This window comes from Prauserella endophytica (assembly GCF_005146945.1).
In the GTDB taxonomy this organism is placed as follows: domain Bacteria; phylum Actinomycetota; class Actinomycetes; order Mycobacteriales; family Pseudonocardiaceae; genus Prauserella_A; species Prauserella_A endophytica.
In genome coordinates this window covers 222,489-320,027 of record NZ_SWMS01000006.1, presented here as the reverse complement: position 1 = coordinate 320,027, position 97,539 = coordinate 222,489, and the positions used below count along the sequence as shown (strand labels likewise).

98 protein-coding genes (1 of these 98 cut by a window edge) are annotated in these 97,539 nt (G+C 71.7%); 36 read left to right on the top strand and 62 right to left on the bottom strand.

Going from position 1 to position 97,539, the window contains the following annotated elements; translation table 11 throughout:
• Positions 1-156: 156 nt before the first annotated feature.
• Both FCN18_RS14405 and FCN18_RS14400 read right to left on the bottom strand, forming a co-directional pair.
• Positions 157-858 (bottom strand): DUF4333 domain-containing protein, encoded by a 702-nt coding sequence (locus tag FCN18_RS14405; RefSeq protein WP_112269129.1) that lies wholly within the window; start codon positions 856-858, stop codon positions 157-159.
• 115 nt (positions 859-973) lie between these two features.
• The gene (locus FCN18_RS14400) at positions 974-3,769 is read right to left on the bottom strand and encodes a DEAD/DEAH box helicase (RefSeq protein ID WP_369973556.1); all 2,796 of its coding nucleotides are present in this window, start codon (positions 3,767-3,769) and stop codon (positions 974-976) included.
• A gap of 35 nt (positions 3,770-3,804) precedes the next feature.
• Between FCN18_RS14400 and FCN18_RS14395 the strand changes: the two genes are divergently transcribed.
• On the top strand, positions 3,805-4,200 hold the full coding sequence (locus FCN18_RS14395; RefSeq protein WP_113641460.1) for an MmcQ/YjbR family DNA-binding protein: 396 nt from the start codon (positions 3,805-3,807) through the stop codon (positions 4,198-4,200).
• On the opposite strand, the gene FCN18_RS14390 is transcribed toward FCN18_RS14395, so the two are convergent.
• The 7 genes from FCN18_RS14390 to FCN18_RS14360 all read right to left on the bottom strand — a co-directional run bounded on the left by FCN18_RS14390 (position 4,163) and on the right by FCN18_RS14360 (position 9,432).
• Positions 4,163-5,044: a diacylglycerol/lipid kinase family protein gene (locus tag FCN18_RS14390; protein WP_137095324.1), complete on the bottom strand. Its 882-nt coding sequence runs from the start codon at positions 5,042-5,044 to the stop codon at positions 4,163-4,165. The genes FCN18_RS14395 and FCN18_RS14390 overlap by 38 nt on opposite strands.
• An 81-nt stretch (positions 5,045-5,125) precedes the next feature.
• Positions 5,126-6,082, bottom strand: a complete 957-nt coding sequence (tatC, locus tag FCN18_RS14385; RefSeq protein WP_137095323.1) for a twin-arginine translocase subunit TatC — start codon at positions 6,080-6,082, stop codon at positions 5,126-5,128.
• 30 nt (positions 6,083-6,112) lie between these two features.
• Complete coding sequence (tatA, locus tag FCN18_RS14380; RefSeq protein WP_113641458.1) at positions 6,113-6,445, bottom strand: Sec-independent protein translocase subunit TatA; 333 nt, start codon at positions 6,443-6,445, stop codon at positions 6,113-6,115.
• Positions 6,445-6,705, bottom strand: a complete 261-nt coding sequence (locus FCN18_RS14375; protein ID WP_112269116.1) for a bacteriophage holin — start codon at positions 6,703-6,705, stop codon at positions 6,445-6,447. Before FCN18_RS14375 ends, tatA begins: the two co-directional genes overlap by 1 nt.
• A 9-nt stretch (positions 6,706-6,714) precedes the next feature.
• Positions 6,715-7,695, bottom strand: a complete 981-nt coding sequence (locus FCN18_RS14370) for a helix-turn-helix transcriptional regulator (RefSeq protein ID WP_112269114.1) — start codon at positions 7,693-7,695, stop codon at positions 6,715-6,717.
• Positions 7,692-8,672 carry a helix-turn-helix transcriptional regulator gene (locus tag FCN18_RS14365; RefSeq protein WP_137095322.1) on the bottom strand — a complete coding sequence of 327 codons (981 nt, stop codon included), beginning with the start codon at positions 8,670-8,672 and terminating at the stop codon, positions 7,692-7,694. The genes FCN18_RS14370 and FCN18_RS14365 overlap by 4 nt, the downstream gene beginning before the upstream one ends.
• A 79-nt stretch (positions 8,673-8,751) precedes the next feature.
• Positions 8,752-9,432 (bottom strand): TetR-like C-terminal domain-containing protein, encoded by a 681-nt coding sequence (locus FCN18_RS14360; protein ID WP_112269110.1) that lies wholly within the window; start codon positions 9,430-9,432, stop codon positions 8,752-8,754.
• A gap of 95 nt (positions 9,433-9,527) precedes the next feature.
• On the opposite strand from FCN18_RS14360, the gene FCN18_RS14355 reads away from it, so the two are divergent.
• Positions 9,528-11,660 (top strand): MMPL family transporter, encoded by a 2,133-nt coding sequence (locus FCN18_RS14355; RefSeq protein WP_137095321.1) that lies wholly within the window; start codon positions 9,528-9,530, stop codon positions 11,658-11,660.
• A 47-nt stretch (positions 11,661-11,707) separates the two neighbouring features.
• Here the strand turns inward: FCN18_RS14355 and pafA are convergent, their stop codons facing one another.
• Positions 11,708-13,066, bottom strand: coding sequence for a Pup--protein ligase (gene pafA, locus FCN18_RS14350; RefSeq protein WP_112269108.1), 1,359 nt, complete (start codon positions 13,064-13,066; stop codon positions 11,708-11,710).
• Between the two features lie 135 nt (positions 13,067-13,201).
• On the opposite strand from pafA, the gene FCN18_RS14345 reads away from it, so the two are divergent.
• Entirely contained in the window at positions 13,202-14,629 is a 1,428-nt protein-coding gene (locus FCN18_RS14345) for a bifunctional phosphatase PAP2/diacylglycerol kinase family protein (protein ID WP_112269597.1), read from the top strand.
• 5 nt (positions 14,630-14,634) lie between these two features.
• Here FCN18_RS14345 and prcA read toward each other — a convergent pair whose 3' ends face one another.
• From prcA to dop, 4 genes are all read right to left on the bottom strand, one after another.
• Entirely contained in the window at positions 14,635-15,405 is a 771-nt protein-coding gene (gene prcA, locus FCN18_RS14340; protein WP_112269106.1) for a proteasome subunit alpha, read from the bottom strand.
• A 57-nt stretch (positions 15,406-15,462) separates the two neighbouring features.
• Positions 15,463-16,326 carry a proteasome subunit beta gene (gene prcB / locus FCN18_RS14335; RefSeq protein ID WP_112269104.1) on the bottom strand — a complete coding sequence of 288 codons (864 nt, stop codon included), beginning with the start codon at positions 16,324-16,326 and terminating at the stop codon, positions 15,463-15,465.
• Between the two features lie 89 nt (positions 16,327-16,415).
• On the bottom strand, positions 16,416-16,610 hold the full coding sequence (locus FCN18_RS14330; protein ID WP_110335685.1) for a ubiquitin-like protein Pup: 195 nt from the start codon (positions 16,608-16,610) through the stop codon (positions 16,416-16,418).
• Positions 16,611-16,711: 101 nt separating this feature from the next.
• A complete protein-coding gene (gene dop, locus FCN18_RS14325; RefSeq protein WP_112269102.1) occupies positions 16,712-18,214 on the bottom strand; it encodes a depupylase/deamidase Dop in 1,503 nt (500 codons plus the stop codon).
• 37 nt (positions 18,215-18,251) lie between these two features.
• Between dop and FCN18_RS14320 the strand changes: the two genes are divergently transcribed.
• Entirely contained in the window at positions 18,252-18,815 is a 564-nt protein-coding gene (locus FCN18_RS14320) for an NUDIX domain-containing protein (protein ID WP_228713943.1), read from the top strand.
• Here the strand turns inward: FCN18_RS14320 and FCN18_RS14315 are convergent.
• From FCN18_RS14315 to arc, 4 genes are all read right to left on the bottom strand, one after another.
• The gene (locus FCN18_RS14315) at positions 18,812-19,453 is read right to left on the bottom strand and encodes a hypothetical protein (protein ID WP_137095320.1); all 642 of its coding nucleotides are present in this window, start codon (positions 19,451-19,453) and stop codon (positions 18,812-18,814) included. The two genes, FCN18_RS14320 and FCN18_RS14315, sit on opposite strands and share 4 nt — an antisense overlap.
• A gap of 49 nt (positions 19,454-19,502) precedes the next feature.
• On the bottom strand, positions 19,503-20,441 hold the full coding sequence (locus tag FCN18_RS14310) for an aldo/keto reductase (RefSeq protein ID WP_113641453.1): 939 nt from the start codon (positions 20,439-20,441) through the stop codon (positions 19,503-19,505).
• A 73-nt stretch (positions 20,442-20,514) separates the two neighbouring features.
• Positions 20,515-20,859, bottom strand: a complete 345-nt coding sequence (locus FCN18_RS14305; RefSeq protein WP_113641452.1) for a hypothetical protein — start codon at positions 20,857-20,859, stop codon at positions 20,515-20,517.
• 112 nt (positions 20,860-20,971) lie between these two features.
• Positions 20,972-22,789 (bottom strand): proteasome ATPase, encoded by a 1,818-nt coding sequence (gene arc, locus FCN18_RS14300; RefSeq protein ID WP_112269092.1) that lies wholly within the window; start codon positions 22,787-22,789, stop codon positions 20,972-20,974.
• A gap of 437 nt (positions 22,790-23,226) precedes the next feature.
• Here arc and FCN18_RS14295 point away from each other — a divergent pair, with 437 nt between their 5' ends.
• Positions 23,227-23,859: a hypothetical protein gene (locus FCN18_RS14295; protein WP_112269090.1), complete on the top strand. Its 633-nt coding sequence runs from the start codon at positions 23,227-23,229 to the stop codon at positions 23,857-23,859.
• 75 nt (positions 23,860-23,934) lie between these two features.
• Here the strand turns inward: FCN18_RS14295 and FCN18_RS14290 are convergent, their stop codons facing one another.
• Together FCN18_RS14290 and FCN18_RS14285 are read right to left on the bottom strand one after the other, a co-directional pair.
• Positions 23,935-24,756 carry a tRNA (adenine-N1)-methyltransferase gene (locus FCN18_RS14290; RefSeq protein ID WP_113641450.1) on the bottom strand — a complete coding sequence of 274 codons (822 nt, stop codon included), beginning with the start codon at positions 24,754-24,756 and terminating at the stop codon, positions 23,935-23,937.
• 77 nt (positions 24,757-24,833) lie between these two features.
• The gene (locus tag FCN18_RS14285) at positions 24,834-25,931 is read right to left on the bottom strand and encodes a site-2 protease family protein (protein ID WP_170200557.1); all 1,098 of its coding nucleotides are present in this window, start codon (positions 25,929-25,931) and stop codon (positions 24,834-24,836) included.
• A 206-nt stretch (positions 25,932-26,137) separates the two neighbouring features.
• Between FCN18_RS14285 and FCN18_RS14280 the strand changes: the two genes are divergently transcribed.
• Genes FCN18_RS14280 through FCN18_RS14270 form a run of 3 tightly spaced genes read left to right on the top strand, consistent with a single transcriptional unit; the run spans position 26,138 to position 28,851 of the window.
• Entirely contained in the window at positions 26,138-27,052 is a 915-nt protein-coding gene (locus FCN18_RS14280) for a RecB family exonuclease (RefSeq protein WP_112269084.1), read from the top strand.
• 10 nt (positions 27,053-27,062) lie between these two features.
• Positions 27,063-27,875 carry a thioesterase family protein gene (locus FCN18_RS14275; protein WP_137095319.1) on the top strand — a complete coding sequence of 271 codons (813 nt, stop codon included), beginning with the start codon at positions 27,063-27,065 and terminating at the stop codon, positions 27,873-27,875.
• 46 nt (positions 27,876-27,921) lie between these two features.
• Positions 27,922-28,851 (top strand): ParA family protein, encoded by a 930-nt coding sequence (locus FCN18_RS14270; protein WP_112269080.1) that lies wholly within the window; start codon positions 27,922-27,924, stop codon positions 28,849-28,851.
• Between the two features lie 41 nt (positions 28,852-28,892).
• On the opposite strand, the gene hisG is transcribed toward FCN18_RS14270, so the two are convergent.
• On the bottom strand, positions 28,893-29,738 hold the full coding sequence (gene hisG, locus FCN18_RS14265; protein WP_112269078.1) for an ATP phosphoribosyltransferase: 846 nt from the start codon (positions 29,736-29,738) through the stop codon (positions 28,893-28,895).
• 17 nt (positions 29,739-29,755) lie between these two features.
• Positions 29,756-30,019 (bottom strand): phosphoribosyl-ATP diphosphatase, encoded by a 264-nt coding sequence (locus FCN18_RS14260; RefSeq protein ID WP_110335671.1) that lies wholly within the window; start codon positions 30,017-30,019, stop codon positions 29,756-29,758.
• A gap of 147 nt (positions 30,020-30,166) precedes the next feature.
• Between FCN18_RS14260 and FCN18_RS14255 the strand changes: the two genes are divergently transcribed.
• A complete protein-coding gene (locus FCN18_RS14255) occupies positions 30,167-30,970 on the top strand; it encodes a class I SAM-dependent DNA methyltransferase (protein WP_112269076.1) in 804 nt (267 codons plus the stop codon).
• Positions 30,971-30,982: 12 nt separating this feature from the next.
• On the opposite strand, the gene FCN18_RS14250 is transcribed toward FCN18_RS14255, so the two are convergent.
• Positions 30,983-31,657 (bottom strand): HAD family hydrolase, encoded by a 675-nt coding sequence (locus FCN18_RS14250; protein ID WP_112269074.1) that lies wholly within the window; start codon positions 31,655-31,657, stop codon positions 30,983-30,985.
• Between the two features lie 26 nt (positions 31,658-31,683).
• Positions 31,684-35,241, bottom strand: coding sequence for a methionine synthase (gene metH, locus FCN18_RS14245; RefSeq protein ID WP_137095318.1), 3,558 nt, complete (start codon positions 35,239-35,241; stop codon positions 31,684-31,686).
• 62 nt (positions 35,242-35,303) lie between these two features.
• Between metH and FCN18_RS14240 the strand changes: the two genes are divergently transcribed.
• Together FCN18_RS14240 and FCN18_RS14235 are read left to right on the top strand one after the other, a co-directional pair.
• Positions 35,304-36,185 (top strand): PAC2 family protein, encoded by an 882-nt coding sequence (locus FCN18_RS14240; RefSeq protein ID WP_112269070.1) that lies wholly within the window; start codon positions 35,304-35,306, stop codon positions 36,183-36,185.
• Between the two features lie 38 nt (positions 36,186-36,223).
• On the top strand, positions 36,224-37,327 hold the full coding sequence (locus FCN18_RS14235; RefSeq protein ID WP_228713941.1) for an MFS transporter: 1,104 nt from the start codon (positions 36,224-36,226) through the stop codon (positions 37,325-37,327).
• Here the strand turns inward: FCN18_RS14235 and FCN18_RS14230 are convergent.
• Positions 37,302-38,141 carry a metallophosphoesterase family protein gene (locus FCN18_RS14230; protein WP_112269068.1) on the bottom strand — a complete coding sequence of 280 codons (840 nt, stop codon included), beginning with the start codon at positions 38,139-38,141 and terminating at the stop codon, positions 37,302-37,304. The two genes, FCN18_RS14235 and FCN18_RS14230, sit on opposite strands and share 26 nt — an antisense overlap.
• Before the next feature lie 176 nt (positions 38,142-38,317).
• Between FCN18_RS14230 and FCN18_RS14225 the strand changes: the two genes are divergently transcribed.
• Positions 38,318-39,919, top strand: coding sequence for an ABC-F family ATP-binding cassette domain-containing protein (locus FCN18_RS14225; RefSeq protein WP_137095317.1), 1,602 nt, complete (start codon positions 38,318-38,320; stop codon positions 39,917-39,919).
• Positions 39,920-40,012: 93 nt separating this feature from the next.
• On the opposite strand, the gene mshC is transcribed toward FCN18_RS14225, so the two are convergent.
• Positions 40,013-41,251, bottom strand: a complete 1,239-nt coding sequence (gene mshC / locus FCN18_RS14220; RefSeq protein ID WP_112269064.1) for a cysteine--1-D-myo-inosityl 2-amino-2-deoxy-alpha-D-glucopyranoside ligase — start codon at positions 41,249-41,251, stop codon at positions 40,013-40,015.
• A 9-nt stretch (positions 41,252-41,260) separates the two neighbouring features.
• The gene (locus FCN18_RS14215) at positions 41,261-41,872 is read right to left on the bottom strand and encodes a TetR/AcrR family transcriptional regulator (RefSeq protein WP_112269062.1); all 612 of its coding nucleotides are present in this window, start codon (positions 41,870-41,872) and stop codon (positions 41,261-41,263) included.
• Positions 41,873-41,966: 94 nt separating this feature from the next.
• On the opposite strand from FCN18_RS14215, the gene FCN18_RS14210 reads away from it, so the two are divergent.
• Genes FCN18_RS14210 through FCN18_RS14200 form a run of 3 tightly spaced genes read left to right on the top strand, consistent with a single transcriptional unit; the run spans position 41,967 to position 44,793 of the window.
• The gene (locus tag FCN18_RS14210) at positions 41,967-43,322 is read left to right on the top strand and encodes a cytochrome P450 (protein ID WP_137095316.1); all 1,356 of its coding nucleotides are present in this window, start codon (positions 41,967-41,969) and stop codon (positions 43,320-43,322) included.
• A gap of 40 nt (positions 43,323-43,362) precedes the next feature.
• Positions 43,363-44,544, top strand: coding sequence for a S8 family serine peptidase (locus FCN18_RS14205; protein WP_137095315.1), 1,182 nt, complete (start codon positions 43,363-43,365; stop codon positions 44,542-44,544).
• A gap of 33 nt (positions 44,545-44,577) precedes the next feature.
• The gene (locus FCN18_RS14200; protein WP_112269056.1) at positions 44,578-44,793 is read left to right on the top strand and encodes a hypothetical protein; all 216 of its coding nucleotides are present in this window, start codon (positions 44,578-44,580) and stop codon (positions 44,791-44,793) included.
• Between the two features lie 5 nt (positions 44,794-44,798).
• On the opposite strand, the gene FCN18_RS14195 is transcribed toward FCN18_RS14200, so the two are convergent.
• Both FCN18_RS14195 and FCN18_RS14190 read right to left on the bottom strand, forming a co-directional pair.
• Positions 44,799-46,769: a vWA domain-containing protein gene (locus FCN18_RS14195; protein ID WP_137095314.1), complete on the bottom strand. Its 1,971-nt coding sequence runs from the start codon at positions 46,767-46,769 to the stop codon at positions 44,799-44,801.
• Positions 46,766-48,166, bottom strand: a complete 1,401-nt coding sequence (locus FCN18_RS14190) for an ATP-binding protein (protein ID WP_112269052.1) — start codon at positions 48,164-48,166, stop codon at positions 46,766-46,768. Before FCN18_RS14190 ends, FCN18_RS14195 begins: the two co-directional genes overlap by 4 nt.
• 73 nt (positions 48,167-48,239) lie before the next feature.
• Between FCN18_RS14190 and FCN18_RS14185 the strand changes: the two genes are divergently transcribed.
• Entirely contained in the window at positions 48,240-49,034 is a 795-nt protein-coding gene (locus tag FCN18_RS14185; RefSeq protein ID WP_112269594.1) for a hypothetical protein, read from the top strand.
• Here FCN18_RS14185 and FCN18_RS14180 read toward each other — a convergent pair.
• Entirely contained in the window at positions 49,031-50,080 is a 1,050-nt protein-coding gene (locus tag FCN18_RS14180; protein WP_112269050.1) for a ferrochelatase, read from the bottom strand. The two genes, FCN18_RS14185 and FCN18_RS14180, sit on opposite strands and share 4 nt — an antisense overlap.
• Before the next feature lie 86 nt (positions 50,081-50,166).
• Here FCN18_RS14180 and FCN18_RS14175 point away from each other — a divergent pair, with 86 nt between their 5' ends.
• On the top strand, positions 50,167-50,739 hold the full coding sequence (locus tag FCN18_RS14175) for a TetR/AcrR family transcriptional regulator (protein ID WP_112269048.1): 573 nt from the start codon (positions 50,167-50,169) through the stop codon (positions 50,737-50,739).
• A gap of 100 nt (positions 50,740-50,839) precedes the next feature.
• On the opposite strand, the gene fabI is transcribed toward FCN18_RS14175, so the two are convergent.
• Together fabI and fabG are read right to left on the bottom strand one after the other, a co-directional pair.
• Positions 50,840-51,607, bottom strand: coding sequence for an enoyl-ACP reductase FabI (gene fabI / locus FCN18_RS14170; protein WP_113641486.1), 768 nt, complete (start codon positions 51,605-51,607; stop codon positions 50,840-50,842).
• Between the two features lie 37 nt (positions 51,608-51,644).
• On the bottom strand, positions 51,645-52,349 hold the full coding sequence (gene fabG, locus FCN18_RS14165; protein ID WP_113641439.1) for a beta-ketoacyl-ACP reductase: 705 nt from the start codon (positions 52,347-52,349) through the stop codon (positions 51,645-51,647).
• A 136-nt stretch (positions 52,350-52,485) separates the two neighbouring features.
• On the opposite strand from fabG, the gene FCN18_RS14160 reads away from it, so the two are divergent.
• On the top strand, positions 52,486-52,908 hold the full coding sequence (locus tag FCN18_RS14160; protein WP_112269044.1) for an acyl-CoA thioesterase: 423 nt from the start codon (positions 52,486-52,488) through the stop codon (positions 52,906-52,908).
• On the opposite strand, the gene FCN18_RS14155 is transcribed toward FCN18_RS14160, so the two are convergent.
• The gene (locus FCN18_RS14155) at positions 52,905-54,488 is read right to left on the bottom strand and encodes an alkaline phosphatase D family protein (protein WP_137095313.1); all 1,584 of its coding nucleotides are present in this window, start codon (positions 54,486-54,488) and stop codon (positions 52,905-52,907) included. The two genes, FCN18_RS14160 and FCN18_RS14155, sit on opposite strands and share 4 nt — an antisense overlap.
• Positions 54,489-54,598: 110 nt before the next feature.
• Here FCN18_RS14155 and FCN18_RS14150 point away from each other — a divergent pair, with 110 nt between their 5' ends.
• Positions 54,599-55,060, top strand: a complete 462-nt coding sequence (locus FCN18_RS14150) for a tRNA (cytidine(34)-2'-O)-methyltransferase (protein ID WP_112269040.1) — start codon at positions 54,599-54,601, stop codon at positions 55,058-55,060.
• Between the two features lie 7 nt (positions 55,061-55,067).
• On the opposite strand, the gene FCN18_RS14145 is transcribed toward FCN18_RS14150, so the two are convergent.
• The 5 genes from FCN18_RS14145 to FCN18_RS14125 form a co-directional block, all read right to left on the bottom strand.
• A complete protein-coding gene (locus tag FCN18_RS14145) occupies positions 55,068-56,048 on the bottom strand; it encodes a VWA domain-containing protein (protein WP_112269038.1) in 981 nt (326 codons plus the stop codon).
• The gene (locus FCN18_RS14140; protein WP_112269036.1) at positions 56,045-56,995 is read right to left on the bottom strand and encodes a DUF58 domain-containing protein; all 951 of its coding nucleotides are present in this window, start codon (positions 56,993-56,995) and stop codon (positions 56,045-56,047) included. The genes FCN18_RS14145 and FCN18_RS14140 overlap by 4 nt, the downstream gene beginning before the upstream one ends.
• A gap of 9 nt (positions 56,996-57,004) precedes the next feature.
• Complete coding sequence (locus tag FCN18_RS14135; protein ID WP_112269034.1) at positions 57,005-58,072, bottom strand: AAA family ATPase; 1,068 nt, start codon at positions 58,070-58,072, stop codon at positions 57,005-57,007.
• A gap of 133 nt (positions 58,073-58,205) precedes the next feature.
• Positions 58,206-58,751, bottom strand: coding sequence for a molybdenum cofactor guanylyltransferase (gene mobA, locus FCN18_RS14130; RefSeq protein WP_113641436.1), 546 nt, complete (start codon positions 58,749-58,751; stop codon positions 58,206-58,208).
• The gene (locus FCN18_RS14125) at positions 58,748-60,115 is read right to left on the bottom strand and encodes an NlpC/P60 family protein (protein ID WP_170200555.1); all 1,368 of its coding nucleotides are present in this window, start codon (positions 60,113-60,115) and stop codon (positions 58,748-58,750) included. The genes mobA and FCN18_RS14125 overlap by 4 nt, the downstream gene beginning before the upstream one ends.
• Before the next feature lie 221 nt (positions 60,116-60,336).
• On the opposite strand from FCN18_RS14125, the gene FCN18_RS14120 reads away from it, so the two are divergent.
• The 4 genes from FCN18_RS14120 to FCN18_RS14105 all read left to right on the top strand — a co-directional run bounded on the left by FCN18_RS14120 (position 60,337) and on the right by FCN18_RS14105 (position 66,131).
• Positions 60,337-60,843: a hypothetical protein gene (locus FCN18_RS14120; protein WP_206077889.1), complete on the top strand. Its 507-nt coding sequence runs from the start codon at positions 60,337-60,339 to the stop codon at positions 60,841-60,843.
• The gene (locus FCN18_RS14115; protein ID WP_137095312.1) at positions 60,840-62,336 is read left to right on the top strand and encodes a flagellar basal body-associated FliL family protein; all 1,497 of its coding nucleotides are present in this window, start codon (positions 60,840-60,842) and stop codon (positions 62,334-62,336) included. The genes FCN18_RS14120 and FCN18_RS14115 overlap by 4 nt, the downstream gene beginning before the upstream one ends.
• A 194-nt stretch (positions 62,337-62,530) precedes the next feature.
• The gene (locus tag FCN18_RS14110; RefSeq protein WP_137095311.1) at positions 62,531-65,344 is read left to right on the top strand and encodes an aconitate hydratase; all 2,814 of its coding nucleotides are present in this window, start codon (positions 62,531-62,533) and stop codon (positions 65,342-65,344) included.
• A gap of 76 nt (positions 65,345-65,420) precedes the next feature.
• Positions 65,421-66,131: a sulfite exporter TauE/SafE family protein gene (locus FCN18_RS14105; protein WP_112269026.1), complete on the top strand. Its 711-nt coding sequence runs from the start codon at positions 65,421-65,423 to the stop codon at positions 66,129-66,131.
• Positions 66,132-66,140: 9 nt separating this feature from the next.
• On the opposite strand, the gene FCN18_RS14100 is transcribed toward FCN18_RS14105, so the two are convergent.
• On the bottom strand, positions 66,141-66,755 hold the full coding sequence (locus FCN18_RS14100) for a TetR/AcrR family transcriptional regulator (RefSeq protein ID WP_228713939.1): 615 nt from the start codon (positions 66,753-66,755) through the stop codon (positions 66,141-66,143).
• 112 nt (positions 66,756-66,867) lie between these two features.
• On the opposite strand from FCN18_RS14100, the gene FCN18_RS14095 reads away from it, so the two are divergent.
• The gene (locus FCN18_RS14095) at positions 66,868-69,096 is read left to right on the top strand and encodes an MMPL family transporter (RefSeq protein WP_137095310.1); all 2,229 of its coding nucleotides are present in this window, start codon (positions 66,868-66,870) and stop codon (positions 69,094-69,096) included.
• Between the two features lie 57 nt (positions 69,097-69,153).
• Here the strand turns inward: FCN18_RS14095 and FCN18_RS14090 are convergent, their stop codons facing one another.
• The 6 genes from FCN18_RS14090 to FCN18_RS14065 all read right to left on the bottom strand — a co-directional run bounded on the left by FCN18_RS14090 (position 69,154) and on the right by FCN18_RS14065 (position 75,708).
• Positions 69,154-70,731: an alpha/beta hydrolase gene (locus FCN18_RS14090; RefSeq protein ID WP_137095335.1), complete on the bottom strand. Its 1,578-nt coding sequence runs from the start codon at positions 70,729-70,731 to the stop codon at positions 69,154-69,156.
• An 84-nt stretch (positions 70,732-70,815) separates the two neighbouring features.
• Complete coding sequence (locus tag FCN18_RS14085; RefSeq protein ID WP_112269020.1) at positions 70,816-71,310, bottom strand: nitroreductase family deazaflavin-dependent oxidoreductase; 495 nt, start codon at positions 71,308-71,310, stop codon at positions 70,816-70,818.
• Between the two features lie 24 nt (positions 71,311-71,334).
• A complete protein-coding gene (gene egtD, locus FCN18_RS14080; RefSeq protein ID WP_112269018.1) occupies positions 71,335-72,309 on the bottom strand; it encodes an L-histidine N(alpha)-methyltransferase in 975 nt (324 codons plus the stop codon).
• Positions 72,306-73,073 carry an ergothioneine biosynthesis protein EgtC gene (gene egtC, locus FCN18_RS14075; RefSeq protein WP_112269016.1) on the bottom strand — a complete coding sequence of 256 codons (768 nt, stop codon included), beginning with the start codon at positions 73,071-73,073 and terminating at the stop codon, positions 72,306-72,308. The genes egtD and egtC overlap by 4 nt, the downstream gene beginning before the upstream one ends.
• Positions 73,074-73,075: 2 nt before the next feature.
• Entirely contained in the window at positions 73,076-74,425 is a 1,350-nt protein-coding gene (gene egtB, locus FCN18_RS14070) for an ergothioneine biosynthesis protein EgtB (RefSeq protein ID WP_137095309.1), read from the bottom strand.
• Positions 74,422-75,708: a glutamate-cysteine ligase family protein gene (locus FCN18_RS14065; RefSeq protein ID WP_112269012.1), complete on the bottom strand. Its 1,287-nt coding sequence runs from the start codon at positions 75,706-75,708 to the stop codon at positions 74,422-74,424. Before FCN18_RS14065 ends, egtB begins: the two co-directional genes overlap by 4 nt.
• Before the next feature lie 144 nt (positions 75,709-75,852).
• Here FCN18_RS14065 and FCN18_RS14060 point away from each other — a divergent pair, with 144 nt between their 5' ends.
• From FCN18_RS14060 to FCN18_RS14040, 5 genes are all read left to right on the top strand, one after another.
• Complete coding sequence (locus FCN18_RS14060) at positions 75,853-76,440, top strand: TetR/AcrR family transcriptional regulator (protein ID WP_112269010.1); 588 nt, start codon at positions 75,853-75,855, stop codon at positions 76,438-76,440.
• Between the two features lie 200 nt (positions 76,441-76,640).
• Entirely contained in the window at positions 76,641-77,957 is a 1,317-nt protein-coding gene (locus tag FCN18_RS14055; protein ID WP_137095308.1) for a hemolysin family protein, read from the top strand.
• Positions 77,954-79,003 carry a hemolysin family protein gene (locus tag FCN18_RS14050; protein WP_112269006.1) on the top strand — a complete coding sequence of 350 codons (1,050 nt, stop codon included), beginning with the start codon at positions 77,954-77,956 and terminating at the stop codon, positions 79,001-79,003. The genes FCN18_RS14055 and FCN18_RS14050 overlap by 4 nt, the downstream gene beginning before the upstream one ends.
• Before the next feature lie 3 nt (positions 79,004-79,006).
• Complete coding sequence (locus tag FCN18_RS14045) at positions 79,007-79,879, top strand: 3-methyladenine DNA glycosylase (RefSeq protein WP_137095307.1); 873 nt, start codon at positions 79,007-79,009, stop codon at positions 79,877-79,879.
• A gap of 121 nt (positions 79,880-80,000) precedes the next feature.
• The gene (locus FCN18_RS14040; protein WP_112269001.1) at positions 80,001-80,669 is read left to right on the top strand and encodes a substrate-binding domain-containing protein; all 669 of its coding nucleotides are present in this window, start codon (positions 80,001-80,003) and stop codon (positions 80,667-80,669) included.
• Here FCN18_RS14040 and FCN18_RS14035 read toward each other — a convergent pair.
• On the bottom strand, positions 80,656-81,462 hold the full coding sequence (locus FCN18_RS14035) for a helix-turn-helix domain-containing protein (RefSeq protein ID WP_369973555.1): 807 nt from the start codon (positions 81,460-81,462) through the stop codon (positions 80,656-80,658). The two genes, FCN18_RS14040 and FCN18_RS14035, sit on opposite strands and share 14 nt — an antisense overlap.
• Positions 81,463-81,586: 124 nt before the next feature.
• On the opposite strand from FCN18_RS14035, the gene FCN18_RS14030 reads away from it, so the two are divergent.
• Positions 81,587-81,949 (top strand): nuclear transport factor 2 family protein, encoded by a 363-nt coding sequence (locus FCN18_RS14030; RefSeq protein ID WP_137095306.1) that lies wholly within the window; start codon positions 81,587-81,589, stop codon positions 81,947-81,949.
• A 21-nt stretch (positions 81,950-81,970) separates the two neighbouring features.
• Here FCN18_RS14030 and FCN18_RS14025 read toward each other — a convergent pair whose 3' ends face one another.
• Positions 81,971-82,537 (bottom strand): MerR family transcriptional regulator, encoded by a 567-nt coding sequence (locus FCN18_RS14025; protein ID WP_112268995.1) that lies wholly within the window; start codon positions 82,535-82,537, stop codon positions 81,971-81,973.
• 253 nt (positions 82,538-82,790) lie between these two features.
• On the opposite strand from FCN18_RS14025, the gene FCN18_RS14020 reads away from it, so the two are divergent.
• Positions 82,791-83,423, top strand: a complete 633-nt coding sequence (locus FCN18_RS14020; protein ID WP_137095305.1) for a TetR/AcrR family transcriptional regulator — start codon at positions 82,791-82,793, stop codon at positions 83,421-83,423.
• Positions 83,424-83,436: 13 nt separating this feature from the next.
• Here the strand turns inward: FCN18_RS14020 and FCN18_RS14015 are convergent, their stop codons facing one another.
• The 8 genes from FCN18_RS14015 to FCN18_RS13980 form a co-directional block, all read right to left on the bottom strand.
• Positions 83,437-83,910, bottom strand: coding sequence for a bifunctional nuclease family protein (locus tag FCN18_RS14015; protein WP_110335629.1), 474 nt, complete (start codon positions 83,908-83,910; stop codon positions 83,437-83,439).
• 246 nt (positions 83,911-84,156) lie between these two features.
• Positions 84,157-84,912, bottom strand: coding sequence for a transcriptional regulator FtsR (gene ftsR, locus FCN18_RS14010; RefSeq protein WP_170200554.1), 756 nt, complete (start codon positions 84,910-84,912; stop codon positions 84,157-84,159).
• The gene (gene garA / locus FCN18_RS14005) at positions 84,909-85,373 is read right to left on the bottom strand and encodes a glycogen accumulation regulator GarA (RefSeq protein ID WP_110335627.1); all 465 of its coding nucleotides are present in this window, start codon (positions 85,371-85,373) and stop codon (positions 84,909-84,911) included. Before garA ends, ftsR begins: the two co-directional genes overlap by 4 nt.
• A 95-nt stretch (positions 85,374-85,468) precedes the next feature.
• Positions 85,469-85,852, bottom strand: coding sequence for a glycine cleavage system protein GcvH (gene gcvH, locus FCN18_RS14000; RefSeq protein WP_113641426.1), 384 nt, complete (start codon positions 85,850-85,852; stop codon positions 85,469-85,471).
• A gap of 90 nt (positions 85,853-85,942) precedes the next feature.
• On the bottom strand, positions 85,943-86,581 hold the full coding sequence (locus tag FCN18_RS13995; protein ID WP_112268988.1) for a CDP-alcohol phosphatidyltransferase family protein: 639 nt from the start codon (positions 86,579-86,581) through the stop codon (positions 85,943-85,945).
• Between the two features lie 34 nt (positions 86,582-86,615).
• On the bottom strand, positions 86,616-86,810 hold the full coding sequence (locus tag FCN18_RS13990) for a hypothetical protein (protein WP_112268986.1): 195 nt from the start codon (positions 86,808-86,810) through the stop codon (positions 86,616-86,618).
• A gap of 292 nt (positions 86,811-87,102) precedes the next feature.
• Positions 87,103-88,824: an AMP-binding protein gene (locus FCN18_RS13985; protein ID WP_112268984.1), complete on the bottom strand. Its 1,722-nt coding sequence runs from the start codon at positions 88,822-88,824 to the stop codon at positions 87,103-87,105.
• A 12-nt stretch (positions 88,825-88,836) separates the two neighbouring features.
• Positions 88,837-89,688 carry a crotonase/enoyl-CoA hydratase family protein gene (locus FCN18_RS13980; RefSeq protein WP_113641424.1) on the bottom strand — a complete coding sequence of 284 codons (852 nt, stop codon included), beginning with the start codon at positions 89,686-89,688 and terminating at the stop codon, positions 88,837-88,839.
• Between the two features lie 56 nt (positions 89,689-89,744).
• On the opposite strand from FCN18_RS13980, the gene FCN18_RS13975 reads away from it, so the two are divergent.
• A complete protein-coding gene (locus FCN18_RS13975; RefSeq protein ID WP_112268980.1) occupies positions 89,745-90,620 on the top strand; it encodes an alpha/beta fold hydrolase in 876 nt (291 codons plus the stop codon).
• Here FCN18_RS13975 and cobA read toward each other — a convergent pair.
• The 5 genes from cobA to rpmB all read right to left on the bottom strand — a co-directional run bounded on the left by cobA (position 90,608) and on the right by rpmB (position 93,176).
• Positions 90,608-91,837, bottom strand: a complete 1,230-nt coding sequence (cobA, locus tag FCN18_RS13970; RefSeq protein ID WP_113641483.1) for a uroporphyrinogen-III C-methyltransferase — start codon at positions 91,835-91,837, stop codon at positions 90,608-90,610. The two genes, FCN18_RS13975 and cobA, sit on opposite strands and share 13 nt — an antisense overlap.
• 380 nt (positions 91,838-92,217) lie before the next feature.
• Positions 92,218-92,460 carry a 30S ribosomal protein S18 gene (rpsR, locus tag FCN18_RS13965; protein WP_113641423.1) on the bottom strand — a complete coding sequence of 81 codons (243 nt, stop codon included), beginning with the start codon at positions 92,458-92,460 and terminating at the stop codon, positions 92,218-92,220.
• A gap of 8 nt (positions 92,461-92,468) precedes the next feature.
• Positions 92,469-92,774, bottom strand: a complete 306-nt coding sequence (rpsN, locus tag FCN18_RS13960) for a 30S ribosomal protein S14 (RefSeq protein ID WP_137095304.1) — start codon at positions 92,772-92,774, stop codon at positions 92,469-92,471.
• Complete coding sequence (gene rpmG, locus FCN18_RS13955; RefSeq protein ID WP_110335620.1) at positions 92,774-92,938, bottom strand: 50S ribosomal protein L33; 165 nt, start codon at positions 92,936-92,938, stop codon at positions 92,774-92,776. Before rpmG ends, rpsN begins: the two co-directional genes overlap by 1 nt.
• Before the next feature lies 1 nt (position 92,939).
• Positions 92,940-93,176: a 50S ribosomal protein L28 gene (gene rpmB, locus FCN18_RS13950; protein WP_112268974.1), complete on the bottom strand. Its 237-nt coding sequence runs from the start codon at positions 93,174-93,176 to the stop codon at positions 92,940-92,942.
• Between the two features lie 50 nt (positions 93,177-93,226).
• On the opposite strand from rpmB, the gene mrf reads away from it, so the two are divergent.
• From mrf to FCN18_RS13930, 4 genes are read left to right on the top strand one after another with little or no spacing between them, the layout of a single operon-like run.
• Positions 93,227-94,480, top strand: a complete 1,254-nt coding sequence (gene mrf / locus FCN18_RS13945) for a ribosome hibernation factor-recruiting GTPase MRF (protein WP_137095303.1) — start codon at positions 93,227-93,229, stop codon at positions 94,478-94,480.
• Entirely contained in the window at positions 94,477-94,734 is a 258-nt protein-coding gene (locus tag FCN18_RS13940) for a type B 50S ribosomal protein L31 (protein WP_112268970.1), read from the top strand. The genes mrf and FCN18_RS13940 overlap by 4 nt, the downstream gene beginning before the upstream one ends.
• Positions 94,734-94,892, top strand: coding sequence for a 50S ribosomal protein L32 (gene rpmF, locus FCN18_RS13935; RefSeq protein ID WP_112268968.1), 159 nt, complete (start codon positions 94,734-94,736; stop codon positions 94,890-94,892). The genes FCN18_RS13940 and rpmF overlap by 1 nt, the downstream gene beginning before the upstream one ends.
• Positions 94,889-95,701 carry a class I SAM-dependent methyltransferase gene (locus FCN18_RS13930; protein ID WP_112268966.1) on the top strand — a complete coding sequence of 271 codons (813 nt, stop codon included), beginning with the start codon at positions 94,889-94,891 and terminating at the stop codon, positions 95,699-95,701. Before rpmF ends, FCN18_RS13930 begins: the two co-directional genes overlap by 4 nt.
• Here FCN18_RS13930 and FCN18_RS13925 read toward each other — a convergent pair.
• Positions 95,680-97,107 carry a pyridoxal phosphate-dependent decarboxylase family protein gene (locus FCN18_RS13925; RefSeq protein ID WP_137095302.1) on the bottom strand — a complete coding sequence of 476 codons (1,428 nt, stop codon included), beginning with the start codon at positions 97,105-97,107 and terminating at the stop codon, positions 95,680-95,682. The genes FCN18_RS13930 and FCN18_RS13925 overlap by 22 nt on opposite strands.
• Positions 97,104-97,539: the final stretch of an MFS transporter gene (locus FCN18_RS13920; protein ID WP_112268962.1), read on the bottom strand. The gene runs 890 nt beyond the window's last position; only the last 436 of its 1,326 coding nucleotides appear in the window; its start codon lies beyond the right edge, outside the window; the stop codon is at positions 97,104-97,106. The genes FCN18_RS13925 and FCN18_RS13920 overlap by 4 nt, the downstream gene beginning before the upstream one ends.

Below are 97,539 nucleotides of genomic sequence, written 5' to 3'. Positions count from 1 at the left end.
CGCCATCCAAGCCGACCTCGCCAACCTCACCACTTGACCTCTATAGGAGCATCCTTCACTGCGCTGAACGGCACAGCGGCGCGCAGCGCCTCCGCTTGGGTGGTGGGGGGAGACGGGCGGGCGCAGGCATGGTGGCCTTCACTGCGGTTGGCGAGCCTAGTTCTTGGGTTCGAGGGCTCCGACCTCGTAGTGGCCGTCCTCGCTCTTGACCTTGATCGTCACGGCCTGCTGCTCGCCGCCGACGGTCACGTCGCACTGGAAGGTGCTGTCGACCTCGACGGGCTGGTCGGCCGGGCAGCTCACGCTCTCCACGCTCTCGACGCCGTAGCTGTCGGTGAGCACACGCTGGATGTCGTTCTGCATGGTCTGGTTGTCGAACACCTTCGACACGAGGATGCCCGGGATCCAGAACAGCACCACCGCCGCCGCGGCCACCACGACCACGAGCGCGCCGAGCCCGATCCACAGGCCCTTGCCGGTCTTCTTCTCCGGCGGCGTGCCGAACGGGGCCTGCTGGCCGTAGTCGAACTGCCCCGGCTGCTGCGGCTGCCCGTACGGGGGCTGCTGGCCGTAGGGCTGCTGCTGTTGCGGCTGGCCGTACTGCGCGGGGTCGTAGCCGGGCTGCTGCCCGTATTGCGGCTGCTGCGGCTGCCCGTAACCCGGCTGCTGCCCGTACTGGGGCTGCTGGCCGTAGCCCGGCTGCTGCCCGTACTGGGGCTGTTGCCCGTAACCGGGCTGCTGGCCGTACTGCGGCTGCTGGCCGTAGCCGCCCTGGCTCGGGAAGCCGCCGGACGGGGTGCCCGATGGCGGTTGCTGCCCCCACTGCTGAGGGTCGTTGCCTCCGTACGGGGTGCTCATCGTGTCGCCTCCGCCAGTCCGCCTTGAACGTTTCCTGCCACCACGTCGTGCGCGATCCAACCACAGAGCACCGTCGCGCACACGTGAAGGGCGCGCCGGAGAGACCGGACCGGGATCAGACCTCGCCCGCCGCGACGACCCCGCGGCGCAGCGAGCGCACCGCCTTGGCCGCGGCGGCCCCCACCTGATGGTCCCTGCCGAGCACGGTCCTCAGCTGGTCGAGCAGGTCGATGACCTGCCGCGACCAGCGCACGAAGTCTCCCGCGGACAGTTCCTGGCCGTTCACCTCGGCCGCGGTGAGCACCTTCTCCAGCGACTCGCCGCGGGCCCAGCGGTACACCGGCCAGGCGAACCCGGCGTCGGGCTCCCTGGTGCGGTCGAGCCGGTGCCGCCGCTCGTCCTCGACCAGGTCGGTCCAGATCCGCACGGTCTCCTGCCAGGCATTGGGCACCCCTCCGCCCGTCGGCAGCCTGGGCTCGGCGGCCGCGTCGCGGCGCGCCTCGTACACGAGAGCGGAGACCACCGCGGCGAGCTCGGGCGGGGTCAGGCCGTTCCACACGCCGTGCCGGAGGCACTCCGCGGCGAGCAGGTCCGACTCGCTGTAGAGCCTGCCGAGCAGGCGGCCGTGGTCGGTCACCTCGTCGCCGTTCTCGCCAAGATAGCCGCGCTCGGCCAGCAGCGCGCGGATCCGGTCGAACGCCCTCGCGAGCGAATGGGTCGTGGCGGCCACCTTGCGTTCCAGCTGCGCGGTCTCGGCGGCGAGCCGCTGGTGCCGCTCCACCCAGCGCAGGCTCGCCTCGCGGTCGGCGAGTCCGTGCGCCGGGTGCGCGCGCAGGGCCCTGCGCAGGGCGGCCAGCTCGCCGTCCTCGTTGGCGCCGGAGCGGCGCCGCTCGCGCGGTGGCCGCGTGATGCCGGTGCTGCGCAGCGAGGAGGCGATGTCGCGGCGCGTCTTCGGCGAGCGCAGCTCCACGTGCTTGGGCAGCTTGACGCGGCCGAGCGACTCCACCGGAGCCGGGAAGTCCGACACCGAAAGCGTCCCCGACCACCGGTCCTCGGTGACCACGACGGGCCTCGGCTCGTGCAGCGGGTCGACGCCGGGATCCACCACCACGGCCAGCCCGGCGCGCCTGCCCTGGGGCACCGAGATCACGTCGCCCTTGCGCAGCTTCTCCAGCGACCGCGCGGTCTCGGCACGGCGGGTGGCCGAGTTCTGCCTGGCGAGCAGCTTCTCCCGCTCGGAGATCTTCTTGCGAAGCTCGACGTAGGACAGCATCTCGTCGAAGTCGCCGCTGACGGCCTCGGCGTAGCCATCGAGCGCCTCCTTGTTGCGCTCGATGCGGCGCGCCGTGCCGACCACGGCGCGATCGGCCTGGAACTGCGCGAAGGACTGCTCCAGCAGCTCGCGAGCCTCCTCGGCCCCGAACTGTCCGACGAGGTTGATCGCCATGTTGTAGCCGGGCCGGAACGACGAGCGCAGCGGGTAGGTGCGCGTCGAGGCGAGCCCGGCGACCTGACGCGGGTCGACCCCTGGCTGCCACAGCACGACGGCGTGCCCCTCGACGTCGATGCCCCGCCTGCCCGCCCGGCCGGTGAGCTGGGTGTACTCGCCGGGTGTGAGGTCGACGTGGGCCTCGCCGTTGTACTTGACCAGCCGCTCCAGCATCACCGTGCGCGCGGGCATGTTGATGCCCAGCGCTAGCGTCTCGGTGGCGAAGACGACCTTGACGAGGCCGCGGACGAACAGTTCCTCCACGGTCTCCTTGAACGCGGGCAGCAGCCCGGCGTGGTGGGCCGCGACGCCCTGTTCGAGGCCTTCGCGCCACTCCCAGTAGCCGAGCACGCCGAGGTCGGACTCGGGCAGCTCGGCGGTGCGCTCGTCGACGACCCGGCGGACCTCGGCAACCTCCTCGGGCGTGTTGAGCCGCACGCCGGAGTGCAGGCACTGGCCGACCGCCGCGTCGCACCCGGCGCGGGAGAAGATGAACACGATCGCGGGCAGCAGGCCGGCGCGGTCGAGCCGGTCGATCACGTCGACCCGCGACGGCGGGCGGTAGCGGGGGGCGCGCGGCGGCTGGCCTCGCCTGCCCCGCGGCCCGCGCAGCCCGGCCGGGGCGTGCATCCTGGCGACGTCCTCGACCCGGCGCAGCAGCTGCGGGTTGATCCTGGCCTCGCCGCCGCCGTGCTCCTCGCCGACGAACAGGTCCAGCAGGCGGTTGCCGACCAGCATGTGCTGCCAGAGCGGCACCGGGCGGTGCTCGTCGACCACCACCGTGGTGTCGCCGCGGACGGCGACGAGCCACTCGCCGAACTCCTCGGCGTTGCTCACGGTCGCGGACAGTCCCACCACCCGCACGTACTCGGGCAGGTGCAGGATCACCTCCTCCCACACGGCCCCGCGGAAGCGGTCGGCGAGGTAGTGGATCTCGTCCATCACCACGTAGCCGAGGTCGTTCACCGTGGAGGAACCCGCGTAGAGCATGTTGCGCAGGACCTCGGTGGTCATCACCACGACCTGGGCGTTGCCGTTGATCGCGGTGTCGCCGGTGAGCAGGCCGACCTGCTCGGAGCCGTAGCGCGCGGTGAGGTCGGCGTACTTCTGGTTCGACAGCGCCTTGATGGGCGTCGTGTAGAAGCACTTCCGGCCCTCGGCCAGCGCCAGATGCACCGCGAACTCGCCGACGACGGTCTTGCCCGCGCCGGTCGGGGCGCAGACGAGCACGCCGTGACCGTCCTCGAGCGCCTCGCAGCCGCGGACCTGGAAGTCGTCGAACTCGAAGGACACCTGCGCGGCGAAGTCGGCCAGCCTGGGGTACTTGCCGCGCCGGCGGGCGGCCACGTAGGCCTCGGCCGGGCTGGGAGAAGTGGATGAGTCCACGGCGCCAGGGTTCCATATGGCCGTGGGGGCTCGCATGCGGTGGGCGATCTCGCCACATCTACCCTGGGTGCGTGACTCCGCAGGAGCTGAAGGCGACGTGTCTCGGGTTCACCGGCGCGCGCGAGGAGTTCCCGTTCGACGAGTCGAACAGCGTCTTCAAGGTGGCCGGAAAGATCTTCGCGATCAGCAGGCTGGACGCGACACCGCTGCGGGTGAGCCTCAAGTGCGAGCCGGAGCTGGCCGTGCAGCTACGCGCGACGCACCCGGCGATCACGCCCGGTTACCACCTCAACAAGCGGCACTGGAACACGGTGGTGCTGGACGGTTCGGTGCCGGACGAGCTGGTGCGCGACCTGATCGAGGACTCCTACGACCTGGTGGTCGCCGGGCTGCCGAGGGCGGAGCGGGAGCGGCTGAAGTGGTCGGCGCTCAGCCGAGAACAGCGAGTGCCCCGGGAACGCACGTGACCGATACCGGCACGCGGCCGAGCGGCTCGCCGTCGGCGTAGACGGGCCAGTCGTTGCCGGACAGCGTCACCTCGCGGGCCCGCAGCGTCGTGACGGCGGGATGCGTGACGTGCCTGCCCGTGCGCAGGCTCGGCAGCAGGCGCACCAGCTCGCGACGGTCGGCGTCGCCCACCACTGTGACGTCGAACAGCCCGTCGCCGGGGTCGGCGTCAGGGCAGATCGGCACCCCTCCGCCGTAGAAGCCGGTGTTGCCGATCGCGGCCAGCACGGCGGGCAGCTCGAGCTCGTCCCGGTCGGTGCGCACGACGAGGCGGCGGGTGCGGAACGCCGCGAGCTCGGCGACGATCGCGAGGTCGTAGCGGCGGGGACCGCTCGGCCACCGCATGCGGTTGGCCCGCTCGTTGACGGCCGCGTCGAACCCGGCGCACAACACGGTGCCGAACCAGTTCTCGCCCACCCTGCCGAGGTCGATGCGGTGGCTCCGCCGCTGGCGCAGCGCCGCGATCAGAGCGTCCACGGCGGCGAGCGGATCGGCCGGCAAGCCCAGTGCGCGCGCGAGGTCGTTGCCCGTTCCGGACGGCACGAGCCCGAGCGCGACACCGGTGCCGGCGCAGAACTGGACGGCCTGGTGCGCCGCGCCGTCACCGCCGAGCACGACGAGCGCGTCGAGGCCCTCGGCGTGCGAGCGGTCCATCAGCGCCCGCGACTGCTCGACGGTGTTGGCCGCGAGGAGGTCGAGCCGGTCGACGTGGTCCCGAAGGCGGGCGGCGACGGTGCCCGCGATGCGGGCCGCCGCGCCCTTCCCGGAGTCGGGATGCACGGCCAGCGCCGCATGCAGTCCCATCGCCCGCTACGTCCTTTCAGAAGCGGCGGAGCCGCTTGGGGTGGGCCGCGCCGCCACGCAGAGCCCGTCCGGCAACACTCGCTAGGTGACGTCGTCGGTGCTGGCGGCCTTCGTCGGCTTCGCGGGCTCGTCGTCGATGGTGCTCGGCGTGTAGTCGAACGGCGCCGCCTCGTCGTCGGCGAGCTTGTCCCAGCCCTCCTCGCCGCGCTGCCGTTCCAGCTTGCGGTCGTGCAGGCGGGTGAGCTGCAACGCGAACTCGAACAGCAGGGTCAGCGCACCGGCGAGCGCGATCATCGAGAACGGGTCGGCAGGCGTGACGAACGCGGCGAACACGAACAGCAGGAAGATGATCCCCCGCCGCCACTTCTTGAGCAGCTCGTACCGCGCGATGCCCACCCGGTTGAGCATCACGATCAGCAGTGGCAGCTCGAAGCTCACCCCGAAGATGAGCAGCAGCGACAGCACGAACGAGATGTAGCGGTCACCGGTGAACCAGGTGGCGAACTCGCCACCGCCGAAGTTGGTGAGCAGCTCCAGCGCGTGCGGCACCATCAGGTAGGCCAGCACCGCGCCGCCCGCGAACAGCACGCTCGCGAAGCCCACGAAGGTCAGCGCGTACTTGCGTTCCTTCGAGTAGAGCCCCGGCGCGATGAACGCCCACAGCTGGTAGAGCCACACGGGCGCGAACAGCACGGCACCCGCCGTGAGGCCCACCCGCAGCTGGATCATGAAGGCCTCGAACGGCACCGTCTGGAGCAGCTGGCACTCACCGCCCCTCGGGTACCGCTGCTCGGCGGGTATCGCACAGTACGGGCCCGTGACGATGTCACCGAGCGACGGGATGGGCCCGATCCTGTTGCCGAACCAGAGGAACCCGAGGATGCCGCCGGCGACGAGGGCCAGCAGCGCGTAGCCGAGGCGGCGGCGGAACTCGTAGATGTGCTCGATGAGCGTCATCGTGCCGTCGGGGTTGTGCCGACGGCTTCGGTTCCGCCGCTTGCTCTGGCGGCCTTCGCGCTTCTCGGAGGAGTCCGCCACGGAGAGCTTCCGTTCTCGTCAGTCGATCGGTCAGCCGGCGTTCTTCGGCGCCTGATCGGCGGTGGCGTTGGGCTGCTGCTGCTTCTTCAGCTCGTCGAGCTGCCGCTGCAGGTCAGCGAGCTGCTGGTCCTTGTCCTGGGCCGCTGCGGTGGCCGACGAGGAGGGCAGCTGCCTGGTCTCGGCCTCGGCGGTGGCGGTGGTGGTGTCCGATTCGCCGGACTCGCGCATGTCCTTGGTCTCGGCCTTGAAGATCTTCATGGACTTGCCGATCGACCTGGCCGCGTCCGGGAGCCGCTTGGCGCCGAACAGCAGAACCACCACAAGGACCAAAATGATCAAGTGCCACGGCTGCAGTGCACCCATCAGTGGCCTCCCTTAACTCGTTCAGGATCGATCGTACTGGCTTTTTCGTTGTGTGTGAGCGAAGAACCGCGTCGCCGCGCGAGCGCCACGCCGACGGCGGCCGCCCGCGCCCGTAGGAGGCCGGCCTGGTCCTGGGTGCTCGCCGCAACCATGCTCGCCGTCCGGCTGTAGCGGCGCAAGGCTCCCACCAGCCGGACGGCGACGATGCCGAGCACCAGGATTCCGAGCGCGACCAGGGCGCCGCTCAGCACGTAGAACACGCCGTCACCTTACTGGCCGTAGGTAACCGGGAGGTGACGCGCCCGGGCCAGCGCGTCGGCGGCCCGCTGTCGAACAGCTTGCGCCAGCGACTCCGGGCTCTCGACGTGGACGCCCTCTCCCCTGCCCAGCACGAGCCGCACCATCCAGGACTCGTCGCCGTAGCGCATCCGCACCCGCAGCCGCCCGCCGTCGAGCTCCGCGAGCTCCTCGCACGGGTAGTACTCGGCGATCCAGCGCACGTCCGGCTCCAGCACGAGCACGGCCTCGGGATAGTCCTCGTGCGGAGCGAACACGCCCGCGGAGACCTCGCGCGGCTCGGCCTCGGCGGGCGGGTCGGCAGGCTCGTCGAGCACCTCCAGCTCGTCCACGCGGTCCAGCCGGAACAGCCGCACGGCGCCGGCCCTGCGGCACCACGCCTCCAGATAGCTGTTGGCCTGCACGATGAGCAGCCGCATCGGGTCGACCGTGCGGTCGCTGACCTCGTCCTTGGACGCCGTGTAGTACCGCATCCGCAGCGCCCGGCCCTCCTGCAGCGCCTCGCGCACGACCTCGCGGGTGCGCGCGGTCGCCTCGCGCTCGCGCACGCCCATGCCCACCACGACGCCCGCGGGCTGAGCGTCGCCCGCGGCGGCCTCGATCTTGGCGATCGCCCTGCGCACGGCGTCGGTGTCGACCACGCCGGGGGTCTCGCCGAGCGCGCGCAGTGCGATCACCAGCGCGCTCGCCTCACCACCGGTGAGCCGCAGCGGCCTGCGCATGCCCGCGTCGAAGGTGACCGACACCGTGTCGCCGTCGAAGGAGAGGTCGATCAGGTCGCCGGGGCCGTACCCGGGAAGGCCGCACATCCACAGCAGTTCGAGGTCCTTGCGCAGCTGTTTGGCGCTGACGTCGAAGTCCTGGGCGGCCTGCTCGATCTTGATGCCCGGCCGCGCCAGCAGGTACGGCACGAGTGCGAGCAGCCTCGGCATCCGCTCGGTGGAACCGCTCATGCGCCCGCCCCCAGCACCACGCGCTCCAGCCGGTCGCGCACCGCCTTGGCCAGCACGTCCGGCTCCAGCACGAGCACGTCGGGGCCGTGCCCGGCGATCCAGTCCGCCGCGCTCTCCGGGTAGTGCAGGTCGACCTCCACGACGTCGCCCTCGGCGTCGCCGACGGTCAGCGAGCCGACGATCCGCGCGTGCCGCCGGATGCCCGCGGCCCTGCCCCTGGCGAGCCACAGCCGCGCTCTCGTCGTCGGCGCGGGCTCCTGCCTGGTGGACGTGCCTGCCACGAACTCGAGGAGGTTGACGTCGGGAGGGCGGCTGACGACGCCGGGCTTGCCGACGGTGCGCACCTCGCCGGTGATGCGGGAGAGCCGGAAGCAGCGGGGCGCGTCGCGGTCGCGGTCATGGCCGACGACGTACCAGCGGGCCCGCCACGACACGACGCCCCACGGTTCGAGTGTGCGCACGCGGCGTTCCGGCGAGTCGGAGCGCCGGTAGTCGAAGCGCACCACCTGGCCGCGCTGCACGGCCGCGAGCAGCGGGGCGAACGCGGGCTCGGTGTGCACGCGGGGCTCCACGACCGGCGCGGCGTGCTCGTCGACCTCCACCCCGGCGGCGCGCAGCTTCACCAGCGCGCCGTGTGCCTGCCCGGTCAGCTCCGGGGAGTCCCACAGCCGCGCGGCGAGCGCCACCGCCGTGGCCTCGTCCGGGGCCAGCTCGATCTCCCCCAGCTCGTAGTCCCTGCGCGCGATGCGGTAGCCCTCGATGGGGTCGAAGACGGAGTTGCGGCCCGTCTCCAGCGGGATGCCCAGCTCGCGCAGCTCGGTCTTGTCCCGCTCGAACATCCGCGAGAACGCCTCGTCGGTCGCCGCGTCGGCATATCCGGGCACGATCCCGCGAATCCGCTCGGCGGTCAGGAACTGCCGGGTGGACAGCAGAGCGAGCACCAGGTTGACCAGGCGCTCGGCGCGGGCGGTGGACACCTTGACAACCCTAGCTCGCGTCCCGCGCGCCGATCGTCAGGTCCGGCCTTGTGCCGGGCATGTCGCGCGAACGGATCTTTCACTCGCGCGCGGCGGCCACGACCACGTCCCGCAGCTCGTCGGTGAGCCCTCCGCCGCCGAGCCCCTCGGCGAAGATGACCAGCGAGCGCACCACGATCTCCTCCCTGGTCTCGGCGTCCAGCTCGCGCAGCGGCCCGTCGAGCAGCAGCATCGCGAGGCCGTGGGCCATCGACCACGCCCCGAACTCCGCCATGGGCCTGCGTTCCGGCGGCAGGTACCCGGCCGCGGCCAGTTCGTCGAGCGCGCCGACGAGCGTGCGGAACGGGCTGTACTCGGCCTGCTGGTCCGGCGGGGGCAGCACGTGTCCCTCGGAGCAGAAAGCGGTGCGGAACAGGCCGGGCTGCGCGAGCGCGAAGTTGAGGTAGCCGCGTGCGATCGCGGCGAGGTCGCCGAGCGCGGCGGCTATCCGGTCCGCCGACGGCGTGCGCTGCGCGAGCTCGGCGCGCATCGAGTCGTTCATGCGGACCATGGCCTCGTCCTTGGCCGCGTCCAGTAGCTGCTCGTGCCCGGCGAAGTGCCGGTAGGCCGCGGTCGGGGTGACGCCCACCGCGCGCGCGGCCGCCCTGATCGTCACCGCCCCGGGGCCGCCGTCGGCCGCGAGTCCGGCGGCGGCCTCGATGAGCGCGTTGCGGAGATCGCCGTGGTGGTAGCCGCTTCGAACGGGGGCTGAGGAACTCACAGCTCGATGTTGACACCCGTACACATCAGTGGCAAGTTAACGCCCACAAAGTTTACAGCCGTCAACATTGATCACTCCCTCACTCGGAGCTCACCATGTTCGCTCGCATCGGACGGTTCGCCGCCGACCACGCACGTGCGGTACTGGCCGTGACCCTGCTCGTGCTCGTCGGAGCCGGAGCGCTGGGCTTCACGGCGTTCGGCAAGCTGCAGGCGGAGGGCTTCACCGACCCGTCGGCCGAGTCCACCAGGGCCGCCGATCTCATCGACGCCCGCCACGGCGGCTCCGCCGACCTCGTCTTCCTCGTCACGGCCGACACCGGAACCGTCGACGACCCCGCCGCCCGCCAGGCCGGCGCGGACCTGACCGCCCGGCTCGCCGGCGACCCAGCGCTCACCGGCGTCACGTCCTACTTCCAGGCCGGCGTACCCGCCCTGCGCTCGGACGACGGCACGCAGGCGCTGATCGCGGCCCACCTCGCCGACGAGGGCGGCGAGAACACGGCGGTCGAGGAGATCGCCGGCTCCTACACCGGCGACACCGGGGCGATCACCGTCGACCTCGGCGGCCGCGCCGCCGTCGGCCAGGACGTCAACGAGCAGGTGGGCCGTGACCTCCTCGTGGCCGAGTCCATCGCAGTGCCCGTGATCCTGATACTGCTCGTGCTCGTGTTCGGCAGCGTCGTGGCCGCGCTGCTGCCGCTGGCCATCGGCGGCATCGCGATCCTCGGCACCTTCGCCGAGCTGTCGCTGCTCGGCTCACTCACCGACGTGTCGGTCTTCGCCATCAACCTCACCACCGGTCTCGGCCTCGGCCTCGCGATCGACTACGCGCTGCTGATGGTCAGCCGGTTCCGCGAGCAGCTCGCCGCCGGATCGAGCACCCGCGACGCCGTGATCCGGACCGTCGAGACCGCGGGCCGGACCATCACCTTCGGCGCCGTCACCGTCGCCGTCGCCCTGTCCGCGCTGCTGCTGTTCCCGCAGTACTTCCTGCGCTCGTTCGCCTACGCCGGCATCGGCGTGGTGCTGATCGCCATGCTCGCGGCACTGTTCGTGCTGCCCGCGCTGCTGGCCGTGCTCGGCCAGCGCGTCAACGCGGGCAGGCTGCCGTGGCGGAAGTCGGCTCCCACCACCGTGTCCTCGTTCTGGGGCCGCGTCGCGCGGACCGCCGGGCGCAGGCCGTGGCTCGTGGGCGCACCCGCCGTGCTGGTGCTCGTGCTGGCCGCCGCTCCCCTGCTCCGCGTCGAGTTCGGCACGCCGGACGACCGCGTGCTGCCCACCACCGCGTCGAGCCGGATCGTCGGCGACGCGCTGCGCGAACAGTTTCCCGGCGACGACAGCCGCGCGGTCCAGGTCGTCACCACCGGTCCCGTCGGCGCGGGCGACGCCGCCGCCTACACCCAGCGACTGGCCGCCGTACCGGGCGTCGCCGACGTCGTCCCCAGCGCTCAGGGCCAGCGCTACGCCGTGATCACCGAGGAGGAGTCCCGGTCCGAGTCCGCACAGCGCGTGGTCGAGGACGTGCGCGCTCTGCCCGCGCCACCGGGTGTGCAGGCGCTCGTCGGCGGTGACGCCGCCGTGCTGCTCGACTCAACCGGCTCGATCACCGACCGGCTCCCGCTCGCGCTCGGCCTGATCGCGCTCACCACGTTCGTGCTGCTGTTCCTGTTCACCGGCAGCGTCCTGCAACCGCTGCGCGCGCTCGTGTTCAACGTCCTCGGGCTGTCCGCGACGTTGGGCGTGATGGTGCTGATCTTCCAGGACGGCGCGCTGTCCGGACTGCTGGGCTTCACCCCGCTGCCGCTCGACACGAGCATGCTGATGCTGCTCTTCTGCATCGCGTTCGGGCTCTCGATGGACTACGAGGTGTTCGTGCTCAGCCGCATCAAGGAGGCCCACGACCGGGGGCTGGGCAACCGCGAGGCCGTGGTGGACGGGCTGTCCCGCACCGGCCGCATCGTCTCGATGGCCGCCGTGCTATTGGCGGTGAGCTTCTTCGCCTTCGGCACCAGCGGCGTCAGCTTCATCCAGATGTTCGGCCTCGGCAGCGGGCTCGCGATCCTCATCGACGCGACGATCATCCGCGGCCTGCTCGTCCCGGCCGGCATGCGCCTGCTCGGCGACAGGGCGTGGTGGGCGCCCGCGCCGCTGCGCAGGCTGCACGACCGCCTCGGCATCAGCGAGGCACCGGCGGCCCCACCCGAACGGCCGCGCGTCAACGCCTGATCGCGCGCGGGTGGGGGTGGAGCCGGAAACCCCGGCCCACCCCTTCCCTACAGCGAGTTGATCAGCCGCTCCACGCGCTCGTCGACCGAGCGGAACGGGTCCTTGCACAGCACGGTCCGCTGCGCCTGGTCGTTGAGCTTCAGGTGCACCCAGTCGACCGTGAAGTCGCGGCCCGCCTGCTGCGCGGCGGCGATGAAGTCGCCCCGCAGCTTCGCCCGCGTGGTCTGCGGCGGCGTGTCCTTGGCGAGCTCGATCTCGCCGTCGTCGGTCACCCGCCGCACGAGGCCCTTGCGCTGCAACAGGTCGAACACGCCCCGGCCGCGCCGGATGTCGTGGTAGGCGAGGTCCAGCTGAGCCACCCTCGGGTCCGACAGGTCGAGGTTGTGCTTGGCGCGGTAGCGCTCAACCAGCCGGTGCTTGATCGCCCAGTCGATCTCCGTGTCGATCTTGGAGAAGTCCTGCTGCTCCACCGCGTCCAGCGCGCGGCCCCACAGCTCGACCACGCGCTGCGCGGTCGGGCCCGAACCGTTGGCCTCCACGTGCTGGGCCGCCCGCGCGTGATACTCGCGCTGGATCTCCAGCGCCGACGCCTCGCGCCCGCCCGCCAGCCGCACCTGCCGCCGGCCGCTCAGGTCGTGGCTGATCTCGCGGATAGCGCGGATCGGGTTGTCGAGCGTGAAGTCCCGGAACTGCACGCCCTGCTCGATCATCTCGAGCACCAGGTTCGCGGAGCCGACCTTCAGCAGCGTCGTCGGCTCGGCCATGTTGGAGTCGCCCACGATCACGTGCAGCCTGCGGTAGCGCTCCGCGTCGGCGTGCGGCTCGTCGCGCGTGTTGATGATCGGCCGGGACCGCGTGGTCGCGCTGGAGACGCCCTCCCAGATGTGCTCCGCGCGCTGCGACAGGCAGTACACGGCGCCCCTCGGCGTCTGCAGCACCTTGCCCGCCCCGCAGATGAGCTGACGGGTCACCAGGAACGGCAGCAGCACGTCGGCGATCCTGGAGAACTCGCCCGCGCGCGTCACCAGGTAGTTCTCGTGGCAGCCGTAGGAGTTGCCCGCCGAGTCGGTGTTGTTCTTGAACAGGAAGATGTCGCCGCCGATGCCCTCGTCGGCGAGCCGCCGCTCGGCGTCGACGAGCAGGTCCTCCAGGATCCGCTCGCCCGCCTTGTCGTGCGTGACCAGTTGGGTCAGGTCGTCGCACTCCGCGGTCGCGTACTCGGGGTGGGAGCCCACGTCGAGGTAGAGCCGGGAGCCGTTGGACAGGAAGACGTTCGAGGACCGGCCCCACGACACGACTCGCCGGAAGAGGTATCGCGCCACTTCGTCGGGGGAGAGCCTGCGCTGCCCGTGGAAGGTGCAGGTGACCCCGAACTCGGTTTCGATCCCAAAGATCCGCCGCTGCATCCTTCAAGGGTAGGCGCTAACCGCCGTGGGACGGTGAACGAATCGGCCGCCGAGACGGTGTCGGTACCTTGGAACACCGTGTTGGACGTACTCAAGTCGCGGCTGCGCCAGGTCAGCGCCACCGACCGCCGCCTCATGGCGCGCAGCGCCGCGCTGCCGCGCACGCCGGCGGACGGGTTGCTCACCAGGCTGTCCCGCTCGGCGAACAAGGGCCGCCTGTGGTGGGGCGTCGCGCTCGTCCTCACCGCGCGCAAAGGCGCGACCCGCCGCGGCGCCCTGCGCGGCGTCGCCGCGATCGCGGGCGCCAGCACCAGCGCCAACCTCATCGGCAAGCCCCTGTTCCCGCGCAGGCGCCCCGCCGCCGAGGCCGTGCCCGAGCACCGCCGCCTGCAGAAGCGCCCCACGTCGTCGTCCTTCCCCTCCGGGCACGCCGCGTCGGCGACGGCGTTCGTCACCGCCGTCGCGATGGAGTCGCCCGTCGCCGGTCTGGCGCTCGCGCCGCTCGGCGCCGCCGTGGCCTACTCCCGCGTCCACACCGGTGTGCACTGGCCCACCGACGTCGGTGTCGGCGCGCTCATCGGCGTCGCCTCCGCGATCGGCACGCAGCACTGGTGGCCCATCCACCCCGACACGCCCGGCCGCACCGCACACCGCGCCGACGCACCCGTGATGCGCGACGGCGAGGACATGCTCGCAGTGGTCAACCCCGGCTCCGGCAACGCCGACATGGACCCGACCGACGAGGTCCGGTTCGCGTGGCCGAAGGCGACCCTGCTCTACCCGGACCCCGGCGTCGACATCCGCACGCAGCTGACCAGCGAGATCGCGCGGCGAGGCGGAGCCGTACGAGCGCTCGGGGTCGCGGGCGGGGACGGCACCGTCGCGGCGGTGGCCTCTGTCGCCGCCGACACCGGGCTGCCGCTGGCGCTCATCCCGGCCGGCACGCTCAACCACTTCGCCCGCGACGTCGGCGTCCGCTCGATGCCCGACGCCGACGCCGCCACGGAGGCGGGCGCCGCGGTTGGCGTCGACCTCGGCGAGGTGGAGATCGACGGCGGCTCCGGCGCGCACCGGCGCTGGTTCGTCAACACCGCGAGCCTCGGCGGCTACCCCGAGATGGTGCGGCTGCGCGAGAAGATCCAGCAGCGGCACCCGAAATGGCCGTCAGCCGCGATCGCGACGATCCGCACCCTGCGCAGGGCCAGGCCCCTGCGGGTCCGGCTCAACGGCAAGCGCGCGCTCGTGTGGATGGTCTTCGTGGGCAACGGGACCTACGCGCCCAAGGGCTTCTGGCCTTCGCGCAGGCCCGCCCTCGACACCGGCCTGCTCGACGTGCGCTACCTGCGCGCCGACGTGCCCTATTCGCGCGCCCGGTTCGTGCTCGCCGCCGTGACCAACACGCTCAACGCGAGCCACGTGTACCGCCAGTACGACCTGCCGTCGCTGGACGTCGAGATCCTCGACGGCAACCGGCGGGTGGCCACCGACGGCGAGGTCGGCCCGCTCGGCCGCGTGTTCCGGTTCCGGTCACGGCCGAGCGCGCTGACGATCTACCGGCTGTAGCGCCCCTACCCTGCCGAACCCTCGGAGCCGTCGGCGGGCGCCTCCGGCTTCTTGTCCTCCTCCGCCTCCTCGGCGGGTTCCGTCTTGCCCGGCAGCAACGCGTCGAGCGCCGCGCCGGTGAACCGGCGGAACTTGCGGCCGGGCCGCTCGCGGTCGAGCACGGCGACCTCGAGCTTGCTCGGCTCGCCCTCGCCGTTGCCATTGCCGGTGTTGGACCGGAACGCCTCCGACGCGACGCGCAGCGCGGCCTTCAGGTCCATCCCGTCCTCGAACGTGTCCTTGAGCTTCGAGCTGATCGCGTCGGTCTGGCCGCCCATCACGACGAACCTCGGCTCGTCGAAGATCGAGCCGTCGTAGGTCAGCCGGTACAGCTCGTCCTCGTCGGTGTCGGCGCCGACCTGCGCCACGCAGATCTCCACCTCGAACGGCTTGAGCTGCTCGGTGAAGATCGTGCTCAGCGTCTGCGCGTACACGTTCGCCAGTGCCCTCGCGCTCACGTCCCGCCGGTCGTACTGGTAGCCCTGCAGGTCCACGTGCCGGATCCCGCCGCGGCGCAGGCTCTCGAACTCGCTGTAGCGCCCCACGGCGGCGAATCCGATGCGGTCGTAGATCTCGGACACCTTGTGCAGCGTGGGCGAAGGGTTCTCCGCCACGAACAGCACACCGCCCCGGTACTTGAGCACGACGACGCTCCGTCCCCGGGCGATGCCCTTGCGCGCGAGCTCGGAACGCTCGCGCATCAACTGCTCGGGTGAGGCGTACAGCGGCATCGTCACTGCGTTGGCTCCGCTCTCTTCGTGGTCCTGCTGTGGTTCGTCGGTCTTGGCCGGGCGCTAGCTGCGGTACCGGCCGGGCCGCTCGGCGCGGGCCTCGACCACGGCCGTCGCGATGGCCGAGGTCTCCTCGCTCGGCACCGAGACCGCACCGTGCTCGGCGGTGATGGTGACGACCGACGGGTAGATCTTGCGCACGAGGTCCGGTCCGCCGGTCGCCGTGTCGTCGTCGGCGGCGTCGTAAAGGGCCTCGATGGCGGCCCGCACGGCGGTGTCGGCGTCGGCGTCCGGGTCGTACAGCTTCTTCAACGCCGACTTGGCGAACAGCGAGCCGGAGCCGATCGCGTGGTAACCGGCGTTCTCCTCGTACCGGCCGCCGGTGACGTCGTAGGACACGATCCGGCCCGCGCGCTTGGGGTCGGTGGACTCGATGTCGTAGCCGACGAACAGCGGCAGCACCGCCAGGCCCGCCATCGCGACGTCGAGGTTGCCCTTGACCATGTTGGCCAGCTTGTTGGTCTTGCCGTCCAGTGACAGCGAGACGCCCTCGATCTTCTCGTAGTGGGCGAGCTCGACCGTGTAGAGCCGTACCAGCTCCAGTGCGATGCCCGCGGTACCCGCGATGCCGACGGCCGAGTACTCGTCGGTGATGTGGACCTTCTCCAGGTCCCGCGTGGCGATCATGTTGCCGCTGGTGGCCCTGCGGTCGCCCGCGATCAGCACGCCGCCGCTGAAGGTCGAGGCCACGATCGTCGTGCCGTGCGGCGGCTCGAGCGCGCTGCCGGGCGCGAACGAACCCTCCGGCCGCTTGCTGGGCAGTAGCTCAGGAGCCTGAGCCCGGAGGAAGTCGGTGAAGGACGACGTCGTCGACGACAGGTAGGCGGAGGGCAGGGCGAAGCCCGAGTTGCGCGGAGTGTGTTCCATGCGTGCTCGTAGTTCCCATCGACGAAGGGGGCGGGGACTGAAATGTGATCAGCAAGCTTATGGGATGGCGCTCGGCCGACCGGCGCCGCCTACTGCCCGCCCTTTTGCACGTAGGCACGCACGAAGTCCTCGGCGTTCTCCTCCAGCACGTCGTCGATCTCGTCCAGGATCGTGTCGACGTCCTCGCCGAGCTTCTCGCGGCGTTCCTGACCGGCCGGGGCACCGCCGTCCACGTCGTCGTCGGAGTCTCCGCCGCCGTGCTTCTCAACCTTTTCCTGAGCCATACTCGCCTCCCGGTGTGGCCGTTGCCTCTTAGCCTACCCAGAGCCAACGGCATTCGGTGCGTTCGTTGACCGTCCGGTGATCTTCACCGCCGGCCGGGGACTCAGTCCGAAGCGGTCAGCGCCTCGACCAGTTCCTCGGCCGTGGCGGCCTCGTCGAGCAGCTTGCCGACGTGGGCCTTCGTGCCCCGCAGCGGCTCCAGCGTGGGGATCCTGACCAGCGACTCCTTGCCCACGTCGAAGATCACCGAGTCCCACGACGCGGCCGCGATGGAGGTCGCGTACTTCTCCAGCGTGCGGCCGCGGAAGTAAGCCCGCGTGTCGGACGGCGGCGTGGTGATCGCGGCCTGCACCTCGTCCTCGCTGACCAGGCGTTTCATCGAACCGCGCGTGACGAGCCGATTGTAGAGGCCCTTGTCGAGGCGCACGTCCGAGTACTGCAGGTCCACCAGATGCAGCCGCGGCGCCGCCCAGCCCAGCTGGTCGCGCTCGCGGTAGGCCTCCAGGAGGCGCAGCTTGGCGGGCCAGTCCAGCCGGTCGGCGCACTCGGCGGGGTCGCGGGCCAGCGCGTCGAGCACCTCGCCCCAGACGCGCAGGACCTCCTTCGACTGCTCGTCGGCGCCCTCGCGCTCCAGGTGCTCCGCCGCCATCTCGTGGTAGGCGAACTGCAGGTCCAGGCCGGTGTACTTGCGGCCGTTGGCCAGTTCGACCTTGGTCTTGAGCGTCGGGTCGTGGCTGATCTGGTGCACCGCGCGCACCGGCTCGTCGAGCTTGAGGTCGTCGAACCGGATGCCGGCCTCGATCATGTCGATCACCAGCGCCGCGGTGCCGAGCTTGAGGAACGTCGAGTACTCGGCCAGGTTGGCGTCGCCGATGATGACGTGCAGCCTGCGGTACTTGTCCGCGTCGGCGTGCGGCTCGTCGCGGGTGTTGATGATGCCGCGCTTGAGCGTGGTCTCGAGGCCGACCTCGACCTCGATGTAGTCGGCGCGCTGCGAGAGCTGGAAACCGGCCTCCTCGCCCTGCGGCCCGATCCCGACCCGCCCGGAGCCGGTCACCACCTGCCGGGACACGAAGAACGGCGTCAGGCCCGCGATCACGGCCGTGAACGGCGTCGAGCGCGCCATCAGGTAGTTCTCGTGCGTGCCGTAGCTCGCGCCCTTGCCGTCGACGTTGTTCTTGTAGAGCTGCAGCTGCGGCTGGCCGGGCACGGTCGCGGCGCGCATCGCCGCCTCCTCCATCACCCGCTCCCCCGCCTTGTCCCAGATCACGGCGTCGCGGGCGTTGGTCACCTCGGGTGCCGAGTACTCCGGGTGGGCGTGGTCGACGTACAGCCGCGCGCCGTTGGTGAGGATGACGTTGGCGGCGCCGAGGTCCTCGACCTCGGGGTCGTGGCCCTGCTGCCCCGGCCCCGCCAGGTCGAAGCCGCGCGCGTCGCGCAGCGGCGACTCCACCTCGTAGTCCCAGCGGGCGCGACGCGCCCTCGGGATGTCCGCGGCCGCCGCGTAGGCCAGTACGACTTGGGTGGAGGTCAGCACCGGGTTCGCGGTCGCGTCACCCGGCACCGCGATCCCGTACTCCACCTCGGTTCCCATGATCCGGCGCATGCGTCCAGCCTACGGTGCTCCGTGCGATGATCCCCCGGTGGGCGGTGACGAGCTGGTTGCGATCTACGACGCACTGGGAAGCCCTGCGGGCAGCGCGACGAGGGCCGAAATGCGGGCGCGCGGACTCTGGCACGCGGCCGGTGTCGTGCTCGTGCGTTCGCTCAACGGTGAGCACGTGTACGTACACCAGCGCTCGCCCGGCAAGGACGTCTTCCCGTCGTACCACGACTGCTGGGCGGGCGGCGTGGTCGCGCACGGCGAGACCCCGGCGGAGTGCGCCACCCGGGAGCTGGCCGAGGAGCTCGGCATCTCGGGCGTGTCGCCGATCCCTTTGTTCACGCACGTGTTCGATCAGCCACCGATCCGGTGCCACAACTTCGCCTTCGAGGTCCGCTGGGACGGCCCGATCGTCCACCAGCCGGAGGAGATCGTCGGCGGCCGGTGGGTGCCGCTGGAGGAGCTGCGGAAATGGGCGGAGGACCCCGAAGGCCCGCTCATCCCCGACGGCAGGCTCGGCGTGCTCGAGTGGTTCCGGCGGCAGGGCGCGTCTCTCGACCCTCTGCCCAGCGAGCGGGCAACGGGGTTGGGAGACGCACCCTAAGGCTGAGCGAGCTTGGCGGCGGCGACCGGCGCGAGCCGCTGCACCGCTGCCGCCGCCCTGGCCCGGTCGGCGGCGGTGACCTGGACGCCCGAGAGCACGTTGCCGCTCGCCAGCAGCACCGTGCAGGTGCCCTCGGCACACCACGCCGCGTGTGCGTCGACGGCGGGCTCCAGCGGTACCTCCAGCTCGTCGCCCGGGCAGCGCACCCGCGACGTCAGGATCTCGGCGGCGGGCCGCTCGGCATAGGCGGTGACGAGCTGGTCGATCGTCGAGCCGGTCGGGTATTCCCAGCGGGCGTCCCTGCGCTCGGTGCCGACGAGCCCGAGCGGGATCTCGGCCAGACAGCCCTCCGCGACGGTCAGCGCCGCGACGGGCCGCACCCCCTCAGCGGCCACGTCCTGATCGGGCAGCACGGCACCGTCCACCGCGGCGGCCAGCACGACGGGGTCGGCGCCCGGCTCCGGCGGCGGCGCGGACGGCGGTGGCGGTGAGGCCGTGACCGTGGCCGACTCCGTGGTCGTCTCGGGCTCGTCGTAGTAGGTGTCCAGGTCGTTCGGCCGGTCGGCGCAGCCGGCCAGGCCCGTCAGGCCCGCAGCCGCGAACGCCGTCACGGTGACCGCTACCCGTGCTCGTCGCACCCTGTCCTCGTCCCCTCAGACCGACCCCCGAACAGGGCCCTGACAGTAGTCATCGCCACGGCAGCGCTGATCGGTGGGCCCAGTACTCGGCGGGGTCCTCCCGCAGCTCCGCGAGGGCGGCGAGCTCGTCGTCGCCGAGGCCCAGCCGCGCGCCGGCGAGGTTGGCGTCGAGCTGGGCCACGCTGGCCGGCCCCACCAGCACGACGTCGGCCCAGGACTGGGCGAACGCCGCCGCGAGCGCCACGGCGTCGGCTGGCACGTCGCGCGCCGCCGCGATCGCCGCCAGCGCGGGCGGCGGCGAGACGGCCAGCCTGCCGTTGGCCAGTGTCTCCTTGAGCTGCACCAGCACGCCGTCGGCGTGGGCGTCGGCGAGCGCGAGGCCCGCGGAGGTCTCCAGCACGTTCCAGGTGGACTGCACGGCCGTGAACACCGGACGCCCCGCGACGCGCAGCTCCAGTGCCCGCCTGATCGTCTCCGCCTGCGCGGGGCCCGAGGTCGAGAAGCCCACGCGCACTCCGGAGTCGGCCAGCTCGGCCAATGCGCCGAGCAGCGGCTCGTCGGCGAAGAGCGGGCTGTCCGCGGTCAGCGAGTGGACCTGGTAAAGCGAGACCCGCCCGTCCAGCAGCTCCCTGGTCTGCGCCCACTGCTCGGTGAACCGGGCCAGCGAGTGCTCCTTCTCCTCGTGCACGGCCGCGTCGAGCCGCCAGCCGCCGACGTAGGCGTAGCCCCACTTGCTCGACACCACCACGTCGTCGTGCCCGCGCTCGGCGAGCCAGCCGGAGAGGAACTCCTCGGCGCGGCCGTACGAGCGCGCGACGTCCACGCGGCGGACGCCGGCGGCGTAGGCGCGGTCGAGCACGGCGGCGGTGCCCGCGCGCATCGCGGCGACGTCGCGCTCCCCGGGCAGCTCCTCCGTCCTGCCGAGGTTGATGTACGCGGGCCTGCCCAGCGCGGCGAGCCCCACGGCGATCCGTGCGTCGTTCTTCACGGGTGTCACCGTAGTTCGGCGGGTTGCGGCACGAACGACCCCTCATGGCCGCGCCGTATAGGTCGTTATACGCTTAGCGGTCGGCCTGGCGGCGGCGCATCAACTCGAGGAACTGGTCAGCCGAGAGCACCTCGCGGTGCAGCTTCTCCAGCCGCGCCGCGGGCGCGCGCACGTAGCCTTTGCCGAACACGGGGGCGATCTGCCGCAGGCTCGCCCCCGCCTCCCTGGCGGCGAGCAGCGCCCAGTCGGAGGCGTTGGCACATGCCGTCGACGCCTGCCGCAACTCCCCCAGCACCGCGATCAACTCGTCCGCGTCGACCTCGCCCGCGCGCACGGCCGCGGCGGCCTCCTCCAGCCAGCCGAGCATGTCCGCCGCCGTGACCGGCGCGCGGAGCCGGCCCTCCCGAAGCTCGTCCATGCCGCCAGCGTATAGGCCGTTATACGAAACGCGGGCACCGAAACGCCCCCAAGGCCACCTTTGTTGCGTTGAACGCAACAAAGGTGGCCTTGGGGGACAGTGGCCGGTGGCCTTAGAGGTACTGGCCGGTGTTGGTCGCGGTGTCGATCACCCGGCCGGACTCCTGGTTCTTGCCGGTGACGAGCGTGCGGATGTAGACGATCCGCTCGCCCTTCTTGCCGGAGATCCTGGCCCAGTCGTCCGGGTTCGTGGTGTTCGGGAGGTCCTCGTTCTCCGCGAACTCGTCGACGATCGCGTCCAGCAGGTGCTGCACGCGCAGGCCGGGCTGCTGGGTCTCCAGCACCGACTTGATCGCCGACTTCTTCGCCCGGTCCACGATGTTCTGGATCATGGCGCCGGAGTTGAAGTCGCGGAAGTAGAGCACTTCCTTGTCCCCGTTGGCGTAGGTGACCTCCAAGAACCGGTTCTCGTCGGTCTCCTCGTACATCCGCTCGACGGTGTGCTGGATCATCGCGTCGATCGTGGCCTGCCGGTCGCCGCCGAACTCCAGGAGGTCGTCGGCGTGGATCGGCAGCTCCGCCGTGAGGTACTTCGAGAAGATGTCCTTCGCGCCCTCCGCGTCCGGCCGCTCGATCTTGATCTTCACGTCGAGCCTGCCGGGACGCAGGATCGCCGGGTCGATCATGTCCTCACGGTTGGACGCGCCGATCACGATGACGTTCTCGAGTCCCTCGACACCGTCGATCTCCGACAGCAGCTGCGGAACGATGGTGGTCTCCACGTCGGAGGACACCCCGCTGCCACGGGTGCGGAAGATCGACTCCATCTCGTCGAAGAACACGATGACGGGGGTGCCGTCGGAGGCCTTCTCCCTGGCCCGCTGGAAGATCATGCGGATGTGCCGCTCGGTCTCCCCGACGAACTTGTTGAGCAGCTCGGGGCCCTTGATGTTGAGGAAGTAGGACTTGGCGTCGTCCGCGTCGCCGCCGCCGCGCGCCTCGGCCACCTTCTTCGCCAGCGAGTTGGCCACCGCCTTGGCGATGAGCGTCTTCCCGCAGCCGGGAGGACCGTAGAGCAGCACGCCCTTGGGCGGCCGCAGCTGGTACTCCAGGTAGAGGTCCGAGTGCAGGAACGGCAGCTCCACCGCGTCGCGGATCTGCTCGATCTGCCGGAAGAGCCCGCCGATGTCCTCGTAGCGGACGTCGGGGACCTCCTCGAGCACCAGGTCCTCGACCTCGGCCTTCGGCACGCGCTCGTACGCGTAGCCGGCCTTGGAGTCCACGAGCAGCGAGTCACCGGGCTTGAGCGTCTGCTCGGCCAGCGGGTCCGCCAGCCAGACCACTCGTTCCTCGTCCGCGTGCCCGACGACGAGCGCCCGCGAACTGCCGCCCTCGGTCTCCGGCAGCAGCACCTCGCGCAGGGCGCAGACCTCGCCCGTTCGCTCGAAGCTGCCACCCTCCACCACGGTGAGCGCCTCGTTGAGGCGGACGCTCTGCCCGCGCTGCAGCGAATCGATCTCCACCGCGGGCGACACGGAAACCCGCATCCGCCTGCCCGCCGTGTAGACGTCCACCGTGTTGTCCTCGAAGGCCTCCACGAAGACGCCGTACCCGCTCGGTGGCTGGGCGAGCCGGTCGACCTCCTCCCGCAGGGCCAGGAGCTGACTCCGCGCCTCACGCAGCGTCTCAACCAGCTTGTTGTTCCGCTCCGTGAGCTGGCTGACCCGCTCGGTCGCCTCGGCGAGCCGTTGCTCGAGGACACGGTTCTGCCTCGGCGAGTCCGTGAGCTTCCGGCGAAGCAGCGCTACTTCCTCCTCCAGGAAGCGGATCTGCCGCAGCTGCTCGCTGGTCGGGTTGCCCGCGGCTCCAGCTCCGTGTGTTTCTGAAGGGTCGGCCTCCTCATGCCGACCTCCGGGAAGGTCGTGTTGCATTTCGGCACCTCCTCGGAATGCATTTCTTCCCACGGTACCGGCGATCACCGACATGAAAAGCCCTAACCGCATCACAGGATCGGCGCGTCGCGCGGATGCGAGGGGCTACCCACTGCCGTGCGAACTGACTCCGATCCGGTGGGGCGGCCCGATTTCCGCCGCCTGGCCGCACCCGGTCGCACTCCGTGAGATGACCATGAAACGGACAAATCAGGCCGTCCTGCCGGACTCGGATGGAACCAAGCGTGCCGTGGCTACGATCTAACCCACATCCACGGCGTGGACCAGGGATTTCCGCAGCAAGTGACCACTAAGGGGGCCACATGACCTATCCGCCGCAACCGCCAGGGGGACCGGGGCAACCCGGGCCGTACGGACAGCAGGGTCCGTGGGGACAGCAGCCGCCGCAGGGCGGACAATTCCCACCCAGTGGACCCATGCCACAGCAGGGCGGGTACAGCGGCCCTGGGGGAACACAACAATTTGGCCAACCCGGCCCGTACGGCCAGCAGCCGCCCGGCTTCCCCGGCGGCCCCGGCGGCGAGCCGCCCAAGAAGAAGACCGGCCTGATCGTCGGCCTCTCCATCGCCGCGGTCGCCGTGATCGGCGGCGTCGTCGCGCTGATCCTCATCCTCTCCGGAGGTGACGACGAGCAGAACGCCGACGGCGGCGACAACAACAGCGGCAACCAGCAGTCCACCGCCCCGCAGGTCCCCGGCGCGGGCGGCGACTCCAGCGACTCCGGCGAGTCGTCGGAGTCCTCGGACGATGGCGACTCCGGTTCCTCCGGCGACGACACGGCCGCGGTCCAGGAGCTCGCCGACCAGGCCCTCGAGGCCCTGAACAACAAGGACGGCGCGCTCGCCAAGGAGATCTCCTGCAACCCCGGTGCGGTCAGCACGGACGACTTCGACCAGCTGCCCGACGGCGTCGAGTACTCGCTGAACGGGGACCCGGAGATCACCGGTGACTCGGCCGACATCCCGGTGACCATCTCCTACCGGGGGCAGAGCCAGGACGAGACCCTGCCCGCCTCCAAGGAGGACGGCACCTGGTGCATGGCGGGCTGACCCGCTCGCACCGGACGTGACGGAACGGGGCGTGCCCGGCGGAAGCGGTTCCGCCGGGCACGCCCCGTTCAGGTCTCAGCCCCGGCTCGGCCGCCTCCTGCGCATCGGCGGCGTCACGCCCTCGGCGAGCCTGCGCGTGGTGAGCAGGAACGCCGTGTGCGCCACCATGCGATGCTCGGGCCGCACGGCGAGCCCCACCACGTGCCACGGGCGCATGAGCGTCTCCCACGACTCCGGCTCGGTCCAGCACTGCTGCTCGCGCAGCGCCTCCGTGACCGCCGACAGCTGCGTCGTCGTGGCCACGTACACCACCAGCACCCCGCCCGGCACCAGCGAGCCGGCCACGGCGGGCAGCACCTCCCACGGCGAGAGCATGTCGAGCACCACCCGGTCGACCTCGCCGGTGTGCCCGGCGACGTCGCCGAGCCGCAGCTCCCAGTTGGGCGGGCGCTCGCCGAAGAACTTCTCGACGTTGCGCACCGCGTGCTCGGCGTGGTCCTCGCGCACCTCGTACGACGTCACGCTGCCCTGCGGGCCCACCGCCCGCAGCAGCGAGCACGTCAGCGCCCCGGAGCCCGCACCCGCCTCCAGCACCCGCGCGCCGGGGAAGATGTCGCCCCACATCACGATCTGTGCCGCGTCCTTGGGGTAGATCACCTGCGCACCGCGCGGCATCGACAGCACGTAGTCGGGCAGCAGCGGCCGCAGCGCGAGGTAGGTCGTCCCGCCAGCCGACGTGATCACCGACCCCTCCGGCTTGCCGATCACGTCGTCGTGCGCCAGCGCGCCGCGATGGGTGTGGTACTCGCCCCCCTCGGCCAGTACGAGCGTGTAGTGCCGGCCCTTCGGGTCGGTCAACTGCACCCGGTCACCGGCGCGAAACGGCCCTGCTGACACCGAACCTCCAGTTCAGACGTGGTCACCCTGCTCATCGAGACAGCGGTTGATCGTCGCAGGAGACGCCGGTGCCGGGTTCAGCGGGTCGGCTTCCGGTGCCCGGACAGCGCCGCGCGCACGTCGTCGCGGTGCAGCACACCGGCGGGCTTGCCGTCGTCGTCGACGACGAGGAACTGCCACGTCGCCACCTCGCGGACCCGTTCGGCGATGTCGTCGCCCGGCTCGGACAGCAGGAGCACGGTCTCCGCCCTGATGGGCTCGGCAGCGAGCTCCGCGGGCGCCTGCGGGGACTCGGCTGCGAGCCGTTCCGCCGCCGCCTCGTCGAGCAGCCCCGCCGCGACGCCGTCGGCCCGCACCAGCACCACGCCCCGGCCCGCCGAGGCCGACAGCGCGGCCGACACCGGGCTCTCCGCCGGCAGCTGCAGCACCGGGCGCATCAGGTCGCCGACCTCGAGACCGTCTGGCCAGCCGCGCCTGCCCTCGGCCGCGAACTCGCTGGACGCCCCGAGCGCAACGAACCACGCCGTGACGACGCAGACGCCGAGCCGCAGCCAGCGGTCGTCGCTGCCGACGGCGAGCCCCCACAGCGCCCACACCAGCAGCCCGACCGACACCAGGCCGCCACCGAACACCGCGGCCCTGGTTCCCTTCGCGCGGGCACCGGTGAGCGCCCAGACGCCTGCCCGCAACAGCCTGCCGCCGTCGAGGGGCAGCCCGGGAAGGAGGTTGAACAGCCCGACGGCCAGGTTCGCGACGGCGCACTGGGCCACGAGCAGCCAGATCGGGCCGCCCGGCGGCACCGCGAGCAGCAGCAGCCCGCACAGCGCCGCAAGCAGGATCGACACGACCGGGCCGGCGGCGGCGACGAGGCTCTCCTGGCCGGGCCGTCTCGGCGTGCGGGCGACCTCGGAAAGGCCACCGAGCAGGAACAGCCGCAGCCTGCGCACGGGGATGCCGAGCCGGAGTGCCACGACGCAGTGGCCGAGCTCGTGCGCCAGCACCGAGAGGCCGAGCAGCACGGCGAACGCGGCCGCCAGCACCCAGGACGTCAGCGTGCTCGCGTCCGGCAGCAGCCTGCCGACCAGCGGCGTGTAGAGCACGACGATGATCAGCGAGCCGATCCACCAGGACGGCGCGAGCAGCACGGGCACGCCGTCGACGCGGAAGAGCAGCAGGCCGCCCTCCGACGGGGACGCCGAGGGCGCGCGCCGGGGACCGCCCCTGCGGTACTGGCTCGTCGCGTCCACCAGGCGAGGGTAGAACGTCGGGTGTGGGGTGTTCGTTACCCGTGCCCCGCAAGTGGCGTGTGTCCCGCGTCCGATTCGGCCCACGCCCGCTCGCGCTACCGGGAGTTGTCGTACCGTGCCGCTACGCTCCGGGCATGGCAGAGGGCACCACCACGACGGCCACCGTCACCCCGACCGAGGACCCGCCGCGTTCCGGCGCGGTTCGCCGTCCCGCGCTGTCCCCATCCAGAGCGAGCGACTTCAAGCAGTGTCCCCTGCTCTACCGCTTCCGCGCCGTCGACCGGCTGCCGGAGGTGCCGACGAAGGCACAGGTGCGGGGCACGCTCGTGCACTCCGTGCTGGAGCGGCTGTTCGCGCTGCCGCAGGGCGAGCGGGTGCCGGAGCGGGCCGTCGCGATGCTGGAGCCCACGTGGCGGGAGCTGCTCACGGAATGTCCGGAATGGACTGAGCTTTTCTCCGATGAGGACGGTGACGCCGAGCAGGCCATGAGCGCCTGGCTCGGTGGTGCGGCGAAACTTCTCGACGGCTACTTCGGACTCGAGGACCCCAACCGGCTGGACCCGGAGGCGTGCGAGCTGCACGTCGAGACCGAGCTGAGCTCCGGCGTCGTGCTGCGCGGCTACATCGACCGGCTCGACGTCGCGCCCACCGGCGAGATCCGGGTCGTCGACTACAAGACCGGCGCCGCGCCCCGCGAGATCGGCGAGGCGAAGGCCATGTTCCAGATGAAGTTCTACGCGGTCGTGCTCTGGCGGCTGCGCGGCGTCGTCCCGCGCCAGCTCAAGCTCATGTACCTCAGCGACGGGCAGGCACTGGCGTACACGCCCGACGAGGCCGAGCTGGTCCGCTTCGAACGCACGCTGGAGGCGATCTGGCAGGCGATCCTGCGGGCGGGCAGGACCGGTGACTTCCGGCCGAACCCCGGCAAGCTGTGCGGCTGGTGTTCCCACCAGGCGCTGTGCCCTTCGTTCGGCGGCACTCCCCCGGAATATCCTGGCTGGCCTGAGCCCGATCCCGGCGAGGAGTCCGTCCTCGACCGTGCCGACTGAGGAGCCTCGCGTGTCCGAAGCGTTCTACCTGCCCCGCGGAGAAGGGCGGTACCTGCCCACCGAGCACACGGCGGGCCCGTGGTCGCCCGACTCGCAGCACTTCGGCCCGCCGTCGGCGCTGCTGGTGCGCGAGCTGGAGAGCATCCCCGCCGCACGGGAGATGCTGCTGGGCCGGGTGACCGTGGAGATCCTCGGGCCCGCCCCGCTCACGGAGCTCACGGTGCGGGCGGGGCTGGAACGGCCCGGCCGTTCGGTCGAGTTGCTGTCGGCCGAGCTCGCGGCGGGCGGCCGGGTCGTGGCGAAGGCCTCCGGCTGGCGGTTCGCGACCTCGGACACCACCGAGGTCGCCGAGGGCTCGGCCGCGCCACTCGCCCCGGTCGAGGACTGCCCGCCCGCCGACTGGCCTGCGACGTGGAACGACGGCTACCTCAAGGCGATGGAGTGGCGCAAGATCAGCGGCCGGGTCACCGACCCGGGTCCGGCCGCGGTGTGGGCGCGGCAGCGCGTGCCGCTCGTCGACGGCGAGAAACCGAGCCCACTCCAGCGGCTGTTCACGGTCGCCGACTCCGGCAACGGCACGTCCAACCGGCTCGACATGCGCGAGTGGCTGTTCATCAACGCGGAGCTGACCGTCCACGTGCACCGAGAGCCCGTCGGCGAGTGGATCGGGCTCGACGCCGACACGGTTCTCGGCCCGCAGGGCCTCGGCACGGCGACCAGCAGGCTGCACGACACGACCGGGCAGGTCGGGACCGGTGCGCAGGCGCTGCTGGTGCGTGCTCGCCCCGACGGGCGGCCGGCCGCGGGGCAGAGCCGGTCCTGATCCACTAACCTGCTCCCAAACCACGAGATCCAGGAGCTGGCGCACAGTGCAGATCACCTCGGTGGTCAACCAGAAAGGCGGGGTCGGCAAGACCGCGCTCAGTGTCGGCGCCGCCGCCGCGCTCGCCGAGCGCGGTCGCAGGGTGCTGCTGATCGACCTCGACCCGCAGGGTCACGCGACCACGGAGCTCCTGGGGCTGCCCGAGGCGCCCGCCGAGGCGCCGAGCCTCGCGAAGGCGCTCACCAAGACGTGGCGGGGCGCGATCGAGGAGCTGGTGGTCCCCCACCCGCGCAGCAACATCGGCGCGGGCGGCGCCTTCGACGTGATCCCCACGTCGCCGGGGATGTTCGACCTGGTGCGCAGGCTCGACCAGTTCCGCGTGCCCGGCTGGCAGCTGGCCAGGGTGATCCAGTTCGCCAACTACGACCACGTGATCATCGACTGTCCGCCCGCGCTGGACGTGCTCACCAACAACGCGCTCGCCGCCACGCACGGCATCCTCGTCCCGGTGCAGCCCGACCGCACGAGCATCAGGGCACTGCGGCTGATGCAGGAGCAGATCCGCTACGTCGAGTCCGCGGTGGACCGGCAGCCGGTGGCCTACTACGGGCTCGTTCCCGGGCTGTACCGGCGGCCGATCTCCGCGTACGCGGCGGCGGCGCTGAGCGAGCTGCACACGTTCGGCATCCCGATCCTGCCCCACGTGCCGCTCGGCGTGGTGATGAACGAGGCCGCGGCGCGGGGCGTGCCGGTGACGACGTTCGCGCCCGAGACCATCCAGGCGGTGGCTTTCCGGCAGATCGCCACCGTGCTCGACACCATGACCGCCCCCGCCGCTCCCGCGCCGCCGGTGGCCGAGCAGGATTTCGTGTTCGAGGACTTCATCGCCGAGCTGTCCGACACCAGGGCCGCCAACGACAACGGCGCCCGCCGCAAGCTCTACGACCTGCTGCCCAAACGCCAGCGGCCGCGCTGACCGCCGTCAGGGTCCGGAGCCCGGACCCTGACGGCGGTTGCTCAGAGCCGGCAGGCGCGGATGTCCGACGCCAGGATGGCGCGGGCGCCAACGGCGGCCAGCTCGTCCATGATCGAGTTGACCTGCTTGCGCGGCACCATGGCCCGCACGGCCACCCAGTCGGCGTGCGCGAGCGGCGCGACGGTCGGGGACTCGAGGCCGGGCGTGATGGCCATGGCCCGCTCGAGCAGCGTGCGCGGGCAGTCGTAGTCGAGCATCATGTACTGCTGCGCGAACACCACGCCCTGCAGGCGTGCGGCCAGCTGCCCGATCGGCTTCGAGTCGGCGTTTCCCGACCGGTGCACGAGCACGGCCTCGGACACGCAGATCGGGTCCCCGAACGCGACGAGGCTGTGCTGGCGCAGCGTGCGGCCTGAGCCCACGACGTCGGCGATCGCGTCGGCGACCCCGAGCTGCACCGAGATCTCCACGGCGCCGTCGAGCCGGATGACCTCCGCCTCGATCCCCTGCTTGGCGAGGTCGTCCCGCACGAGCTTCGGGTAGGACGTCGCGAGCCTCTTGCCGTGCAGGTCCTCGGTCTTCCAGTCCCGTCCCGAGGGTGCCGCGTAACGGAACGTGGAGCCGCCGAAGCCGAGCGCGAGCGTCTCCTCCACCGGCGCGCCGGAGTCCAGCGCCAGGTCGCGGCCCGTGATGCCGAGATCGAGCTCCCCGGAGCCCACGTAGATCGGGATGTCCTTGGGGCGGAGGAAGAAGAACTCGACCTCGTTCACCGGGTCCAGCACGGTGAGGTCGCGCTGCTCATGTCGCTGCCGGTACCCCGCCTCACCGAGCATCTCCGACGCCGGCCCGGCCAGCGCACCCTTGTTCGGCACCGCGACACGCAGCATGGTCTTTCCTTTCCTCCTCACAGGTACCGGTAGACGTCCTCGAGCGGGACGCCACGGCCCAGCAGCAGCACCTGAACCCGGTAGAGCAGCTGGGAGACCTCCTCGGCCAGCCGCTCGTCGGACTCGTGCTCCGCCGCGATCCAGACCTCGCCGGCCTCCTCCAGCACCTTCTTGCCCTGCGCGTGCACTCCGGCGTCCAGCGCGGCCACGGTGCCGGAGCCCTCGGGCCGGGAACGGGCCCGTTCGGCAAGCTCGGCGTACAGCTCATCGAAGGTCTTCACGGACTGAATCCTTCCATCCACCGTCGCAACGGTGGCGGGCGGGCCGTCTCCCGCGCGATCCCGCTGTCGGCCGGTTGACTTGGCCACGGAAATCCACTTTGCTGAATTGCGGAGCCCGGGAACGAATCGAGAACGGAAAGGTGGGGTATGGCAAACAGGAGGTTACCCGACGAAAATGGCGGCCCTTCGATGAAGCACACTGAACTCCAAATACGACTGCCGGAACACCCGGAGCGAATAGACCAGGACTCGGAGTACTGCCTGGTTCTCCTGGACGGCGAGTGGCAGCAGATCCGGTTCCACGACTACCACCGGATCTTCGCAATTCCCGGACTCTACGAACAACTTTTCCACGACATTCTGGACTGCCGCTCACCCGACGTGGTCGGGAAGCTGCTGAAAGAACAGGTCCAGCGCGACAACGTGGTCGCCTCGTCACTGCGCGTCCTCGATCTGGGCGCCGGGAACGGGCTCGTCGGCGAGCAGTTGCGCACGGTGGGCGCGGGCAGCCTGGTCGGCGTGGACATCATCCCGGAGGCGCGGGACGCGGCGCGGCGTGACCGCCCCGAGGTCTACGACGCCTACCACGTCGCCGACCTCACCGCGCTGTCCGAGCAGGAAACCCGCACGCTGCACGGGTACGGCTTCAACACGCTGTCCTGCGTGGCGGCGCTCGGCTACGGCGACATCCCGCCCGCGGCGTTCCGCGCGGCGTACAACCTCGTGAGTGACGGCGGCTGGATCGCGTTCACCATCAAGGACCGGTTCCTCGGCGACGAGGACACGTCCGGCTTCGCGCGCCTGATCAACCGCTGCCAGGAGGCCGGGGTGCTCGAGGTGCGCTCGTCCGAGCGCTACCGGCACCGCCTCAACATCTGTGGCGAGCCGCTGTACTACGTGGCGCTCGTCGGCGTGAAGCACGCGGACATCCCCGCCGGGCTCGTGCCCTGACGCCCGCGGGGCTCAACCCTGCCGCGCGGCCGCGACATCCGCGACCGAGAGCGCGTCAAGGCCGACGAGCGAGGAGCGGAACGTCCGCCGCACCCCGGGCTCCACCGGCACGTCGTTGGGCACGACGAGCACCGTGCAGCCCGCCGCCACCGCCGACTCGGTGCCCACCGGCGAGTCCTCCACCGCGACGCACGACTCCGGGTCGGCGCCCAGCAGCCGGGCTGCCCGCAGGTAGGGCTCGGGGTGCGGCTTGTTCAGCCCGTCCACCTCGTCGCCGCACACGGTGACGGCGAAGAACTCGCGGCCGATCGTGTTGAGCGCGAGTTCGGTCAGGGCGCGCTCGGTGGAGGTCACGAGCCCGCACGGGATCCCGGCCGAGCAGATCGCCGCGAGCGCCTCACGCGCGCCCGGCCGCCAGGGCAGCTCGTCGGCGAACAACGTGGCCGTGCGTTCCCGGATCCACCGCGACACCTCGGCGATCGCCCGCGGGGTGACGTCCTTGCCCGCGACCGAGAGCAGGAAGCGCGTCGTGGTGTCCATGTTGGACCCGACGAGGGACGCGCGCTGCTCGGTCGTGAGGTCGCCGCCGAGCCAGCCCGCCGCCTCGTAGAGCGCGACGTCCCAGAGCTTCTCGGAATCGACGAGGGTGCCGTCCATGTCCCACAGCACGGCGGCGGGGCCGTCCATTGCGGACGGTCGGTTCACGTTCGCTCCTAGGTGTTGAAGTATTTGGCTTCGGGGTGGTGCGCCACAATGGCGTCGGTCGATTGTTCGGGGTGCAGCTGGAATTCCTCGGAGAGCTTCACCCCGATGCGCTCCGGCTGGAGCAGTTCGACGATTTTCGCGCGGTCCTCCAGATTTGGGCACGCGCCGTAGCCGAGCGAGAACCGCGCGCCACGGTAGCCGAGTTTGAAGAATTCCTCGACGTCGGCGGGGTCCTCGTCGGAAACCGGGTTTCCGGTGGCGAAACGCAGTTCCTGGCGGACGCGGCGGTGCCAGTACTCGGCGAGCGCCTCGGTGAGCTGCACACCGAGGCCGTGGACCTCGAGGTAGTCGCGGTAGGCGTCGCGCGCGAAGAGTTCGTTGGCGAAGTCGGCGATCGGCTGGCCCATGGTGACCAGCGTCAACGGCAGCACGTCCACCTCGCCGGCCTGTTTCGCCAGGTCACGGGGCCGGTAGAAGTCGGAGAGGCACAGCCTGCGGTCGCGCTTCTGCCGGGGGAAGGTGAACCGCGTCACCTCCGGCGCGTCCGGGCGCGGCTCGGTCAGCACGACCAGGTCCTCACCCTCGGCCACCGCGGGGAAGTACCCGTAGACGACGGCGGCGTGGGCCAGGATGCCTTCGGTGGCCAGCCGGTCCAGCCACGCCCGCAGCCGTGGCCTGCCCTCGGTCTCCACCAGCTCCTCGTAGGTCGGCCCCGCGCCGCCGCGCGCGCCCTTGAGACCCCACTGGCCGAGGAAGGTGGCGCGTTCGTCGAGGTAGGCGGCGTAGTCGGCCACCGGCACGCCTTTGACCACGCGCGAGCCCCAGAACGGCGGCGTGGGCAGCGCGACGTCGGTGGCCACGTCCGAGCGGGCGGGCCCGTCCTCCGGCTCGGGCTCCCGCCGCGCCTTGCGGGCCTCGGCGATGCGCAGGGACCGCTCCCGGCGGGCCTTGCGCTCGGCGCGCCTGGCCTCCTCCTCGGGGTCGGCTGCGGGGGCCTCGCCGCGCTTGACGGCCATGATCGTGTCCATCAGGCGCAGGCCCTCGAACGCGTCGCGGGCGTAGCGGACGTCGCCCTGGTAGACCTCGGTCAGGTCGTTCTCGACGTAGGAGCGGGTCAGAGCCGCGCCGCCGAGCAGCACGGGCCACTGCCCGGCCACGCCCCGGGAGTTCATCTCCTCGAGGTTCTCCTTCATGATCACCGTGGACTTGACCAGCAGGCCGGACATGCCGATCGCGTCCGCCCGGTGCTCCCGCGCGGCGTCCAGGATCGTGGTGATCGGCTGCTTGATGCCGAGGTTCACCACCTCGTAGCCGTTGTTGGACAGGATGATGTCCACCAGGTTCTTGCCGATGTCGTGCACGTCGCCCTTGACCGTGGCCAGCACGATGCGGCCCTTGCCGCCGGAGTCCTGCTTCTCCATGTGCGGTTCGAGGTAGGCGACGGCGGTCTTCATCACCTCGGCCGACTGCAGCACGAACGGCAGCTGCATCTGCCCGGAGCCGAACAGCTCGCCGACGGTCTTCATCCCGGACAGCAGGGTGTCGTTGATGATCTCCAGTGGCGGCTTCTGCTCCATCGCCGCGTCGAGGTCGGCCTCCAGCCCGTTGCGGTCGCCGTCCACGATGCGCCGCTCCAGCCGCTCGAACAGCGGCAGCTTCGCCAGCTCCTCGGCCCGCGACGCCCGCGACGACGCGGCGGTCTTGCCCTCGAACAGCGACATCAGCGCCTGCAGCGGGTCGTAACCCTCCCGGCGGCGGTCGTAGACCAGGTCGAGCGCCACGTCACGCTGCTCGTCGGGGATGCGCGCCATCGGCAGGATCTTCGACGCGTGCACGATCGCGGTGTCCAGCCCTGCCTGCACGCACTCGTGTAGGAACACCGAGTTCAGCACCTGCCGGGCGGCCGGGTTGAGCCCGAAGGAGATGTTGGAGACGCCCAGCGTGGTACGCACGCCCGGGTAACGGCGCTTGAGCTCGCGGATCGCCTCGATCGTCTCCACCCCGTCGCGGCGCACCTCCTCCTGGCCGGTGGAGATCGGGAACGTCAGGCAGTCGACGATGATGTCCCCCACGGCCATGCCCCAGTTGGCGGTGAGGTCGTCGATGATCCGGCTCGCGATGCGGACCTTCGCCTCCGCGGTGCGGGCCTGGCCCTCCTCGTCGATGCACATCACCACCACCGCGGCGCCGTGCTCGCGCACCAGCTCCATCATCCGGCGGTAGCGCGAGCCCGGCCCGTCGCCGTCCTCGTAGTTGACGGAGTTGACGGCGCAGCGCCCACCGAGGCGCTCCAGCCCGGCCTTGATCACCTCGGGCTCGGTGGAGTCCAGCATGATCGGCAATGTGGACGCGGTGGCCAGCCTGCCGGCCAGCTCGGCCATGTCCGCGGCGCCGTCGCGGCCCACGTAGTCCACGCACAGGTCCAGCATGTGGGCGCCGTCGCGGGTCTGGCCCCTCGCGATCTCCACGCAGTCCTCGTAGCGGCCCTCCAGCATCGCCTCGCGGAACGCCTTCGAGCCGTTGGCGTTGGTCCGCTCGCCGATCATCAGCACGCTCGCGTCCTGCTCGAACGGCACCGCCTGGTACAGCGACGACACCCCCGGCTCCGGGGTGGGACGACGCTGTGCGCGCTCGGCTTCCCGCACCGCCGCCACCAGCTGCCGCACATGCTCCTCGGTGGTCCCGCAGCAGCCGCCGACCAGGCCGACCCCGAACTCGCGCACGAATCCCGACAGCGCCTCGGCCAGCCCTTCCGGGCTCAGCGGGTACACCGCGCCGTTCGGCCCCAGCTCCGGCAGGCCCGCGTTCGGCATCACCGACAGCGGCACCCGCGCGTGCCGCGACAGCGTCCGCAGGTGCTCGCTCATCTCCGCGGGGCCGGTGGCGCAGTTCAGCCCGATCACGTCGATGCCCAGTGGCTCCAGCGCCGTCAGCGCCGCGCCCACCTCGGTGCCCAGCAGCATCGTGCCCGTGGTCTCCACGGTGATCGACGCGATGACCGGCACCCGCCGTCCCTCCGCGGCCATCGCGCGGTGCGCCGCCACGATCGACGCCTTCGTCTGGAGGATGTCCTGCGTGGTCTCCACGATCACGGCGTCCACGCCGCCCGCGAGCAGGCCCCTGACCTCCTCGACGTAGGCGTCGCGCAGCGTCGTGAACGGCGCGTGCCCCAGCGTCGGCAGCTTCGTGCCCGGACCGACCGAGCCCAGCACGAACCGCGGCCTGCCCGGCTCAGCGAACTCGTCGGCGACCTCCCTCGCCAGCCGCGCGCCCGCCTCCGACAGCTCGAAGATCCGGTCCGCGATGTCGTACTCGGCCAGATTCGCGAAGTTCGCCCCGAACGTGTTGGTCTCGACCGCGTCGGCGCCGGCCGCCAGGTAGCCGCGGTGGATGCCCCGCACCACGTCCGGCCTGGTCACGTTCAGGATCTCGTTGCAGCCCTCCAGCCCGGCGAAGTCGTCGAGCGAGAGGTCGTGGGCCTGAAGCGCGGTTCCCATCGCGCCGTCGGCGACCACGACCCGGGCCGAGAGCGCGTCCAGCAGCGGCGAAGAGAGAGGGGTGGGCATGGGTGACAGCCTACGGGCCAGCACGGTCCACAGGGGATGCCGCCGGGCCGTAGGCTGGCTGTGTGAGCAAGCCCTTCGACGAAGCAACAGACAGCCGGCCCCCGCCGAAACCGGTGATGGTGGTGGCGTTCGAAGGCTGGAACGATGCTGGGGACGCCGCGAGCACGGCACTCGAGCACCTGCAGCTCAACTGGGACGCGAAGCCGCTGGCCGAGCTGGATCCCGACGACTACTACGACTTCCAGGTGAGCAGGCCCACCGTCCGCATGGTGGACGGTGTGACCCGCCGGGTCGAGTGGCCGACGACGCGGCTCTCCGTGTGCCGTCCCGAGGGCCTCGGCCGTGACATCGTGCTGGTGCAGGGACCCGAGCCCAACATGCGCTGGCGGGCGTTCTGCGCTGAGCTGCTGGAGCACATCGAGGAGCTCGAGGTCTCGACGGTCGTGACGCTGGGGGCGCTGCTGGCCGACACCGCGCACACCAGGCCCGTCCCGGTCACCGGAACGGCATATGACGCGGAGGCCGCCTCCCGGTTCGGCCTGGAGCGCAGCCGCTACCAGGGCCCCACCGGCATCACGGGGGTGCTGCAGGACCTGTGCGTGCAGGCGGGCATCCCGGCCGTGTCCGTGTGGGCGGCCGTGCCCCACTACGTGTCGCATCCACCCTCGCCCAAGGCGACCCTGGCGCTGCTGCACAAACTCGAGGACATCCTCGACGTCGGCATCCCGCTCGGCGCGCTGCCCGAGCAGGCGGAGGAGTGGCAGCGGACCGTCTCCGAGATGGCCGACGAGGACGAGGAGATCAGCGACTACGTGCGCACCCTCGAGGAGCGCGGCGACGCCGAGATCACCGTCGACGAGAGCAGTGGCGACCGCATCGCCGCCGAGTTCGAACGCTATCTACGACGCCGCAGGCCGGACGGGCCCGGCTCGTCGGGTCGCTGACCGGGGGGTCCGCGCGAGCCCGGCTGGCCAGGGGCTCATTGTACGTCGGTGCGCTGCTCGGGCCGTTCGGGGGCGGTGTGGTCGCCGCGATCCTGCCCGAGATCGGCGCGAGCTTCGCCGTGTCCCCGTCCGTCGCGGCGTCGGCGCTCACGAGCTATCTCGTGCCGTTCGCGGCACTCATGCTCGTGTCGGGCACCCTCGGCGAACGCTGGGGGCAGGCGCGGACCATCCGCCTCGCCTACGTGGTCTACGCGGTGGCCGCCGTGGGCTCGGCGCTCGCCCCGTGGTTCTGGCTGTTCCAGGTCACGCGCGGCGTGCAGGGCTGCGCGAACGCGTTCACGCTGCCGCTGCTCATGGCCAAGCTCGCCGAGGGGACGCCGCGGGAGCGCCTCGGCCGCGCGCTGGGCCTGTTCGGGGCCATGCAGGCGGTGGGCCAGACGTCGGCGCCGCTGGTCGGCGGGCTGGCCGCCGAGGCGTCGTGGCGATGGGCCTTCGCGGGGATCGCGCTGGTCGGCGCCGTGCTCGCGGCGTGTCCGCTGCCGCCCGACCAGCCCAGGGACACGTCGCGGCCGACGCGCCTGCGCGACTCGTGGCGCCGGGACGTCCTGCTGCCCGGTCTCGTCGGCCTGGTCGGCTGGGCCTGCCTGTCCGGGGTGTCGTTCCTGGTGGCGTTCCGGCTGGAGGACGCCTTCGGGCTCTCGTCGGGGCCGCGGGGGCTGGTGCTGACCGGCTTCGGCGTCGCGGGCATCCTCACCGCCCGCGTGGTGGGCGGGGTGAACGACCGGTACGGGCCCCGGCCCTCCACGGTGACTGGCCTCGTGGCCGGCGCGCTGCTGCTCGCGGCCATCGGGTTCGTGGATTCGCTGGCAGTGGCCGCGGCGTGCTGGGCGGTGGCCGGCTTCTGCGGCCAGCTGATCATGGTGGGGATCAACTCGAGCGTGCTCTCCGGCGGGGAGCGTGGCCGGGGCGGCGCGATCTCGGTGGTGCAGGCGATGCGCTTCGTGGGCATGGCGGCCGCCCCCGCGGCGTTCACGGCGCCCTACCACCACGACGCCGCACTCGGCTTCGGCCTGCCCGCCGCGTTGCTGCTGCTCGTCACGCCATTGACGGCGGTACTCAGGCGAACCCGTTCCCGAGAATGATCCGCACCGGCACGGCTCCCCTCGCGCGCTTGCGCCATTCGCGTGGGTAGCCGAGCGAGACCTCCTCGAAGCGCACGCCGTCGCGCCGCGTCGTGCGCGGGATGTGCAGGTGGCCGTACACGGCGACCTCGGCGCGGTAGCGCACGTGCCAGTCGGCGGTCGCGGTGGTGCCGCACCACATCGCGAACTCCGGGTAGCGCAGCGGCTCCGTGGGATGCCGGTGCAGCGGCCAGTGCGACATCAGCACCGTGCCGTGGTCGGCGGGGATGGCCGCGAGCCGCCTCTCGGTGACCTCCAGCCGCCGCGCGCACCACGCCGAGCGGCTGGCGAACGGCTCGTGGTGCAGCAGGAACTCGTCGGTGCAGACCACCCCGGCCTCCCTGGCCTGCTCCATCGCCACGTCCAGCGGCTCCCCCTCGGCCGAAGGGGTGCGCCAGCTGTAGTCGTAGAGCAGGAACAGCGGCGCGACGGTCAAGGGGCGCTCGGCGTAGGGCCACACCGGGTACTCGTCCTCGGGGGTGAGCACGCCGACGTCGCGGCAGCGGCGCACCAGCTCGTCGTAGCGGTCCTGGCCTCGGTGCTGGTCGGGGTCCTTCACGGTGGTCCACAGCTCGTGGTTGCCCGGAACCCACACCACCGTGGCGAACCGTTCGCGCAGCCTCGCCAGCGTGCCGACCACCGCCGACATCCGCTCCCCGACGTCACCGGCGACGAGCAGCCAGTCCTCCGGCGAGCCCGGCCGGATCTGGTCGACGAAGGGCTCGTTGCCGTTGTGCGTGACGTGCAGGTCGCTGGTGGCGTACAGGTTGGGCACGCAGCCCACCGTATCCCGCGAAGGCGATCACCCGGGCGCCGAAAACTCGGTGGCGCGCCCGCGGCAGGTGTGGCTAGCCTGGACGCATCATGAAGAGCTGACCCGAGCCCTCACCCGCGCCCGAGGCCGATTCGCCCGGCGGGTGTCCCCTTCTCACACCGGGCCGGTGATGCTCTATGTCTGCTTCTCTTTTCCTGCGTGCCCGCGACCTCGCGTTCGCCTACGGCGATCGCGTCGTGTTCCGCGGCATCGACCTCACCGCGAGCGCGGGTCAGCGGCTCGGCCTCGTCGGCGAGAACGGCGTCGGCAAGTCCACGCTGCTGCGGCTGCTCGCGGGGCTCGAACAGCCTCACGCCGGGTCGGTGGACGGCGGCGGGGACATCGGCTTCCTCCGCCAGGAGCTGCCGTTCCCGGAAACGACCCGCTTCGCCGACGTGCTCGACCACGCGCTCGCCGAGATCCGGGCGGGCGCCGCGCGGCTCGACGTGCTGAGTGAGCGGCTGGCCGGGAACCCGGAGGACGCGGTCGCGCTCGACGAGTACGGCCGGCTGCTGGAGTGGGCGCAGGCCCACGAGCTGTGGGACGCCGACCGGCGCGCGAAGCTGGTCTGCGCGGGGCTCGGGCTCGGCGAGATCGGGCCGGAGCGCCCGCTCGGCAGCCTGTCGGGCGGGCAGCGGTCACGGCTCGCGCTCGCGGCACTGCTCATCCGCAGTCCCGAGACGCTGCTGCTGGACGAGCCGACCAACCACCTCGACGACGCCGCGATGGAGTTCCTCGAACGGCACCTCTCGGCGTTGTCCGGCATCGTGGTCGTCTCCTCTCACGACCGGGTGTTCCTCGACGCGGTGTGCACGGACATCGTGGACCTCGACCCCGCGCTCGGCGGGCCGGCCCGCTACGGCGGGCGCTACTCGGACTACCTGGAGGCCAAGCGGGCCGAGCGGGCGCGGTGGGAGCAGCGGTACGCCGAGGAGCAGGAGGAGCTCAAGCAGCTGCGGCACTCCGTCGCGGTGACGGCGCGGGACATCAACCACAACCGTCCCGCCCGCGACAACGCGAAGATGGCGTACGACTTCAAAACCGGCCGGGTGCAGAAGCAGATCTCGCGCCGGGTGCGCAATGCCCAGCTGCGACTGGCGGAGCTGGAGCGCGACCAGGTGCGCAGGCCACCGCGGCCGCTGCGGTTCGCGGCGGCGCTCACGGGCAGGCCGGCCGAGCACAGGCTGGCCCTGTCGGTGCGGGACGTCGACGTGCCCGGCAGGCTGCGGCTCGGCGAGCTGGACGTCGGCACGTCGGCGCGGCTGCTGGTGACCGGCGGCAACGGCACCGGGAAGTCGACGCTGCTGGCGGTGCTCGCGGGCAGGCTCACCCCGGCCCGAGGCACCGTCCACCGGGCGCGTGGCGTGCGGGTGGGGCTGCTGGAGCAGGACGTCACGTTCGCCGATCCGACGCCGACGCCCCGGCAGCTCTACACCGAGGCGGCCGGAGAGGAGGCTCCGGCGCTGTCGTCACTCGGCCTGATCGCACCGAGGGACCTCGACCGCGAGGTGGGCAGGTTGTCGGTGGGCCAGCGACGGCGGCTGGCGCTGGCGATGCTGCTGGCGAACCCGCCGCACGTGCTCCTGCTCGACGAGCCAACCAACCACATCTCGCTCACGCTCGCCGAGGAGCTGTCGGACGCGTTGGACGGGGCACCGGGTGCGGTCGTGGTCGCCTCCCACGACCGCTGGCTCCGCCGCGACTGGCAGGGCACCGAACTGGCCCTGCCCGCCACCTGACCCACCTGCTGCAGCGTCCCCCGTCTGCAGTGAAGGCCACCTTCACTGCGTTGAACGCAGGCATGGTGGCCTTCACTGCAGACGGCAAGGGCGCTAGAGGGCGACGCCGAGGAGGGCGTCGACGGCGGCGCGGAGCCGGGCGGGCGCCTCGGCGTCGGTGCCGCGGCGGCCCAGCGCCTCGGTCACCCACGCGTCGACGGCGGCGAGCGCCTTGGGGGTGTCGAGGTCGTCGGCGAGATGGTCGCGGAGGCGGGCGACGGTGTCCTCCACGGCGGGGCCCGCCTCGAGCGACACGGCCTCGCGCCACCGCGCGAGCCGCTCCCGCGCCTCGTCCAGCAGCGCGCCGGTCCACGCGCGGTCGGCGCGGTAGTGCCCGGCGAACAGGGCCAGGCGGATCGCCGCCGGGTCCACGCCGTCGGCCCGCAGCCGCGACACGAACACCAGGTTGCCCTTCGACTTCGACATCTTCTCGCCGTCGAGGCCGATCATCCCCGCGTGCACGTAGTGGCGGGCGAACGGGTGCTCGCCCGCCAGGGCCTCGGCGTGGGCCGCGCTGTACTCGTGGTGGGGGAACGCCAGGTCGGAGCCACCACCCTGGACGTCGAAGCCCATGCCGAGGCGGCCGAGCGCGATCGCGCTGCACTCGATGTGCCAGCCGGGGCGACCCTCCCCCAGCTCCGACTCCCACGACGGCTCGCCGGGCCGCGCCATCCGCCAGAGCAGCGCGTCCAGCGGGTCGCGCTTGCCCTTGCGCTCGGGGTCGCCGCCCCGTTCGGCGAAGAACCGCGCCATTGTCTCGGCGTCGTAGTTCGACTCGTAGCCGAAGTGGCCGGTGAACGAGCGGTCGAAGTACACGTCGGGGTACTCGGGGTCGTCCGCCCGGTACGCGGCGCCGCTCGCGAGCAGCTTGCCGATCACCTCGACGATCTCCGGGATGGTCTCCACCGCGCCGACGAAGTCGCGCGGCGGCAGCACGCGCAGGGCCTCCATGTCCTCGCGGAACAGTGCCGTCTCCCGCATGCCGAGCACCACCCAGTCGTCCTGGTCGCGCTCGGCCCGCTCCAGCAGCGGGTCGTCGATGTCGGTGACGTTCTGGACGTAGTGCACCTCGTGCCCGGCGTCGAGCCACAGCCGGTGGACGAGGTCGAAGGCCAGGTAGGTGGCGGCGTGCCCGAGGTGGGTGGCGTCGTAGGGGGTGATGCCGCAGACGTACATCCTGGCGACGCGCCCCGGCGCCGTGGGCCGCAGCTGTCCGGTCGCGGTGTCGTGGAGCCGCAGCGGACGCGGGGTTCCAGGGATACGGGGCACGGCAACCGATGACCAAGTCTGCATACCCCAACACTAAGCGGAAACGTCGTCCGCCTTCCCGTGTGGTGGGAACGACGCCGACCACATCGCGCCGAGCCCGGCGAGCAGTTCCTCCGCTGTGGGGGCCGACTCGGGGTCGAGCAGCCACTGCACGGAGAGCCCGTCGCAGATCGCGATCACGAAGCTCGCGACGGCGAGACAGCGGGGGTCGTCGGAGCGGGTGCCGTCGCCGAGGGACTCCGCGACCAGGCCGGCGACGCGCTCGCGGCAGCGCCGGTACTGCTCCGCGAACTGGCTGCGCAGGTCGGGTGTGCGCTCCGCCTGCGCGAGCGCCTCGACGTAGGACAGCAGCAGCTTGCGCTTGCTGGCCAGGCTGCCGAGCAGCGCCGCCCACGTGACGTGCCCGCGCTCGACGGGCGAGGCCGCGGGGTCGGCCATGGCGAGGTCGGCGAGCTGCTCGGTCCACTCCTCGAACACCTGGCCGATGGCCGCGTTGAGCAGCCCGGCCTTGGATCCGAAGTGGTAGCCGATCGAGGCGAGGTTGGTGCCCGAGGCCGCGACCAGGTCGCGCGCCGTGATGTGCGCGTAGCCCTTGTCCTCCAGCAGCCGCCGGGCCGCCACGAGGAGGTCTTCCCGATGGCCCACGCCCGCAGCGTACCCGGAGGACCGTGGGCCCCTGGACACGCGATCTATACACGCGTATAAAACGGACGTGTAGATCCCTCGCGAAGGAGCACCTGTGACGACCGAGACGACGACGCCCGGCGTGCGCACCGAGGACCTCACCGCCACCGCCCCGCCGCCGGGGCCCCGGCTACCACTCGCCGTGCAGACCGTTCTGTTCGGCTCCTACCGGCACCGATGGCTGCCGAGGCTGCGCCGCCGCCACGGCGACGTCGTGCGGCTGCACATCTACCCCGAGCGGCACGTCGTGCAGCTCGCCGACGTCGACCACATCCGTGCCGTCTTCGCGGGTCACCCCTCGATCTTCCACGCCGGCGAGGGCAACGTGATCCTCAAACCCGCCATGGGCGAGCACTCCGTGCTGCTCACCGACGAGGACGTGCACCTGCGCGCCCGCAAGCTGCTGATGCCCGCCTTCAACGGGGCCGCCCTGCGCGGCTACCGCGACCTCGTCACCGAGCTCACCGAGCGGGAGGTGGAGCGCTGGCGGCCGGGCACGCCGTTCTCCTCCCACCTGCGCATGCAGGCGCTGACGCTGGAGATCATCCTGCGCGTCGTCTTCGGGGTCGCCGAGGGACCCCGGCTGGAGGAGCTGCGGGGGCTCCTGCGCCGCATCGTGGACGTCGGGCCCGTCGACCTGCTCGGCTGGCACAACCCGAAGCTCCAGCGCTACGGGCCGTGGAAGCGCTACGCGATCGCCCAGCGGCGGACCGACGACCTGCTCTACGCCGAGATCGCCGAACGCAGGCGTGCCGGTGACCTCGGCGAGCGCCACGACGTGCTGTCCCGGCTGCTCGCGGTCGGCGACGCCGACGGCGAGGGGCTCACGGACGCCGAGCTGCGCGACCAGCTCATCACCCTGCTGCTGGCGGGACACGAGACGACGGCGACCGCGCTGGCGTGGGCGTTCCACGAGCTGGCCCGCGAGCCCGCGCAGCTGGCCGCGGCCACGCGCGCGGCCGACGACGGCGACGAGAGGTACCTGGAGGCGGTGGCGAAGGAGTCGATGCGGCTACACCCGGTGATCTCGGAGGTGGCCCGCAAGCTCACCCGGGACATCGAGGTCGGCGGCTACCGCATTCCCGCGGGGCACACGGTGATGCCCTCGATCGCCCTCGTCCAGGCCGACCCCGCGCACCACCCGGAGCCCGCCGCGTTCCGCCCCGAGCGCTTCCTCGGCGACGGCCCGCCGGCCGGCACGTGGTTCCCGTTCGGCGGCGGCGTCCGCCGCTGTCTCGGGGCCGGGTTCTCCCTGCTGGAGGCCACGGTCGTGTTGCGCGCGGTGCTCTCGCGCTTCCACTTGACGCCCGACCGTGCCCGTCCCGAACCCGCGAAGGCCCGCAATATCACCATGGTGCCGAGTCGTGGCGCGCGCGTGATTGTCACGCCACGTACAGGACTCGTAACATAGGAGGTTTCCCAGCTCCCCACTGAAGAAGAAGGTGGCGGCCATGACCAGTGGCGCTGACAGCGGGACCAGACGGTATCTCGTGCTCCTCGAGGAGGACTCCTCGGCCGCGGCGGTGAGCACCTTCGCCAGCGTCGCCGACCTGCATCCCGCGAGTACCGCCGACGTGCTGGGGACCACCGCGGCCAACCTGCTGTCCGCCCCGGACGGGCTGCTGCTGCACGAACTCGGCGTCGCCGTGGTGACAGCGGCCGCCGACCAGGCCGACGCGCTCACCCGCGCCGCCGCCGGACCGGGGCCGCTCGCGCTCGTGGAGCCCGAGCGCACCGTGCACGCCTACGCGGCGCCGGCCGTCGAACCGGATGACGCCGTCGACGAGACCACCTTCACCTGGGGCCTGCAGGCGCTCGGTGCGCCGGAGAGCGCGGCGACCGGGAAGGGCATCCGCGTGGCCGTACTCGACACCGGGGTCGTGGTGGACCACCCCGATCTCGCGGGGCGCACGCTCGTCACCAACTCCTTCGTCGACGGCGAGCAGGTGGACGACGAGCACGGCCACGGCACGCACTGCGTCGGCACGGCGTGCGGTCCCCGCACCCCCGAGAACGGCCGCGGTTACGGCGTGGCACACGAGGCGGAGATCTACGCGGGCAAGGTGCTGAGCAACGCCGGGTCGGGCACCGACGGTGGCATCCTCTCCGGCATCCAGTGGGCGATCAGCAACCGTTGCGCGGTGGTGTCGATGTCGCTCGGCGCAGCGACCCAGCCGGGTGACCCGCACTCGCGGATCTTCGAGACCGTCGCGAGCAGGGCGCTTCGGCAGGGCACGCTGATCGTCGCGGCCGCCGGCAACGAGAGCAGGCGCGCCGAAGGGCACATCGCGCCGGTCGGCCACCCCGCCAACTGCCCGTCGATACTGGCCGTCGGCGCGATCGACGTGCACCGCGCGATCGCCGACTTCTCGTGCGGCACGGTCGATCCCGGCAGCGCCGTCGACCTCGCGGGCCCCGGCGTGGACGTCTACTCCAGCTGGACCTTGCCCGAGCGGTACAACACCATCAGCGGCACCAGCATGGCCACGCCGCACGTCGCGGGAGCCGCCGCGCTGGCCGCGCAGCTGCACGGGGCCCGAGGCTGGGAACTGTGGGCCCGGCTCTCCCAGTCGGCCCGGCGTTTGCCGCTACCCTCGACTGATGTCGGCGCGGGGCTGGTGCAGGCACCCTGACCGCGCCGCCCGTCCCCGACCGGGAGGTGCACCGTGACCAGGGTGATCGTGTCGGTCGCCGACGACAACCTCGGCGCGCTCGACGACGTGGTGTCCGACTTACGGCAGGCCGGGATGTCCGTTGACGGCGTGCAGGAGCTCCTCGGCACCGTCACCGGCTCGGTCGACGCCGACACGGTCGTCGCCGCGCTGCAGGACGTGCCGGGCGTGTCCGACGTGGAGCTGCAACGCGACGTCGGGCCGTACTGACGCCGCTAACGGCGATTGCGCAGGTAGTCCCCGACCACCGCGGCGCCGAGCCCGTCGAGGTCCGGCGCGAGCACCCGCCCGCCCGCGCGGCGCGCGAGCAGGTCGACGAACGCCGCCAGCCGGGGGTCGTCGCCGAGCCGGAACACCGACACCGACGCGCCCAGCTTCGCCAGTCTGTCGACTTCGGACATTGTTTTGAGCAGGGTGCGCGGGCTCGGCGGGTAGTCGAACTCGGCGACGCCGTCCGCCTCCAGGTGCGCGGTGGGCTCGCCGTCGGTCACCATCAGCACCACCGGCTGCGCGTCCGGGTGCCTGCGCAGGTGCCTGCCCGCCAGCAGCAGCGCGTGGTGGGCGTTGGTGCCCTGCTCCCACGCGCCCTCCAGGCCCACCAGCTCGGCCAGCTCCACCGGAGCGGCGTAGCGGCCGAACGTGATGAGCTGCAGCGCGTCGTTGCGGAACCGCGTCGAGATCAGCTGGTGCAGTGCGAGCGCGGTGCGCTTCATCGGCAGCCAGCGGTCCTCCTGCACCATCGACCACGACGTGTCCACGCACAGCGCCACGGCGGCGCGGGACCGGTGCTCGGTCTCCACCACCTCGACGTCGGACACGTCGAGCCGCACGGCGCCCGAGTGCCGGCTTGCCGCCGTCCTCAGCACCGCGTTCCGGACCGTCCGCGACACCGCCCACGGCTGGGTGTCGCCGAACCGCCACGGCCTGGTGGAGCCGTCCGGCTCCCCCGCCGCGCCCGCCGACGTCGTGTCCCGGTCGCCGTCGCGCCCGCGCAGGGCGCGCACCACGTCCGCCAGTGCCGTCTCCCCGAGGCGCCGCAACGCCTTGGGCGACAGGCGCAATGAGCCGTCGGGCGCGCGCTCGAAAAGGCCCTGCGCGCGCAGCTCCCGTTCCAGCTCGGCGAGCCTGCGGGCGTCCACGCCGGCGTCGTCCCCGAGCTGGCGCTCAAGGGCGTCGAGGTCGATGTCCTCCAGCCGCGCCCCCGGGTAGGACTGCGACAGCTGCTCGGCGAGCGCGTCCAGCTCGGCGAGGTCGGTCATCGCCCGCACGCCCTCGCCCAGCCCCAGCGGGTCGTCGCCGCGGAAGCGGGCCGAGGACGTCCAGTCCTCACCCGGCCGCAGGCCGCGCAGCTGCTGGTCCAGTGTGGACAGTTGCTGGGCGAGGCGCGGGTCGCCGAAGGCCTGCCGCGACAGCTGTGCCAGCTCGGCGCGCTGTTCCGGCGTCATCGAGTTGAGCATGCGCTGCGCCGCCGCGGCCCGTGCGGCGAGCACGTCGATCAGCTCCTCCACGTCGCGCGGGTTCTCCGGGAAGAACTCGCCGTGCCTGCGCATGAATTCGGCGAAACGCTCGTCGATGTCGGAGAACCCCTGCGCGTGCGCCGACAGCAGCGCGTTGAGGTCGGCGAGCATCTGGTTGACCCACTCGACGTCCTCGGGGGTCGTGGACTCGAGCGCCTGCTTCATGCCCTCGAACCGGGACTCCAGCAGTTCCCTGCCGAGCAGTTCCCGGATGCGCTCGTAGTTCTCGCGCCCGGTTTCGGACGTCCACTCGTAGTTCGCGAGCTCGCTGACGGCGGCCGCGGTGCCCGGCGGGAGCGCGTCCAGCTGCGCCTCGCGAAACCGGGCATCGTCGGAGGGGTCCGGGAACAGCGCGCGGCGTTCGGCGTCGAGCGCCTCGTCGAGCAGACGCCGCACCTCCTGCAGCGTGCCGTCGAGCCGGTGCCTGCGCTGGATCTCCGAGCGCCGCTGCCACACGCGCCGGGTCAGCTCGTCGAGCCCTGCCGTGCGGCGGGTGCCCCGGCGCAGCAGCTCCTCCAGCGCCGAGCGGGGCGAGGAGCCCGCCATGACGTCGCGGCCGATCTCGTCCACGGCGTCGCGCAGGTCCACCGGCGGCGCGAGCGGGTCGGGCCCGTCGTGGTAGGGCCCGTAGGCGTAGCTCTCCGGGTTCTCCGGCAGCCGGGCGCTCATGGCCCGTACACCGTCGTCGCGTCGTCGGCGTCCTTCGCGAGCCTCCGGGCGAGGTAGAGCGACTCCAGGGCCAGCTCGACGGCCGAGGCGATGCGGCCCGGCGCGTCGTCCGAGGAGACACCGGCCCGCTGTGCGACCTCGTGCAGCACGGGCAGCTCCGGCAGCGCGGACAGCACGTCCCGGCCCGGCACCCGCTCGCCCGTGGCCACCAGGTGCCCGTCGGCGACGGCATCGGCCAGCGGCCGCAGGTCGAGCCCGGCGAACCGGTCGCGGGCCGTCTCGGCGATCGCGAGCCGCAGCAGGTGCACCAAATGCTCGGTCTCGCGCCCTTCCTCCCCCGGCTCGAACTCGATCTTGCCGCGCAGCACGGCGGGCACGGCGTCGAGGTCGACTGGCCTGGCCACGGCGGGGTGCTCGCCGGTCAGCGCGGAGCGCCGCAGCGCGGCGGCCGCCACGGTCTCGGCCGCCGCCACGGCGAACCGGGCCGAGACGCCGGAGCGCTGGTCGACGACGCTGGACTCACGCAGGTTCCGCACGAAGCGGGCCAGCACCTCCAGCAGCGGGTCGCTCACCTCCGCCTTGAGGTCGGCCTCCTGCTTGACGACGCCGACCTCGGCGGCGACGTCGAGCGGGTAGTGCGTGCGGATCTCGGCTCCGAAGCGGTCCTTGAGCGGGGTGATGATCCGGCCGCGGTTGGTGTAGTCCTCGGGGTTGGCCGTGGCGACCAGCAGCACGTCCAGTGGCAGCCGCAGCGTGTAGCCACGCACCTGGATGTCGCGCTCCTCCATCACGTTGAGCAGCGCGACCTGGATGCGCTCGGCGAGGTCGGGCAGCTCGTTGATCGCCACGATGCCGCGGTGCGCGCGCGGCACGAGCCCGAAGTGGATGGTCTCGGGATCGCCGAGGCTGCGGCCCTCCGCGACCTTGACGGGGTCGACGTCGCCGATGAGGTCGCCGACGGAGGTGTCGGGCGTGGCGAGCTTCTCGGTGTAGCGCAGGTCCCGGTGCAGCCACGCGACGGGCAGCTCGTCGCCGAGCTCGGCGGCGCGGCGCAGTGACGCGGGCGTGATCGGCTGGAGCGGGTGCTCTGCCAGCTCGGAGCCCTCGATCACCGGCGTCCACTCGTCGAGGAGCCCGGCCAGGGTCCGCAGCAGGCGGGTCTTGCCCTGGCCGCGCTCGCCCAGCAACACCACGTCGTGCCCGGCGAGCAGGGCCCGCTCGAACTGCGGCAGCACCGTGCGGGAGAAGCCGACGATGCCGGGCCACGGATCGGATTCCTCCCGCAGGGCCGCGAGCAGGTTGTCGTGGATCTCGGTCTTGATGCCCTTGGGGGTGTACCCGGCGGCGCGCAGCTCGCCTGCGGTACGGGGCAGGTCAGCGGGTGGGGACTGGGTCACGGACTCGACGCTACTGCCGGTTCCGGCTGGCGTCGACGTGGACCAGCTCCAGCCCCGGGTACTCTCGATCTCTGTGTGTTGTCCCAGTGCGACCCTTGCCGTCTGGTCCTCGGCGTGGCTGCACGGCGCCGCCGCCTCCGACAACGCGCTCGACGCCCTGCTCGCGTGGGGCGAGGCGCACGAGGTGGTGGCGGCGGAGCAGTCCGTGGCGGACGTGTTCGACCTGCCGGTGACGGGCGACTTCCCCGCGACCCCCGTGCAGCTGTTCACCGCCCTGCGCAAGCTCGGCGCCACGGACGCCAGGCTCGTGCTCCCCGTTCCCGGCGACGTTCGCGGCCTCGGCGGCGGCGGGCCATTCACCGAGGCCGCCCTGCGCGCCGGTGAGGCCGTCGTGTTCCCCGGCCTCGGGTACGGCCTCGTGCCCCACGTGATCGCGGAAGGGCTCGTGCGCTGGACCGTGTATCCCGTGGCGACGGAGTCGCCGCTGGGTCACCTCGGCATCGCCGACGCCGAGCACGGTCTCACCGACGCGATCCGGGACAGCGCGGGCGCGCTGCAGTCGCTCGACGTGGCCAGCGACCGGCCGGGTGTGCGGGCCGAGCTGTCGGCGAAGCTCCGTTCGCGGCCCGCTCCCGACTGGCCGCCCGGCACCCCCGGCCGCGCGCTGCGCGTGCTGCAGCGGACCGAGGAGATCGGCGCGATCCTCGCGCTGGCCAACGCCGACGAACCGGGCGGCGCGCTGTCGGCGTCGGCGGCCACGCGCAGGGCCGACGCGCTGCGCCCGCTGTCCGAGGCGGTGCGCACCGCCCGCTGCGCGGCCGTGAACGAGGCCGTGCGCGTCTTCGCCGACCAGGCCAACCGGTCCTAGCCGGCCTGGGACGGCCGCCGCACGGCTGCACAGCAGCCCACCGCGCACGGGTCTCCGTTGGCCGTGTCGCCCGCGGCGGGGAACGCCGAGAGCTTGCGGGCCTGCGCGCTCGCGGTGTGTTCCCGGACCAGCTCCACCACCAGCTCCGCGAAGCGCGGGTCGCCGTTGGGTGTCGCGGCGCGCGCGAAGCGCATGCCGAGCTCCCCGGCCCGCTCGGCGGCCTCGTTGTCGAGGTCCCAGATCACCTCGAGGTGGTCGGACACGAAGCCCACCGGGCACACCACGACGGACGTGACGCCCTTGGCGTGCAGCGTGTCGAGGTGGTCGACGATGTCCGGCTCCAGCCACGGCACCTGCGGCGGACCCGACCGCGACTGCCACACCACGTCGTAGCCCGCCACCCCGGCCTCGGCGGCGACGAGCCTGGCCGCCTCGGCGATCTGGCGGGAGTAGCGGTTGCCGCCCTCGGCGGGCGGGCCGGAGGTGACATCCGCCGACAGGGGCACCGAATGCGCGGTGAACACCGTGCGTGTTCCCTCGGCCTCGCCGAGCTCGGCGTGGGCGGCGCGCACGGCGTCGGCGAAGGAGGCCACGAACAGCGGGTGGTCGAAGAACTGCCGCAGCTTCACCAGTTCTGGTGCCCCGTCACCGACGGCGGCCCTCGCGCGCGCGATGTCCTCGTCGTACTGGCGGCACGCGGAGTACCCGCCGTAAGCGCTGGTCGGGAACACGAGCGCGCGGCGCACACCGTCGGCCTTCATGCGGGCGACGGTGTCCTCGACCATCGGGTGCCAGTTGCGGTTGCCGAAGTACACGGGCAGCTCGATGCCCTGTGCCGCGAGCTCCTTCTCCACGGCGGCGATCGCCTCGCGGTTGAGCCGGTTGATGGGTGACACCCCGCCGAAGTGGTGGTAGTGCTCGGCGACCTCGGCGAGCCGCTCGGGCGGCACGCCCCTGCCGCGCGTGACGTTCTCGAGGAACGGCATGACGTCGTCGGGCCCCTCCGGGCCACCGAAGGACAACCACAGCAGCGCGTCGTAGTTCACGCCTGTCATCCTCCCGCTGTGGCCGCCCCCACGCAGGACCGGGTCAGCGTTTTGTATCGATCGGTCCAAAACGCTACGGTGAGCCCATGCCACGGCCACGGGAGTTCGACGAGGCCGTCGCCGTCGAGAAGGCCATGCACGCCTTCTGGGACCACGGCTACGAAGGCACCTCCACCGCGCGGCTGTGCGAGGCGACCGGGTTGAGCCGCAGCAGCATCTACAACACCTTCAGCAGCAAGCACGCCCTGTTCCGGCTGTCACTGCGGCACTACATGGACAGTGCGACGCAGCGCAGGCTCGACCAGCTCGCCGGGGACCGGCCGGTCCGCGACAAGATCAGGGACCTGTTCGCCCAGACCATCGACGACGAGTTCCGCTCCCCACGCGGCTGCCTGGTCGTGAACACGGCCGCGGAGCTGGGCGGGCGCGACGCCGAGGTCAGCGAGGATCTCCGCCGCGACACCGAACGGCTCACCGCCGCGCTCCGCGACGCCATCGAGGCGGGCAGGCGCGCCGGTGAGATCGCCGAGGACAAGGATCCCCTCACGCTGGCCCGATTCGTGCACACCACGGCGGGCGGCCTGCGTGTGATGGCCCGCAGCGGCGCCGACCGAGCCGCGCTCGAGAACGTCGCCGAGGTCGCCCTCGCCACACTCTGACACCACCGGCGCCCGCGCCGCTCACCTGCGAAACGGCCCCCAAGGCCACCTTTGTTGCGCTCAACGCGACAAAGGTGGCCTTGGGGGGCACGTGACAGGGCTACTGGCCGGTGGCGTGTACGCCCCCGTCGACCATGATCATCGAGCCGGTGGTGGCGGGCAGCCAGTCCGAGAGCGCCACGCAGATGCTCTTGGCGACCGGGGTCGGGTCGGTGGTGTCCCAGCCGAGCGGGGCGCGGTCGCCCCAGCCCTCCTCCAGCTCGCCGAAGCCGGGAATCGACTTCGCGGCCATGGTCTTGACCGGCCCCGCGGCGACGAGGTTCACGCGGATGCCCCGCGGCCCGAGGTCGCGCGCGAGGTAACGGTTCACCGACTCCAGCGCGGCCTTCGCCACGCCCATCCAGTTGTAGGCGGGCCACGCGACGCGCGCGTCGAAGTCCATGCCGACGATCGACGAGCCCGGCCCGAGCAGCGGCAGCACGGCCTTCGCCACCGCCTTGTACGAGTACGCCGACACGTCCACCGCCTTCACGACGTCCTCGGACGGCGCGTCCAGGAACGGGGCGCCGAGGCAGCTCGCCGGCGCGAAGGCGATCGAGTGCAGCACGCCGTCGAGGCCGTCGACGTGGTCCCGCACGCGGTCGGCCAGCGTGTCCAGGTGCTCCTGGTTCTGCACGTCCAGCTCGATCACCGGCGCGGGCTCGGGCAGCCGCTTGGCGATGCGCTCGACGAGCGACAGCCTCCCGAAGCCGGTGAGCACCACCTTCGCGCCCTGCTCCTGCGCGACCCTGGCCGCGTGGAACGCGATCGACGCGTCGGTGATCACGCCGGTGATCAGCAGCCGCTTGCCTTCGAGCAGTCCGGACAAGGAGTCCTCCACAAAGAAGTCGGTGGAACGAAAAAGGTCAGTGGCCCATGCCGAGGCCACCGTCGACGGGCAGCACCGCACCGTTGACGTAACCGGCCTCGTCGGAGGCAAGGAACCGCACCGCGTTGGCGACGTCGGCGGCCTCGCCGTAGCGCGCCGCGGGAATCTGGGCAAGCGCCGCCTTGCGCTGGTCCTCGGTCAGCTCGTTGGTCATGTCGGTGACGATGAAGCCCGGCGCCACGACGTTGGCCGTGATGTTGCGCGAGCCGAGCTCCCTGGTCAGCGACCGCGCGACGCCGACGAGCCCGGCCTTGCTCGCCGCGTAGTTCACCTGGCCCGCGCCGCCGCTGAGCCCGATCACCGACGAGATGAAGATGAACCGGCCCCACTTCGCGCGCAGCATGTGCCGCGACGCGCGCTTGGCGACCCGGTAGGCGCCGGTGAGGTTCGCGTCGACGACGCGCGTGAACTGCTCCTCGCTCATGCGCATGAGGAGCGTGTCGTCGGTGATGCCCGCGTTGGAGACGAGCACCTCCACCGGCCCCTGGTGCTCCTCGACCTGCTTGAACGCGGCGTCGATCTGCTCGGTGTCGGTGACGTCGGCCTGCACGCCGAACAGTCCCTCGGGGGCACCGGAGCCCCGGTGGGTCACCGCGACCCTGTGCCCGGCGTCGGCGAGACCGCGCGCGATCGCCAGCCCGATGCCGCGATTGCCGCCGGTGACCAGAACGGACCGTCCCACGTAGCAACTCCTCGTGTGCGAGCCTTGCTGTTGACGCCGTGAGGTTATCCGGTCGCGGCGCGCGGGTCGCGGGGGCAGCACCGATACCGCCAGGTAACCCGCATGGCGTTGACCACAACGGCGTACCGTGCCCGGCATGGCTGATCTCCGTCACGAGCCGGTGGTGCACATGCCGCTGCGGGTGCGCTACCACGAATGCGACCAGCAGGGCATCGTGTTCAACGCCCACTACCTCGCCTACGCCGACATGGCAGCCTTCGAGTTCTACAAGGTCGTGTTCGGGTCGACCACCTACATCACCGACCGCGGCGTCGACATGGTCGTGGCCGAGACCAACCTCGTCTACCGCAGTTCCGCGCGGTTCGAGGACGAGCTCGTGGTGAGCCTGAGCATCGAGCACATCGGCAACACCTCCCTCGTGCTGGGCATCCGCATCCACCGCGGCGACGAGCTCGTCCTCGAGGGAACCAACCGCTACGTGTGGGTGGACGTGGACTCGCACCGGCCCACGCCACCGCCCGACGACGTCCGCAAGCTGCTGGACGCCGCGGCGGCCTAACCCTCCTGGACGCCCGGCCTGCCGTCCTCGACGACGTAGCTGGCGCGGGTGCTGATCGGCGCGCCCGGCGTGGTCACGTGGGGCAGCACGCGGAAGTCGCTGCGCCAGCGCTGCCGGTTCACGTTCACGCGCACGTACCCGCGCTGCGAGTTGAAGAACTTCATGTGCGGGTTGGCGGCGAGGAAAGCGCGGCCCTGGTCGGTGATGTCGGCGCCGTCGCCGCCACTGGTGATCGACGTGCCGACGAACTCGCTGCCGACCGTGGCCGAGCTCGGGTCGGTGAAGTCGCGCTTGAGGTCCCAGGCGTAGTTCTGGTGCCGGTCGCCGGTGATCACCACGAGGTTGCGGACGCCGCGGTCCTGGGCCTCGGCGAGCACGCGGTCACGCTCGGCGGCGTAGCCGTCCCACGGGTCCATCCAGACCTCCGTGCCGGGGCCGGGGTCACGGTCGGTCTGGCCCATCGGGGCCTGGTTGCCGAGCACCTGCCACCGTGCGCTCGACGAGCTGAAGCCGTCGAGCACCCAGTCGCGCTGCGCCTCGCCGAGGATGGTGCGGCCGGGATCGAGCCGGTCGGTGCAGACCGCCGACGCGCCGTCACCGCACGGCTGGTCGTCGCGGTACTGGCGGGTGTCGAGCATCGTGAAGTCGGCCAGCCTGCCGTAGGAGAGCCTGCGGTGCAGATGCACCTCCGGCCCGGACGGCAGCTGCGCGATGCGGAACGGCATGTTCTCGTACATGGCCTGGAACGCGGCGGCCCTGCGGGCCCGGAACGTCACCGGGTCCTCGTTGTTCTCCGAGATGTCGCCGGCCCAGTTGTTCTCCACCTCGTGGTCGTCGATCGTCATGATCCACGGGAAGCGGGCATGGGCCTCCTGCAACGGAGCCTCCGCCTTGTAGAGGCCGTACTGCAGGCGGTAGCGGGCGAGCCCGATGGTCTCGGTGTGGAACTTCGGGTCGGTGACGACCCCGCGGCGGTTGTTCGCGACGCTGTACTCGTAGAGGTAGTCGCCGAGGTGCACGACGAGGTCGAGATCCTCCCGCGCCATGTGCTCGTAGGCGGTGTAGTAGCCGTCCTGCCACGCCTGGCACGACGCGAACGCGAAGTTGAGCTCACGCGGATTGGACCACACGGCGGGCGTCGTCCTGGTGCGGCCCGTCATCGAGATCTCGCCGCCGGTGCGGAAGCGGTAGAAGTACTCGCGGTCAGGCGCGAGGCCGTGGATCTCCGGGTGCACCGAGTGCCCCAGCTCCGGGGTGGCGACGACGCTGCCCCTGCGGACGACGCCGCGGAACCGCTCGTCCACGGCCACCTCGTACTCCACCCTCACCGGCTTCGCCGGCATGCCGCCGGAGCCGTCGGCGGCGAACGGATCGGGCGCCACGCGGGTCCAGAGCACCACGCCGCCGGGCAGCGGGTCGCCGGAGGCCACGCCGAGCGAGAACGGGTTGGCCTTCAGCGCGGGCGCGGCGTACGAGCTCGCCGCGCTCCAGGCGCCGGTGCCGAGCAGCACCGCGGCGGCTCCGGCGCCGCCGTAGCCGAGGAACCGGCGGCGGGACACGGCGGAAGGGCGCGCGACCATAGGGGGTCCTCCTGTGGTGGGGAATCGGGATCGGCAGAATCGTTGTTCGCCGACATGGCCGCAGCGGGGCGCGGAACCGACGCGCGAGTGAACGGGAGAAGATCAACACTGTGTTCCGGATCGTCTTCTACCACCCCGAGATCCCGCCCAACACGGGCAACGCGATCCGGCTCGCCGCCAACACCGGGTGCGAGCTGCACCTGATCGAGCCGCTCGGCTTCTCGCTCGAGGACAAGTACCTGCGCCGCGCGGGCCTCGACTACCACGACCTCGCCGACGTCCACGTGCACGCCGACCTGGCGAGCGCGTGGAAGGCGCTGGCCCCGCGCGCGGTCTACGCCTTCACCACGAAGGCGACGCGCCGCCACACCGATGTCGCCTACGCCGAGGGCGACGTGCTGCTCTTCGGGCCTGAGTCGGTGGGCCTGCCCGAGGAGGTGCTGGCCGACCCGGTGGTGACCGACCGGCTGCGCCTGCCGATGCTGCCGGCCTCGCGCTCCCTCAACCTCACCAACACGGCGTCCATCGTGGTGTACGAGGCCTGGCGCCAGCTCGGGTTCGCGGGTTCCTGAGCGCCGCTCAGGGCAGGCGCTGGCCGAGGAACAGCGAGCTGCCCGCGGCCCCGATGAGCACGATCGTGCCGAGCACGACCCACGGCCTGCTGTTGTCGACGTTCTTGGTCTCGTAGCCGATCTGCTCGCCGAGGCTGGCGTAGACCTGTTTGAGCTCGTCGGCCGTGGCCGCCTTGTAGAAGTCGCCGCCGGAGAGGCGCGCGATCTCCCGCATCGAGGCGTCGTCCACCTCGACCGGGACCTCCTTGCCCTCGATCTCCACCGAGCCGTGGGAGGTGCCGAAGGAGATCGTCGTGACCGGGATGTCCTTCTGCTTGGCGACCCCGGCCGCGGTGAACGCTCCCCTCGGCGCGTACTCGTCCTGCGGCACGGTCTGCTTGCCGTCGGTCATCAGCACGATCCGGGCCGGAGGCGGTCCGTCCGCGCCACCGACGACCGAGGAGAAGCTCTCCACCGACTGCAGCGCGGCGAAGATCCCCTCACCGGTGGCCGTGGACTGCGCGAGCTTGAGGTTGTCGATCGCGTGCACGACACCGGCTCGTTCGGTGGTGGGAGCCACCAGCACGGTGGCGGTGCCGGCGAACGAGATCAGCCCCAGGTTCACGCCCGGGGTCAGGCCCTCCGCGAACGACCTCGCGGCGTCCTGCGCGGCCTTGAGGCGGGTCGGCTCGACGTCGGTGGCCTCCATCGACAGCGACACGTCGATCACCAGCATCACCGTGGCGCGGTTGCGCGGCACCTTCTGCTCGGCCGTCGGGCCCGCCAGCGCGAAGGTCAGCAGGATCAACGACACGATCAGCAGCGACGCCGGCACGTGCCGGGTCCAGCCCTGGCTGCGCGGGGCGACCCGCTCCAGCAGCGCCAGGTTGGAGAACCGCATCATGCGCCTGCGGCGGGCACGCATCGCGTACACGTAGCCCGCCACCACGAGGCCGACCACGATCAGGAGCAGGAACCACCACGGGGAGGCGAATCCGGTGAGGCTCATGAGGCGGCTCCCGACCAGCCGCGTTTGCGCGCGACCACGAACCGGACGACATCGGCGATCCAGTCGGCGTCGGTGCGCAGCACGAGGTGGCCCGCCCCGGCCTGGCGCAGCGCGCGGGCGACCTCGGTGCGGTGCGCGTGCGCGGCGGCGGCGAACTCCTTGCGCAGCAATGCCGACGCGTTGACCTCCCGCTGCCGCCCGGTCTCGGGGTCGGCGAGCACGACGCTGCCCACCTCGGGCAGGTCGACGTCGCGCGGGTCGAGCACCTCGATGGCCACGAGGTCGTGGCGTGCCGATAGCGCCCGCAGCGGCCGCTCCCAGTTCGTGTCGCCGAGGAAGTCGGAGATCACCACGGCGAGGCCGCGCCGCCGGGGCGGCCTGCGCAGCTGCTCGATGAGCTGGGCGAGGTCGCCGCGCGTGCCCTCGGCGGCGCGCGGCAGCTCGGCGACCTTGCGAATGAGGTTGCGGGCGTGCGCGAGCCCGCCCCGCGGCGGGAGCCGGACGGTCTCGGCGCCGTTGGACAGCAGCGCGCCGATCCGGTTGCCGCCACCGCGGGTGAGGTGCGCGACCGCGGCGACCGCGCACACCACGAGGTCGCGCTTCTCGCACACGGCGGTGCCGAAGTCGAGGCTCGCGGAGAGGTCGGCGACCACCCACGTCTCCAGCTCGCGGTCGGCGATGCTCTCGCGAATGTGCGGGGTGGTGGTGCGCGCGGTGACCGCCCAGTCCATCCGGCGCACGTCGTCGCCCGGCTGGTACGGCCGCGCCTCCCCCGGCTCCGACCCCGGGCCCGGCACGAGGCCGAGGTGGTTGCCCTGGAGGAGCCCGTCGAGGCGGCGGCGCACGTCGAGCTCCAGCGTGCGCAGACCGGCCTCGAGCCGGTCGCCCCGCAGGATCGGTGGCGCCCAGCCGGGCCGCCCGCCCTTGTCGTCGTTGATGGCACCCATGACCGCGCTTTACCTGCCGGGCGCACCTGCCGCGACCGGCTGACCAGGCCCGCCCTGCGGCCGGGCCGAGACCTGGGGCAGCGGGACCGTCTGCAGGATCCGCGTCACGATGTGGTCCAGCGGCACGCCGTCGGCGAGCGCGTCGTAGGACAGCACGAGCCGGTGCCGCAGCACGTCGGGGACGACGTCGACCACGTCCTGCGGGAGCACGTAGTCGCGGCCGCGCACGAGCGCGAGCGCCCGCGCGGCGGCGATGATGCCGAGGCTCGCGCGCGGCGAGGCGCCGTAGGAAACCCAGCCCGCGACGTCGGTGAGCCCGTGCTCGCCGGGTGTGCGCGTGGCCAGCACGAGCCGCACGACGTAGTCCACGAGCGCGTGGTGCACGAACACCTGCGAGGCCACGCCCTGCAGCCGCACCAGCTCGGCGGGGCTGAGCACCTCGTGCGGCTCGGGCGGGGTCACCCCCATGCGGTAGACGATCTCGCGCTCCTCCTCCGCGGTCGGGTACTCGACCACGATCTTGAAGAGGAACCGGTCGCGCTGGGCCTCCGGGAGCGGGTAGACGCCCTCGTTCTCGATGGGGTTCTGCGTGGCGAGCACCAGGAACGGGTCGGGCATCGGAAAGGTCTGGCCGCCGATCGAGACGTGCCGCTCGGCCATCACCTCGAGCATCGCCGACTGCACCTTCGCGGGTGCGCGGTTGATCTCGTCGGCGAGGACGAAGTTGGCCACGACGGGGCCCAGTTCGACGTCGAACTTCTCGCTGGCCTGCCGGTAGATCCGGGTGCCGAGGATGTCGGCGGGCACGAGGTCGGGGGTGAACTGCACGCGGGAGAACGAGCCGCCGACCACGCGGGCGAACGTCTCCACCGCGAGGGTCTTGGCCACGCCGGGCACGCCCTCCAGCAGCAGGTGCCCCTTTGCCAGCAGGCCCACCAGCATGCGCTCCACGAGCCGGTCCTGACCGACGATGACGCGTTTCACCTCGAACACCGTGCGCTCCAGCAGCTGCGCGTCACGTGCCGGGGTGCCTGGCTGGGCCGGGGCGGCGCCGTCGGAGTAGCCGGGCTCGGTCACACCTAACCTCCTCGCTGGTGATCTTCCTCTACGCCGTGTGACCGTACCCTCAGTGCCGGGCACGGTTGTTCGCGACCGTATCGCCCCAGCAAACCCGCTGACCGGTATGACCACTGTGAAGGCCAGCGGGGCGCTACCGGCCGGGCAGATCCTCCGGAGTGTCCACGTCGGCGGCCTCTCCCGGCAGCGCCGGTACGTCCACTATGGACAGCCCACCCAGCGTCCGGCGCAGCGACGCTCCCGCCGGGTCGGCGGGCAGGGCGGCGCGCAGCGCGGAGGTCCGCCAGACCCCGAGGAGCCACTGCCGCCGCCCCTCCTCGTCCACGAGTACGGCCCCGTCGGCGTCGCCGAGGGCGGACCGCAGCCTGCCGATGGTCCGGGAGGTGACCGCGGAGAGGTCGGCGGCGAGCACGGCCACGACCTCGGCGGTGACGAGTCCGAGCCCCGCGGCGAGCGCGGCGACCGGGCCGGAGCCCGGCGGGTCCTCCCTGGTCCAGCGCACGCCGGGCACGTCATCGCGCCGAGGGCCGACGACCACGACGGGATCGGCGGCGTGCAGCGCCGCGACGGCACGCAGCAGCAGCGGCATGCCGCCGACCTCGAGCATCGGCTTGTCCACGCCGGCGAGCCTGCGCGCGGCACCGCCCGCGAGCACGATGCCCGCCAGCGGCTGGGTCACCCGATCAAACGGGTCGCGTACGGCATGATGTCGCCGTAGCGTACCGGGACGACCCGGACGTACCCACCCGAGTACGGCGCCTCGATCATCTGGCCGCCGCCCAGGTAGAGCGCCACGTGGTGGATCCCGCTGGTGCCCCAGAAGAGCATGTCGCCGCGCCGCATCTGCGACAGCGGCACCTTGTAGCCCGCCTCGTACTGGTAGCCGCTGTAGTGCGGGAGTGCCTTGACCCCGGCGAAGGCGTAGATCATCAGGCCGGAGCAGTCGAAGCCGATCTTGTTGTAGTCGCCGTAGCTGTCGGCGACGCCGCCGTCGCGGATGCCGTAGGTGGGGCCGTAGGCGTTGCCGCCGCCCCACGCGTACTGCACGCCGAGCTGGGACATCGCCCGCGCGATCACCGCCTCGACGGTGGCGCCCGCCGGAGCCGACGACGGCCGGGACGCGACCGGGGCCGAGGAACCCGAGGAGCTCGACGACGCCGCGGCGAGCGCGGCCTGGCGGGCACGCTCGGCCTCCTCCGCCTCCTTCTGGGCGAGCCAGTCCTCGTACCGCGCGCGCTGGCCCTCGAGCCCGTCGACCCGGGACTGCGCCTCGTAGAGCAGCTGCTCGACCCGCGACTTCTCGGCCTCGATCTCGCCGGTGCGCGTGGCCTGGCCCTGCTGGGCCTCGATCGCGGCGACCTCGGCCTGGTCGGCCGCGACCTTCGCCTGCTCGGCCTCGGTGCGCCGCTGCTGGGCGAGCTGCAGCGCCTGACGCGCCGCGGCGTCCTTGTTGGACTTCTCGATCTGGGCACGCTGCATGCCCTCGAGCGCGTCCAGCTGGCTGCCGCTCACGGCCTCCAGCAGCTGCGCGCGGGCGAGCAGGTCGTCGGGGCTGTCGGAGCCGAGATAGGCGCCGATCGAGCCGATCGTGCTGCCCTGCCGGTAGCTGCCTGCCACGAACTGGTCGAGGTCGGCCCTCGCGGCCTCGATGGCGGTGGCGGCGGCGTCGGCCTCGGTCCGCGCCGCGGCCGCGTCGCGCTCGGCCTGGTCGGCGGCGTCTCGCGCGAGCTGCATGTCGACGCGGGCCTTGTTGGCCTGCTCCATCTTCAGCTCGACCTCGGCCTGCAGCGCCATCAGGCGGGATTCGGCCTCGGCGAGCTGGTTGGTGAGCTGGCCGACCTCGCCCGCCCTGGCGTTGGCCTGGTCGCGGCTGGCCTCCAGCTCGGAGTCGCTCGGGTTCGGTGGGGGTGGCGGCACCGCGAGCCCGCCGCCCGCCGTGCCGAGCAGGGCGACCAGCGCCAGCGCGCCCACCACGACGCCACGGCGCAGTCCCGCGCCGTATCCGCCCCACGACCGCTGGGACCCGTTCCGCCCGTTCGGCACAGACTCCACCTCCCCTTATGGTCCAGCAGAAACTGTGCCACTCAGAGCACAGCCACACCAGGCGTCACACCTGAAACTTCGTCATCGTGCGTTACATTTCCCCGTAATGGGGGATATCGGGCGTGGCCGATTCGTGATCAGGCGGTGACCACGCCGGGGAAACGAGGACGGGGCGCGCCGCGTCTCACCACTGGATCGTTCGTCTCACTGGGGGTACCGCCATGCCGGCCACTCGGCGCGTCGCCGCGAGCTCGTTCGCGGTGCTCTGCTCGCTGGGCCTGGCGGTGGCCGTCACCGGGACGTTCCTGCCGTGGTTCCACTCGGGCACGGTCGAGCGCAGCAGCTACCACGCGGTGGGCCTCGTCGGGCATTTCGACCTGCTGGACAGCGCGCTCGTCACCGCGCTGCTCACCGGGTGGATCGCGGTGCCGCTGCTGTCCGCGGTGGCCGCCGGGCTGTTCGCCCTGCGGCTGCCGCGCACGGGCGCGGCGCTGGCCCTGGTCGTCGCGCTCGTCGTGGGAACCGTCTCGCTGCTCGCCGTCGTCCAAGGCGGCAGCCCGGGCCGGTTCGTCGGCGTGACGACCACCGGCCCGATCACCACCACCACAGGCATGGCCATCGCGCTGTGCGGGGCGCTCGGCGTGCTCGTCGCCGTCCGTGGCGCCCGCCGCGGCATCCCGCCGCACCGGCACAGCGCGCTAGAGGGAAGAGCAGGTGTGCGACCGTGACCAGTCCAGGCCAAGGGGACCAGTGGTCCCCGCAGCAACCGGGCGGCTATCCGCCTGGCCAGCCCTACGGCGGCCAGCAGTACCCGCATGACCCGCAGGCGGCCCAGGCGCAGTACCCCGGGCAGCAGCACCAGTATCCGCAGCAGCCCCACCCGCAGCCGTTCGACCCGGCCACCGCTCAGCAGCCGGGCTACCAGGGCTACCAGGGCTATTACGGGCAGCAGCAGGACGCCTTCCCGGTGCCGCCGCAGCAGGGCCCGCCCGCGAAGCGCAAGCGGGGGCTGATCATCGCGCTCGTCGCCGCCCTCGTGGTGGCCGGCGGCGGTGTCGCCAGCTGGTTCGCGTTCTGGCAGAGCGACTCCGTGGCCTCCGGCGCGGCGACGCCGAACGAGGCGGCGATGAACTTCGCCTCCGCGCTGGGCAGCGGTGACGTCGTCGGCTTGCTCGGCACACTCACACCGGCCGAGGCGTCGCTGTTCACCGACCCGATCGGCGACGTCACCGGGGAGCTCAAGCGGCTCGGCATCCTCACGCAGGACGCGAACCCTGAGCAGATCACCGGGCTGCAGATCGAGACCGAGAACCTGAGGTTCGACGAGTCGCAGGCCGAGCAGGTCAACGACCACCTGACCATCACCAAGCTCACCGGCGGCAAGCTGACGCTCACGTCGGACCTAAGCCAGGTGCCGCTCGCCGACGAGTACCGGGACCTGGCGCTCGAGAGCGCCGACCTGGGCGGCCCCTCGATGGAGCCCCAGACCGAGACGATCGACATCGCCGAGGTGGTGCGCGAGACCGGCGAGCCGATCCGCATCGCGACGGTCAAGGTCGGCGACGAGTGGTACCCGAGCCTGCTCTACAGCATCGCCGACTACGCGCTGCTCGAGGCGGGCGAGGAGTGGCCGGCGCAGTCGATTCCGGCGAACGGCGCCGGCTCGCCGGACGAGGCCGTGCGCGCGACCGTGCAGGCCGCGCTCGACGGCGACCTGCGGCGCGTGGTGGAGCTGCTCCCACCGGACGAGATGGGCGTGCTGCACGACGTCGGCCCCGTGCTCCTCGACGCGCTCGGCGAGCCCTCCCCCGCCGGCGTGGAGATCAAGCGGCTGGAGACCGAGAACAGCGAGGTCACCGGCGGCACCAGGGCCACGATCACGGCGCTGGAGCTGGACATCGAGGGCCAGGGCACGTTCGAGTTGACCAAGGACGGCGACTGCTACGCGATGACCGTCCAGGGCCAGTCCGACCGGCTCTGCGCCGACCAGCTCGCGGCAATGGCGGCGGGCGAGACCGACGGGGACATGCCGCCGGAGCTGCAGCAGATCTTCACCAACGTGGGCGGCGGCATCATGGAGCAGGGTCTCGGCGTGGTCACCACGGAGGTGGACGGCAAACACTACGTCAGCCCGATTCGCACGTTCACCGAGTTCGGCATGACGTTCCTGCGCAGCATGCAGCCGGAGGACCTGAGGACGATCCTCGAGAACGCGAACTGATCTTCGTTCCTCGGAAAGGGCCCGGTACCACGTCGTGGTGCCGGGCCCTTCGCCACCTCCCCTTGAACCGAAAAAAGGACACGCGTACTGTTTAGGGCAGCAGGGCGTCATCGAGCCCACCTCTGCGGGCGCGACGGGGGTGCGCAAGACTCGGCCTGCGTACCCGACTGAACCGCCGCCGCATGGAGTTAGACGTGACTGCACCTGCCAGCAAGGACAGCTTCGGGGCTCGCGACACGCTGAAGGTCGGTGACGCCTCCTACGAGGTGTTCCGCCTCAACAAGGTCGAGGGCTCGCAGCGCCTTCCGTACAGCCTCAAGATCCTGCTCGAGAACCTGCTGCGGACGGAGGACGGCGCCAACATCACCGCCGACCACATTCGCGCTCTCGGCAACTGGGACCCGAAGGCGGACCCGTCGACGGAGATCCAGTTCACCCCCGCCAGGGTGATCATGCAGGACTTCACCGGCGTCCCGTGCGTGGTCGACCTCGCCACGATGCGTGAGGCCGTCACCGACCTCGGTGGCGACCCCGACAAGGTAAACCCGCTCGCGCCCGCCGAGCTGGTGATCGACCACTCCGTGATCATCGACGTCTTCGGCACCGCCGACGCGTTCGAGCGCAACGTCGAGATCGAGTACGGCCGCAACAAGGAGCGCTACCAGTTCCTCCGCTGGGGCCAGGGCGCCTTCGACGAGTTCAAGGTCGTCCCGCCCGGCACCGGCATCGTGCACCAGGTCAACATCGAGTACCTGGCCCGCACCGTCATGGCCCGCAACGGCCAGGCCTACCCCGACACCTGTGTGGGCACCGACTCGCACACCACCATGGTGAACGGGCTGGGCGTGCTCGGCTGGGGCGTCGGCGGCATCGAGGCCGAGGCCGCGATGCTCGGCCAGCCGGTGTCGATGCTGATCCCGCGCGTGGTCGGCTTCAAGCTGACCGGTGAGATCCCGGCCGGTGTGACCGCCACCGACGTCGTGCTGACGATCACCGAGATGCTGCGCCGCCACGGCGTGGTCGGCAAGTTCGTCGAGTTCTACGGCGAGAGCGTCGCCCAGGTGCCGCTGGCCAACCGCGCCACCATCGGCAACATGAGCCCCGAGTTCGGCTCCACCGCCGCGATCTTCCCGATCGACGACGAGACCATCCGCTACCTCAAGCTCACCGGCCGCTCGCCGGAGCAGCTCGCGCTGGTCGAGGCCTACGCCAAGGAACAGGGCCTTTGGCACGACCCGAGCCACGAGGCCGAGTACTCCGAATACCTCGAGCTGGACCTGTCCACCGTGGTGCCGTCGATCGCGGGCCCCAAGCGCCCGCAGGACCGCATCGAGCTCACCGACGCGAAGTCGTCGTTCCGCAAGTCGGTGCACGACTACGTCGAGGAGCAGTACCCGACGCCGCACACCAAGGTCGACGAGAAGGTCGAGGAGTCCTTCCCGGCCAGCGACGCGCCCGCGCTGTCGTTCGCGGAGGAGGATGCCGTCGCCTCGGTCCCCACTGCCGCCAACGGCGCGTCGGGCCGCCCGACCAAGCCGGTCACCGTGAGGTCGGAGGAGCGCGGCGAGTTCGTGCTCGACCACGGCGCCGTGGTGATCGCCTCGATCACCTCGTGCACCAACACCTCGAACCCGTCGGTGATGCTCGGCGCCGCCCTGCTCGCCAGGAACGCCGTCGAGAAGGGCCTCTCGGTCAAGCCGTGGGTCAAGACCTCGATGGCGCCCGGCTCGCAGGTCGTCACGAACTACTACGAGAAGGCCGGCCTCTGGCCGTACCTCGAGAAGCTGGGCTACCACCTCGTCGGCTACGGCTGCACCACCTGCATCGGCAACTCGGGCCCGCTGCCCGAGGAGATCTCCGCCGCGGTGCAGGAGAACGACCTGACGGTCGTGTCGGTCCTCTCGGGCAACCGCAACTTCGAGGGCCGCATCAACCCCGACGTGAAGATGAACTACCTGGCCTCGCCGCCGCTGGTCATCGCCTACGCGCTCGCGGGCACGATGGACTTCGACTTCGAGGAGCAGCCGCTCGGCGTCGACCAGCAGGGTAACGACGTCTTCCTGAAGGACATCTGGCCGACGCCGCAGGAGATCCAGCAGACGATCGACTCGGCGATCACGCAGGAGATGTTCAGCAAGGACTACGCCGACGTCTTCGACGGCGGCGAGCGCTGGAAGTCGCTGCCCACCCCGGAGGGCAAGACCTTCGCCTGGGACCCCGAGTCCACCTACGTCCGCAAGCCCCCGTACTTCGAGGGCATGACCGCGGAGCCCGCCCCGGTCACCGACATCAGCGGCGCGCGGGTGCTCGCCAAGCTGGGCGACTCGGTGACCACGGACCACATCTCGCCCGCGGGCGCGATCAAGGCCGACTCCCCCGCCGGCCGGTACCTGCAGGAGCACGGCATCGACCGCAAGGACTTCAACTCCTACGGTTCCCGGCGCGGTAACCACGAGGTGATGATCCGCGGCACGTTCGCCAACATCCGCCTGCGCAACCAGCTGCTCGACGACGTGCAGGGCGGCTACACGCGCGACTTCACGCAGGAGGGCGGCCCGCAGGCGTTCATCTACGACGCCGCGCAGAACTACGCGAAGGCCGGCATCCCGCTGGTCGTGCTGGGCGGCAAGGAGTACGGCTCCGGCTCCTCGCGCGACTGGGCCGCGAAGGGCACGAGCCTGCTCGGTGTCCGCGCGGTGATCGCCGAGTCGTTCGAGCGCATCCACCGCTCGAACCTGATCGGCATGGGCGTGATCCCGCTGCAGTTCCCCGAGGGCGAGTCGGCGAAGTCGCTGGGCCTCGACGGCACGGAGACCTTCGCGATCGCGGGCGTCACCAAGCTCAACGAGGGCGAGACGCCGCGCACCGTCAAGGTCACGGCGACCAAGGCAGATGGGGCCACCGTCGAGTTCGACGCCGTGGTGCGCATCGACACCCCCGGTGAGGCGGACTACTACCGCAACGGCGGCATCCTGCAGTACGTGCTGCGGAAGATGACCCGTAGCTGAGCGGTGCCAGTGGCATGAGACGGCCCGGTTCCCCTCAGGGGAGCCGGGCCGTCTCACTGAATACGGAGGCGAGAACGTGCCCGAGGTGCTCGTGGGACTGGTGGTGCTCGCCGGCGCGCTGGTGCAGGGCGCGGTCGGCTACGGCATGAACCTCGTCGCGGTGCCGCTGGTCGCACTGATCGACCCGAGGTTCCTGCCGGTGCCGCTGCTGCTGATCGCCAGCGCGCACGGCCTGCTGGCGCTGGCACGGGAGCACGGCGACACAGACTGGAGCGGCGTGGGCTGGGCGATGCTCGGCAGGGTTCCTGGCACGGCGCTCGGCGTGCTCGCGGTGGCGACGCTCGCCGAACGCCCGTTCTCGGCGGTCGTGGGCGCGGCCGTGCTCGCGTGCGTGGTGCTGTCGGTGCTGTCGTGGCGGCCCCGGCCGACACGGGGCCCGCTGCTGGTCGCCGGGGTCGCGAGCGGCGCGTTCAGCACCGCGGCCTCGATCGGCGGCCCGCCGATCGCCCTGCTGTACCAGCACTCCCCGGGCCCGACGATCCGCGCGACGCTCGCCGCGACCTTCGGCCTCGGCACTCTGCTCTCCCTGGTGGGACTCGGCCTTGGTGGTCAGGTGCACGTCACGCACTTCGCGTTCGCGGCGTGGCTGTTGCCGTTCCTGCTGGCCGGGTTCCTGCTCTCCGGCCCCGCGCGCCGCTTCCTCGACGGTGGCCGCATGCGCGTCGCGGTGCTCGTGATCGCCGGGGGCAGCGCGCTGGCGCTGCTCGTCCGTGCCGCGGTCGGCTGAGCCACGCTCTCATGCGCCGATGATCGGCTCCAGGTAGCCGCGCAGGGCGCGTTTCAGCTCGGTGATCCAGACCTCCCGCTCAGCCTCCGGCGCGGCGACGACCGTGTTCAGCAGCGCACCGAAGATCTGCGTCGCCACCACCGCCGTGGTCCGCACGCTCTCCTCGGACATATCGGGCGCGCGGGTCGCGAGCACCTCCGCGATCTTGCCGACCACCGCCTGGTGCAGCTGCCGCGTCGGCGCCGCGAGACGCTCGGGCATGTCGGCGGCGTTGAACAGCGCCTTGAAACCCGGGTTCGCCACGTTCACCTCGATCATCGGCCCGATCATGCGGTCGATCAGGTCCGGTAGCGGCAACGTCGCGAAGCCGGGGTCGAACGCCTTGTCGTGCGCGGCCTGCAGCGCCGCGCGGTACCGCTGCGCCAGCACCTCGGCGATCGCCTCCTTGTTGGCGAAGAACTGGTAGAGCGTGCCGGGCGAGACACCCGCCCTCGCCGCGATGGCGTTGGTCGTCGCCTTCGCGTACCCGGTCTCGGCGAACACCTCCGCCGCCGCGTCCGCGAGCTGTTCCATCCTTCGCCGGCCGCGTTCCTGCCGCTTGCGCTCCGGTTGCTGACCCGCCACCCCGGCATCACCTCTCGCGCTGGTTGACAAATACGAGCAATCACTCGTAATTTCGAACACGAGCGATCACTCGCCTTTTCTTCAGCTTAGCGCCTCCCGAGGAGAACAACCCGTGTCCAGACCGTTTCCCCGCCCGTCCGCCCTGGAGCGGCTGGGCCGGTTCACCGTGCGCCGCCGACGATGGGTGCTCACCGTCGGCGTCCTCGTCACCCTCCTGTCCGGCGCCTTCGGCGCCGGTGCGCTGAACGCGCTGTCGCTGTCGCGGATCGACGCTCCGGGCTCGGAATCCGACCGGGCGAGGATCGCCCTCGCCGAGCAGTTCGACACCGGCTACCCCAACCTGACCTTCCTGGTCACCGCGAACGAGGGCACCGTCGACGACGCGGGCGTGCGCGCCGCGGGCGAGGAGCTCACCCGCGCGATCGCCGCCGAGCCCGGCGTCGCCGAGGCCGGTTCCTACTGGTCGCGCGGCCATAGCCCGGCGCTGCGCAGCGAGGACGGCACGCAGGCGCTGGTGCTGGTCCGCGTGCCCGGCGACGTGAACGAGGCGCGCGAGCGCGTCGGCGAGCTCGCCGAGCGCTACGCCCGCGACGGCACCGTGATCGACGTCCGGGCCGGGGGCCAGGACGAGGTTTTCCGCGAGATCGGCGCCGAGTCCCGGCAGGACTTCCTGCGCGCCGAGATCATCGTGATCCCGCTGGTGTTCGTGCTGCTGATGCTGTTCTACCGGCGCGTGACCCTCGCGCTCGTGACGCTGGGCGTCGGCGTCTTCTCGATCGTCGGCACGCTCGCCGCGCTGCGCGGCGTCGCCTCGGTCACCACCGTGTCCACGTTCGCCGCCAACATCGCGCTCGTCATGGGACTCGCGCTGGGCGTGGACTACTGCATGTTCCTCATCGCGCGCTTTCGCGAGGAGCTCGCGCGCGGCCGTAACGTCGGCGACGCCGTCACCATCGCCGTGCGGACGGCGGGCCGCACGGTGCTGTTCAGCGGGCTGACCGTGGCGATCTCGCTGCTCTCACTGATGTTGTTCCCGCTGCCGTTCCTGCGGTCGTTCGGCTACGGCGGCGCGTTCGTGGTGCTCACGGCGGTCGGCGGAGCGCTGGTGCTGCTGCCCGCCGCGCTCGCCACGCTCGGCAGGCGTGCCGCGTACCGGCCGGGCCGCGAGCCGAGGCACACGGAACGCGGCGGCTGGTACCGCCTCGCGAACGCCGTGATGCGCCGTCCCGCGCTCACCGGCGGGCTGATGCTGCTGCTCGTGCTCGTGCTGTCCGCACCCGTCACCGGGCTGCGGTTCGGGATGCCCGACGCGCGGATCCTGCCCGCCGACTCCAGCAGCCGGGCAACCGCCGACGAGATCAGGGCCGGGTTCGCGCAGGAGGAGTCCGACGCGCTCTACCTCGTCGCTCCCACCGCCGGGAGAGGCGACGTCGCCGGCTATGCCGCAGCGTTGTCCGAAGTGGACGGCATCACCCAGGTCGACGCCGCCGAAGGATCCTTTGTGGACGGCGAGCGCATCTCGGCCGCCGTGGACCCGGGCCGGTTCACCGCGGACGGCGGGACGTTCCTCGTCGCCATCCCAGCCCAGCAGGCGCTCGAAGGCGACCCCGTGGACCTCGTCGCGAGCGTGCGCGCGGTCGGGGCGCCGTTCGACGTGCTGATCGGCGGCACACCCGCGGAGATGGTCGACTGGCGCACCGACATGACCGAGCGCATGCCGCTGGTGCTCGCGACGATCCTGGTGCTGACCTTCGTGATCCTGTTCCTGATGACCGGCAGCGTGCTGCTGCCGCTGAAGGCGACCGTGCTGAACCTGCTCAGCATGGGCGTGATGTTCGGAGTCCTGGTGTGGGTCTTCCAGGACGGCAACCTCTCCGGGCTGCTCGGCTTCACCGCGACCGGCACCCTCGAGTCCAGCATCCCGATCCTGATGTTCTGCATCGTCTACGGGCTGTCGATGGACTACGAGGTGTTCATCGTCTCGCGCATCAGGGAGGAGTACCTGCGCACGGGAGACAGCCGAGCGGCGGTGCCGCTGGGCCTGCAGCGCAGCGCGCCGCTCATCACCACCGCGGCCGTGATCCTCGCGGCGTCGTTCGCGGTGTACGCCACGGGCGGCGTGGTGTACCTCAAGATGATCGGCGTCGGCATGGCCGTGGCGGTGCTGGTGGACGCGCTGCTGATCCGGGGCATCCTGCTGCCCGCGTTCATGCGGCTGGCCGGTGGCGCGAACTGGTGGGCGCCGCCGGTGCTGCGCCGGGCGCACGAGCGCTTCGGGATCTCCGAGGCGGAACCGGACGCCGCGCCCGGCGGGCGCCTTCCGGTGGCCGCCGGGAGGTAGCGCGCACGAAGAGGCCCGTGCGGTGCGTCCCTCACCGCACGGGCCCCGGACCCCGCACTACTGCGGGGCGTCGAAGGGTCGCGTGTCCGGCTGGTAGACCTTGCCGCGCGGCGGCACCGTCAGGTTCACCAGGTAGTCCGACACCGCGCGGTCCACTCCCCCGGAGTCGCCGAGGATGCAGTGACCGAAGGCGTTCACCGACAGCAGCCGCGAGTAGCCCAGCTCGTCCGCCATGCGCTTGGAGAACTCGTAGCGCGTCGCCGGGTCGTAGTAGTTGCCGACCACGAGCACCGGGTTCTCGGTGGCGGCGTTCCACGGGCCCCGGTAGGTCTCCTTGCCGCCCTTCCACAGCGGGCACGCTGCCGGGTCGGCGAACGCCTGGAACCGGCCGAACGCCGGCGCGGTCTTCTCCCAACGGGCCGCGATCTCGGGCAGCTGCCCGGACGGGTAGCCGAACGGCTTGTCCGCGCAGTTCACGGCGAAGTACGAGTCGTCGGAGGTGTACTCACTCTCCGGCCGGACGTCGTGGTGCACCTTCTGCTTCGGGTTGAGCAGCGTGCCCAGATCGCGCGCGTTCACCACCTTCGGCGCCGTGTTCGGCGGCGGCTTCACCACGCCGTAGAGCTGCTGGAGATCCTCGGCGAGCCCCGCGAACGAGCTCGGCGAGTACAGCGTGCCGCCGATGCCGCTGATGAACGAGTTGAGGTCCACCGACGAGCCGTCCGGCAGGTTCACCGGCTGCTGCCGGATGCCGCGCAGCAGCTCGTCGAACTTCTGCCTCGGGTTGCCCTCGCCGAAGGCGCACTGCGTCCGCGCCTTGGCGCATTCGGTCAGGAACGCGTCCAGCGCGTGCTCGAAGCCCTCTGCCCGCTGCTGGTCGTAGCGCAGTCCGTCGCTCGTGCGCAGCGCCGGGTCGACGTTGCCGTCGAGCACCATCGTCCGGACCCTGTCGGGGAAGAGGTTCGCGTAGGTGGCACCGAGCAGCGTGCCGTAGGAGAACCCGACGTAGTTCAGCTTCTCGTCGCCGACCGCGTCGCGCAGCACGTCGAGGTCCCTCGCCACGTCCTGTGTGGACATGTGCTCCAGCAGGGAGCCCGCGTTGCGCTGGCAGAACTCGCCGTAGTCCCGGTAGGTGCTCAGCGCGTCGGAGATCTCCTGCCGCGTCGACGGCACGGGCACGAGCCGTGCCTGGACGTCCTCGGCGTCCTCGGACGTGGTGAAGCAGCGCAGCGGAGTCGAGTCGCCCACGCCGCGCGGGTCGAAACCGATGATGTCGAACCGGTCGAGCACCGCCGGCTCGAAGAACTGGTCGGCCGACATCGGCATCGTGACACCGGAGGCGCCGGGACCGCCGGGGTTGAGGAACAGCGACCCGAGCTTCTGGTCCGGCTTGTTCGCCTCCCGGCGCATGAGCGCGAGGTCCATCGTGCCGAGCGCGGCGTTGTCGTGGTCGATCGGCACGCGGTAGGTCGCACAGCTGTACGTCCCCGGCGCCTGTGCCACCCGCGCCTGCTCGCACGACTCCCACGTGATCTTCGCCTGTCCCTGGGCCGCCGCCGTTCCCGGGACGCCCGCGAGCGCCACCCCCACGAGCAGTGTGCCGACTCCAGCCGCGGCTCTACTTGCCTTGCGCACCCGTTCCCCTTCGATGCCGTCGCCGGTAACCACGGCGAAGAATGGCACAGCGCGCTGCGCCGGGCTGCCACCCGAAGGGCTGGTTCAGGGTTGTTCGCCCGTTGGTGGGTCACTCGGCGAGAGGACGAAGATCGGCAGCTCGCGGCCCGCTTCTGCGCGCTCCATCTCGTAGCCGGGCCAGAAGCCGGTCAGCTCGCGCCACATCGCGTCGCGCTCGTGGCCCTTGAGCTCCCTGGCCCTGGTGGCTACTTTCCGGCCGCGCACGAGCACCGTCGCCTCCGGGTGCGCGCGGAGGTTGAACGTCCACGCCGGATCGCGCTCCCTGCCCCAGTTCGACCCGGTCACCACGTAGTCGGAGCCGTGGGGGAAGTAGAGCAGGTTGGTGTCGCGGGGCAGGCCCGACTTGCGGCCCAGCGTCGTGAGCCGCAACGACGGCAGGCCCGCGATCCCGACCAGGCTGGCCCGCCCCCGCGACACCCTGTGCAGCCTGTGGTCCGCCCAGACGATCGCGGAGGCGAGTTTCATCAGCCACGGGCGCTTGCCCAGCGCACGGGCGAGCACCGGTAGTGGGTTGCGCATGCTCCTATTCGATCATGAGGGGCCTCAGGAGACGGCGCGCGAGAGCGACACGCCGAACAATCCCCGCTCATCGGTCCACCAGCGCTCGACCGCGAGTCCCGCGTCGGCCAGCTCGGCCCGCACGCCCTCTGGCCGGAACTTCGCCGAGATCTCCGTGCGCACGTGCTCCCCCGCCGCGAACGTCACCTCCATGCCCGCGCCGGGAATATGCACGCGGGTGTCCGCACGCGCACGCAGGCGCATCTCGATCCACTCGTTCTCCGCGTCCCAGTGGGACACGTGCTCGAACGCCGCCGGATCGAAGTCCGCCCCGAGCCGCTCGTTGAGCACTCGCAGCACGTTGCGGTTGAACTCGGCCGTCACGCCCTGCGCGTCGTCGTAGGCGCGCACGAGCGTGCCCTCCTCCTTCACCAGGTCGGTGCCGAGCAGCAGCCACTCCCCCTCGGTCAGCACGTCGCGCACCGAGCGCAGGAACTTCGCGCGGTCGGCGGGCAGGAAGTTGCCGATGGTGCCGCCGAGGAAGGCCACGATCCTCGGCCGCTCACCCGGCAGGAGCCCCAGGTGCTCGGTGAAGTCGCCGACCACCCCGCGCACGGTGAGCGCCGGGTAGTCGCGCGCGATCGCGTCGGCGGCCTCGGCCAGCGCCGACTCTGACACGTCGAGCGGCACGAACTCCTCGAGGGTGCCGTACGCGCCGAGCGCGTCGAGCAGCAGCCGGGTCTTCTCGCTCGACCCGGAGCCGAGCTCGACGAGCGTGCGCGCACCCGTCACCGCCGCGATCTCGGGCGCCTCGCGGCGCAGCACCTCGCGCTCGGATCGGGTCGGGTAGTACTCCGGCAGCTCGGTGATGCGCTCGAACAGCTCGCTGCCGCGCGCGTCGTAGAACCACTTGGAGGGCAGCCACTTCTGCGCCGCGGACAGGCCCTCGCGCACGTCCTCGCGCAGCGCCTCGGTGACGTCCTCGCCGCTGTGGTGCACGTCGAGATCCACGTCGCTCACGCCTGACTCCGATCCTCGTCCAGTGAGATCATTTCCACCGTGTGCGGCGTGCCCCGCCGCGCGACCACCAGGTGGCGGTCGGGTACCGGGCGCCAGCCCGGGTCGTCGTCCGGCGGCTCCGACGCCACCAGCACGCCCGCCGCCGTCGTCCGGACGGAGAGCGCGTGGGTCCACGCCGTGCCGATCACCAGGTCCTCGCCCGCCAGCAACAGGTTCAGCCGGGAACCGGGTGCCGCCCGCTCGATGTCGGTGACGAGCCCGGCGACCACGCCCACCGGGTCGGCCCCGCCGCGCAGCCGGTCGCGCAGCAGCGCCCACAGCAGCGCCGAGTCCGTGGGCGCCTCCAGCGCCAGCAGCTCGGTGACGGGCAGCTTCTCGGCGAGCCCGGCGACCGAGGCCGGCCAGCCGCGCACCACGCCGTTGTGGCTGAACAGCCACCGCTCGTCCGCGAACGGGGCGCACGCCGCCTCCGTCACCGGCATGCCCGTGGTGCCCGAGCGCACCGCCGCGACGAATGCCCCCGCGCGCACCGTCTCCGCGATCCTCGGCAGGTTCTCGTCCGTCCACAACGGACTCGCGCGGCGGTACCGGACGGGCCTGCCGTCGCCGGCGAACCAGCCGAGGCCGAAGCCGTCGGCGTTGACGGTGCCCCCCTTGCGCATGTCCTTCGGCGCGTGGGACTGCACGAGCAGCGAGTGCGGCGCCGTGAACACCGCCTCAGACGGCGAGCACGGTTCACCGAGGTAGGCCAGGTGGCGGCACACCGTCAGGCCCGCTCGTCCGGCCGCGGGTCACGGGCGCACCGGAACCCCGAGAAGATCTGCCTGCGGATCGGGTAGTCCCAGTTGCGGAACGTTCCGCGGATCGCCACGGCGTCGGTGCCGAACGAGCCGCCGCGCAGCACCTTGTAGCCGGGCCCGAAGAACACCTCGGAGTACTCCCGGTACGGGAACGCGGTGAACCCGGGGTAGCCGCCGAAGTCACTGCTGGTCCACTCCCAGACGTCACCGATCAGCTGGTGCACGCCCAGCGGCGACGCCCCGGCCGGGTAGGCGCCGGTGACGGCGGGCCGCAGGTGCCGCTGCCCGAGGTTCGCGTGCTCGGCGGTCGGCTCCTCGTCGCCCCACGGGTAGCGCAGCGACCGGCCGGTGGCGGGATCGTGCCGGGCGGCCTTCTCCCACTCCGCCTCGGTCGGCAGCCGCTTGCCCGCCCACGCCGCGTACGCCTCTGCCTCGTAGAACGACACGTGCACCACCGGCTCGTCGGCGGGCACCGGCTCGTGCACGCCGAACCGGGTCCGCCACCAGCCGTCCGCCTCGCGACGCCAGAACCGCGGCGCGGCGATGTCGTGCTCGCTGCGATAGGCCCAGCCGGCCTCGCTCCACCACCTCGGCTCGTCGTAGCCGCCGGTCTCCAGAAACGCGACGTACTGGCCGCACGTGACCGGGAAGGTGTCGATGACGAACGTGTCGACGTGCACCTCGTGGGCGGGCCGCTCGTTGTCCAGCGCCCAGGGCTCCACCGAGGTGCCCATCAGGAACCGGCCGGCGGGCACCACGACCTCGGGGGCCGCGCCGCCCACCCGGCGCGGCGGCGGCTCGGGCGCGTGCAGCACCGGCTCTCCCCTGCGCAGCTGGTGGGTGGCGAGCATCGTCTCGTCGTGCTGCTGTTCGTGCTGGGCGATCATGCCGAACGCGAACGCGGCCTCGGTGAGCTTGCGCCCCTCCAGCGGCGCCTGGTCCAGCACGTCGAACGCCTTGGAGCGCACCTCGCGCACGTAGGCCCTCGCCTCGGCCGGCCCCAGCAGGGGCAGCGACGGCCGGTCGGCCCTGGGGTGCTGGAAGGCGTCATAGAGGTCGTCGATGTCGGGGCGCAGCGGCTCCCGGCCGCCCACGTCGCGGACCAGCCACAGCTCCTCCTGGCTGCCGATGTGGGCGAGATCCCAGACCAGCGGCGACATGAGCTTCGAATGCTGGCGGGTGAGGTCCTCGTCGTCGACGGCGTCGGTGAGCGCGACGCTGCGCTCCCTCGCCCGCGCCAGCGTGCTCGCGGTGTGCTCGCGCAGTTCGCTCGGGGCGAGCTCCCGCAGCGGGTTGGGCGATTCGGTACTGGTCATGCTCGGTCCCCTCCTCGGCGCCGCACGCGCCGCTGCACGGCGTACGCGATGTCGGCGATGGTGTCGGCGGGCAGGTCGAAGGCGGTGAGCTCGGCGCACCCGAGATCGGCCACGGCGCGCGCGGACCGCAGCAGGCCGGAATCGGCCAGCCCCCACCGCGCGGCGTCGTCCCAGCGGCGGGCCGAGGGCTCGCAGATCTCCAGCACCTTGTCCACTGTGGACGGCCGGCGCAGCAGGGCCGTCAGCAGCGCCACCGGGTGGAGCCAGGTGCCGGGCGGCTGCGCGTCGAGGTAGCGCACCTCGAGGTAGCCGTGCGGCCGCACCGGCGTGAACATCGTGGTCAGGTGGTAGTCGAGGTCGGCGAACGTCGGCGGCCCCAGCACGTCGGCGGGCCCGCCGCCCGCGATCCAGTCGGCGAAGGTGAACCCGGCTGGCGCGTCCCACGGACCGTCCACCCTCGGCACCACCATCAGCGGGGTGTCGAGCACCCGGGTCGCCCACGCCGCCGCGGGGTCGTCGCACGGCCCCGCCGCGTAGGTGCGGGCGTTCTCGGTGTCCATCACGGCCCGCCAGCGCGCGGACGCGAGCCCGGTGTCGGCGCCGGCGTGGGTGCGGGAGTTGGCGAAGAGGGCGAGCAGGACGGGCCCGAGCGCGTGGACTGCGGCCCAGCGGGCGGCCAGGCCGGAGGCTTCGCCCGCGTCGACGCACACCTGCACCGCGGCGGTGCTGCACATCATCGTCAGCCCGCCGGGGCCGAGTGGCGTGAAGCGGCGCTCCATCGCCGCGTAACGCTCCGTCGGCAGCAGCCGGACCGGAGCGCGGAAGGCGTCGATCGCGTGCGGATGGAGGCGAAGGCCGCCCAGCGCCAGCAGATCGGTGACGTAGGCCAGGTCGAGGCCGGCGACGGTGGCCAGCTCGCGCAGAGAGGTCTGGGGCGCGGTGGAGATCTCCACCTGGCAGCCGGGTTCGAGACTGAGGGACGATCCGCCTGGCAGCGGCAGCGCCGGGCTGTCCTGGCGGAGGGTTCGGGGAGTGTGCGGGCCGAGCGCGTCGGCGAGGCGACCGGGGTCGAGCGGCAAGCCGGGATTCCCGGCGTCGTGGACGATGTACTCCAGTTCGACGCCGAGCAGTCTCGGCGGACCGTGCTTGAAACAGACGGACGCCACGTAGGCCTCACCCTCGGCGCGGCTTGCCACCACGCGGGCGGCGACGTCGGCAGCGGCGGCTCCGGCGCCGTCCTGCTTGGCTCTTCTGGCATAGGGAGGAATGCGGACCGCAGTCATCGGATCACCAGCCATCCACTCGCACCGACCATGCGTTCGCGACGCTACACGCGGGGTCCGACAATCGCAGTGGTCTCGCGCGCGGGCGCTCTCAGTACGTACGTACGGATTGCATTGCCGTAGCCCCGGTGTCAAGATCGGGGGATGCCACGGGTCAGCCAGGACCACCTCGACGCGCGCAGGCGACAGATTCTCGACGGCGCACGCGCGTGTTTCGGGCGCTACGGGTACGAGGGTGCCACGGTCCGGCGGCTCGAGGAAGCCACCCAGCTCTCGCGCGGCGCCATCTTCCACCACTTCCGGGACAAGGAGTCGCTGTTCCTCGCCCTCGCGGAGGACGACGCGGCGAGGATGGCCGACGTCGTCGCGGAGCAGGGTCTCGTGCAGGTGATGCGCGAGCTGCTCTCCGGCCGCAGCCAGCACCCCGCCGACTGGCTCGGCACGCGGCTGGAGGTCTCGCGCAGGCTCCGGACCGACCCCGAGTTCAGGGCCCGCTGGGCGGAGCGCTCCGAACAGCTCACCACCGCCACCCGCAAGCGCCTCTCGTGGCAGCGCCAGGCTGGCAACCTCCGCGACGACATCAGCATCGAGGTGCTCGCCGCCTACCTCGAGCTCGTGCTCGAGGGACTGGTGTCCCACCTGGCGATGGGCCTGCCGGCCGACGACCTCGAACCGGTGCTGAACCTGGTCGAGGAGAGCGTGCGGCGCCACCGGGGACTCAACCCGGCCTGAGGGTCGCTCCGGGCGGAACATGCCGCACACCTGAGGCGTTTCACCTGGTTAAGATGACGCCACCCTTCTTTCCGGCTGGTCCCATGAGGAGTGACATCTTTCGTGCGCGATGCGCAGTCACCTGGTGACAGTAGTCGGCCGGGTGACCGACCCGGCTGCCTGATCTCGTCCGCCCGCGCCAGGGAGGACGGTGCGCGCTGATGGAAGTCGTGCTCACCGTCCTCGGCGTCCTGTTCGTCGTCCTGCTGACCGTCGGAACCGGCCTGGCCGTGGCCGCGGAGTTCTCCCTGACGACGCTCGAGCGCAGCACCATCGAGTCCAACATCCGCCAGGTGGGCGACCGCAGGTCGAAGACCCTGCTGAAAGCCCACCGCACGCTGTCGTTCCAGCTCTCGGGCGCGCAGGTCGCCATCACGCTCACCACGCTGGTCACCGGTTACGTCGCCGAGCCGCTGCTGGGCGGGATCATCAGGCCCTGGCTCACCGAGCTCGGCCTTTCCGACCGCGCCGCCGCCGGAACGTCGCTGGTCGTCGCGATGCTGCTGGCGACAACGCTGTCGATGGTGATCGGCGAGATGGTGCCCAAGAACCTTGCCGTGGCGCGCCCGCTGCAGACGGCCCGCGCGGTCGCCGGCTACCACTCCCGGTTCTCCGCGCTGTTCCGCTGGCTCATCACGCTCATGAACAACAGCGCCAACTGGGTCGTCCGCAAGCTCGGCATCGAGCCGCAGGAGGAGCTCCGCTCGGCACGTTCGCCGCAGGAGCTCGGCTCGATCGTGCGCACGAGCGCGCAGACCGGCACGCTCGACGTCTCCACGGCCCAGCTGCTCGACCGCTCGCTGCGGTTCGGCGAGCGCACGGCGGGCGAGCTGATGACGCCACGCGTGCGCCTGGAGTCGCTGCGCATGGACGGCACCGTGCACGACCTCGTCGAGCTGTCGCGCCGCACCGGTTTCTCGCGCTTCCCCGTCTACCGGGAGGACCTCGACGACGTGCAGGGCGCCGTGCACGTCAAGCAGGCGTTCACCGTGCCCGCCGCCGAGCGCCGCACCGTGCCGATCTCGTCGGTGATGCGGCCGGTGCCGACGGTTCCCGAGTCGCTGCCCGGCGACTCGCTGCTCAACCGGCTGCGGGACTCCCGCTTCCAGCTCGCGATCGTCGTGGACGAGTACGGCGGCAGCGCCGGGCTGGTGACGCTCGAGGACGTGGTCGAGGAGATCATCGGCGACGTCCGCGACGAGCACGACGAGCGAGAGCAGCCCGCGTCGCAGCAGCTCACGTCCGACTCCTGGATGGTGTCCGGGCAGCTGCGCGACGACGAGGTCCTCGACGTCACCGGCTTCCGGATGCCCGAGGGTGACTACGAGACCATCGCCGGGCTGCTCCTGGAGCGCCTTGGCCACATCCCGGACGTCGGTGACGCCCTCGACCTCGACGGCTGGCGGCTGGTCGTGACCAGCATGGACCGCCATCGCATCGCCGAGGTCAACGTGCAGCGCCGCGAGGTGAGCCCGTGAACGACTGGGTAGCGATCTCGCTCATCGGCGTACTGCTGCTGTGCAACGCCTTCTTCGTCGGCGCCGAGTTCTCGCTCATCTCCTCGCGGCGAGACCGGCTCGAGGCGCTGCTGGAGCAGGGCAAGGGCCGCGCCAGGATCGTCCTCAACGCAGGCAGGCACGTCTCGCTCATGCTCGCGGGCGCGCAGCTGGGCATCACGATCTGCTCACTGCTCCTGCTGCAGTTCGGCGAGCCCGCGGTGGCCCACCAGCTGGAGGCCGCCGTGGCGGCGCTCGGGGTGCCGCTGCCGATCTACCTCGTGCACGCGGTCTCGTTCACCGTGACGCTCGTGGCGATCACGCTGCTGCACGTGCTGATCGGCGAGATGGTGCCGAAGAACATCGCCATCGCCGAGCCCGAGCGCCTCGCCCTGTGGCTCGTGCCGGTGCACGTCGCGTGGGTGCGGCTGGTGAAGCCGTTCATCTGGCTGCTCAACGGCCTCGCCAACGGCGTGCTGCGACTGATGCGGGTGGAGCCCAAGGACGAGATCGACGCCGGCTACACCTCCGACGAGCTGGCCGAGCTGCTCAGCGAGTCGCGCCGCGAGGGCCTGCTGGAGCACTCCGAGCACCGCAGGCTCACCCAGACCCTGTCATCGGTGGAGAAGACGGTCGCGGACGTGCTGGTGCCCGTCGAGGAGCTGACCACGCTGGCCCCGGGGCCGACCGTGGGCGATGTCGAGCGGGCCGTGTCGGAGACCGGGTTCTCGCGCTTCCCCGTGCGCACCGAGAACGGCGAGCTGACCGGCTACATCCACGTCAAGGACGTGCTCGACCAGGTCGGCGACGACCCGGCGACCACGGTTCCGGTGGCCAAGACCCGCAACCTGACCGAGCTGCCGCTCTACGCCCGGCTCGACAACGCGCTCTCCGCGATGCGCCGCGAGGGCAGCCACCTGGCGAAGGCGGTCGACAGCTCGGCCAGGGTCGTGGGCATCGTGGCCTTGGAGGACCTCGTCGAGGAGTACGTGGGTACCGTCCGCGACGGCACGCACGTCACCATGTAACCCATGTGGCTTGCCGAGCGGGAGTGGCGGGCGCGCGAGGACGTGCACGTCGAGCGGATGCGCGAGTGGACGGTGCCGCACCAGCGGCGCCGTTCGCTCGGTGAGAAGCACCCGGTGCTGGACTTCCTGTTCACCTACTACTCGCACCCGCCGTCGCACCTGGAACGCTGGCAGCCCGGACCAGGCGTCGTGCTCGGCGGGCCGTCGGCGCGGCGGTTCCTCGACCGGAAGGGCTACCAGGAGGTCGACGGCGGCATCACGCTCGACCCGCGCGCGTTCACCGAGCGGCACGTCCGGACCTCGCGGTACGTGCTCTCGCTGCTGGAGGCCACCGCGTCGCGCCGGCCCCGGCTGAGCTGCTTCGGCCTGCACGAGTGGGCCATGGTCTACCGCCTCCCCGCCGGGGACGTCCGGCACGCGCAGCTGCCGCTGCGGCTCGGCTCAGGCGGCACCGACGAGGTGGTGGAGTCGCTCGGCGTGCGGTGCGGGCACTTCGACGCGTACCGGTTCTTCACCGACGCCGCCCGCCCGCGCAACGAGCTGCGGCCCACCCGCGAGACCCAGCGCGACCTGGACCAGCCGGGCTGCCTTCACGTCGGCATGGATCTCTACAAGTGGGCCTACAAGCTCGGCCCGTTCGTGCCCTCGGAGCTGCTCGGCGACTGCTTCGCGCTCGCCGCCGACATCCGGCTGCTCGACATGCGCGCGAGCCCGTACGACCTGTCCTCGCTCGGCCACTCCCCCGTGCGGATAGAGACCGCTGAGGGCCGCACCGAGTACGCGCGCGAGCAGGCCGCGTTCGCCCGCAGGGCCGCGCCACTGCGCGCCAGGCTGATCGAGCACTACCGCACGCTGCTCACCGAGCACGATGCGTGATCGTCTCGGGGAGCTGATCAGCGTCACATTCCGCCCAGGTTCTCGCCTGTTAGAGTGATAACGTTTTGGCTACGTACACGGAGCGTGTTCAGCGTCCGTGCGGGAAGGCGAGAGGACATCGATGGGGCGGCACAGCAGGGTCGAGGAACCCGCTACTGAGCGTCCTGATGCCCGGACCACCACCACCGGAACCCACCGGGCCGTCGGCAAGGCCGCGCGGCGGCGGGTGGCCGCGTGGCCGATCGCGTGCGTCGTGCTGGTCGGCCTGCTGGTGACCGGCTGGTTCGGATGGAACTGGGCCGACGGCGTGGTGGCGAGCCGGGCCGAGGCACAGGCGTCGGACTGCCAGGAGGGCGACAGCGTGCTGCGCGTCGTCGTGGCGCCGGCCGCCGCGGAGCCGGTGACGAAGTCGGCCATGCGGTGGAACGACGAGCGCACGGTCGTCCACGGCCACTGCGTGACCGTCGATGTCCACGCCGCCAAGTCGGACCGGGTTCTCGACGCTCTGCTCGGCCGCGGCAGCTCCGCCTCCCTGGGTGGCGGCACGCCCGCCGCATGGCTGCCCGAGTCGGCGTCGTGGGCCGAGAAGCTGGCGGAGGGCCGGCCCGCCATCGTCGGCTCGCAGGGCCAGTCCGTGGCCACCGGCAAGCAGGGCGACTTCCCGTACGTGGCGCTCGCCGGCGACGGGGTGGACGCGACGCAGCAGCGGGCCGCCCAGTCCTTCCGCGCCTATCTTCTGGCCCCCGAGCAGCGCGAGCACTTCGACGAGGTCGGCCTCAGCAGGCCGTGACGCCGCGCAGCACCTCGGCGGTCTCCGCGTCGGCCGGGTAGAACGACTCGATCGACAGCTCCGCCAGCGTCACGTCCAACGGCGTGCCGAACGTGGCGACGGTGCTGAAGAACGACAGCTCACGACCCTCGTGGCGCAGGCGCAGCGGCACGAGGAAGTCGCCGGGGCCGGGAATCTCGACCTCGGGCACCTCGTCGTCGCACGGGTAGCCGCGCAGCTCCTCCAGCAGCGCGGCCAGCTCCGGATCGGCGGTGACCGCGACCTCGCGGCGCAGCCTGCCGAGCAGGTGCGCCCGCCACTCCCCCAGGTTCACGATGCGGGACGCCATGCCGTCGGGGTGCAGCGTCACGCGCAGCACGTTGGCGGGCGGTCCCATCAGCTCGGGCGCCACGCCCTCGATCAGCACGGCGACCGCGGCGTTGCCCTCGAGCAGGTTCCAGCGGCGGTCGATCACCACCGCCGGGTACGGCTCGTGACCGGTGAGGAGCCTGCGCACGGCGTCGCGCACCGCGGCCAGCTCGGGGTCGTCGAGCGAGCTCTCCGGGTACACCGGAGCGAAACCCGCGGCGAGCAGCAGCTGGTTGCGCTCACGCAGCGGGACGTCGAGGTGCTCGCCGAGGCGCAGCACCATGTCGCGACTCGGGGCGGACCGGCCCGTCTCGACGAAACTGAGGTGCCGGGTCGAGATGTCGGCCGCGATGGCGAGGTCGAGCTGGCTGATCCGGCGGCGGTCCCGCCACGCGCGCAGCAGCTCGCCAACCGGAGGCCTGCGCGCGGTCGTCACTGTCGTCACGAGGCTCAACCTACGGCCGCGCCCTCGCCGCGGCCATGACGTCCGGGGTAATCGACGGGCGGCACGCGTACGGGCACGGTGATGGGGACACGAACCGCGGCACCTTCCGAGAAAGGTTCCGACAATGCCCGAGTACACCACCCTCGCCGAGCGCTACCTGGAGATCTGGAACGCCACCGACGCCGGCAGGCGGCGTGCCCTCATCGAGCGGCTGTTCACCGAGGACGCGACGTACACCGACCCGCTCGGCAGCGTCCGGGGCTGGGACGGCGTGGAGACGTTCGTCGCGGGCGCGCAGGAGCGGTTCGCGGGGCTGACGTTCAGCCTCGGCGGGGCCGTCGACGGTCACCACGACACGGCCCGGTTCACCTGGCACCTCGGCCAGGACGGCGCGGAGCCCGTGGTGATCGGCTTCGACGTGGTCGTCGCCGAGGGCGAGGACCGCATCGGCAAGGTATACGGCTTCCTCGACAGGGTCCCCGCCTGAGCCGTCAAGTTACGTCTCAGGTCAGCCGGTGCGGCGAGCCTTGCGGCGCTCGGAGAGCTCGTCGGGCACGACGGGCTCCAGCTCGCCGCCATCGGCGCGCTCCGCGGGGAACTCGTGGATCGTTCCGCTGATCTCCTGCATGGCTCCGCTCACGGCGATGCCGAACACGCCCTGTCCGCCCTGCAGTAAATCGACGATCTCCTCGGGCGAGGTGCACTCGTACACCGTGGTGCCGTCGGAGAAGAGCGTGACGCGCGCGAGGTCGCGCACTCCCCGCGCCCGCAGGTGGTCCACCGCGACCCGGATGTTCTGCAGCGAGACACCGGTGTCGAGCAGCCGCTTGACGATCTTGAGGACGAGGATGTCCTTGAACGAGTACAGTCGCTGCGAACCCGAGCCGTGCGCGGTGCGGATGCTCGGCATCACGAGCTTGGTTCTGGCCCAGTAGTCGAGCTGCCGGTACGTGATACCGGCGATCTGGCACGCAGCGGGACCGCGGTAGCCAACCAGCTCGTCCGGCAGCGACGCGTCGGGAAACAACTCTCCCTGCTCGCCGTCGGCGGCCCTGATCGGGCTCTCCTCGACCACGCATGCCTCCTCTCGCCCGGCCTCACGACCGGCGAAACAAGACCGCCGGCCCCGGGGCGGGACCGACCGGTATGACCGTCACGCGGCGTGGGCCTGCCCCAGTCAGGCGCTAATCACACCAGCGCGATTCATCGTCCCCTCGACGGTATGCCTGCTCAGCGGGCCGGTCAACGCGACGCGCGGGCACCCTCAAGTCGATATCGAGACTTCCCTGCTCCTTGCGACATTTACTTGGCTGTGTTAATTTTTACTCATGCAGGTAAAGAGGGATTCGAGAGAGTTCGGCGGCGGCCTCGGCCTCACGGTCACGGAGGAGGCGCGCCGGGCACAGATCATCGACGCGACCATCGACGCGATGGCGGAACTGGGATACCGGAAGACGTCGTTCGCCCGGATCGTGGAACGGGCCGGGCTCAGCAGCACCCGGATGATCTCGTACCACTTCGGCACCAAGGACGAACTGATCATGGCCACGATCGGCGCGATCGTCGACCTGCAGGACCGGTTCCTGCAGCAGCGGCTGGGCGACGAGACCGAACGGGCGGCGATGCTCGGCGCCTACATCCGGTCGGAGGTCGCCTTCCTCGGCGACCACCCGCGCCACGCGCGAGCGCTGCTGGAGATCGCCACCGGCACGGCGGCCGGGGACGAGGCGCCCATGGTGCCGCTCGTCCTGAAGGGCGTCGCCACCGGCAGGCTGGAGCGCCAGCTCCGGCAAGGACAACACGAAGGGGTCTTCGGCGAGTTCGACGTCGAGGTGATGGCGATGGCGATCCGCCAGGCCATCGACGGCGTCACGGCCAGGCTCGCCAGGGAGCCGGACCTCGATGTCGAGGCCTACGGCAGGGAGCTGGCGGAGCTGTTCATCAGGGCGGCACGGCCGTAGGGCCGGGGCGGCCTCAGGTGTCGGCGCCCCGGAAATCCTCGGGGGAGACGGAGTCGAGGAACTCGCGGAACTTCTCGACTTCGTCCTCCTGCTCGTCCGGGATGATCAGCCCGGCCTCCTCGAGCACGCCTTCCTCCGCGTGGATCGGAACGCCCACGCGCAGGGCGAGCGCGACGGAGTCGCTGGGCCGCGCCGACACCCGGATGTCCCCGTCGAACACCAGCTCGGCGAAGAACGTGCCCTCGCGCAGGTCGGTGATGATCACCTGCTGGAGCTCCCGGCCGAGTGCGCCGATGACTTCCTTGAGCAGGTCGTGGGTCAGCGGACGGGCGGGCCGGACACCTTGCTGCTCCAACGCGATCGCGGTGGCTTCGACCGAGCCGATCCAGATCGGGAGGTACCGCTCGCCCTCGGTTTCCCGCAGCAACAGAATCGGCTGATTGGCGGGTAGCTCGACCCGTACGCCGACGACGCGCATCTCGCTCATCGGGCTTCGCCTCCCTCTCCTGCGCGCGGGCTGCAGCGCTCTCACGAGGATCTCGCATCGACACTGTCGACGCTACCCGTCATGCGGGCGCTGTGCTCGCTTCGAAACTACTTCTGCCCGGCTCGGTTTTCGCGAACCTTGCACTCACCGTACGGCATCCGCGTGAGATCGTTGAGGGTTCGCTCTGTGGCGTAACAGACGCGACACGCGGAACACCGATGACCACATGTGGGCCGGAAGCGCCGCCTATCCGCCGGTCACACCCCGGATGCCCGCCTTGACCAGCAACGTGTGCAGCGCGACCGACAGCGCCGCCAGCTCCCGCACCAGCTCGTCCGCTCGCGCCTTCGCATCGGCGTCGTGGTGCCGGTACACGGGCGCCACGATCTGTTCCAGCAGCCCGACTTCCCGGTCGGCGGACGCGCGGAACGCGCGCAGATGTCTCGGCTCGATACCGAATTCCGTCATGGTCTTGACGGTTCTCGCGATCTGCACGGCGTCGGTGTCGTAGAAGCCGGCGGCGCCGGGACGGATCAACCCGTACTGCTGCAACTCCTGCAGCATCCCGGAGTCGATTCCCGCCTCGGCCAGCAGCTCCTCCCGCGTCAGCCGCACCTCGCGGTCGGTCGCGAAGTCATCCGCGCCGGGCAGCTGCGCCGAGCCGCCGTTGGACTCGGGCGAGCCCAGCGGGACGAGCTTGCGGGGCAACCGGGGAGACGGCGCGGCGGGCTCGGCGCCGCGGTCGGCGGCGTCGAGCTGCTCCTTGATGACCTTGAGCGGCAGGTAGTGATCACGCTGTGCCGCCAGGACGAACCGGAGCCGCTCCACGTCCGCGGGGGTGAACTGACGATAGCCGGACGGCGTGCGACCAGGCTGAACCAAGCCCTCGGACTCGAGGAACCTGATCTTCGAGATGGTGACGTCGGGGAAGTCCTTGCGCAGCTGCGCGAGCACGACCCCGATGCTCAACCCGTCACGCTGTGGCCGCCCGGCAGCCGTCACTGTGCCCCCTGACCCCCGTGCCCGGGACCGGTCAGGAAGACGAGGCGGAACTTGCCGATCTGGACCTCGTCCCCGCCCGCGAGCACCGCCTGGTCGACCGGCTCGCGGTTGACGTAGGTCCCGTTGAGGCTGCCCACGTCGATCACCACGAACTCGCCGCCCTCCCGGCGGAACTCGGCGTGGCGGCGCGAGACGGTGACGTCGTCGAGGAAGATGTCGCTGTCCGGGTGGCGGCCTGCGCTCGTGGTGTCACGATCGAGCAGGAAACGGGAACCCGCGTTGGGGCCGCGCTTGACCACGAGCAGTGCGGAGCCCGACGGCAGGGCGTCGACGCCCGTCTCCTGCGGCTCGACCGCAGGTGCCTCCTGTCCCTCCATCTCCGACAGGAAGTCGGCCCGGAATACGGAGGTCCGCTCCGGAGACTGCTCCGGGGGAACGCCGGGCCCGTCGTTCGTGCTCACCTGAGCTCTCCTTACGCACTGAAGTGTCGTCATCGAAAACGTGGTGTAGCCAACGTACCGTGCCAGGTCGGCCGAAGGCGCCGGGGCTCCCCTGATCAGCCCTCGGTCACGCGTTGGTAGGCCTCGGCGTCGAGCAGGCCCTCCACGGTGCTCGCGTCATCGAGCCTGATCTCGATGAGCCAGCCCTCACCGTAGGGGTCGCTGTTGATGAGCTCGGGCGATTCGGACACGGCGTCGTTCACCGCCACGATCTCGCCGTCCAGCGGCGCGAACAGCTCGGAGACACTCTTGGTCGACTCGACCTCGCCGAACACGTCACCGGCGTCCACCTGGCGCCCGACCTCGGGGAGATCGACGAACACGACGTCGCCGAGCTGGTCCTGCGCGTACTCGGTGATCCCGACGCGCACGGTCTCGCCGCCCCGGACGGCGACCCACTCGTGCTCCTCGGTGTAGCGCAGCTCTTCCGGAGTGGACAACCCCGTTCCCCTTTCGTGCTCCTACGCTGCCTGCGTGCTGCGCATCTTCGCACAACGCCGAGGCGGGATCGCGAAAAGCACGGCAGTCCGTCACCCGCGGTGCGCGAGCGGGCGGCCGGACACGGCCTTGACGGTTTGCACGACGTAGAGCGCGCCGGACCACAGATAGAGCAGCCCGCCCCAGATGGTGAACGCGTAGGCGATGGGCCGCAGGATCTCGGCCGTGAGCGAGTCGCCCTGGATGAGCAGCAGCAACGGCAGCGCGTACATCAGGCAGAAGGTGGCGCCCTTGCCGACGTAGGTGACCTCCGGCGGGGCGAAACCGTTGCGGCGCAGGATGACCAGTGCGACGCCGACGATCAGCTCGCGCGCGACGAGCGCCGCGACGAACCACCACGGGATGATGTCGCGGACCAGGAACGCCACGAGCGTGGCCACGATGTAGAGCCGGTCGGCGGCGGGGTCGAGCAGCTGGCCGAGCCTGCTGGTCTGGTCGAGCCAGCGGGCGAGCTTGCCGTCGAGCCAGTCGGTGAGAGCGCCGAACACCAGCACGAGCAGCGCCCAGCCGTCCTCCTCCGGCCCGAGCAGGAGCCACAGGAACACCGGCACGCCGGCGAGGCGGAGGATCGACAGGATGTTCGGCAGGGTGAGCGCCTGTCGCGCCAGCGACGGCTCGGGAGCCGCCTGCGGTACGTCCGCGTGTTCGCGGGGTCTCGCCGACTCGGTCACGCGTTCACCGTATCCGTTCGCGGATAACGCGCGCTCAGGTGTGCCGCCGGTAGCTCCACCCGCGGCGGCGCAGGTCCTCCCTGGTCAGCGCCTGTGGCCTGCCGTGGTCGTCGGTGCCCATCCACCGCGGCCGGCCCGGCCCGCTCTCGAGCACGTAGGGACGGCCGTGGCTCCACACGACCGTGCACGGCGTGGTCGGCGGGGAGCCCGCCCGTTCGGTCGAGGTCATGGGTGTCCTGGCTGTGGTGGCTGTCGAAGCCGGGACCGCGGTCCCGTTCTCGTTGTCGGTACTCATCGCTCTCTGTGGTCGGATCCGTGGTGACGTGCCGGGGGTAACCGGCGGGTCCCGTGGTGCAAACCCGCCGGTTCGTCACTCACCAGGTACATCGGCCCCCACGGCCGATCCGTTAGCCGATAAGGCCGAACGTCACCCGGCCGATCGGGAAACGACCGGGCGCCGCTGGTCATCGACTGTCTACAATGGATCCTAGAGAAGCGGTGGCCGTCACACTGAGTAGTGCCTAGCCTTTCAGGCCCGGGAAGTCCTCCTCGCGGAACTCGCCCTCCGGGCGCCGCTGGCCGGCCTCGTCCTCCTTGCCGCGCAGCTCCACGCGCCGGATCTTGCCCGAGATCGTCTTGGGCAGATCGGCGAACTGGAGCCTGCGGATTCGCTTGTACGGAGCCAGATGCTCGCGGCAGAAGGCCAGGATGCTCTCCGCCGTCGCGGCGTCCGGCTCGTGGCCGGCCGCGAGCACGACGTAGGCCTTGGGCACGGCCAGGCGGAGCGGGTCCGGCGACGGCACCACCGCGGCCTCGGCCACGGCGTCGTGCTCCAGCAGCACGCTCTCCAGCTCGAACGGCGAGATCCGGTAGTCGCTGGCCTTGAACACGTCGTCGGTGCGGCCCACGTAGGTGATGTAGCCGCGCTCGTCGATCGAGCCCACGTCACCCGTGTGGTAGTAGCCGCCCTCGAACGCGGTCGCGGTGCGCTCCTCGTCGTCGGCGTAGCCCACCATGAGCCCCGCCGGCCTGCGCGACAGGTCGAGGCAGATCTCGCCCTCCTCCGTGCGCTCACCGGTGACCGGATCGACCAGCACCACCGCGAATCCCGGCACGGCGCGGCCCATCGAGCCCGGCTTGACCTCCTGCCCAGGGGTGTTCGCGATCTGCACGCTCGTCTCGGTCTGCCCGAAGCCGTCGCGGATCGTCACGCCCCACGACTTGCGGACCTGCTCGATCACCTCGGGGTTGAGCGGCTCCCCCGCGCCGACGACCTTGGCCGGCGGCGTGCTCAGCGCGGTCAGGTCGGCCTGGATCAGCATGCGCCACACGGTGGGCGGCGCGCAGAAGCTCGTGATGCCGCAGCGGTCCATCTGCGCCATGAGCGCGCCAGCGTCGAAGCGCGTGTAGTTGTAGAGGAACACGGTCGCCTCGGCGTTCCAGGGCGCGAACACGTTGCTCCACGCGTGCTTCGCCCAGCCCGGCGAGGAGATGTTCAGGTGCACGTCGCCCGGTTCGAGACCGATCCAGTACATCGTGGACAGATGGCCCACCGGGTAGGACACGTGCGTGTGCTGCACGAGCTTCGGCTTCGCCGTCGTGCCGGAGGTGAAGTACAGCAGCAGCGGGTCGGTCGCCGCGGTCGGCCCGTCCGGCGTGAACTCCCCCTCGGCGGAGTAGGCGTCGGCGAACGAGAACCAGCCGGCAGCGCCATCGACGGGCTCCCCCACGACGATCCGCGTGTAGTCGCCGGGCACGTCGGCGAACTTCTCCGCGTCGGCCGCGCGGATCACGACGTGCCGGGCCGCGCCGCGGTCGACGCGGTCGCGCAGGTCGGCCGGGCCGAGCAGTGTCGACGCGGGGATGATCACGGCGCCGAGCTTGATCGCCGCGAGGATCGTCTCCCACAGCTCGACCTGGTTGCCCAGCATGAGGATGAGCCGGTCACCGCGTCGCACGCCCCGCGCGCGCAGCCAGTTGGCGACCTGGTTGGACCGGCGCGCCAGCTCGGGGTAGGTCCAGCGGCCCTCGGTGCCGTCCTCCTCGACGATCCACAGCGCGTAGCGCTCGGCGTTCGCGGGGTCGGCGGCGATCCGGTCGAACCAGTCGAGCGCCCAGTTGAACTCGGTGAACTCCGGCCACGCGAAGTTCGCGTAGGCCGTGTCGTAGTCCTCGCGGTGCGCGATGAGGTAGTCCCGCGCCTCGCGGAACCGCTGATGAGCCGTCGCAGCGTCGTTGCCCACGATCTCCCTCTCTCACTCGCCCCTGAACTGGGGGGCCCGCCGTTCCATGAATGCTTGTACCGCCTCGCCGAGGTCCTTGCTGGGCAGGAACGCGGCGTTCCAGGCCGAGACGTACCGCAGCCCGGCCTCGACCCGCTGTCCGGCGCCGACGGACAGTACGTCCTTGACCCCCTGCACGACCAGCGGAGGGTTGGCGGCGATCTCGTTCGCCAGCTCCCTGGCCGCGGCGAGCACGGCGTCCTGGTCCGGGTAGACGTCGTTGACGAGGCCGATCCTCTCGGCGCGCGCGGCGTCGATGTCGCGGCCGGTGAACGCGAGCTCGCGCAGGTGCCCCTCGCCGATGATCCCGGCCAGGCGCTGGAGGCTGCCGAGGTCGGCCACGATCGCGACCTTGACCTCGCGGACGCTGAACTTCGCGTCGGCGCTGGCCAGCCGGATGTCGGCGGCGGCGATCACGTCGACCCCGCCGCCGATGCACCAGCCGGACACCGCGGCGATCACGGGCTTCCGGGTGGCGGCGACGGCGCCCACGGACTCCTGGAGCCTGCGGATCTCGGCGAGGAACTTCGTCCTCGGCCCCGCCTGCGCGTCCCCGGCGAGGTACTCGGACCAGCCGGGCAGCATCGCGGGCAGGTCGAGCCCGTAGGAGAAGTGCGCGCCGCTGCCGGTCAGCACGATCGCCCTGACCTCGGGGTCGTCGTCGAGCGCGCGGAAGACCAGCGGCAGCTCCCGCCAGAAGTCGGGGCCCATGGCGTTGCCCTTCGAGGGGCCGAGCAGCGTCACCTCCGCGACGTGCCCGGCTCGCTCCACCTTGAGCGACACCAGGTTCTGCAGGTTTTCGGCGTTTCCGGCGGGATCGGTCATGGGTGTCATCCTGACGTACGCCGTGCCGGGGCGGCCAGTCACGTTAGCCTGAGCCCATGACCAGCGTCACGGCACTCGACGAGCCGCTACCCGCCCCGCGCCGGCGCCCGCCCCGGCCACTGGAGCTGGTGGGCTCGTTCGAGTTCGGCGGCCTCGACGGACACCGCCTCGCCTACACCGAGTACGGCTCGGGCCCCGACGTCGTGGTGCTGACGCACGGGATCATGTTCAGCCGCCGTATGCACGCGCCGCTGGCCCGCAAGCTCGCCGCCGACGGCTTCCGCGTGGTGACGCTCGACCTGCTCGGGCACGGCGACTCCGACCGGCCCGCCGACTCGTGGCTGTACTCGATGCCCGCGTTCGCGGAGCAGACGGTCGCCCTGCTCGACCACCTCGGCATCGAGCGCGCCGTGGTCGGCGGGACGTCGCTGGGCGCCAACGTCGCTCTGGAGGTCGCCGTCGAGGCGCCCGAGCGCGTGCAGGGGCTGATCGTCGAGATGCCGGTGCTGGACAACGCCATCGTGGCCGGGCTGCTCACGTTCGGCCCGCTGCTGTTCGCCGCGCGCTTCCTGCCGGTCACGGTTCGCGCGGTGGGCGCGCTCGCCCGCCGGGTCCCGCACGGCAACCAGTGGGTCGACGTCGTCACCGACACGCTCGACCAGCGCCCGGCGGCGATGGCCGCGCTGCTGCACGGCGTGTTCTTCGGCCGGATCGCGCCGCCGAGGTCGGTGCGCGGGGAGATCCGGATCCCGGCGCTGGTGATCGGCCACCAGCGCGACCCGATCCACCCCTTCGGCGACGCCGACACGCTCGCGGCCGACCTCCCGGACGCCGAGTTCGTCCAGGCCCGCAGTCCGGTGGAGCTCCGCTTCGACCCGGCGCGGCTGACCGAGCGGATCACCGGGTTCGTCCGCGACCGCTACGAGCGCTGAACCAGGGCGCCGACGTCGGCGACCGGTCCGATCACGGTCACGGCGGGCGGTTTGATCCCGGCCGCCGCGGCGTCCACCGCGATCTCCTCGAGCGTCGAGCGCACCACCTTCTGGGTGCGCATCGTGCCGTCCTGGATCATCGCGACCGGCGTGTCGGCGGGGCGGCCCGCCTTCACCAGCGCTTCGGCGAACTGCTCGATCCGCTCCACGCCCATCATGAGCACGACGGTGCCGCGCAACCGCCCCAGCGCGTTCCAGTCGACCAGGGACTGCTCGTGCCCCGGCGGCACGTGGCCGGAGACGACCACGACCTCGTGGGCCACGCCGCGGTGGGTCACGGGGACATCGGCGACGGCGGGCACGGCGAAGGCGCTGGTGATGCCGGGCACGACCGTGACGGGCACCCCCGCCTCGGCGCACGCGAGCACCTCCTCGAAGCCGCGGCCGAAGACGTAGGGGTCGCCGCCCTTGAGGCGCACCACGAACTTGCCGGCCCTGGCGTTGTCGACGAGCGCCTTGTTGATCACGTCCTGGCTCGCGGCGCGGCCGTAGGGGATCTTCGCGGCGTCGATCACCTCGACGTGCGGCGGCAGCTCGTCGAGCAGCTCCCGCGGGGCGAGCCGGTCGACCACCACGACGTCGGCCCTTGCCAGCAGGCGGCGGCCACGGACGGTGATCAGCTCCGGGTCGCCGGGCCCTCCGCCGACCAGCGCGACCCCGGCCTGCTCCCGTTCGACGTCCTCGCCGGGGTCGGCGACGGTACGCGCGCGCAGGCCGTCGAGCACGCTGTCACGCACGGCGGCGGAGCGGCGCGGGTTGCCGCCGGAGAGGACACCGAGCAGCAGCCCGTCGTGCTCGCCAGACGCGGGGGTGACGGCGCTGCCCTCGATGCCGTTGTCGGCGCGCACGCAGAACACCCGTGAGCGCTCGGCCTCCGCGCACACGGCGGCGTTGACCTCGGGGTCGTCGGTGAGCGCCAGCGCGTACCAGGCGCCATCGAGGTCGCCATCGCGGTAGGTCCGCCGATGCCAGGTGAGCTCACCGGCGTCGGCCATCGCGCTCACGGATGGGGTGGTCTCGGGCGAGATCAGCTCCACCACGGCACCGGCTCTGGTCAGCCGCGGCAGCCGTCGCTGCGCGACCGTGCCGCCGCCGATCACGACCACGCGGCGTCCCGCGAGGTCAAGCCCGACCAGGTAGTGCTGCTCGTCCGCCATGCGTGCAAGCATGCCGCCCGGCGTTCGCGGGCGCGCGATCAGGGTTGCGGCGTCCCGCGGTGCCGCCCCGGCCACGGAGCGCCGATCGCCGACGACCACCCTGACCACGGCCCCAACCGCCCGTGACCGGGGCTTTTCCCGCACCGGCCCAGATCCCGCGGGCGGCCTCGGGCGCGGGTCACCCGGCGAACGCGGTGCGGCGCCGGCGCGCCGAGGGCACCGCCGTGGCCGCAAGGTGCGGCCAGCATCACAGGAGCGGCAGACCTGCCCCCCAAGGCCACCTTTGTTGCGTGGACCGAGCACTACGGCGCGCAGCGTCTCCGTTCGGGTGGCGGCGGGAGACGGGTGGGAGCAACAAAGGTGGCCTTGGGGGCCGTTGGTCAGGCTCGCTTCGGCGCCGGGTAGGGCAGCAGGGCCATCTCACGGGCGTTCTTGATCGCCGTGGCGACCTGCTTCTGTTCCTGCGGGGTGAGGCCGGTGACCCGCCGGGCGCGGATCTTGCCCCGGTCGGAGATGAACTTGCGCAGGAGGTCGACGTCCTTCCAGTCGACGTACTCCACGCGCTCGGCCCGCAACAGGTTCCGCTTGCGCTTGCCGGGACGCACCCGGTCGGTCTTCGCCATGTCGCTCCTCACCAGCTCGACTTGCTCACGCCGGGCAGCTCGCCCCGGTGCGCCATCTCCCGCAGCCGGATCCGGGAGAGGCCGAACGCGCGGAAGTACCCGCGCGGGCGGCCGTCCACGGCGTCGCGGTTGCGGATACGCGTGCGGCTGGCGTCGCGCGGCATCGCCTGCAGCGCGGAGACGGCGGCTGCCTTCTCCTCCGGGGTGGACCGCGGCGAGCGGATCACGGCCTTCAGCTCCGCACGGCGCTCCGCGTACCGGGCGGCGATCGTCCTGCGCTGCTCGTTGCGGGCGATCTTCGACTTCTTGGCCATCAGCGCTCCTCGCGGAACTCGACGTGGCGGCGGGCGCGCGGGTCGTACTTGCGCAGCACCATGCGATCGGGGTCGTTGCGGCGGTTCTTCCTGGTCACGTAGGTGTAGCCGGTGCCTGCGGTGGACCGGAGCTTGATGATCGGCCGGACGTCGTTGCGGGCCATGTCAGAGCTTGACCCCCTTCGCGCGCAGCTCGGCGACCACGGCGTCGATCCCGCGCTTGTCGATCGTCTTCATGCCCTTCACCGACACGCGCAGGCGCACCCAGCGGTTCTCGCTCGGCACCCAGTACCTGCGCGTCTGCACGTTGACGTCCCAGCGCCGCGACGTGCGGCGGTGGGAGTGCGAGACCTGTTTGCCGAACCCTGGTTTGCGGCCGGTGACCTGGCAGATCGCGGACACACACCCTCCCTCCTTGATATTGATAACCGTTTTCATTTACAGTACACGACGTGACCGACAAGCACCGTGTGCCCCTCGTCCTGATCAGCGGCCTCTCCCCCGGGCCCGTCGCGCACCTCGCGGAGAGGTTCCGCGCGACCGGCCGCGGCACGGCGGTCGTCCACTACGACCTCCGCAACATCGGCGCGGGGATAGTCCACCGGCGGCTGCAGGCAGGCCCGCGCGACCAGCTGGTGACACTCGAGCTCGACCACGGTTGCGTGTCCTGCACGCTCCGGCACGACCTGCTGCCCCTGCTGCGAAGGCTGGCCGCCACGCCCGCCGTGGAGCGGATCGTCGTGCGCCTCGACGAGTCGATGGAGCCCGAGCGCGTGTGCTGGGAGCTGCACCACGTACTCGTCGGCGACCGCCCCGTGGTCGAGGACGTCGACGTGGAGGCCGTGGTGACCGTGGTGGACGCCGCGAGCTGGCTCGCCGACGCCACCGGCGACGACACTCTCGAGGAGCGCGGCCTGCGCGGCGCCCGCGACGACGAGCGCACCCTCGCCCAGGTGGCGCTGGCTCAGGTGGAGTTCGCCGACGTGCTCGTGTTCGCCGGCAGCGCGCCGGACGCGTGGACCGCCGCCAAGACCGGCGCCGTGCTCGAACGGGTCGCGCCGTCCGTGCCGCTGCTGGAACTGTCCGGTGTGGACATCGCTGGCCTGCTCGCCGCCGTGCCGGAACACGCCCGCAGGGGCGAGCCCGCCGACCCGCACGGCGCGCTGCTGTCCGGCGAGCCGCCGCTGCACGCCGACTGCGGCGTGAGCGTGCTGACGTTCACGGCGCAGCGGCCGTTCCACCCGCAACGCCTGCACGAGGCGATCGACCTGCTGCTCGACGGCGTGGTGCGCACGCGCGGCCGCGCGTGGGTGGCGAGCCAGCCGGACGTGGCGTTCTGGGTGGAGTCGGCGGGTGGCGGCCTCGGCATCGGACACGCCGGACCGTGGCTCGACTCCACCGACGGGCCCGCGTGGGAGGACGTCTCCGCCGAGCGGCGCACCCTCGCGTCACTGCGCTGGGACCCGGTGTGGGGCGACCGCGCGCAGGAGCTCGTGATCGTGACCCACCTGGCCGAGCCCGGCGAGATCGAGGCCGCCCTGCGCGCGGCTCTGCTCACCGACGCCGAGCTCGCCGAGGGCAGGCAGGCCTGGGCCCGCTACCCCGACCCGTTCGGTTCCTGGCACGAGGAGCCGTGCGAGGACACCGACCCCGCGCCCGACCGCTTCGACGTGGGCGCACCCTCCGGAAAGGACGACACACCGTGAAACCCGGCATCCATCCCGACTACCACCCCGTGGTGTTCAAGGACTCCGCCACCGGCGACGCCTTCCTCACCCGCTCCACCATCACGTCGGAGCGCACCATCGAGTGGAGCGACGGCAACACCTACCCGCTCGTGCTCGTCGACGTGAGCGCGTGGTCGCACCCGTTCTGGACCGGCACGCGCCGTATCATGGACTCCGCGGGTCAGGTCGAGAAGTTCCACCGCCGCTACGGCACGCGGAAGGGCAGGCGATGATGGCCGTTCCCAAGCGCAGGATGTCGCGCAGCAACACCCGTTCGCGCCGGTCGCAGTGGAAGGCCACGCCGCCCGACCTGGTGCCGATCACGGTGGAGGGCGAGCGGATGCTCGTGCCGCGCAGGCTCGTCAAGCACTTCCAGCGGTTCGGCCGGTGAGCGCCGGTGGCGTCGGCGACGTCTTCAGCGCCGCGCACGACGAGTTCGCACTGTGGTCGGCGAGGTTGTGGCGTCCGCTGGGCGAGCTCCTCACGGCGGTGTCGCGGCCGGCGCCCGGCGAGCGGGTGCTCGACGCGTGCTGCGGCGCGGGTGCCTCCGCGATTCCCGCCGCCCGCGCCGTCGGCCCGGCTGGTGTGGTGCACGCCGTGGACCTGGCCGAGCGGCTCGTCGATCGGGGCGCACGCGAGGCGGAGGCTTTGGGCCTGACGCAGGCGCGCTTCGAGACCGCCGACGTGCTCAGCCACGACGGCGGGCCCTACGACGTGGTGCAGTCGGCGTACGGCGTGTTCTTCTTCCCGGACATGGACGAGGGCGCGCGCACGCTGGTGGGCAGGCTGCGGCCGGGTGGGCGGTTCGCGGTCAGCACGTGGCTGGCGGATGGGATGGCGCGCATCGTCCCGGTGGGCCGCGACGCCGCCCTTCCCGAACGACCGGAACTCGCCGGGCAGGCGGGCAAGCCGAACGCGAGCGAGCGGGTCGACACCGAGGAGAAGCTCAGCGCGTGGCTGTCCTCGCTCGGGCTGCGCGACATCACCGTGCACCAGGTGCGGTACGTCCAGCCGCTGCATCCCGACGACGCGTGGACGTTCTACCTCGGCGCGGCGATGCGCGGGTTCGTCCAGGGCCTCGGGCCCGAGGCTCTTGAGCGCGTGCGGGCGCGGTTCCTCGACGGGCTCCGCGAGGCCGGGATCGACACGCTCGACGGCAGCTCGTTGATCGGCGTCGGTCACCGCGACGGCGGGCGGTAGAGCAGCCCGAGGAACTCGAGGAGCAGTCGTTCCCGCAGGCGCGCGGGCGCGACGGCGAGCAGCGCGTTGATCTGTGCCATCCGCTCCGGCAGCCCGGCGCCGCCGGTGAGGCCGGCCCCGGCGAGCAGGCCCTCGAACTGCTCGGGCGTCAGCTGCTCGGGGTCGAGCGCGGCGATCAGCTGCTCCAGTTCCCCGCCCACCACCACAGGACCCGCCTTGCGCGCGGCGGCGACGGAGGCGGCGAGGTCGGCGACGAACGCCGCCTCGCCGCCCCGGTTGGCCGCCGTGATCGTCAGGTGCAGGTTGGCGGGCGAGGCGCCGTGCGCGAACTGCGGCTGCACGTACCAGCCGCGGTCCTTCATCTCGTCGGCCACGGTGAACAGGTCGAACCCGGGATCCCCTTCGAGCGCGAGCGCCAGCAGTGTCGAGTCAGGGGAGCCCAGCACGCGCAGGCCGTCGACCTTCTCCACCCCGGCGCGGATCTCCGCCACGGCGGCCAGCGTGTCGCGGGCGAGCCGCTCGTACCCGGCGTCGCCGACGTGGCGCACCACCGCCCACGCCGCGGCGAGCGGGCCGCCCGAGCGCGTCGACTGCAGCGTGGTGTTGAGCATCGTGTACCCGGGCCAGTCGGCGCTCGCGAAGTAGTGACCCCGGCGCAGGCTCGCATCGGCGTGCAGCAGCACCGAGACGCCCTTGTGACAGTAGGCGTACTTGTGCAGGTCCACGGAGATGCTGGTGACGCCGGGGACCGTGAAGTCGAACGGCGGGACGGTCGCACCGGCGCGCCGCAGGTACGGCAGCACCCAGCCGCCGATGCACGCGTCGACGTGCAGGCGCACGCCCTTCGCCGAGGCCGCCCGCGCGATCTCGGCGACGGGGTCCACCACGCCGTGGGCGTAGGACGGCGCGCTCGCCACCACCAGGACCGTGTTCTCGTCGATGGCCGCCGCCATCGCCTCCGGGTCGGCGCGGAACGTCACCGGGTCGACGGGCACGTCCACCGCGCGGACGCCGAACAGGTGCGCCGCCTTGCGGAACGCGGCGTGCACGGTGGTGGGCAGCACCATGTTCGGCTCCGCGACGTCGCGGCGGCCCTCGCGCGCGGCGAGCACGGCGAGCAGGCACGACTCCGTGCCGCCCGAGGTCACCGAGCCGACGGTCTCCGGCGTGCCGCCGAGGAGCGCCGCCGCGGCGGCCACGAGGTCGTTCTCCATGCGCAGCAGGCTCGGGAACGCCGTCGGGTCGAGGCCGTTGGCCGACGAGGCGAGCGCGTGGGCCTTCGCGCCGAGCTCGTCGAGCCCGGCGAGCCCGCTGTCGTAGACGTAGGCCAGCGTGCGGCCGCCGTGGGTGGGCAGGTCGCCGTCGCGCAGCGCCGCCACCTCGGCGAGCACGTTCTCGGCGCTCATGCCCCGGCCTCCGCGGGCCTGCGGTCGGTCTCGAGCACGCTACGCCGCAGCAGCGGGATGCCGAGCAGGATCAGCACGGCGGGCAGCGCCGAGAAGCCGAGCGTGATCGCGGTGATCGCGCTGTCCGGCTGGGCGGCTGAGGAGTCCACACTGGACAGATAGCCGCCCGTGGCGAGCACGAGGCCGAACAGGCCGGGGCCCAGCGCGAGACCGAGCGTCTCCGCCGCCGTCCACACACCCGCGGTGATCCCGGCGCGCGTGGCGCCCGTCCGCTCCTCCTCCGCCGAGATGAGGTCCGGCAGGATCGCGAGCGGGAACACCTGGATGCCCGCGTAACCGACCCCGGCGAGCGCGACGAAGGCGAACACCACCGCGGTCGGCAGCGACTGCGCGAACACCAGGCCCAGCAACGCCACCGCGAACGCCGCCGTG

What these genes read in the sequence shown, in the direction of transcription:
- FCN18_RS14060 (WP_112269010.1), top strand. Translation starts at nt 75,853, where the DNA reads ATGCCACGGGTCAGCCAGGACCACCTCGACGCGCGCAGGCGACAGATT.
- pafA (WP_112269108.1), bottom strand. Translation starts at nt 13,066, where the DNA reads ATGCAGCGGCGGATCTTTGGGATCGAAACCGAGTTCGGGGTCACCTGC.
- dop (WP_112269102.1), bottom strand. Translation starts at nt 18,214, where the DNA reads ATGCGCCGGATCATGGGAACCGAGGTGGAGTACGGGATCGCGGTGCCG.
- FCN18_RS14015 (WP_110335629.1), bottom strand. Translation starts at nt 83,910, where the DNA reads ATGAGCGAGATGCGCGTCGTCGGCGTACGGGTCGAGCTACCCGCCAAT.
- FCN18_RS14020 (WP_137095305.1), top strand. Translation starts at nt 82,791, where the DNA reads ATGCAGGTAAAGAGGGATTCGAGAGAGTTCGGCGGCGGCCTCGGCCTC.
- FCN18_RS14085 (WP_112269020.1), bottom strand. Translation starts at nt 71,310, where the DNA reads ATGCGCAACCCACTACCGGTGCTCGCCCGTGCGCTGGGCAAGCGCCCG.
- FCN18_RS13975 (WP_112268980.1), top strand. Translation starts at nt 89,745, where the DNA reads ATGACCAGCGTCACGGCACTCGACGAGCCGCTACCCGCCCCGCGCCGG.
- FCN18_RS14355 (WP_137095321.1), top strand. Translation starts at nt 9,528, where the DNA reads ATGTTCGCTCGCATCGGACGGTTCGCCGCCGACCACGCACGTGCGGTA.
- tatA (WP_113641458.1), bottom strand. Translation starts at nt 6,445, where the DNA reads ATGGGTGCACTGCAGCCGTGGCACTTGATCATTTTGGTCCTTGTGGTG.
- FCN18_RS14280 (WP_112269084.1), top strand. Translation starts at nt 26,138, where the DNA reads ATGGCAGAGGGCACCACCACGACGGCCACCGTCACCCCGACCGAGGAC.
- FCN18_RS14155 (WP_137095313.1), bottom strand. Translation starts at nt 54,488, where the DNA reads ATGGTCGCGCGCCCTTCCGCCGTGTCCCGCCGCCGGTTCCTCGGCTAC.
- FCN18_RS14255 (WP_112269076.1), top strand. Translation starts at nt 30,167, where the DNA reads ATGGCAAACAGGAGGTTACCCGACGAAAATGGCGGCCCTTCGATGAAG.
- rpsN (WP_137095304.1), bottom strand. Translation starts at nt 92,774, where the DNA reads ATGGCCAAGAAGTCGAAGATCGCCCGCAACGAGCAGCGCAGGACGATC.
- FCN18_RS14140 (WP_112269036.1), bottom strand. Translation starts at nt 56,995, where the DNA reads ATGGGTGCCATCAACGACGACAAGGGCGGGCGGCCCGGCTGGGCGCCA.
- mshC (WP_112269064.1), bottom strand. Translation starts at nt 41,251, where the DNA reads ATGCAGACTTGGTCATCGGTTGCCGTGCCCCGTATCCCTGGAACCCCG.
- FCN18_RS13990 (WP_112268986.1), bottom strand. Translation starts at nt 86,810, where the DNA reads ATGACCTCGACCGAACGGGCGGGCTCCCCGCCGACCACGCCGTGCACG.
- FCN18_RS14400 (WP_369973556.1), bottom strand. Translation starts at nt 3,769, where the DNA reads ATGCGAGCCCCCACGGCCATATGGAACCCTGGCGCCGTGGACTCATCC.
- FCN18_RS14205 (WP_137095315.1), top strand. Translation starts at nt 43,363, where the DNA reads ATGACCAGTGGCGCTGACAGCGGGACCAGACGGTATCTCGTGCTCCTC.
- FCN18_RS14055 (WP_137095308.1), top strand. Translation starts at nt 76,641, where the DNA reads ATGGAAGTCGTGCTCACCGTCCTCGGCGTCCTGTTCGTCGTCCTGCTG.
- rpmF (WP_112268968.1), top strand. Translation starts at nt 94,734, where the DNA reads ATGGCCGTTCCCAAGCGCAGGATGTCGCGCAGCAACACCCGTTCGCGC.
- FCN18_RS14370 (WP_112269114.1), bottom strand. Translation starts at nt 7,695, where the DNA reads ATGAGCGGTTCCACCGAGCGGATGCCGAGGCTGCTCGCACTCGTGCCG.
- FCN18_RS14120 (WP_206077889.1), top strand. Translation starts at nt 60,337, where the DNA reads ATGCCGGCCACTCGGCGCGTCGCCGCGAGCTCGTTCGCGGTGCTCTGC.
- FCN18_RS14040 (WP_112269001.1), top strand. Translation starts at nt 80,001, where the DNA reads ATGGGGCGGCACAGCAGGGTCGAGGAACCCGCTACTGAGCGTCCTGAT.
- FCN18_RS14175 (WP_112269048.1), top strand. Translation starts at nt 50,167, where the DNA reads ATGCCACGGCCACGGGAGTTCGACGAGGCCGTCGCCGTCGAGAAGGCC.
- FCN18_RS14030 (WP_137095306.1), top strand. Translation starts at nt 81,587, where the DNA reads ATGCCCGAGTACACCACCCTCGCCGAGCGCTACCTGGAGATCTGGAAC.
- FCN18_RS14345 (WP_112269597.1), top strand. Translation starts at nt 13,202, where the DNA reads ATGGCGCGCAGCGCCGCGCTGCCGCGCACGCCGGCGGACGGGTTGCTC.
- FCN18_RS14305 (WP_113641452.1), bottom strand. Translation starts at nt 20,859, where the DNA reads ATGGACGAGCTTCGGGAGGGCCGGCTCCGCGCGCCGGTCACGGCGGCG.
- metH (WP_137095318.1), bottom strand. Translation starts at nt 35,241, where the DNA reads ATGCCCACCCCTCTCTCTTCGCCGCTGCTGGACGCGCTCTCGGCCCGG.
- FCN18_RS14250 (WP_112269074.1), bottom strand. Translation starts at nt 31,657, where the DNA reads ATGGACGGCCCCGCCGCCGTGCTGTGGGACATGGACGGCACCCTCGTC.
- FCN18_RS14330 (WP_110335685.1), bottom strand. Translation starts at nt 16,610, where the DNA reads ATGGCTCAGGAAAAGGTTGAGAAGCACGGCGGCGGAGACTCCGACGAC.
- FCN18_RS14045 (WP_137095307.1), top strand. Translation starts at nt 79,007, where the DNA reads ATGTGGCTTGCCGAGCGGGAGTGGCGGGCGCGCGAGGACGTGCACGTC.
- FCN18_RS14405 (WP_112269129.1), bottom strand. Translation starts at nt 858, where the DNA reads ATGAGCACCCCGTACGGAGGCAACGACCCTCAGCAGTGGGGGCAGCAA.
- hisG (WP_112269078.1), bottom strand. Translation starts at nt 29,738, where the DNA reads ATGCTGCGTGTCGCGGTGCCGAACAAGGGTGCGCTGGCCGGGCCGGCG.
- prcB (WP_112269104.1), bottom strand. Translation starts at nt 16,326, where the DNA reads ATGGAACACACTCCGCGCAACTCGGGCTTCGCCCTGCCCTCCGCCTAC.
- FCN18_RS14160 (WP_112269044.1), top strand. Translation starts at nt 52,486, where the DNA reads ATGGCTGATCTCCGTCACGAGCCGGTGGTGCACATGCCGCTGCGGGTG.
- arc (WP_112269092.1), bottom strand. Translation starts at nt 22,789, where the DNA reads ATGCAACACGACCTTCCCGGAGGTCGGCATGAGGAGGCCGACCCTTCA.
- FCN18_RS14145 (WP_112269038.1), bottom strand. Translation starts at nt 56,048, where the DNA reads ATGAGCCTCACCGGATTCGCCTCCCCGTGGTGGTTCCTGCTCCTGATC.
- FCN18_RS14225 (WP_137095317.1), top strand. Translation starts at nt 38,318, where the DNA reads ATGTCTGCTTCTCTTTTCCTGCGTGCCCGCGACCTCGCGTTCGCCTAC.
- FCN18_RS13925 (WP_137095302.1), bottom strand. Translation starts at nt 97,107, where the DNA reads ATGAGCGCCGAGAACGTGCTCGCCGAGGTGGCGGCGCTGCGCGACGGC.
- FCN18_RS14295 (WP_112269090.1), top strand. Translation starts at nt 23,227, where the DNA reads ATGCCACAGCAGGGCGGGTACAGCGGCCCTGGGGGAACACAACAATTT.
- egtB (WP_137095309.1), bottom strand. Translation starts at nt 74,425, where the DNA reads ATGACCAGTACCGAATCGCCCAACCCGCTGCGGGAGCTCGCCCCGAGC.
- FCN18_RS13980 (WP_113641424.1), bottom strand. Translation starts at nt 89,688, where the DNA reads ATGACCGATCCCGCCGGAAACGCCGAAAACCTGCAGAACCTGGTGTCG.
- FCN18_RS14390 (WP_137095324.1), bottom strand. Translation starts at nt 5,044, where the DNA reads ATGGGACTGCATGCGGCGCTGGCCGTGCATCCCGACTCCGGGAAGGGC.
- FCN18_RS14195 (WP_137095314.1), bottom strand. Translation starts at nt 46,769, where the DNA reads ATGAGCGCCCGGCTGCCGGAGAACCCGGAGAGCTACGCCTACGGGCCC.
- FCN18_RS14065 (WP_112269012.1), bottom strand. Translation starts at nt 75,708, where the DNA reads ATGACTGCGGTCCGCATTCCTCCCTATGCCAGAAGAGCCAAGCAGGAC.
- rpsR (WP_113641423.1), bottom strand. Translation starts at nt 92,460, where the DNA reads ATGGCGAAGACCGACCGGGTGCGTCCCGGCAAGCGCAAGCGGAACCTG.
- cobA (WP_113641483.1), bottom strand. Translation starts at nt 91,837, where the DNA reads ATGGCGGACGAGCAGCACTACCTGGTCGGGCTTGACCTCGCGGGACGC.
- rpmG (WP_110335620.1), bottom strand. Translation starts at nt 92,938, where the DNA reads ATGGCCCGCAACGACGTCCGGCCGATCATCAAGCTCCGGTCCACCGCA.